107 protein-coding genes and 6 tRNA genes (2 of these 113 only partly in view) are annotated in these 115343 nt (G+C 42.4%); 43 read left to right on the plus strand and 70 right to left on the minus strand.

The window, feature by feature from the left end; translation table 11 throughout:
* Positions 1-294: the beginning of a nucleotidyltransferase domain-containing protein gene (locus tag GOL65_RS06855; RefSeq protein WP_218652007.1), read on the minus strand. 534 nt of this gene lie to the left of the window's left edge; the window shows 294 of its 828 coding nt (coding positions 1-294); its start codon is at positions 292-294; its stop codon lies off the left edge, out of view.
* 203 nt (positions 295-497) lie between these two features.
* Here GOL65_RS06855 and rtcR point away from each other — a divergent pair, with 203 nt between their 5' ends.
* Positions 498-2090 carry an RNA repair transcriptional activator RtcR gene (gene rtcR / locus GOL65_RS06860; protein ID WP_140919874.1) on the plus strand — a complete coding sequence of 531 codons (1593 nt, stop codon included), beginning with the start codon at positions 498-500 and terminating at the stop codon, positions 2088-2090.
* 87 nt (positions 2091-2177) lie between these two features.
* On the opposite strand, the gene clpB is transcribed toward rtcR, so the two are convergent.
* The 3 genes from clpB to rluD form a co-directional block, all read right to left on the minus strand.
* Positions 2178-4751, minus strand: a complete 2574-nt coding sequence (gene clpB, locus GOL65_RS06865) for an ATP-dependent chaperone ClpB (protein WP_140919875.1) — start codon at positions 4749-4751, stop codon at positions 2178-2180.
* Between the two features lie 138 nt (positions 4752-4889).
* Positions 4890-5621 carry a purine nucleoside phosphorylase YfiH gene (gene yfiH, locus GOL65_RS06870; protein ID WP_140919876.1) on the minus strand — a complete coding sequence of 244 codons (732 nt, stop codon included), beginning with the start codon at positions 5619-5621 and terminating at the stop codon, positions 4890-4892.
* Positions 5621-6598 carry a 23S rRNA pseudouridine(1911/1915/1917) synthase RluD gene (rluD, locus tag GOL65_RS06875; RefSeq protein ID WP_140919877.1) on the minus strand — a complete coding sequence of 326 codons (978 nt, stop codon included), beginning with the start codon at positions 6596-6598 and terminating at the stop codon, positions 5621-5623. Before rluD ends, yfiH begins: the two co-directional genes overlap by 1 nt.
* A gap of 133 nt (positions 6599-6731) precedes the next feature.
* Here rluD and bamD point away from each other — a divergent pair, with 133 nt between their 5' ends.
* Positions 6732-7463, plus strand: coding sequence for an outer membrane protein assembly factor BamD (bamD, locus tag GOL65_RS06880; RefSeq protein ID WP_140919878.1), 732 nt, complete (start codon positions 6732-6734; stop codon positions 7461-7463).
* Between the two features lie 209 nt (positions 7464-7672).
* Positions 7673-8851 carry a pyridoxal phosphate-dependent aminotransferase gene (locus tag GOL65_RS06885; RefSeq protein ID WP_140919879.1) on the plus strand — a complete coding sequence of 393 codons (1179 nt, stop codon included), beginning with the start codon at positions 7673-7675 and terminating at the stop codon, positions 8849-8851.
* A gap of 74 nt (positions 8852-8925) precedes the next feature.
* On the opposite strand, the gene rplS is transcribed toward GOL65_RS06885, so the two are convergent.
* The 4 genes from rplS to rpsP are packed head-to-tail and all read right to left on the minus strand — an operon-like array spanning position 8926 to position 10938.
* Positions 8926-9282: a 50S ribosomal protein L19 gene (gene rplS, locus GOL65_RS06890; protein ID WP_130592852.1), complete on the minus strand. Its 357-nt coding sequence runs from the start codon at positions 9280-9282 to the stop codon at positions 8926-8928.
* A 56-nt stretch (positions 9283-9338) separates the two neighbouring features.
* Positions 9339-10085, minus strand: coding sequence for a tRNA (guanosine(37)-N1)-methyltransferase TrmD (trmD, locus tag GOL65_RS06895; RefSeq protein ID WP_140919880.1), 747 nt, complete (start codon positions 10083-10085; stop codon positions 9339-9341).
* A gap of 54 nt (positions 10086-10139) precedes the next feature.
* Positions 10140-10670: a ribosome maturation factor RimM gene (gene rimM / locus GOL65_RS06900; protein WP_140919881.1), complete on the minus strand. Its 531-nt coding sequence runs from the start codon at positions 10668-10670 to the stop codon at positions 10140-10142.
* A 19-nt stretch (positions 10671-10689) separates the two neighbouring features.
* Complete coding sequence (gene rpsP, locus GOL65_RS06905; protein WP_130592857.1) at positions 10690-10938, minus strand: 30S ribosomal protein S16; 249 nt, start codon at positions 10936-10938, stop codon at positions 10690-10692.
* Between the two features lie 423 nt (positions 10939-11361).
* On the opposite strand from rpsP, the gene GOL65_RS06910 reads away from it, so the two are divergent.
* Positions 11362-12483, plus strand: coding sequence for a M20 family metallopeptidase (locus tag GOL65_RS06910; RefSeq protein WP_140919882.1), 1122 nt, complete (start codon positions 11362-11364; stop codon positions 12481-12483).
* A gap of 299 nt (positions 12484-12782) precedes the next feature.
* On the opposite strand, the gene murP is transcribed toward GOL65_RS06910, so the two are convergent.
* The 4 genes from murP to ffh all read right to left on the minus strand — a co-directional run bounded on the left by murP (position 12783) and on the right by ffh (position 17604).
* Positions 12783-14237 carry a PTS N-acetylmuramic acid transporter subunit IIBC gene (gene murP / locus GOL65_RS06915; protein ID WP_140919883.1) on the minus strand — a complete coding sequence of 485 codons (1455 nt, stop codon included), beginning with the start codon at positions 14235-14237 and terminating at the stop codon, positions 12783-12785.
* A gap of 24 nt (positions 14238-14261) precedes the next feature.
* Positions 14262-15164, minus strand: coding sequence for an N-acetylmuramic acid 6-phosphate etherase (gene murQ, locus GOL65_RS06920; protein WP_140919884.1), 903 nt, complete (start codon positions 15162-15164; stop codon positions 14262-14264).
* A 182-nt stretch (positions 15165-15346) separates the two neighbouring features.
* Positions 15347-16207 carry an SIS domain-containing protein gene (locus GOL65_RS06925; RefSeq protein WP_140919885.1) on the minus strand — a complete coding sequence of 287 codons (861 nt, stop codon included), beginning with the start codon at positions 16205-16207 and terminating at the stop codon, positions 15347-15349.
* Between the two features lie 38 nt (positions 16208-16245).
* Positions 16246-17604 (minus strand): signal recognition particle protein, encoded by a 1359-nt coding sequence (gene ffh, locus GOL65_RS06930; protein ID WP_140919886.1) that lies wholly within the window; start codon positions 17602-17604, stop codon positions 16246-16248.
* Between the two features lie 173 nt (positions 17605-17777).
* Here ffh and GOL65_RS06935 point away from each other — a divergent pair, with 173 nt between their 5' ends.
* Positions 17778-18569 carry a cytochrome C assembly family protein gene (locus GOL65_RS06935; RefSeq protein WP_140920062.1) on the plus strand — a complete coding sequence of 264 codons (792 nt, stop codon included), beginning with the start codon at positions 17778-17780 and terminating at the stop codon, positions 18567-18569.
* Between the two features lie 58 nt (positions 18570-18627).
* Entirely contained in the window at positions 18628-19917 is a 1290-nt protein-coding gene (locus GOL65_RS06940) for a CNNM domain-containing protein (RefSeq protein ID WP_267313823.1), read from the plus strand.
* 90 nt (positions 19918-20007) lie between these two features.
* Here GOL65_RS06940 and luxS read toward each other — a convergent pair whose 3' ends face one another.
* The 4 genes from luxS to yqaB form a co-directional block, all read right to left on the minus strand.
* On the minus strand, positions 20008-20523 hold the full coding sequence (gene luxS, locus GOL65_RS06945) for an S-ribosylhomocysteine lyase (protein WP_140919887.1): 516 nt from the start codon (positions 20521-20523) through the stop codon (positions 20008-20010).
* 154 nt (positions 20524-20677) lie between these two features.
* A complete protein-coding gene (gshA, locus tag GOL65_RS06950) occupies positions 20678-22240 on the minus strand; it encodes a glutamate--cysteine ligase (protein ID WP_140919888.1) in 1563 nt (520 codons plus the stop codon).
* A 72-nt stretch (positions 22241-22312) separates the two neighbouring features.
* Positions 22313-22741, minus strand: coding sequence for a YqaA family protein (locus tag GOL65_RS06955; protein ID WP_140919889.1), 429 nt, complete (start codon positions 22739-22741; stop codon positions 22313-22315).
* Positions 22738-23304 carry a fructose-1-phosphate/6-phosphogluconate phosphatase gene (yqaB, locus tag GOL65_RS06960; RefSeq protein WP_130592874.1) on the minus strand — a complete coding sequence of 189 codons (567 nt, stop codon included), beginning with the start codon at positions 23302-23304 and terminating at the stop codon, positions 22738-22740. Before yqaB ends, GOL65_RS06955 begins: the two co-directional genes overlap by 4 nt.
* Before the next feature lie 382 nt (positions 23305-23686).
* Between yqaB and pagP the strand changes: the two genes are divergently transcribed.
* The 4 genes from pagP to mgrA all read left to right on the plus strand — a co-directional run bounded on the left by pagP (position 23687) and on the right by mgrA (position 27840).
* A complete protein-coding gene (pagP, locus tag GOL65_RS06965) occupies positions 23687-24241 on the plus strand; it encodes a lipid IV(A) palmitoyltransferase PagP (protein WP_407657496.1) in 555 nt (184 codons plus the stop codon).
* A gap of 171 nt (positions 24242-24412) precedes the next feature.
* Positions 24413-25522, plus strand: coding sequence for a sodium-potassium/proton antiporter ChaA (chaA, locus tag GOL65_RS06970; protein WP_140919891.1), 1110 nt, complete (start codon positions 24413-24415; stop codon positions 25520-25522).
* Between the two features lie 205 nt (positions 25523-25727).
* Positions 25728-26765, plus strand: coding sequence for an NADP-dependent oxidoreductase (locus GOL65_RS06975; protein ID WP_140919892.1), 1038 nt, complete (start codon positions 25728-25730; stop codon positions 26763-26765).
* 82 nt (positions 26766-26847) lie between these two features.
* Positions 26848-27840, plus strand: a complete 993-nt coding sequence (gene mgrA / locus GOL65_RS06980) for an L-glyceraldehyde 3-phosphate reductase (protein ID WP_140919893.1) — start codon at positions 26848-26850, stop codon at positions 27838-27840.
* 53 nt (positions 27841-27893) lie between these two features.
* Here mgrA and GOL65_RS06985 read toward each other — a convergent pair whose 3' ends face one another.
* Complete coding sequence (locus GOL65_RS06985) at positions 27894-29123, minus strand: Nramp family divalent metal transporter (protein ID WP_140919894.1); 1230 nt, start codon at positions 29121-29123, stop codon at positions 27894-27896.
* Positions 29124-29798: 675 nt separating this feature from the next.
* Here GOL65_RS06985 and GOL65_RS06990 point away from each other — a divergent pair.
* The gene (locus GOL65_RS06990; protein WP_140919895.1) at positions 29799-30776 is read left to right on the plus strand and encodes an isoaspartyl peptidase/L-asparaginase family protein; all 978 of its coding nucleotides are present in this window, start codon (positions 29799-29801) and stop codon (positions 30774-30776) included.
* Between the two features lie 82 nt (positions 30777-30858).
* On the opposite strand, the gene GOL65_RS06995 is transcribed toward GOL65_RS06990, so the two are convergent.
* Together GOL65_RS06995 and gltX are read right to left on the minus strand one after the other, a co-directional pair.
* Positions 30859-30934 (minus strand) — tRNA-Ala (locus GOL65_RS06995).
* Positions 30935-31146: 212 nt separating this feature from the next.
* Positions 31147-32562 carry a glutamate--tRNA ligase gene (gene gltX / locus GOL65_RS07000; protein WP_140920063.1) on the minus strand — a complete coding sequence of 472 codons (1416 nt, stop codon included), beginning with the start codon at positions 32560-32562 and terminating at the stop codon, positions 31147-31149.
* A gap of 247 nt (positions 32563-32809) precedes the next feature.
* On the opposite strand from gltX, the gene GOL65_RS07005 reads away from it, so the two are divergent.
* From GOL65_RS07005 to GOL65_RS07025, 5 genes are all read left to right on the plus strand, one after another.
* A tRNA-Val gene (locus tag GOL65_RS07005) sits at positions 32810-32885 on the plus strand.
* Positions 32886-32935: 50 nt separating this feature from the next.
* Positions 32936-33011, plus strand: a tRNA-Val gene (locus tag GOL65_RS07010).
* Between the two features lie 49 nt (positions 33012-33060).
* Positions 33061-33136 (plus strand) — tRNA-Val (locus GOL65_RS07015).
* 6 nt (positions 33137-33142) lie between these two features.
* A tRNA-Lys gene (locus tag GOL65_RS07020) sits at positions 33143-33218 on the plus strand.
* A 69-nt stretch (positions 33219-33287) separates the two neighbouring features.
* A tRNA-Leu gene (locus GOL65_RS07025) sits at positions 33288-33374 on the plus strand.
* A gap of 99 nt (positions 33375-33473) precedes the next feature.
* Here GOL65_RS07025 and GOL65_RS07030 read toward each other — a convergent pair.
* The 3 genes from GOL65_RS07030 to zipA form a co-directional block, all read right to left on the minus strand.
* Positions 33474-33689 (minus strand): DUF3820 family protein, encoded by a 216-nt coding sequence (locus GOL65_RS07030; RefSeq protein WP_140919896.1) that lies wholly within the window; start codon positions 33687-33689, stop codon positions 33474-33476.
* A gap of 24 nt (positions 33690-33713) precedes the next feature.
* Entirely contained in the window at positions 33714-35735 is a 2022-nt protein-coding gene (ligA, locus tag GOL65_RS07035) for an NAD-dependent DNA ligase LigA (RefSeq protein ID WP_140919897.1), read from the minus strand.
* 90 nt (positions 35736-35825) lie between these two features.
* Positions 35826-36728: a cell division protein ZipA gene (gene zipA / locus GOL65_RS07040; RefSeq protein WP_140919898.1), complete on the minus strand. Its 903-nt coding sequence runs from the start codon at positions 36726-36728 to the stop codon at positions 35826-35828.
* A gap of 217 nt (positions 36729-36945) precedes the next feature.
* Between zipA and cysZ the strand changes: the two genes are divergently transcribed.
* On the plus strand, positions 36946-37704 hold the full coding sequence (cysZ, locus tag GOL65_RS07045) for a sulfate transporter CysZ (protein WP_140919899.1): 759 nt from the start codon (positions 36946-36948) through the stop codon (positions 37702-37704).
* Positions 37705-37969: 265 nt separating this feature from the next.
* Here the strand turns inward: cysZ and GOL65_RS07050 are convergent, their stop codons facing one another.
* The 18 genes from GOL65_RS07050 to tviB form a co-directional block, all read right to left on the minus strand.
* Complete coding sequence (locus GOL65_RS07050) at positions 37970-38530, minus strand: acyltransferase (protein ID WP_228723065.1); 561 nt, start codon at positions 38528-38530, stop codon at positions 37970-37972.
* 34 nt (positions 38531-38564) lie between these two features.
* Positions 38565-39323: a glycosyltransferase gene (locus GOL65_RS07055; protein ID WP_140919900.1), complete on the minus strand. Its 759-nt coding sequence runs from the start codon at positions 39321-39323 to the stop codon at positions 38565-38567.
* A complete protein-coding gene (locus GOL65_RS07060; protein ID WP_140919901.1) occupies positions 39320-40333 on the minus strand; it encodes a glycosyltransferase in 1014 nt (337 codons plus the stop codon). The genes GOL65_RS07055 and GOL65_RS07060 overlap by 4 nt, the downstream gene beginning before the upstream one ends.
* 4 nt (positions 40334-40337) lie before the next feature.
* Complete coding sequence (locus GOL65_RS07065) at positions 40338-41174, minus strand: glycosyltransferase (protein ID WP_140919902.1); 837 nt, start codon at positions 41172-41174, stop codon at positions 40338-40340.
* The gene (locus GOL65_RS07070) at positions 41164-42447 is read right to left on the minus strand and encodes a hypothetical protein (protein ID WP_228723066.1); all 1284 of its coding nucleotides are present in this window, start codon (positions 42445-42447) and stop codon (positions 41164-41166) included. Before GOL65_RS07070 ends, GOL65_RS07065 begins: the two co-directional genes overlap by 11 nt.
* A 116-nt stretch (positions 42448-42563) precedes the next feature.
* Positions 42564-43817: a glycosyltransferase gene (locus tag GOL65_RS07075; protein WP_140919903.1), complete on the minus strand. Its 1254-nt coding sequence runs from the start codon at positions 43815-43817 to the stop codon at positions 42564-42566.
* Positions 43818-43864: 47 nt separating this feature from the next.
* Complete coding sequence (locus GOL65_RS07080) at positions 43865-45382, minus strand: lipopolysaccharide biosynthesis protein (RefSeq protein ID WP_140919904.1); 1518 nt, start codon at positions 45380-45382, stop codon at positions 43865-43867.
* A gap of 145 nt (positions 45383-45527) precedes the next feature.
* Positions 45528-46082, minus strand: a complete 555-nt coding sequence (gene rfbC / locus GOL65_RS07085) for a dTDP-4-dehydrorhamnose 3,5-epimerase (protein WP_140919905.1) — start codon at positions 46080-46082, stop codon at positions 45528-45530.
* Between the two features lie 220 nt (positions 46083-46302).
* Entirely contained in the window at positions 46303-47211 is a 909-nt protein-coding gene (gene rfbD, locus GOL65_RS07090) for a dTDP-4-dehydrorhamnose reductase (RefSeq protein ID WP_140919906.1), read from the minus strand.
* Between the two features lie 69 nt (positions 47212-47280).
* The gene (locus GOL65_RS07095) at positions 47281-48357 is read right to left on the minus strand and encodes an LPS O-antigen chain length determinant protein WzzB (RefSeq protein WP_140919907.1); all 1077 of its coding nucleotides are present in this window, start codon (positions 48355-48357) and stop codon (positions 47281-47283) included.
* Positions 48358-50108: 1751 nt separating this feature from the next.
* On the minus strand, positions 50109-51221 hold the full coding sequence (locus GOL65_RS07100) for a glycosyltransferase family 4 protein (protein WP_140919908.1): 1113 nt from the start codon (positions 51219-51221) through the stop codon (positions 50109-50111).
* Positions 51221-53152 carry an asparagine synthase (glutamine-hydrolyzing) gene (gene asnB / locus GOL65_RS07105; RefSeq protein WP_140919909.1) on the minus strand — a complete coding sequence of 644 codons (1932 nt, stop codon included), beginning with the start codon at positions 53150-53152 and terminating at the stop codon, positions 51221-51223. The genes GOL65_RS07100 and asnB overlap by 1 nt, the downstream gene beginning before the upstream one ends.
* Positions 53152-54270, minus strand: a complete 1119-nt coding sequence (locus tag GOL65_RS07110; protein WP_140919910.1) for a glycosyltransferase family 4 protein — start codon at positions 54268-54270, stop codon at positions 53152-53154. The genes asnB and GOL65_RS07110 overlap by 1 nt, the downstream gene beginning before the upstream one ends.
* A 16-nt stretch (positions 54271-54286) precedes the next feature.
* On the minus strand, positions 54287-55276 hold the full coding sequence (locus tag GOL65_RS07115; RefSeq protein WP_140919911.1) for an EpsG family protein: 990 nt from the start codon (positions 55274-55276) through the stop codon (positions 54287-54289).
* Positions 55277-55341: 65 nt separating this feature from the next.
* Positions 55342-56640, minus strand: coding sequence for a glycosyltransferase family protein (locus GOL65_RS07120; protein ID WP_140919912.1), 1299 nt, complete (start codon positions 56638-56640; stop codon positions 55342-55344).
* Positions 56637-58055, minus strand: coding sequence for a lipopolysaccharide biosynthesis protein (locus GOL65_RS07125; protein WP_140919913.1), 1419 nt, complete (start codon positions 58053-58055; stop codon positions 56637-56639). The genes GOL65_RS07120 and GOL65_RS07125 overlap by 4 nt, the downstream gene beginning before the upstream one ends.
* Positions 58056-58101: 46 nt before the next feature.
* Positions 58102-59130: an NAD-dependent epimerase/dehydratase family protein gene (locus GOL65_RS07130; RefSeq protein ID WP_140919914.1), complete on the minus strand. Its 1029-nt coding sequence runs from the start codon at positions 59128-59130 to the stop codon at positions 58102-58104.
* Between the two features lie 28 nt (positions 59131-59158).
* A complete protein-coding gene (gene tviB, locus GOL65_RS07135) occupies positions 59159-60442 on the minus strand; it encodes a Vi polysaccharide biosynthesis UDP-N-acetylglucosamine C-6 dehydrogenase TviB (RefSeq protein ID WP_140919915.1) in 1284 nt (427 codons plus the stop codon).
* Positions 60443-61852: 1410 nt separating this feature from the next.
* Here tviB and cysK point away from each other — a divergent pair.
* From cysK to crr, 4 genes are all read left to right on the plus strand, one after another.
* Positions 61853-62821, plus strand: a complete 969-nt coding sequence (gene cysK, locus GOL65_RS07140) for a cysteine synthase A (RefSeq protein ID WP_140919916.1) — start codon at positions 61853-61855, stop codon at positions 62819-62821.
* Between the two features lie 544 nt (positions 62822-63365).
* Positions 63366-63623 (plus strand): phosphocarrier protein Hpr, encoded by a 258-nt coding sequence (ptsH, locus tag GOL65_RS07145; protein WP_047781613.1) that lies wholly within the window; start codon positions 63366-63368, stop codon positions 63621-63623.
* A 45-nt stretch (positions 63624-63668) separates the two neighbouring features.
* The gene (gene ptsI, locus GOL65_RS07150) at positions 63669-65396 is read left to right on the plus strand and encodes a phosphoenolpyruvate-protein phosphotransferase PtsI (RefSeq protein WP_140919917.1); all 1728 of its coding nucleotides are present in this window, start codon (positions 63669-63671) and stop codon (positions 65394-65396) included.
* Between the two features lie 201 nt (positions 65397-65597).
* Positions 65598-66107: a PTS glucose transporter subunit IIA gene (crr, locus tag GOL65_RS07155; protein ID WP_108901690.1), complete on the plus strand. Its 510-nt coding sequence runs from the start codon at positions 65598-65600 to the stop codon at positions 66105-66107.
* 66 nt (positions 66108-66173) lie between these two features.
* Here the strand turns inward: crr and GOL65_RS07160 are convergent, their stop codons facing one another.
* The gene (locus GOL65_RS07160; protein WP_140919918.1) at positions 66174-67511 is read right to left on the minus strand and encodes an ATP-binding protein; all 1338 of its coding nucleotides are present in this window, start codon (positions 67509-67511) and stop codon (positions 66174-66176) included.
* 6 nt (positions 67512-67517) lie between these two features.
* Positions 67518-68195 carry a response regulator transcription factor gene (locus tag GOL65_RS07165; protein ID WP_140919919.1) on the minus strand — a complete coding sequence of 226 codons (678 nt, stop codon included), beginning with the start codon at positions 68193-68195 and terminating at the stop codon, positions 67518-67520.
* Positions 68196-68461: 266 nt separating this feature from the next.
* Here GOL65_RS07165 and GOL65_RS07170 point away from each other — a divergent pair, with 266 nt between their 5' ends.
* Together GOL65_RS07170 and GOL65_RS07175 are read left to right on the plus strand one after the other, a co-directional pair.
* Positions 68462-69652 carry an efflux RND transporter periplasmic adaptor subunit gene (locus tag GOL65_RS07170; RefSeq protein WP_140919920.1) on the plus strand — a complete coding sequence of 397 codons (1191 nt, stop codon included), beginning with the start codon at positions 68462-68464 and terminating at the stop codon, positions 69650-69652.
* A 4-nt stretch (positions 69653-69656) separates the two neighbouring features.
* Positions 69657-71618 (plus strand): MacB family efflux pump subunit, encoded by a 1962-nt coding sequence (locus GOL65_RS07175; protein WP_140919921.1) that lies wholly within the window; start codon positions 69657-69659, stop codon positions 71616-71618.
* A gap of 315 nt (positions 71619-71933) precedes the next feature.
* Here the strand turns inward: GOL65_RS07175 and cysM are convergent, their stop codons facing one another.
* The 8 genes from cysM to GOL65_RS07215 all read right to left on the minus strand — a co-directional run bounded on the left by cysM (position 71934) and on the right by GOL65_RS07215 (position 78956).
* Positions 71934-72818: a cysteine synthase CysM gene (gene cysM / locus GOL65_RS07180; RefSeq protein ID WP_140919922.1), complete on the minus strand. Its 885-nt coding sequence runs from the start codon at positions 72816-72818 to the stop codon at positions 71934-71936.
* Positions 72819-72857: 39 nt separating this feature from the next.
* Positions 72858-73952: a sulfate/thiosulfate ABC transporter ATP-binding protein CysA gene (gene cysA, locus GOL65_RS07185; RefSeq protein ID WP_140919923.1), complete on the minus strand. Its 1095-nt coding sequence runs from the start codon at positions 73950-73952 to the stop codon at positions 72858-72860.
* On the minus strand, positions 73942-74817 hold the full coding sequence (cysW, locus tag GOL65_RS07190) for a sulfate/thiosulfate ABC transporter permease CysW (RefSeq protein WP_140919924.1): 876 nt from the start codon (positions 74815-74817) through the stop codon (positions 73942-73944). Before cysW ends, cysA begins: the two co-directional genes overlap by 11 nt.
* On the minus strand, positions 74817-75650 hold the full coding sequence (gene cysT / locus GOL65_RS07195) for a sulfate/thiosulfate ABC transporter permease CysT (RefSeq protein WP_140920066.1): 834 nt from the start codon (positions 75648-75650) through the stop codon (positions 74817-74819). The genes cysW and cysT overlap by 1 nt, the downstream gene beginning before the upstream one ends.
* A gap of 2 nt (positions 75651-75652) precedes the next feature.
* On the minus strand, positions 75653-76660 hold the full coding sequence (gene cysP, locus GOL65_RS07200) for a thiosulfate ABC transporter substrate-binding protein CysP (RefSeq protein WP_179038206.1): 1008 nt from the start codon (positions 76658-76660) through the stop codon (positions 75653-75655).
* 219 nt (positions 76661-76879) lie between these two features.
* Entirely contained in the window at positions 76880-77776 is an 897-nt protein-coding gene (locus tag GOL65_RS07205) for a Dyp-type peroxidase (RefSeq protein WP_140919926.1), read from the minus strand.
* A gap of 130 nt (positions 77777-77906) precedes the next feature.
* Positions 77907-78485: an RpoE-regulated lipoprotein gene (locus GOL65_RS07210; RefSeq protein WP_140919927.1), complete on the minus strand. Its 579-nt coding sequence runs from the start codon at positions 78483-78485 to the stop codon at positions 77907-77909.
* 45 nt (positions 78486-78530) lie between these two features.
* The gene (locus GOL65_RS07215; RefSeq protein ID WP_140920067.1) at positions 78531-78956 is read right to left on the minus strand and encodes a GNAT family acetyltransferase; all 426 of its coding nucleotides are present in this window, start codon (positions 78954-78956) and stop codon (positions 78531-78533) included.
* 159 nt (positions 78957-79115) lie between these two features.
* Between GOL65_RS07215 and GOL65_RS07220 the strand changes: the two genes are divergently transcribed.
* Positions 79116-79571, plus strand: a complete 456-nt coding sequence (locus tag GOL65_RS07220; RefSeq protein ID WP_140919928.1) for a YaiI/YqxD family protein — start codon at positions 79116-79118, stop codon at positions 79569-79571.
* Between the two features lie 518 nt (positions 79572-80089).
* Here the strand turns inward: GOL65_RS07220 and napC are convergent.
* From napC to napF, 7 genes are read right to left on the minus strand one after another with little or no spacing between them, the layout of a single operon-like run.
* The gene (gene napC / locus GOL65_RS07225; RefSeq protein WP_140919929.1) at positions 80090-80689 is read right to left on the minus strand and encodes a cytochrome c-type protein NapC; all 600 of its coding nucleotides are present in this window, start codon (positions 80687-80689) and stop codon (positions 80090-80092) included.
* Positions 80690-80700: 11 nt separating this feature from the next.
* Positions 80701-81150: a nitrate reductase cytochrome c-type subunit gene (gene napB, locus GOL65_RS07230; protein WP_140919930.1), complete on the minus strand. Its 450-nt coding sequence runs from the start codon at positions 81148-81150 to the stop codon at positions 80701-80703.
* Complete coding sequence (locus tag GOL65_RS07235) at positions 81147-82097, minus strand: quinol dehydrogenase ferredoxin subunit NapH (protein ID WP_140919931.1); 951 nt, start codon at positions 82095-82097, stop codon at positions 81147-81149. Before GOL65_RS07235 ends, napB begins: the two co-directional genes overlap by 4 nt.
* The gene (napG, locus tag GOL65_RS07240; protein ID WP_140919932.1) at positions 82097-82849 is read right to left on the minus strand and encodes a ferredoxin-type protein NapG; all 753 of its coding nucleotides are present in this window, start codon (positions 82847-82849) and stop codon (positions 82097-82099) included. The genes GOL65_RS07235 and napG overlap by 1 nt, the downstream gene beginning before the upstream one ends.
* A gap of 20 nt (positions 82850-82869) precedes the next feature.
* Positions 82870-85353: a nitrate reductase catalytic subunit NapA gene (napA, locus tag GOL65_RS07245; RefSeq protein ID WP_140919933.1), complete on the minus strand. Its 2484-nt coding sequence runs from the start codon at positions 85351-85353 to the stop codon at positions 82870-82872.
* On the minus strand, positions 85350-85619 hold the full coding sequence (gene napD / locus GOL65_RS07250; RefSeq protein WP_140919934.1) for a chaperone NapD: 270 nt from the start codon (positions 85617-85619) through the stop codon (positions 85350-85352). Before napD ends, napA begins: the two co-directional genes overlap by 4 nt.
* The gene (gene napF / locus GOL65_RS07255; protein ID WP_179038207.1) at positions 85603-86109 is read right to left on the minus strand and encodes a ferredoxin-type protein NapF; all 507 of its coding nucleotides are present in this window, start codon (positions 86107-86109) and stop codon (positions 85603-85605) included. The genes napD and napF overlap by 17 nt, the downstream gene beginning before the upstream one ends.
* Positions 86110-86474: 365 nt before the next feature.
* On the opposite strand from napF, the gene narQ reads away from it, so the two are divergent.
* From narQ to GOL65_RS07285, 6 genes are all read left to right on the plus strand, one after another.
* A complete protein-coding gene (gene narQ / locus GOL65_RS07260; RefSeq protein ID WP_140919936.1) occupies positions 86475-88166 on the plus strand; it encodes a nitrate/nitrite two-component system sensor histidine kinase NarQ in 1692 nt (563 codons plus the stop codon).
* A 61-nt stretch (positions 88167-88227) separates the two neighbouring features.
* Positions 88228-88863: a two-component system response regulator NarL gene (narL, locus tag GOL65_RS07265; protein WP_140919937.1), complete on the plus strand. Its 636-nt coding sequence runs from the start codon at positions 88228-88230 to the stop codon at positions 88861-88863.
* Between the two features lie 286 nt (positions 88864-89149).
* Positions 89150-89515 (plus strand): ArsC family reductase, encoded by a 366-nt coding sequence (locus GOL65_RS07270; protein ID WP_228399002.1) that lies wholly within the window; start codon positions 89150-89152, stop codon positions 89513-89515.
* On the plus strand, positions 89515-90651 hold the full coding sequence (gene dapE, locus GOL65_RS07275; RefSeq protein ID WP_140919939.1) for a succinyl-diaminopimelate desuccinylase: 1137 nt from the start codon (positions 89515-89517) through the stop codon (positions 90649-90651). The genes GOL65_RS07270 and dapE overlap by 1 nt, the downstream gene beginning before the upstream one ends.
* The gene (locus GOL65_RS07280; RefSeq protein ID WP_140919940.1) at positions 90648-91340 is read left to right on the plus strand and encodes a M15 family metallopeptidase; all 693 of its coding nucleotides are present in this window, start codon (positions 90648-90650) and stop codon (positions 91338-91340) included. The genes dapE and GOL65_RS07280 overlap by 4 nt, the downstream gene beginning before the upstream one ends.
* Positions 91328-91525, plus strand: a complete 198-nt coding sequence (locus tag GOL65_RS07285) for a YpfN family protein (RefSeq protein ID WP_140919941.1) — start codon at positions 91328-91330, stop codon at positions 91523-91525. Before GOL65_RS07280 ends, GOL65_RS07285 begins: the two co-directional genes overlap by 13 nt.
* A 12-nt stretch (positions 91526-91537) precedes the next feature.
* On the opposite strand, the gene GOL65_RS07290 is transcribed toward GOL65_RS07285, so the two are convergent.
* Together GOL65_RS07290 and GOL65_RS07295 are read right to left on the minus strand one after the other, a co-directional pair.
* Positions 91538-93592, minus strand: coding sequence for a tRNA(Met) cytidine acetyltransferase TmcA (locus GOL65_RS07290; RefSeq protein WP_228723067.1), 2055 nt, complete (start codon positions 93590-93592; stop codon positions 91538-91540).
* 73 nt (positions 93593-93665) lie between these two features.
* Complete coding sequence (locus tag GOL65_RS07295; RefSeq protein WP_140919942.1) at positions 93666-94562, minus strand: LysR substrate-binding domain-containing protein; 897 nt, start codon at positions 94560-94562, stop codon at positions 93666-93668.
* A gap of 484 nt (positions 94563-95046) precedes the next feature.
* Here GOL65_RS07295 and GOL65_RS07300 point away from each other — a divergent pair, with 484 nt between their 5' ends.
* Positions 95047-95682, plus strand: a complete 636-nt coding sequence (locus GOL65_RS07300) for an FMN-dependent NADH-azoreductase (protein ID WP_140919943.1) — start codon at positions 95047-95049, stop codon at positions 95680-95682.
* 37 nt (positions 95683-95719) lie between these two features.
* A complete protein-coding gene (locus GOL65_RS07305; protein ID WP_140919944.1) occupies positions 95720-96079 on the plus strand; it encodes a helix-turn-helix domain-containing protein in 360 nt (119 codons plus the stop codon).
* On the opposite strand, the gene GOL65_RS07310 is transcribed toward GOL65_RS07305, so the two are convergent.
* From GOL65_RS07310 to dapA, 5 genes are all read right to left on the minus strand, one after another.
* Positions 96056-96508 carry a DUF441 domain-containing protein gene (locus tag GOL65_RS07310; RefSeq protein ID WP_140919945.1) on the minus strand — a complete coding sequence of 151 codons (453 nt, stop codon included), beginning with the start codon at positions 96506-96508 and terminating at the stop codon, positions 96056-96058. The genes GOL65_RS07305 and GOL65_RS07310 overlap by 24 nt on opposite strands.
* A gap of 96 nt (positions 96509-96604) precedes the next feature.
* Positions 96605-97480, minus strand: a complete 876-nt coding sequence (ypfJ, locus tag GOL65_RS07315; RefSeq protein ID WP_140920069.1) for a KPN_02809 family neutral zinc metallopeptidase — start codon at positions 97478-97480, stop codon at positions 96605-96607.
* 215 nt (positions 97481-97695) lie between these two features.
* Positions 97696-98409 carry a phosphoribosylaminoimidazolesuccinocarboxamide synthase gene (gene purC, locus GOL65_RS07320; RefSeq protein ID WP_140919946.1) on the minus strand — a complete coding sequence of 238 codons (714 nt, stop codon included), beginning with the start codon at positions 98407-98409 and terminating at the stop codon, positions 97696-97698.
* An 86-nt stretch (positions 98410-98495) separates the two neighbouring features.
* Positions 98496-99533 (minus strand): outer membrane protein assembly factor BamC, encoded by a 1038-nt coding sequence (bamC, locus tag GOL65_RS07325; protein WP_140919947.1) that lies wholly within the window; start codon positions 99531-99533, stop codon positions 98496-98498.
* Between the two features lie 16 nt (positions 99534-99549).
* Positions 99550-100428 (minus strand): 4-hydroxy-tetrahydrodipicolinate synthase, encoded by an 879-nt coding sequence (gene dapA, locus GOL65_RS07330; RefSeq protein WP_140919948.1) that lies wholly within the window; start codon positions 100426-100428, stop codon positions 99550-99552.
* Between the two features lie 144 nt (positions 100429-100572).
* Here dapA and GOL65_RS07335 point away from each other — a divergent pair, with 144 nt between their 5' ends.
* Positions 100573-101124: a glycine cleavage system transcriptional repressor gene (locus tag GOL65_RS07335; RefSeq protein ID WP_179038208.1), complete on the plus strand. Its 552-nt coding sequence runs from the start codon at positions 100573-100575 to the stop codon at positions 101122-101124.
* 19 nt (positions 101125-101143) lie between these two features.
* Positions 101144-101614, plus strand: a complete 471-nt coding sequence (bcp, locus tag GOL65_RS07340) for a thioredoxin-dependent thiol peroxidase (protein WP_130593760.1) — start codon at positions 101144-101146, stop codon at positions 101612-101614.
* A gap of 61 nt (positions 101615-101675) precedes the next feature.
* Here the strand turns inward: bcp and GOL65_RS07345 are convergent, their stop codons facing one another.
* Positions 101676-102743, minus strand: coding sequence for an AI-2E family transporter (locus GOL65_RS07345; RefSeq protein WP_140919950.1), 1068 nt, complete (start codon positions 102741-102743; stop codon positions 101676-101678).
* A 414-nt stretch (positions 102744-103157) separates the two neighbouring features.
* Between GOL65_RS07345 and bepA the strand changes: the two genes are divergently transcribed.
* The 3 genes from bepA to GOL65_RS07360 are packed head-to-tail and all read left to right on the plus strand — an operon-like array spanning position 103158 to position 105480.
* Positions 103158-104624, plus strand: coding sequence for a beta-barrel assembly-enhancing protease (gene bepA / locus GOL65_RS07350; RefSeq protein ID WP_140919951.1), 1467 nt, complete (start codon positions 103158-103160; stop codon positions 104622-104624).
* A gap of 25 nt (positions 104625-104649) precedes the next feature.
* The gene (arsC, locus tag GOL65_RS07355; RefSeq protein WP_140919952.1) at positions 104650-105000 is read left to right on the plus strand and encodes an arsenate reductase (glutaredoxin); all 351 of its coding nucleotides are present in this window, start codon (positions 104650-104652) and stop codon (positions 104998-105000) included.
* Positions 105001-105030: 30 nt separating this feature from the next.
* Entirely contained in the window at positions 105031-105480 is a 450-nt protein-coding gene (locus tag GOL65_RS07360; RefSeq protein ID WP_140919953.1) for a hypothetical protein, read from the plus strand.
* Positions 105481-105495: 15 nt separating this feature from the next.
* On the opposite strand, the gene hda is transcribed toward GOL65_RS07360, so the two are convergent.
* The 4 genes from hda to upp form a co-directional block, all read right to left on the minus strand.
* Entirely contained in the window at positions 105496-106203 is a 708-nt protein-coding gene (gene hda, locus GOL65_RS07365) for a DnaA inactivator Hda (RefSeq protein WP_130592938.1), read from the minus strand.
* Between the two features lie 87 nt (positions 106204-106290).
* Entirely contained in the window at positions 106291-107565 is a 1275-nt protein-coding gene (locus tag GOL65_RS07370) for a uracil-xanthine permease family protein (protein WP_140919954.1), read from the minus strand.
* Positions 107566-108055: 490 nt separating this feature from the next.
* Positions 108056-108955, minus strand: coding sequence for an endonuclease/exonuclease/phosphatase family protein (locus GOL65_RS07375; protein WP_140919955.1), 900 nt, complete (start codon positions 108953-108955; stop codon positions 108056-108058).
* A gap of 136 nt (positions 108956-109091) precedes the next feature.
* Entirely contained in the window at positions 109092-109718 is a 627-nt protein-coding gene (upp, locus tag GOL65_RS07380) for a uracil phosphoribosyltransferase (protein ID WP_130592941.1), read from the minus strand.
* Between the two features lie 220 nt (positions 109719-109938).
* Here upp and GOL65_RS07385 point away from each other — a divergent pair, with 220 nt between their 5' ends.
* From GOL65_RS07385 to GOL65_RS07410, 6 genes are all read left to right on the plus strand, one after another.
* Positions 109939-110925 (plus strand): M28 family peptidase, encoded by a 987-nt coding sequence (locus tag GOL65_RS07385; protein ID WP_140919956.1) that lies wholly within the window; start codon positions 109939-109941, stop codon positions 110923-110925.
* Between the two features lie 131 nt (positions 110926-111056).
* Positions 111057-112094, plus strand: a complete 1038-nt coding sequence (purM, locus tag GOL65_RS07390; RefSeq protein ID WP_140919957.1) for a phosphoribosylformylglycinamidine cyclo-ligase — start codon at positions 111057-111059, stop codon at positions 112092-112094.
* Entirely contained in the window at positions 112094-112735 is a 642-nt protein-coding gene (purN, locus tag GOL65_RS07395) for a phosphoribosylglycinamide formyltransferase (protein ID WP_140919958.1), read from the plus strand. The genes purM and purN overlap by 1 nt, the downstream gene beginning before the upstream one ends.
* Positions 112736-112897: 162 nt before the next feature.
* The gene (speG, locus tag GOL65_RS07400) at positions 112898-113431 is read left to right on the plus strand and encodes a spermidine N1-acetyltransferase (protein ID WP_140919959.1); all 534 of its coding nucleotides are present in this window, start codon (positions 112898-112900) and stop codon (positions 113429-113431) included.
* A 252-nt stretch (positions 113432-113683) separates the two neighbouring features.
* Positions 113684-114286 (plus strand): TetR/AcrR family transcriptional regulator, encoded by a 603-nt coding sequence (locus GOL65_RS07405; protein ID WP_140919960.1) that lies wholly within the window; start codon positions 113684-113686, stop codon positions 114284-114286.
* 21 nt (positions 114287-114307) lie between these two features.
* Entirely contained in the window at positions 114308-115210 is a 903-nt protein-coding gene (locus GOL65_RS07410) for a hypothetical protein (RefSeq protein WP_140919961.1), read from the plus strand.
* 18 nt (positions 115211-115228) lie between these two features.
* Here the strand turns inward: GOL65_RS07410 and GOL65_RS07415 are convergent, their stop codons facing one another.
* A protein-coding gene (locus GOL65_RS07415; protein WP_140919962.1) for a hypothetical protein crosses the window boundary here: on the minus strand, positions 115229-115343 show its final stretch. The gene runs 122 nt beyond the window's last position; only the last 115 of its 237 coding nucleotides appear in the window; the start codon falls outside the window, past its right edge — the gene reads right to left on this strand; the stop codon is at positions 115229-115231.

A 115343-nucleotide genomic window follows, 5' to 3' on the forward strand; every position in this document is an offset into this window, starting at 1 on the left:
CCAACCGCTGATATCCAGTTCATCATCCAGTGGTCGTTCTATCACATCTCTGCCCGGTTCAACGGTTAAATACCATTCAGGTTTATGCACATAAATAAAGCGAACATCATAATCGCTGTCCGTTGAAGCAAATCCCCATCCCCGGCTTCCAGATTCACAGGCATACAGTACTTTCACATCAAACTTTCTTTCTATCTCTTTCAGCTCATTCAGGATGCGATTTTTCATCTCTGCTGATACTGGATGGTCATCAACAGGTAAATCTTTACGATTAGTTAGTAATCCTTTTTGCATCGCATTTCTCCTTTTTATTCGTTATTACTTACGGTATTACTATCAGATATTGCAATCAGCTTGCCAACTTTCTTCTTATCATTAAAAGTAGATTTAATTTATTGTTTTAAATGAACATTAAAGTAATTAGTTTAATGCTGGAGAATTCTGAAAATATAAGATAATTTATTTATTCAGATAATGTTTATATTTAGAGATAAAATATGAAACGGATTGCAATTGGTGTGTTAGGTACCGTTCTGGATAAACGTGGTAAACGGGAAAACCGTTGGAATAAATGGCGTCCAACCGTAGGAATGTGCCAGCAACCTGATTTACATATTGACCGACTTGAGCTGATTCATGCTGCCAGAGATCGGGGAATGGCTGAGCAGCTGGTTCAGGATATCCATCTGGTATCGCCACAAACTGAAGTTAAACTCAATGCCATTACGTTAGATGATCCCTGGGATATTGAAGAGGTCTATACCAAGCTATTAGATTTTTCTGAACACTACCCTTTTGATACTGAGAATGAAGAGTACTTAGTTCACATCACCACAGGTACTCACATTGTACAAATCTGTTGGTTTTTACTTACCGAGGCCCGTTATCTGCCAGGTAAGTTAATTCAAACCATGCCGGACAGGAACAATAAGAGCGATGAACACCCCGGTAATCCTGAAGGTAATTACGCCATTATTGATTTGGATTTAAGTCGCTACGATCAGATATCTACTCGTTTCCAACAAATCAGTGAAAACTCGGTCTCTTATTTGAAAGCCGGTATTGCAACGCGCAATGCCACCTTTAACCGTCTGATAGAAGAAATAGAACGTGTCGCTATTCGTTCTACCGCACCAATATTGATGGTGGGACCCACCGGAGCAGGAAAATCATTCCTTGCCCGACGAATCTACGAACTTAAGCTGGAACGACATCAAATAAGTGGCCGATTCGTTGAGGTTAACTGCGCCACTCTTCGGGGTGATAGTGCAATGTCAACGCTGTTTGGTCATGTTAAAGGTTCATTTACCGGTGCTCAAACTGACCGACCAGGCCTGTTGCGAGCAGCAGATAATGGCATGTTATTTTTAGATGAAATCGGAGAGCTCGGGCTGGATGAACAGGCGATGTTGCTAAAAGCCATTGAAGAGAAAAAATTTCTTCCTTTTGGTAGCGACAAAGAAGCACAAAGCCACTTTCAACTTATTGCCGGTACCCATCGGGACTTACGCAAGCAAGTCAGTGAAGGTCTGTTTCGTGAAGATCTGTATGCACGCATTAACTTATGGACCTATAAACTTCCCGGTCTGGCTCAACGCAATGAAGATATCGAACCCAACCTGGATTATGAGTTAGCTCGTTTTGCTCGTGAACAAGGTGAACAAACTCGTTTTAATGCTGAATCACGCCGTAAGTATCTCTCATTTGCCACCTCATCTGAGGCGCTTTGGTCAGGTAATTTTCGTGAACTCAGCGCTTCTATTACCCGTATGGCAACACTGGCTGAATCAGGAAGAATTAGTGATGATATTGTCAATGATGAAATAAAACGTTTACAGGAAAGCTGGGGATATATCACTAAACCACTTTTATTACCCGAGTTGGATCAACCCATAGATCTGTTTGATCAGTATCAACTACAGGCTGTTATTGAAATCTGCCACACCAGTAGCAGCTTGTCGGAGGCAGGAAGGAAACTATTTGCCGTTTCCCGTCAGCAAAAACAGAACCCAAATGATGCCGATAGATTGAGAAAGTACCTCTCTCGTTTTGGCCTTAGCTGGGAAACACTGAAAAAAGATAAAACATAAAGTTAATCATTTTTCTCTTCGCTACATAATTCTGAACAAACAAAAAAATGGGTGACTATTGTCACCCATTTTTCAGTTACTTATTGATTATTGCTTAGCAACAATCTTGCCACCTTCAACATCCAGTACCACTGGTACTCCAGGTAATAACTGGCCAGAAAGAATTTGCTGTGCCAGCGGATTCTCAATTTCCTGTTGAATAGCCCGTTTCAATGGACGCGCACCATAAACCGGATCGTATCCCTCTTTAGCTAACAGATCCAAAGCGGCTTCAGACATGCTGACGATATAACCACGATCGTCCAGACGCTGATACAAACGTTCCAACTGAATTCGTGCGATGGATTTAATCATGCTCTCACCCAGCGGATGGAACACTACGGTTTCGTCAATACGGTTGATAAATTCCGGACGGAAGTGATGACCAACAACACTCATCACTAACTCTTTCATCTCGCCGTAATCCAGTTGACCAAAACGTTCCTGGATCATGTCAGATCCCAGGTTAGACGTCATGATTACCACGGTATTACGGAAATCAACGGTACGCCCCTGTCCATCAGTTAAACGACCATCATCCAGTACCTGCAACAGGATATTAAATACATCCGGATGCGCTTTTTCGACTTCATCCAGCAAAATAACTGAGTATGGACGACGACGAACTGCTTCTGTCAGATAACCGCCCTCTTCGTAACCAACATATCCCGGAGGTGCGCCCACCAGACGGGAAACACTGTGTTTCTCCATAAACTCGGACATATCGATACGCACCATGGCATCATCGCTGTCGAACATAAAGTTGGCCAGTGCTTTTGCCAGCTCGGTTTTACCTACCCCGGTTGGTCCCAGGAACAGGAATGAACCAATGGGTTTATTCGGATCGGATAAGCCTGCACGACTACGACGAATCGCATTCGATACCGCTTCAACCGCCTCATTTTGGCCTATCACTCGCTGATGCAGTTGTTTTTCCATGCGCAGTAATTTGTCACGCTCACCTTCCAGCATACGATCGACCGGAATACCCGTTGCTTTAGCCAGTACTTCAGCAATTTCAGCATCAGTTACTTTATTGCGCAGCAGCTTCATGGTCTTACCTTCAGAACTTTCCGCCAGCGCTAATTGCTTTTCCAGTTCCGGAATGGTGCCATACTGCAATTCAGACATTCTGGCCAAATCGCCTACGCGGCGCGCTTGTTCCAGAGTGGTTCTTGCCTGTTCCAGATCGGACTTAATGGTCTGGGTGCCGGATACCGCAGCTTTTTCCGCTTTCCACTCTTCTTCCAGCTCAGAATATTCACGCTCTTTTTGCTCTAACTCTTCGTTCAGCATTTCAAGGCGTTTCTTACTGGCTTCATCAGACTCTTTCATCAGCGCCTGCTGTTCCAGTTTTAACTGAATAATACGACGATCCAGACGGTCTAATGATTCTGGTTTAGAATCCATCTGCATACGAATGCTGGAGGCCGCTTCATCAATCAGGTCAATCGCTTTATCCGGTAACTGACGATCGGAAACATAACGATGCGACAATGTCGCTGCTGCAACGATAGCCGGGTCAGTAATTTGCACATGGTGGTGCAATTCATAACGTTCTTTTAAGCCACGCAAGATAGCAATAGTATCTTCCACGCTTGGTTCTGCGACATATACCTTTTGGAAACGACGCTCTAACGCCGCATCTTTTTCAATATACTGACGGTATTCATCCAGCGTTGTGGCACCTACACAGTGCAATTCACCACGGGCCAGCGCTGGTTTGAGCATGTTACCGGCATCCATTGCGCCATCACCTTTACCGGCACCAACCATGGTGTGTAGCTCATCGATAAACAGAATAACGCTGCCTTCCTGTTTCGCCAGATCGCTCAATACACCTTTTAAACGCTCTTCAAATTCACCACGATATTTCGCACCAGCGATCAATGCGCCCATATCTAAAGAGAGCACACGTTTGTTTTTCAGACCTTCAGGCACTTCACCGTTCACAATACGCTGAGCTAAACCTTCTACGATCGCGGTTTTACCAACGCCGGGTTCACCAATCAGTACCGGGTTATTTTTAGTACGACGTTGTAATACCTGAATGGTACGGCGAATCTCTTCATCACGGCCGATCACCGGATCCAATTTGCCTTGTTCTGCCCGTTCAGTCAGATCGATAGTATATTTTTTCAATGCCTGACGTTGATCTTCTGCACTTGCATCATCCACGCTTTCACCTCCTCTTAATTGATCAACCGCCTGAGTTAACCTTTCACTGGTTGCACCGGCTTTTTTCAGCAGATCGCTTAACTGACCGCGCTCTTGCAATGCAGCAAGAACAAACAGTTCGGAAGAGATAAATTTATCGTTACGCTTTTGAGCCAGTTTGTCGCACAGGTTCAGAATACGAACCAGTTCATTCGATGGCTGAACATCACCACCTGCGCCCTCAACCTGTGGGGCACGACTTAATGCATCATCCAGGTCGCGACGTAACCGGTTAATATCAACCCCGGCAGACGTCAGTAATGGACGAATGCTCCCACCATCCTGACTGAGCAAAGCGCTCATCAGATGAATAGGTTCTATAAATTGATTATCACGCCCTAACGCTAATGATTGAGCATCGGCCAGAGCGAGTTGAAATTTGCTGGTAAGACGATCCAGACGCATAACACCTCCAAGAACAAATCAACAATATATGTTGCTATGCCATATAGATAAGGGTGCGAGAGCGTTTTTCAAGACCAAAGTCAATATAAATTATTGAGGTGAGTTCACAGAATAAAGAAACGTTTTGATATCAATAGATTAATCAAACCAAATCAGACTGACCATTCTGCCGGTATCTCTTTCACGACGATATGAAAAAAAGAGTTCAGGTTGACTAACCGTACAGTAACTACCGCCATAAATTTTTTGTATACCCAGAGATTGAAGGCGCTGACGAGCCAGCAGGTAAATATCAGCCAGGTATTTATCGGCTCTGGGAGTAAATGCACTATCTGCAAGTGGATTTACCGCCATAAAAGCATCACGAACTTCTGGTCCAACTTCAAACTGCGTTGGGCCAATTGCCGGCCCCAACCAGGCAATAATGTTATCCGGCGTAGTCATAAAGTTTTCAACCGTCCGTTCAAGAATTCCCGCTTGAAGCCCTCGCCACCCGGCGTGGGCCGCCGCCACTTCATCACCATTTACCGAGCAGAATAGTACCGGAAGACAATCGGCGGTCATGATGGCGCAAACTTTACCCGGAGTACGGGTATAGCTGGCATCAGCACGTAAAGATATTGGTGTATTTTGCGTCAGAGTTAATACTTCAACACCATGAACTTGTTCAAGCCAGGTAATATCGCCGGAAATGTTTAACTGTTGCTCCAAACGCTGACGATTCTGTAACACAGCTGTTGGTTCATCACCAACATGGTTCCCCAGATTCAACGTATCATAAGGCGTTTGGCTGACGCCGCCATTACGCGTAGTGCTAACCGCTTTCACTCCTGCAGGTGCTATCCATTCCGGCGTTATTAGTGGGATCATTACCAGTTCAGCTCATCTTTAAAAATTTCAGTATCAGCACGTAGTGCGGCTATCAGTTGTACCATATCTTCCGGCAATGGCGCATGCCATTCCATCAGTTCACCGGTAATTGGATGATGCAAGCGTAACATGATGGCGTGCAGAGCCTGACGGTCGAAAGAGCGTAATTGCTGTATAAAAGCTTCAGATGCGCCTTTAGGTGGCCGAGGACGACCACCATATAATGGATCCCCTACCAGTGGATGAGTAATATGCGCCATATGCACGCGGATCTGGTGTGTCCGGCCCGTTTCCAGACGTAAGCGTAAACGGGTGTGGGCACGGAAGTGCTCCATAATGCGATAGTGAGTAACCGCGGGTTTACCCATTGGATAAACCGACATATGAGTACGTTTAGTTGGATGGCGCGCAATCGCTGCATCTACTGTCCCGCCACCGGCCATAGTACCAATTGCTACTGCTTCATATTCACGGGTAATTTCTCTGGCCTGCAACGCTTCTACCAGACGAGTCTGAGCCGGTACCGTTTTTGCTACCACCATTAAGCCTGTCGTGTCTTTATCCAGACGGTGAACAATACCGGCGCGCGGTACATCGGCAATTTGTGGGTAATGATGTAACAAAGCATTTAATACCGTGCCATCAGGGTTACCGGCTCCCGGATGCACAACAAAATCCCTTGGTTTATTGATAACGATAATATCGTCATCTTCATAAACAATGTTTAATGCAATATCTTGCGATTCCCAACGTACTTCTTCTTCGATCAGCGCATCAATTGCGATACACTCACCACCCAAAACTTTTTCTTTAGGTTTGGCGATTATTTGACCGTTTACTGATACACGCTCTTCCAAAATCCATTCTTTTATGCGAGAACGTGAATAATCAGGGAACAATTCGGCCAAAGCCTGATCTAATCGTTGTCCGAGTTGTGACTCGGCAACTGTTGCTGTGAGTTGTACTTGCTGTGACATAAAATAACTTCTTAAGTTTTAAGTTGGGTTTTCGCGGCAATGCCGTTTAAAATAATGTGCTATTGTAACTGGTACTCACCGGAAGCTGAATGGATAGCTTCCAGAACAACACTCTGAGGATAAGCAAAACGTCATGATGCGTATGAAATATTTAGTGGCCTCTGCCATATTGAGCCTGACGTTGGCAGGTTGCTCATCGGACACTGTCCCCGATAATCCGCCATCGGAAATGTATGCAACCGCGCAAGAAAAACTACAAAGCGGTAACTTCCGGGGCGCCATCACAGAACTGGAAGCGCTTGATAACCGCTATCCATTTGGCCCTTATTCACAGCAAGTGCAACTGGACCTGATCTACGCTTATTATAAAGCAGATGAGTTACCAATGGCACAAGCCACTATCGATCGCTTTGCCCGTTTAAACCCTACGCACCCTAACATTGATTATGTTATGTATATGCGCGGTTTAACCGATATGGCGTTCGACGGTAATACGGTACAAGATTTCTTTGGTATTGACCGTTCGGATCGCGATCCGCAACATGCTCGCGCCGCATTTCGCGACTTTACTCAGTTGGTGCAAAGCTTCCCACAAAGCGCCTATGCTGCTGATGCTCAAAAACGCTTAGTCGCGTTGCACAACCGTCTGGCTAACTACGAGCTTTCCGTTGCGCAATATTACACTAAGCGCGGCGCTTTTGTTGCAGTAGTTAACCGCGTTGAACAAATGATGCGTGATTATCCTGATTCTGAAGCAACGCGCAATGCATTACCGTTAATGGAAAATGCATACCGGCAGTTAAATCTGGCGTCTCAGGCGGATAAAGTCAAAAAGATTATCGAAGCTAACGATATCAAAGGCTGATTGTTTTAATAGTATCTTCAGTTAATCGCTATGCGAATAATGCATAGCGATTAACTTATTACTTCTCTTCTTTATCTGTCACTTTATCCCTCTCTTTATTTTCTCACAGTAAATTTATTTCCTGATATTTACAATATTCATAAAACTCGCTAGGTTATTGCGGATAACCCATATTTATTGAATAAATATTCATTATAAGAGAGAAAATTATGGACAGACGTACGCTATTAAAATCGTCAGGATTACTGCTGGGTGGATTAACCTTTGGCAATTTGGCCACCGGCGTCGCCAGAGCCAGTCAGGATCATCAAACCGCCAGTGCTGCAAAAGTTTTACCGACACCAACCAAAGAACAACCACTGTTACTTAACTTTAATGAAAACTCTCTGGGAATGTCGCCTAAAGCGCAGCAAGCCGTGGTTAATGCCCTACCTCAAGCCTTCCGCTATCCGGATGCTGCCAGAGAGCAATTAATTGAAAAAATAGCAGAAAGCCACAAACTACAATCAAAAAATATCTCATTAGGTAACGGCTCATCAGAATCCATTCAGGCTGTGGTTCAAATGGCTATTTATCAGGCCCAAAAAGCGGGTCAGAAAGTTCAGGTTATTGTTCCCGATCCAACCTTCAACTATGCCGAGCTATACGCTAAAGCGCTTGGTGTTGCAGTGATTAAAGTGCCACTAAACGATAAGCTGGCGTTTGATATTGCGGCAATGAAGAAGATTGCCGATGAGTTCCCAGGTTTATCCATTGTGTATCTGTGTAACCCGAATAATCCAACAGCAACCATTACACCAGCTGACCAGATTGATCCATGGATTAAAACAGCATCAGAACGCACCCTGTTCCTGTTGGATGAAGCCTATGCTGAGTTCGTCACCGATCCCCGCTTTAGCAGTGGCATTGAGTTGATTTTAAAACAACATAAAAACGTGGTGGTAACCCGTACTTTCTCTAAAATTTATGCCTTAGCAGGCCTGCGTATTGGCTATGCTGTTGCCCATGAAGAAATTATCGCTCAGGTTGAAGACTTTATTTCACTGGATAATACCAATGCAGCCGGAGCGGTTGCAGCACTTGCCTCGCTGGATGACAAGACCTTCCTGACTATCAGTAAGACATCTGTAGAAACTGCTCGTAAGATTGTTACCAATGCACTGGATGAGCTGGGTCTGGAATATTTGCCCTCACAGGCTAACTTTATCTTCCACAAAGTACCGGGAGAGGTAAAAACCTATCAGGACAGAATGAAAGAATACCATGTGTTTGTTGGCCGTGAGTTCCCACCAGCTAAAGGTTGGAATCGCCTGACATTGGGCACACCAGAAGAAATGACAACCTTTGTTAGCGTGCTAAAAGAGTTTCGTAGTAAAGGCTGGGTCTGATTTACAGAAGTTTTCATAAAAAAGGGCTTAGCACTGCTAAGCCCTGTATATAACTAATAGCTTTTGGATGTTGCTTAAGCTTTACTACCAAGACGCTCTTTGATACGAGCAGACTTACCAGCACGCTCACGCAGATAGTACAGTTTAGCCTGACGAACGGCACCACGACGTTTAACAGTAATGCTGTCAATAACAGGTGAGTGAGTCTGGAATACACGCTCTACACCTTCGCCGTTGGAAATCTTACGAACAGTGAACGCAGAATGCAGACCGCGGTTACGAATAGCGATAACCACGCCCTCGAATGCCTGCAGACGTTTCTTACTACCTTCAACGACCCATACCTTAACTTCCACGGAATCACCCGGACGGAATGCAGGTACGTCCTTTTTCATCTGTTCTTGTTCAATTTGCTTAATAATGTTGCTCATAATATCTCTCTTACCCTAGGTAAACTGAAACTGCGGGAACGAATATCCTTCCCTTATTAGTCTTGCTGTTGGTGTTCCTGTTGGAACTGTTTCAACAGCATTGCTTGCTCATCAGTCAGAGCTAGGCTTTTTAGAAGCTCAGGTCTTCTAAGCCAGGTTCGACCCAGCGACTGTTTCATGCGCCAAAGACGAATATGTTCATGGTTGCCCGATAGTAATACTGCCGGTACTTCCATATCATCTAACACCTCAGGTCGGGTATAGTGCGGACAGTCCAACAAACCGTCAGCAAACGAGTCCTCTTCTGCTGACATTTGATGCCCCAGTACTCCCGGAATAAATCGGGAAACCGAATCAATCAATGTCATCGCGGGAAGCTCGCCGCCACTGAGAACATAATCACCGATAGACCATTCTTCATCGACTTCGGTTTGTATTACGCGCTCATCCACGCCTTCATACCGGCCACAAATCAAAATCAACTTCTGATTAGTTGCCAGCTCGCAAACACCCTGTTGGTCCAGTTTGCGACCCTGTGGAGAAAGATAAATAACTTTCGCCCCTTCGCCTGCCGCTGCTTTTGCCGTGTGTATTGCATCCCGTAAGGGCTGAACCATCATCAACATCCCCGGTCCGCCGCCATAAGGTCGGTCGTCCACAGTACGATGCCGATCGTGCGTGAAGTCGCGTGGACTCCAGCAGGTTACACTCAGCAGGCCATTTTTTACTGCTCGGCCGGTTACCCCATAATCGGTAATCGCGCGGAACATTTCGGGGAACAGGCTAATTACACCAATCCACATACTTAACGTTCCATTTGCTACTACCGCCAGACGCTTAACGCATCAAATACGGAGTTAGAAACCAGGATCCCAATTAACTTCAATTAATTGAGCAGTGAGATCGATTTTTTTGATAACTTGTCCATCCAGGAACGGAATTAAACGCTCCTTGGCGCCAAAAGCATCTTTCAGATTTGCTCTAACCACCAAAACGTCATTAGAACCGGTTTCCATCATATCTGTGACTTTACCCAGTTCGTAACCTGAAGTTGTTACTACCTGACAGCCCATAAGGTCTTTCCAGTAGTAATCACCCTCTTCCAGTGGTGGCAGTTGCTCAGCTTCAACGGCAATTTCGCAATTGGTTAAACTGTTAGCAACTTCACGATCGTCAACGCCTTTCAGCTTGATGATCAAATCTTGATTGTGGCGTTTCCAGCCTTCCAGCTCGATAACCCGCCATTCACCAGCCCGCTGGATATACCACGGCTGATAATCAAAAATGCTTTCAGACTGCTCGGTGGATGAGAACACTCTGAGCCAACCCCGGATGCCATACGTAGAACCCAGTTTCCCGAGAACTACCGGATTTAGTAGCTTGCTCATTTGTTGACACCCAGACAAATTATGCTGCTTTGTTTGCGTCTTTGATCAGCGAAGCTACGCGATCAGAAACGGTTGCACCCAGACCAGTCCAATGATTGATACGGTCCAGATCTAAACGCAGACGTTCTGCCTGACCGGTTGCAACCGGGTTGAAGAAGCCTACGCGTTCGATGAAGCGACCGTCACGTGCATTACGACTGTCGGTCACAACAACTTGATAAAACGGACGCTTTTTAGCGCCGCCACGAGCTAAACGAATTGTTACCATAACATCCTCTTTAGTTAATAAAACACACAGACCCCATCGAGGAACGGGGTCTGGTGCAATATAAAAAGCCCGAAAATTTTACTCATTTTGGCGCAAAAAGCAACCTAAAGCGCCTGATATTAGTGATTCAATTCCAAAAGTGGCTGGAACTGAGACTACATCACTCAATAAACAGGTGTAACTTACCACATAAATCAATTGACCATGTCGGAATAAAGCATTTCGACTCGGTTTAATTTAGTTGTAAATATTAGATAGAAAGAATTCAGCTCAAACAAACCTCAGAAAAAGTAACAATGCAAAGAAAGCAGGACGCATGCAAAACAAGTATTAGATCCAAATCAAAAGCGTGTTTGATCGGTTTTCTTTTCTCTTATCAGAAACGCTATACTCGGGTTCCTTGCTAAAAATAAGGTTATAACTATGTCAGCAATTTCCTCTTATTTGACTCAACATCAGAGTCGCATTTTGGCCGATCTTGAATTATTAGCTAAAGCCGAATCCCCTTCCCATGACAAAGCGGCGGTTGATGCCTGCGGTCAGGTTCTACAAAAACTATTTATGGAGCATTTAGGGGCAAAAGCCGAGGTTTTCCCTCAAACTGAATACGGCGACCATCTGGCGTTTGATATTGGTACTGGTTCGCAGCACACCCTGATTCTGGGCCATTTTGATACCGTTTGGGACATTGGTCGCCTGAGCTTACGTCAGGAAGATGGCAAGCTATTTGGCCCCGGAGTACTGGATATGAAAGGAGGCCTGGTTCAGGCTATTTGGGCAGTTAAAGCACTAAAAGAACTCAATCTGCTAGGGGATCGCCATATCCGTTTTCTGTGCAATGCCGATGAGGAATTAGGCAGCCCAAGTTCTCGTCCGATTATTGAACAACAGGCGAAAAACTATCAACAGGTACTGGTAGCTGAACCAACCACCGCAAGTGGCGCACTAAAAACCGGTCGTAAAGGTACCGGACGTTTTTATGTTCATATCAAAGGACGTGCGGCTCATGCGGGTAACAACCCGGAAGATGGTATCAGCGCCATTCAGGAAATGTCTTATCAGATTCAGCATCTGCACTCACTTAACGCACCGCAAAATGGCACCACGGTTAACGTTGGGATCGTCAGCGGCGGCAGCAAGATTAACGTAGTCGCAGAAGAAGCCAATCTGAGCATAGACGTACGGGTAACCCGACTGGACGAAGCCGAACGCATTCATCAGGCAATATACGGTTCAATTGCCAAACTTGATGGCATCAAGTTAACGATAACGGGTGGTATGGTTCGCCCGCCAATGGAACGAAACTCTGCCTCTGCCGGACTAATGGCAAAAGCACAAGATGCAGCGAAAGCGCTGGGTTTTGAAGTAACTGATGCCGCCGTTGGTGGTGGTAGTGATGGTAACTTTACTGCTGCGATGGGTATTCCAACTCTGGACGGATTAGGCTCAACGGGCGCAGGTCCGCATGCTGAATATGAGCATATTAATATTGCTGATATGGCTCCACGTTCAGCCCTGCTGGCTGAATTGATTACCCGGTTATAATCAAAATAGTTCGTATTAATGACAGAATATGATAATTCAGTTTTGCACCTTAAATAGCCAATCGGAGGGAGACCTTTCCGTTTGGGTCGACTTGGCGTAAGCCAACGAAGCGCCCATAGGAAAGGTAGGCCCGACGCGTTCCACCGCTAAATACAGACGAGTTACCGACCGTTACTGATGCCAATATAAGCACAGTGTTTTTACGGTCGGAATATACGTAGGTGTTGATTTATTAAGTTTGTCAGTAGTCTGAAGGGCACCCAATAGTGCCCTTTTTTATAGCTAAAAGTAAAATTGACTCACGATAAATCAATATCTTTAATACCAAAGAAATAAGTCACCACAAAACCGCCGATATAAGAAACTAACAAACCGGCGGTATACACACCTATACCAGCAAAAATACCGTGATTAGACGTCATTAACGGAATCGCCACCAACCCTGACGGTCCAAAAACCGTATTTAAACCAACCGGTAATCCCATATAGGCAACCAAACCAATAAAGAAACCACCAATAGCCCCACCGATACAGGCAGTGACAAAAGGCTTAACTCTTGGCAATGTAACGCCATAAATCAGTGGTTCGCCTACTCCCAGCAGACCTGGAATAATCGCGCCACGAATTTGGGTACGTAATAATGAAGTCTTATCTGATTTAACATACAACGCCAGAGCCGCGCCTACCTGCCCTGCTCCAGCCATGGCTAAAATAGGGAATAAGGAGTTAAAACCCTGCGCGTCCATCAGAGCGAAATAGACCGGAATAAATCCCTGATGAATCCCAAACATGACCGATATCAGGAACAGACCGGCCAGAATGGCACAACCAATCGGATTACCATTTAAATGCAGGAACAACCAGGACATACCACTAAACAGAACGCCACCAAACGGCATAATCGCCACAAAAGTTACTGCGCCCATAATCAGTAAAGTGATCGTAGAAGTGAGGATCATATCTAAATTATCAGGAATAAAACGTCTGACACCGCGTTCTACATAAGCGCCCACAATAGTCGCAATCAGTACCCCGATAATGTTGCCCTTCGGCACAATATGCAGACCAAAGAAGTTATCCATACCGGAATAGATTCCAGCGGTTGCATTAGGGTCATAGCCCAGAATAAACAGTGAAGCAATAATCGCCCCATTCACACCAGACCCACCAAAAGCCTGCTGGGCGTTATAACCAATCATGATACTCAGAAAAGCGAACAGACCTTTGCTGAACAATTTCATGTACGCTATAACATGTAGCAAGTAACCGCTCACCTCCTGACCGCTCTGAACGTAAGATTGTTCTATCAGCGTGGCAAAACCTAATAACAGACCTGCTGCAATAAATCCCGGGATAAGTGGAGTAAAGATAGTGGCAAACTTAGTTAAAAAATGATGAACAGCACTATTCTGCTTAGATTTCATCTCTTTCTTTTTCGAAGAGGCAATATCTTTTAACTGAGTTTCACCAGCAGGTTTGGTTGCACTTTCCATTGGTTGCTCTGACAGAACAGCACTCACTAATTCAGCCGCCGCCTGTGCTTTTCCTGGCCCTACAATAATTTGTAGTTGGTTATCGCTCTCTACCACCCCCATTACGCCAGGAATAACCTTAAGGCGACTCTTATCAACCATCTGATTATCTTTCAGCGTTAATCGCAATCTCGTCATGCAATTACCGCTTTTCAGAATATTTTCCTGTCCACCGATTGCAGCAACGATCTCTTCAATCATCTCTCTGGTGATTTTAGCCATATCTTTTTCTCATTCCCGCGCTGATTATTTAGAGGCGATTGCCGCACGAATAAATCCATGACTGGCTGATAAAGCCTGTTTAGCCTGCTCTGCATTCATACCGGTTAATACCATCACAATGGCAGTTTTACAGTGGCGCTGACATTGTGATAACGCTTGCTCAGCCTCTTCCCGACTGCAGTCCGTTGCCTGCATCACGATATTTTTTTGCCTTTCTACCAGCTTGGCGTTAGTTGCTTCCACATCCACCATCAGGTTGCCATATACTTTGCCAATTTTTATCATTGAGCCCGTGGTTAACATATTCAGGACCAACTTTTGAGCCGTTCCTGCTTTCATACGTGATGAACCGGTAACCACTTCACCACCAACAACCGGGGTAATAGCAATATCTGCCTGTTGAGCAATTGGACTATCCGGATTACAGCTAATACTGATAACGTTAGCCCCCAGTGATTTAGCGTACTCCATTGAAGCAATTACATAAGGCGTTCTGCCGCTGGCGGCAATGCCAACCAATACATCTTTATTGCTGAAGCTGATAGCTTTTAAATCCTCAATGCCTAACTCCAGGCTATCTTCTGCATTTTCTACCGCTTTAAAGATCGCCTGATGACCACCAGCAATCAGACCAATAACCTGTTCAGGTTTAGTACCGTATGTTGGTGGGCATTCACTGGCATCGAGAATACCCAGTCGACCGGAGGTTCCGGCACCGCAGTACACCAAACGACCACCGTCAGTAAAAGCGCTGCTGATAATATCTACTGCATCCGCAATATGCTGTAACTCCTTTTCAACGGCCAACGCGACTTTTTTGTCCTCGTTATTTATCACTCGTAGCATCTCCAGCGTTGATAGCTGGTCGATATCTTCACTCGCCGTATTGCGGCTTTCAGTGACCATGGAGTTTAAATCAATATTCATATGGACCTCAGTAAACTTGTTATTGCTATCACTAATCATATTTGGAATTTTTTATTCCAAAAATAAACTAAAATAAATAATAAATTATTCCTTAAAAGAGATAAAAACAGAACCATCAATATGTGATTGGCATCACGTATTAAACAACAGATAAATCAGAGAGGAATTAGCCGGAGAAATGATTACAGACTGATTTTATTCACTAATTCGCGGCTTTGTTGAATTAGTAAATTAGCATGTTCCTGATTATGCTGAACCAATCCCATAAACAATAGATCGGTAATTGCATTTTGAGCGGTACGGGAAGAGATAGAAGAACTGCGCCACTGACTTTCATCCGCTACGGAATGAAGAGCATAATCAGCCAGATTTTTTAACGGATTACTTTTTAAACTGGTAATTGTTACCAGCTTAGCTCCCTGTTTTTTAGCGACTTCTGCCGCCAGAACCACTTCACGACGCATCCCGGAATAGGAAACAGCGATTTGAACATCGTCTGGTCCCAACGTTTGGGCGATAGTTAGCTGAACATGGCTGTCCATCTCAGAAAAAGCAGGAATGCCAATTTTTAATAATTTATAAGTGAGATCTTTCGCAATTAGAGCTGAGCCACCAACGCCGGTAATATGCACTTTTTTAGCATTGAAAATCTGCTCAACCACCAGCTCAAATATTTGAGGCTGCAAAGCATTCATGGTTTCACGCAATGCGCTTTGCTTTTCTAACAGTAACTTACCAGCAATCTCAAGCAGGGTATCATCACCGGTAATTTCATTATGCAGATGCAACGCTGACTTACTGGCTACCAGCTCACTACGCCCCAACTCTTCACTGATGGCCAGTTTAAATGCGGTATAGCCTTTAAAACCCAGTTTTTGCGTGAATTTAACTACCCCTGACTGACTAATATTTAAAATTGTCGCCAGTTCCTGAGATGAAAGCTCCCTGATTTTTTTGGGATTTTCCAGTATATATTCAGCAATCTTTTTTTCCATTGGGGGAAACTGAGCCAGATTGGTGGCTATCACAGCTAAACACGCCATTTATCTCATCTCCCCCATGGAACTATCAATATATCTGATTAACGCATCATACCCGGTGGCATCATGCCTTTCATACCGCGCATCATTTTCGCTAATCCACCTTTCTTCATCTTTTTCATCATACGCTGCATATCGTCGAACTGTTTCAGCAAGCGGTTAACGTCCTGTACCTGCATACCTGAACCAGCCGCAATACGACGCTTACGTGAACCTTTGATGATTTCCGGACTGGCACGCTCTTTCAGCGTCATGGAATTAATAATCGCCTCCATACGCACCAGTAATTTGTCATCCATTTGTGCTTTTACGTTATCCGGAATCTGGCCTGCTCCCGGCAATTTGCTCATCATGCTGGCCATTCCGCCCATGTTGCGCATTTGCTTAAGCTGGTCCAGAAAGTCGGTCAGGTCAAAACCGTCGCCTTTCTTCAGTTTATTTGCCAGCTTTTCCGCTTGTTCACGGTCAACTTTACTCTCAAGATCTTCAATCAAAGAGAGCATGTCGCCCATGCCAAGAATACGCGATGCTACGCGATCCGGATGGAAAGGCTCCAGCGCTTCGGTCTTCTCACCAATACCAAGGAACTTAATCGGTTTACCGGTAATATGACGAATAGAAAGCGCCGCACCACCACGTGCATCACCATCTACTTTGGTCAGTACTACACCGGTTAATGGCAGTGCTTCATTAAACGCTTTCGCCGTATTAGCCGCATCCTGGCCGGTCATGGCATCAACCACAAACAGTGTTTCTACCGGGTTAATAGCGGCATGAACCTGTTTGATTTCGTCCATCATCGCTTCATCAGCGTGTAGACGACCGGCGGTATCGACAATCAGAACGTCATAGAATTTAAGCCTGGCCTGTTTTAAAGCATTATTGACGATATCAACTGGTTTTTCCTGAGCATCGGACGGAAAGAAATCAACACTAATAGCCTCCGCCAGAGTTTCTAACTGACGGATCGCTGCCGGGCGATAAACGTCGGCAGAAACCACCAGTACTTTCTTCTTTTGTTTTTCTTTCAGGAATTTAGCCAGTTTGGCAACGCTGGTGGTTTTACCCGCCCCTTGCAAACCCGCCATTAATATTACTGCTGGTGGTTGAGCAGCCAGATTGAGGCTGTTGTTTTCCTCACCCATTGCCGCAACCAGTTCGTTACGAACAATTTTGACAAACTCTTGTCCAGGGGTCAGGCTCTTATTAACTTCCTGCCCAACGGCACTTTCTTTAACTTTATTAATGAAATCGCGAACCACCGGTAAAGCTACGTCAGCTTCTAACAACGCCATACGAACTTCACGCAGTGTATCTTTAATATTTTCTTCGGTCAGTCGCCCACGGCCACTGATGTTGCGCAGCGTGCGCGACAATCTATCGGTTAAGTTTTCAAACATCGTCTTATGCCCAACATGATGGTAATCCGCGACAGCGGTAAAATTTTAGCAAGTATAACACGAACAATACTCAGGTCAGTTACCGATACTTATTGAGAATTGATTGGAGGGAATCGCCACTAACGTTATACTGGTTACACTTTTTTCCATGGTTTATGCAAACATTAATTATTATGCCTGTTTTCGCCATATTATCACTGATCGCATATCTGACTAGTCTTGGGTTGATTATTCCCAGTCTGTTAAGAAAAAAAGGCATTCATCGTCGCTGGACGCTGATATCGGCCATTATTGCGCTCGTTTTTCACGGAATCGCTCTTCAACAGCGTATTTTTGATGTCGACTATGGCCAAAATCTAAGTTTGCTTAATATTGCTTCAGGAACCAGCCTGTTGATCAGTGCCATCATGACATTTGTGGCTTCTAAAGATCGCGGCTGGATACTACTTCCTATTGTTTACAGCTTTTCCATTATCAATCTGGCGCTGGCCAGCTTTACTCCCTGGGAGTTTATTACCCATTTGGAAGATAGCCCAACGCTGCTGGTTCATATCGTCTTAGCCCTGTTCTCTTATGCTACGCTGATTATTGCAGCGCTGTACGCGATTCAAATTGCCTGGATTGATTATCGCCTGAAGAATAAAAAACTCTCCTTCAGCCCGGATATGCCACCGCTGTTGTCTATTGAACGTAAGTGTTTTCATATCACCCAGGTTGGTGTCATTCTGCTCACCTTAACGTTACTGAGCGGCGTTCTTTATCTGGATAATCTGCTTGGTCAGGAAAATGTGCATAAAACCACGCTCTCAACCATGGCATGGCTAGTCTATTTGGTCTTACTTTGGGGCCACTACAGTAAAGGCTGGCGCGGTCGTAAAGTGGTATGGTTTAGCCTGAGCGGAGCATTTTTACTGACTATGGGCTATTTTGGCAGCCGACTGATTCAGGAACTTTTAGCGCATTAACAGCTTTTCATTCAAGCTGTTTATATACTATATCGTATAGCTCATCATAACTGAGGACATTTATCGGTGGACGACGTATCAACCCGTCTTAATTGTCATGGTGCTGATTTCAGCCTATTTCTCAGCCTCGGAAACGGGGATGATGACGCTGAACCGTTACCGACTCCGCCACCTTGCCAGTAAGGGCAACCGTCAGGCACGACGAGTTGAAAAACTGCTTCAGCGTCCGGACCGTTTAATCAGCCTGGTTTTAATTGGCAATAATCTGGTTAATATTCTGGCCTCCTCACTGGCTACTGTTATTGGTATCCGCCTCTATGGCAACCTCGGTGTCGCCATTGCTACTGGTATTCTGACCTTTGTTATTTTGGTGTTTGCAGAAGTTCTGCCAAAAACTGTTGCGGCGCTCTATCCTGAGCGAGTAGCATTTCCCAGCAGTTTTTTACTGAAACCGCTGCAGAAAATCATGGCACCGTTGGTCTGGTTACTAAACGGCATAACCCGCCTGATTATGCATCTGTTTGGTTTACGTTCGGACGTTAAAGGCAGTGATGCCGTCAGTAAAGATGAACTGCGCACTATCGTAAACGCCTCAAATCCGCTAATTTCTCATCGTTACCAAAGCATGCTGTTATCGGTACTGGATTTAGAAGTTGTCAATGTTGATGACATTATGGTTCCACGCCATGAGATTGTCGGAATTAACGTAAATGACGAATGGAAAGATATTCTTAAGCAGCTAACTCATTCCCCTCATGGCCGTATTGTGCTATATCGCGATACTCTGGATGATGCCATCGGTATGTTACGGGTTCGCGAAGCTTATCGTCTGATGATGGAAAAAAGTGAGTTTAATAAAGAGACTATGTTGCGCGCAGCGGACAAAATCTACTTTATTCCGGAAGGAACACCACTCAACGTACAGTTAGTTAAATTTCAACGCAATCGTGAAAAAGTCGGCATCATTGTTGATGAGTATGGCGATATTCAGGGGCTGGTTAGCGTAGAAGATATTCTTGAGGAAATCGTGGGTGACTTCACTACCTCTATGTCTCCTTCGCTGGCTGAAGAAGTAGTACCTCAGGCAGACGGCTCAGTTTATATTGATGGCAGTGCCAGTATCCGGGAGCTGAATAAAGCTTTTGGCTGGCACTTACCGACATCTACTGCTAAGACCATTAACGGATTGCTGCTGGAGTATTTTGAAGATATCCCGGTAGCAGGCACCCACGTAGACTTCAAAAACTATTCTGTCGATATTATCGAAGTGAATAACAATATGATTAAGCAGGTGCTGATTCGCCCACTCAACGGTGAACCACCGGCGAAAAATCTGAAAAAGAAATAGTAGAATACGGATAGATTACTGATAAAACAAAACCCGCTTTCGCGGGTTTTGTTTTTTAACAGCTTAACGACATAACTGCAGATAACTAAATTACAAATGTAACTCAGATAATTTTTCTGCCGGTAATGCCAGTTCATCGTTGTGGTTCACCCGAATGCCGCTATCAATAATGTGGCGGGCAATATCATGGGCTTCTTTCAATGAGTGCATTTCATAGGTACCACACTGAAATTCATTCAGTTCAGGGATCTTATTTTGATCCTGCACTTTAAGAATATCAGCCATTGCATCTTCCCATGCTTTAGCTACCCGTCCTTCTTCTGGTTGACCAATCAGACTCATATAGAATCCGGTACGGCACCCCATTGGAGAAATATCGATAATCTCAACGCCGTTACCGTTCAGATGGTCGCGCATAAATCCGGCAAACAGATGCTCCAGCGTATGGATACCTTTCTCTGGCAGAATTTCCATATTCGGGCGACAGAAACGTAAATCAAACACTGTGATGGTATCCCCATGAGGTGTTTGCATTGTTTTTGCAACCCGGACAGCGGGCGCAGCCATGCGGGTATGGTCAACGGTAAAACTATCTAACAATGGCATTTTCGTCACCTTATAAAAAAATAATTTTTTTTACTTAAACAGGAAACCTTTCTCGAAAACGTGAGTCCTAATAAGTACAAGAACACTCGTTATCATCATCCCTCTTTAGAGATGTTTATAAGGCCACTAGATATGTGGCCTTTCTTTTATCCAATTAACGCTGGTTTTGTTCAGCCAGATATTCATCAAAGCTCATCGTATCCCGCTGTTCCATCTCTTGCTGACGACGGAGAGAAGCGACGCGTTCAGACTCCATCGCGTCTTCGGTTAATACACTTAACGGTTCTGATTGCAACATCTGACGATATTGTTCTGCCAACGCCAGACCAAAACTGCCAATACCAACATCTTTGATGGCCTGTAGCATTCTGCCAGAGAAGGTCAGTTCAGGATCTTCAAACGCTGATATTAATTTATTGCATACATCCTGATATTGCGAATTTTTGTTTGAGCCATCCAGCACTTCAGCAACCCGTAATAAATCAGCAAACAACGATTTACCAACCACTTCCAGCGGCTGACGAGCCGTATCACAACCAATACCAATAGTCTGCCCTGGTTTACGCCCTTCCAGAATAACCCGATTCCAGTTATGGCGAGTACACTGAAGTTCTTCACTACTCATTTCTGGCGCATCCGCCAGCGTACACCAAATCAGGAACAGATCGAGGAAACGAGCCTGATCGGCATCAATACCTATTGGTGAGAACGGGTTGATATCCAGCGCTCTGACTTCAATATATTCCACACCACCACGCAATAATGCATCAGATGGTGATTCGCCTTTGCGCGTAACGCGTTTTGGCCGGATTGGTGCATAGAATTCATTTTCTATTTGCAAAACATTACTGTTGATCTGTTGGTAATGACCATTACTCTTCTCATCCAAATGTTTAAACTGTTCAGCTGGAATAGAAATGGCTTTTTTCAATCCTTCCACATAAGTGGTCAGATTGTTAAAGGTGATACCAAGATTGCTTTGTGCCGTATTGGTATAACCCAGATCGCTCATACGTAATGAAGTTGCATAAGGCAAATAACAGGCCCCGCTTTTCAGCTTTTCAAAAGGCATTTTGTTTTCACGGCCTTTAATAAAAGAGGAGCAAAGTGCAGGAGAAGCACCAAACAGATAAGGGATCACCCAGCCATAGCGATAATAGTTACGAATCAGACGGAAGTATCCTTCCGAAATTTTCTCTTTACCACTTTCAGCATCCGTTATTCCTTCTCGTGCTTGCCAGAATTCTAATGGCAGAGAGAAGTTGTAATGAACACCTGAAATGGTCTGCATTAACGCACCGTAGCGATTCTTTAACCCCTCACGATACAGGGTCTTAAAACGGCCGACGTTTGAAGTACCGTACTGAGCTAACTCAATTTTGTCTTCTGAACTGATAAAGCACGGCATACTTAATGGCCACATCAGTTCAGAACCCAAATCACGACTCACGTGGCGGTGAATATCACGCAGGAAAGCCAGCAGATGATCGACATTTCCATCCACCGGCGTAATGAACTCGAGCAATGCCTCAGCAAAGTCTGTTGTTATCCAGCGATGAGTCAACGCCGAACCCAATGATTTAGGGTGCGGAGTCGTCGCCAGATGGCCATCTGAAGTTATGCGGAGGGTCTCACGTTCAATACCACGTTGAATACCATTTAAAGCCTGAGGGTGCGCTTCCAGCCAGGATAGCGCTTTCGATACGTCCGGGATCAATTCGACCTCCCGTAATCAATGTTCATACAACCTGCCGAAACCGAAGATTCATATCAGTACTTTTCTCTTTTGTTAGCTAAAAAAAGAGATGCCTTTTAGAGTAATAGCCATCACAAGCAAGTAGCGCAGCGATTTCCCTAACAGCATAAAAAAAGTCACCGACCACCAGGGTAAACGTAACCACCCGGCCAGCAGACACAATAAATCACCCATTACGGGCAACCAACTTAATAACAACGCTGGCGAACCATAACGTTGTAGCCATTTCATAGCCAATTCTAATCGAGGGTGATGTTTAGGTACTGGCGCTATTCGGCCAATGATGACATTCGTCAGCCCTCCTAGCGTATTCCCTATAATCGCCACTACCAGCAATAACCACGGAGCTGTATTTACTGTGGTTAGCAAAGTGGCAAATACCACTTCTGAATTGCCCGGCAGTATAGTCGCACTCAAAAAACTGCTGCTAAAGAGCGCTGATAGCGATAATGCATCACTCACAAATAACGAACATCCACGGCGTCCATACCAGCAGCTTTAGCTGCCTGAAGGCCAAATGGTGCATCTTCAAACACGATGCAAGAATCAGGAGTTACTTTCATTAACTGCGCACAGAGTAAGAAAGTATCCGGTGCCGGTTTATGATGTTGTACATCATCGGCACCAACAATCGCCGTAAAATAATCTTTTAGCCCAACGTGTTGCAACAGCCTTTCTGCAAAGCCATGCATACTACCTGTACCCACTGCCATTGGGCGTTTTCCACGATAAGATTTAACCACTTCAACAATTGGCAATGGTTTAACCATATCCAATACCATCTCTTCGACAATATCGAATTTTTCCTGCGCTAATTTATAAGGGTCCATATCAACCTGATAGCTGTTGATAACAAACTCGGCAATCTTCCAGGAAGGTGAACCATTCAGAGCGATAACTTTTTCTAAATCCAGTTCCATACCATATTTTGCCAGCACTTCATTCCAGGCTTTTCGATGCCCTTCTTCGGTATCCAGCAAGGTGCCATCCATGTCAAAGATCAACCCCTGATAGCGGTCATACATAACAGACCCCTCAATATTTAGGTAACAGATAACAAACTATTCGGCTACTTTAACTTAAAAGCTAATTAATGTCGCTGATTGAGTTAACTGGTTAGCAGATTATGTAACACAATATAAACCCATATATTTATTAAGGTTAATTATCAATATCAAGCAAGAAAATGACTATTTTCACGAAAACATTATCTATCCAGAACAACACGTTGTAACAACTAAGCCACATAAATAGCGCGTTTATAGTGAATTCTATACTTGATTTTACTATAATAACCGACGGTTCATAGCCAAGGCTCCATGCCAAAACAAATTCTATGCGCAACGTTTTTTTATTTGGGAACGCGCAGAATAGGGACATATACATATACTGGAAAGTAACTCTTAAATTATGAAAGCCGTTATCATTACATCAGCTCTGTTATTCAGTTTGTCTTTCAATGCCGTCGCAGAAGAATCGGCAGATGACGGTATTTGGGAAACCATTAAGAGCAATGTTAAACAAACCTGGAATTCCCCTACCCGTGACCTCTATGTGCCTCTGAATACCTGGCATAACCGAGCCATGTATGACAAAGATAAAACCGACTCTTATAACGAGAGACCTTGGGGGGTTGGCTATGGCGTATCGCGATTCGACAATGAAGGAAACTGGCATTCTATTTACGCAATGGAATTTCAGGATTCACATAATCAATTTCAACCAATTGCTGGTTATGGCTATCAGAAAAACTGGTATTTTGGTAAAGACCGAGACTGGCGCTTAGGATTGGGTTTCACTGCAGCAATTACTGCACGCCACGACTATTCCTATATTCCAATCCCATTACCACTGCCGCTATTCTCAATAGAATATAAACAGTTTGCTATTCAAAACACCTATATTCCTGGTACCTATAACAACGGTAACGTCTTATTTACCTGGGCTCGCTGGCAGTTCTAGCTGAGAGCTTTCTCAGAGTCGGTAACGTTAACCCTTTTTCTCAGGCAGGTTAACGTCCGGCCTGATTATTTAAGCCCTGTGACTAAAGTTCTATTAACATCTATTCTGGATGTAATAACAGTAGAACTTCACTTTATCGCCTGATTATACCCTTAGCCACAGAGAGAATTTATGGATCAAGCACAACATCATCCTTCGGGCAAAACTCGTCATAAAGAGTATTCACTCATTCTGACTATGATTACCATTCCTGTACTGCTCTTTATGCAGCACAATACTAACCTTCTGATTACTGTCTTAATTAACCTTCTTGCACTGGTTACGATTCTGGGTGCAGCTTTTAGTGTGGTTCGTCATGCTGACGTACTGGCTCACAGATTAGGAGAACCCTATGGTTCACTGATCCTGAGTCTGGCTGTGGTAATACTGGAAGTCAGCCTGATTTCTGCGCTGATGGTTACCGGTGATACTGGGCCAACGCTAATGAGGGATACGCTATATTCTGTCATTATGATAGTCATGAGTGGGCTGGTAGGGATATCTTTGTTATTGGGTGGCCGTAAGTTTGCAACTCAACACGTTAATTTGGCCGGTATCAAACAATATTTGACCGCGTTATTGCCATTAGCAATTATCGTTCTGGTCTTACCCGCGACCTTTGGCAGTGGAACCTTTAGCTCTGGCCAACTTTTAATTATCGCCCTGCTGTCTGCCGCAATGTATATCGTGTTTCTGACTATACAAACTAAAACTCACCAAAATCTGTTTATATATGAACACGAAGATGAAGGTGATGGCCCGGACGATCATCATGGAAAGCCCTCTGCTCATGGTAATGCCTGGCATGCATGCTGGTTAGTCGTTCATCTGGTTGCTGTTATCGCCGTTACAAAAATCAATGCCGGATCGCTGGAGTATTTATTAACCGAGTTACATGCACCACCACAATTTACCGGCTTTCTGATCGCATTATTAATTCTTTCACCGGAAGGTCTGGGGGCTTTGAAAGCGGTAATGAATAATCAGGTACAGCGAGCTATGAATCTGTTCTTTGGCTCTGTATTGGCAACGATTTCCCTTACGGTACCAGCCGTCGTAATTATTGCGATGATCACTGGTCAACATTTGGTCTTTGGCCTGTCGACCTCCAATGCTGTATTACTTATTACCGTATTGCTGCTTTGTCAGAGTTCATTTGCAACCGGCAGAACCAATGTGCTAAACGGAGCGGCTCATCTGGCCATATTTGTTGCTTATCTGTTAGTCCTGATGATGGGATAACTCTCACCTCTCACTAAAAAACGCCACTAAATTTCAGTGGCGTTTTTATTTCTGTTGCTCTGTCTTCCCTTCTCCTGTCTGGCTTTTCATTTTTTCACTCAATTAGATAAACACAAACGCTGTTTATTGACCATGATTAGAGGTACTTTGTGTTACGCGAATAAAGCTCAGTTTCCCCTTATCAGTATTAATGAAGGAAGCCATTATGAGTCAAAGTCCAAATATCAACCGTCGTATTGTTCTTGCCTCTCGCCCTTATGGTGCCCCTACTCCGAATGATTTTCGTCTGGAACAGCAACCTATTGCTGTTCCAGGTGTGGGTGAAGTACTACTGCGCAATGTTTATCTTTCCCTCGACCCTTATGTGCGCAGGCGTATGAGTGATGCTCCATCCTATTCTCCTCCAATGGAGATAAATGATGTTATTGTTGGTGGTACCGTTAGTAAAGTAGTGCAATCCAACCATCCTGAATTTCAGGTTGGTGACTGGGTAGTAGGCCAGGCCGGTTGGCAAGATTATACGGTGAGTGATGGTCAAGGCATTATCAAACTGGATAGTGTTATTCCTCACCCTTCTTATGCATTAGGTATTCTTGGAATGCCAGGATTTACCGCCTACATGGGGCTTCTGGACATTGGTCAACCCAAAGCTGGAGAAACGTTGGTAGTAGCCGCCGCAACAGGCCCGGTGGGTGGTACCGTAGGTCAGATAGCTAAACTGAAAGGATGTCGGGTAGTCGGTATTGCTGGCGGCGCTGAAAAATGCCGTTATGCAGTAGAAACATTGGGATTTGATGTATGTCTCGACCATTATCAGCCGGATTTAGCCCAACAGTTAGCCAACACTTGCCCTCAGGGAATTGATATCTACTATGAAAATGTAGGAGGCAAAGTGTTTGATGCAGTTCTTCCATTACTAAACCCGCGCGCCCGTATTCCTGTTTGCGGCATCATTTCACAATACAACGCCACTGCCCTGCCAGATGGCCCTGACCGACTCAGCCTGCTGGAAAGTATTATTTTGAAAAAAAGAATTCGTATGCAGGGATTCATTATTTTTAATGACTATGCCCACCATTTTGGCGAATTTATCCAGCAAATGGGGCAATGGGTATCTGAAGGCAAAATCAAATATCGGGAACATCTGGTTCAGGGGTTGGAAAACGCACCTGAAGCCTTTATCGGCCTGTTAAAAGGCGAGAATTTCGGAAAATTAGTTATTCAGCTAGGCAATGAGAACTAATTGTCACAGTTCAACACTGATCTATTCAATTTTATTATTTGGTACACCTGCTACTTGGGTGCACCTTTCTAAGGAGATATGAATGTCCCACTTTGTCAATCCACAACGGTATGACTCGATGCAATATGCTCGTTGTGGCCGCAGCGGAATACAGCTGCCTAAAATATCGCTTGGCCTTTGGCATAATTTTGGTGATGTTACCCTGTATGAAAACAGTCGTGAAATGATCCGCACGGCTTTTGATGCGGGTATTACCCATTTCGATTTAGCAAATAACTATGGCCCTCCTCCCGGTTCCGCAGAGATCAATTTCGGGCGTATTCTGAAGCAAGATTTCCAGCACTACCGCGATGAAATGATTATCTCCTCTAAAGCCGGATATACCATGTGGCCTGGTCCTTATGGTGATTTTGGCTCTAAAAAGTATCTGGTCTCCAGCCTTGATCAAAGCCTGAAGCGTATGGGGCTCGACTATGTTGATATTTTTTATCACCACCGTCCTGACCCTGATACGCCGCTGGAAGAAACCATGTCAGCACTCGACTTAATTGTTCGTCAGGGTAAGGCGCTGTACGTTGGACTTTCCAACTATCCGGCGGATAAAGCCAAAGAGGCTATTCGTATTCTGAATACACTGGGAACACCTTGTCTTATCCATCAACCCAAGTACTCAATGTTTGAACGCTGGATTGAAAATGGATTACAGGATGTTTTACAAGAAGAAGGTGTTGGTTCAATTGCCTTCTCACCACTGGCAGGAGGCCTGTTAACCGATCGCTATCTGTCGGGTATTCCGGAAGGTTCTCGTATCGCCAGTGACAGTCCTTTCCTCACCAGCGATCAGTTAACAGAAGCTCGGGTAACTCAAATTCGTCAGTTGAATGAAATCGCTCAGCGTCGTGGACAAAAACTGGTTCAAATGGCTCTGGCATGGGTGTTACGGGAAGGAAGAGTAACTTCTGCGTTAATTGGTGCCAGTAAAGTCAGCCAAATCGAAGATGCAGTGGCTGCATTGAATAACCTGACGTTTAGCCAACAGGAACTCAATGAGATAGAAACTATTCTGGCCAAATAAGATTGTTAGCTCAGATAACCGCTATTGGGTGCTTTTACCGTGGCGGTTATCGGCTATAAGAAGAAACTGATTAACAAATAGATATTCAAGCTGACGACCAGTCCGACAATTGCCCGACCAATATTTTGCATCAATGTACTATTAACCAAATCACCCATAAGTTCTCGATTCCCGGTAAAACTCAATAATGGAATCAGCGCCAGAGCAATACCAAAGCTGAGAAATACCTGGCTAACAATTAGTATACGGGTCGCATCCATACCGCTCATAATCACAACAAACGATGGCAGCATCGTCACTGCGCGGCGCAGCCAAAGCGGTATCCTGAAGTGAATAAAACCCTGCATAACAACCTGTCCGGCCATAGTTCCGACAACGGTAGAAGACAGCCCAGCGGCCACCAGACTAAGGCCAAAAGTCACTGCAGCAAACTTACCCAGCAGAGGTTCTAATGTGACATAAGCCTGATCAAGTTCAGTAATTCCCGTTTGTCCATGAAAATGAAATACTGCTGCTGCCATTGCCATCATCGATAAGTTAACGAAACCAGCAATAGTCATCGCCACGGCAACATCCCATTTTGTGGCGGAATAGCGCTCTTCCCGAGTGCCTTTAGAATTTTGCGTCAATGCAGAATGCAGATAAATGACATGCGGCATGATAGTCGCACCTAATACGCCCGCAGCCAGAAATACAGCCTCATTATTTGGTAATCCGGGTATTAGCATACCGGTGGTGAGTTCGGTAACATCAGGTGCCGAAAACACCAGCTCAATGATATAGGCTCCGGCAACAAACAACAGAAAAGCGCCAATTATCCGTTCTAAAGGTTTGTCCCCTTTACTCTGTAACATTAAGATTAGAAAGGTACAAATACCAGTTATCACTGCACCATTAAGCAAACTTACGCCCAGCAATAACTTAAACCCAATTGCCGCACCAATGAATTCAGCCAAATCTGTTGCTATTGCAACCAACTCAGCCTGAACCCAATAAAACCAGACAATTGGACGTGGAAATCGATCGCGAATATGTTCTGCCAGATTTTTATTAGTCGCAATTCCCAGCTTGGCAGAAAAAAGCTGTACTACCATTGCCATGATATTGGCCCAGACAACAACCCAAAGCAGCTGGTAGCCAAAAGCTGAACCAGCCTGAATGTTGGTCGCAAAGTTACCGGGATCGATATAGCCAATGGCTGCAATAAAAGCAGGTCCCATCAGAGCAAGCCTGATCTTTCTCGATACTTTACCTGATTGAACTATGGCACCTGAATCTGACATGGATATATTCTCCGAATCACCACACAATCAAATGATAATGATTCTCATTCAAATATCAACTTAATTACGCTTATCGTTCAGATAGGCGCAATTAAACAGCCAGATAATATTTCGCATCAAAAGCCGAAGTTGTATTACCTAAATCAACGTAAATATTACGGTCATTATAATACAGTAAACTACAGCCCACCTCATAAATACAACATTTAAGAAACCATTAGTAACAATAATGACATTAAGTAATAACAATCATGCATTAGGCTCAGGATAAAAGTACTAACGGTCATTTATATCCTATAGCAGTAAGAAAACCATTACTCATTCCATAAAAGAATAATATTAAAAATAGAGAATTAACCATTTGAATTAAATGAATATAAATAAGATGAGATCTCACCAACTTTCTTTAATCAAATCATCAAAATAATTATTTTTGATTAAATAAAGTGAATTGCCAATCAATGTCATATCCACTGACAATTAATCAGGAATATTCGCCTCTTCCAGACAATTTTTCACTTTACGTACGGTAATCAAAAAACTTATAGTCGAGAAACACTGATATTTAGTTGCTCATATTCCGAATAATGAAAAATTAACCATCAAAATTTGTTCAACCACAAATATGATGACAAATTAGTCTTAACCCCTTTAAACAGCGGACTGAATACTACTATGACACTCACTCCCGTAATAGCCATCCATGGCGGCGCTGGCGCTATCACCAGAACAGCAATGACCGCAGAAAAAGAGCAGGAATTTCGTCAGGCACTCTCTGAGATAGTAACCGCCGGTCAAACCATTCTTGCCGCCGGAGGCAGCGCTCTTGATGCAGTAACGGAAGCTGTGCGATTACTGGAAGAAAATCCTCTGTTCAATGCAGGAAAAGGCGCTGTTTTCACCCATGCAGGAACGAATGAGCTGGATGCATCAATTATGGATGGCGCCACGCTAAATGCTGGTGGCGTTGCCGGTGTGTCTCATATACGTAACCCAATTCTGGCGGCTCGAGCCGTAATGGAACATAGCAGCCACGTATTGTTTATTGGTGATGGCGCTGAAGCATTTGCCAAAACTCAGGGAATTGAATTTGTAGAGCCTGAATACTACTTCACTGAAGCCCGTTATGAGCAACTCCAACGCGCCCTAAGAGAACAAAGTGGTGCCGTACTGGATCACGATGGCGCTACTCAGGCAGCACAAAAGCCACAAAGTGAACCTATCGATCCAGATAAAAAATTCGGCACTGTAGGAGCGGTTGCTATCGATATCCATGGCAACCTGGCGGCAGCAACCTCTACCGGTGGCATGACCAATAAACAGGTTGGCAGAGTCGGTGATTCACCTCTTATCGGTGCTGGTTGTTATGCCAATAACAGCACTGTCGCAGTATCCACTACCGGCACCGGCGAAATGTTTATGAGAACCGTTGCTGCCTATGACGTTTCTGCCATGATGGAATACGCAGGAATGTCATTAGAACAAGCAACTAACAGAGTGGTCATGGAAAAATTGCCCGCAATCAATGGACGCGGCGGCTTAATTGCCATCGACTCAAAAGGAAACGTGGTTACTCCGTTTAATAGTGAAGGAATGTATCGAGGTATCGGTCGCGTGGGGCACGCGGTGTATGTGAATATTTATCGGGATTAGTGGGTGGTGTGGGGATTCGAACTACTTCTATTTTTTTATTAAAACGTAAAAAAGCCGACTTTACAGTCGGCTTTTTCGAATTTGGTGGAGCTAGGCGGGATCGAACCGCCGACCTCTTGCATGCCATGCAAGCGCTCTCCCAGCTGAGCTATAACCCCATATATATCATATGATGTGTATCTGGTAACATCATCAGGACGGGCGCATAATATGAAACATCGGGGAGGTCTGTCAACGGCTAATTTACAGAATCAGTCTGAATGCTGAAAAAGAGAACAAAGCTGTGAATTTATAGACAGAAAAATACAAAAAGTCAGGCCTTTTACAACCCGACTTTCGTTATCAATCCAATAAATTTTTAATAGGTTGATTATTGTTGAGCTTCACGCTCAGCAATAAATGCCAGTGCGCGATCAATACGGGCCAGACTGCGAGATTTTCCAACCGCATGAACAGTTGCATCAACTGCCGGAGACTGACCGCATCCGGTTACCGCAACACGCAACGGCATACCAACTTTACCCATCCCTACTTCCAGTTCAGTAGCAGTGCTTTCAATTGCATGATGCACATTTTCGACGGTCCAGTCACTAATCGCACTTAACTTAATCCGAACCAAATCCAGAGGCTCTTTAGCTACCGGACGCAGATGTTTCTTCGCTGCATCAGCATCAAACTCATCAAACTCTTCATAAAAATAGCGACAAGACTCAGCCATTTCCTTCAGGGTCTTACAGCGCTCCCCCAACAGTTGCACTATTTCTACTAACTGCGGACCATTTTGAGTATTAAAACCTTGCTCATGAATATGCCATGATAAATGAACAGCAACATACTCTGGCGGCAAATGATTAATATAATGATGGTTTAACCACTGTAACTTTTCAGTATTAAATGCGCTGGCTGATTTGCTAACAGCATCCAGAGTAAACAGTTGTTTCATTTCGTCAACGCTAAAAATTTCCTGATCGCCATGAGACCAGCCCAGACGAACCAGATAGTTCAGCAGCGCCTCTGGTAAATAACCCGCATCACGATATTGCATCACACTGGCAGCGCCATTGCGTTTAGACAGCTTTTGTCCATCATCACCCAGAATCATCGAAACATGCGCATATTCAGGAATAGGCGCACCCAGAGCTTTCAGAATATTAATTTGGCGAGGTGTATTATTAATATGGTCTTCCCCACGAATGACATGAGTAATTTCCATATCCCAATCATCAACCACTACACAGAAGTTATAGGTTGGAGCGCCATCGGTACGACGGATAATTAAATCGTCCAGCTCCTGGTTGCTGATTTCAATCGGGCCACGGATTTTGTCATCAAAAATAACTGAGCCTTCCTGTGGGTTCAAAAAACGCACCACATGAGGTTCATTATCAGCATGATTACACTGGTCATGGCGACAATGGCCGTCATAACGCGCTTTTTCACCGCGAGCCATTTGCTCTTCACGTAATGCTTCCAGACGCTCTTTAGAGCAATAACACTTATAAGCAGTACCCGCAGTTAACATTTCATCAATAACCGCATTGTAGCGGTCAAAACGCTTGGTCTGAAAATAAGGACCTTCATCCCAATCAATACCTAACCAGTTCATACCATCCATAATCGCATCTATTGCTTTTTGGGTTGAGCGTTCCAGGTCAGTATCTTCAATTCGTAAGACAAACTCACCGCCAAAATGACGTGAAAACAGCCAGGAATAAAGCGCGGTACGGGCACCACCGACGTGTAAATCACCGGTTGGACTTGGAGCAAAACGTGTTTTTATTTTCATGGACATTGAGCGTTAGCCTTGTTGCAAGATTTAATCAGCAAAGAGTAATTTGATATCTGTCTTTCGCTATAGTGGGGCACATTCTATCACTCCATGCTGAATCCTCAATGTTCAAGCAGCACTGAAAACAGAGATAAATTTAAAAAGTATTTACTATACTGTCTAAAATTACGACGAACAGTCAGTTTCATTCAAAAAATCATTGACTCAGTTGGACGGTTCCCTATAATGCACCTCCACACGAGAAGGGTGATTAGCTCAGTTGGTAGAGCACCTCCTTTACACGGAGGGGGTCGGCGGTTCGAGCCCGTCATCACCCACCATTCTTGTGTAATGCAGTAAAAGCGTAGTAAAAATAACAGCATGTAGTTTTGGGTGATTAGCTCAGTTGGTAGAGCACCTCCTTTACACGGAGGGGGTCGGCGGTTCGAGCCCGTCATCACCCACCATAATTTATGTGGTGTAGTAGAAGCGCAGTAAAATAGCAGTATGTAGTTTGGGTGATTAGCTCAGTTGGTAGAGCACCTCCTTTACACGGAGGGGGTCGGCGGTTCGAGCCCGTCATCACCCACCATTAATTGGGTCGTTAGCTCAGTCGGTAGAGCAGTTGACTTTTAATCAATTGGTCGCAGGTTCGAATCCTGCACGACCCACCAATTATGGACAGTTTATAACAAGTTAGAAATGGCGCTAAGAGCGCTTTTTTTATATAAACTTCCAGTATGGCCCGGGTGGTGGAATCGGTAGACACAAGGGATTTAAAATCCCTCGGCGGCAACGCCGTGCGAGTTCAAGTCTCGCCCCGGGCACCATTTCAATTTCAGTTATTCCTGTTTATCTTCCGCTTCTTTTAGCAATTTCATATCAAAAGTATAAAAAAAGAGCCTGAATAAATCAGACTCTAAATAACCCTATACTCGTTTTAATGGCCGGATAACACTATCTAACCCTTCTATCTTTAATGCTAATGTCAGTTCCATCAGTTGTCCTAATGAGCCTGCAGGAAAACCTTTTTTCGCAAACCATAATAGATACTCGTCAGGTAAATCCACCAACATTCTGCCTTTATATTTACCAAACGGCATTGGCGTGTTGGCAATCTGAAGCAAATGTTCTTTTTCTATCATTTCACTAATATCCTGTTTATTAGCTTATTCGCCAAGTAAGCGAATCATCTCTGCCTCATCGATCACCGGAATATCTAACTCTTGAGCCTTAGCCAATTTTGAACCTGCGGCTTCACCGGCAATAACCATATCCGTTTTTTTCGATACGCTTCCGCTAACTTTCGCACCTAAAGCAATCAACCTGGCTTTAGCATCATCCCGGGACATTTGACTAAGTGAACCAGTAAGCACTACTGTTTTACCGGCAAAAGGGCTGTCAATCTCTTCAGCAACAATCACAACAGGTGCCGGCCAGTGGATTGCAATTTCAGGACCAGTTAGCTCATTAATAATTTTTTGATTATGCTCTTCACGCAGGAAATTGAACGTGTGCTTTGCCACAACCTCCCCTACGTCCTGTACAGTTTTAAGCGTATCCATATCCGCAGCTTGCAACGCCTCAAGAGAACCAAAATGGTTGGCAAGATTAGCTGCCGTAGTTTCCCCTACTTCGCGAATACCTAAAGCAAACAGAAAACGAGCAAAAGTAGTATTTTTTGATTTATCCAGCGCTTCAACCAGATTCAGTGCTGACTTTGGCCCCATACGCTCAAGGCGACTCAGAATACCAATCGACAAGCGGTATAGATCAGCTGGCGTATGGACATACTCTTTATCCACTAATTGCTCAATGATCTTGTCCCCCATCCCTTCCACATCCATTGCCCGACGAGAGACAAAATGCTTCAGAGCCTCTTTTCTTTGCGCAGCACAAACCAAACCACCACTACAACGAGCTACTGCTTCACCCTCTATTTTTTCAACACTTGAGCCACATACCGGACATTCGGTTGGAAAAACGATTTCTTTTGCGTCTGAGGGGCGCTCTGAGGCGATAACGCCCACAACCTGAGGAATAACATCACCTGCGCGACGAATCACCACTGTATCGCCAATACAGAGCCCTAAACGCGCAATTTCATCGGCGTTATGCAAAGTGGCATTGCTAACCGTAACGCCAGCAACGGTAACCGGTTCCAGACGAGCAACCGGAGTTATTGCACCGGTACGCCCAACCTGAAATTCGACATCACGTAATACCGTCATCTGTTCCTGAGCCGGAAATTTAAATGCCGTTGCCCAACGAGGTGCTTTAGCTACAAAACCCAATTCTTCCTGCAGAGCTAAATCATCCACCTTAATAACAACACCATCAATATCAAAACCAAGGTTAGGACGCTGTTCCTGAACCTGATGATAAAAATCTAATACCTGCTGGCTACCTTTACATAATCGAATACGATCGCTAACAGGTAATCCCCAACGCTTAAACTGCATCAAACGCTCCCAGTGACTATCTGGAAGCTCTCCACCATCAATCAGTCCTACACCATAACAAAAGAAAGTCAGTGGTCTTTTAGCAGTGATTCTTGGATCCAATTGCCGCAAAGAGCCTGCTGCCGCATTACGCGGGTTAGCAAATACCTTTTCATGGTTACGTCGGGCATGCTCATTTAGTTGTTCAAAACCAGACTGTGGCATAAAGACCTCCCCCCGAACTTCAAGGCGACGTGGAATATTCTCCCCGGTCAGGCGTAAAGGAATAGCTCCAATCGTCCGCACATTTGAGGTAATATTTTCTCCGGTAGTACCATCTCCCCGAGTAGCGCCCTGCACCAGTCGGCCATCCTCATACAATAAACTGACAGCCAGGCCATCCAGCTTCAGCTCACAGCAAAACGTTATCTCTTCATCACTCTTTAAACGATCGTGTAAGCGTTTATCAAAAGCTAAGTAACTTTGTTCATCAAATACGTTATCCAGCGATAACATGGGAACTTCATGGGTAACCTGCTCAAACGCAGACAAAGGTGCGGCACCAACTCTTTGAGTAGGTGAATCATCGGTTATCCACTCAGGATGGGCAGTCTCAATATCACGCAGTTCGCGCATCAGACGATCGTACTCAGCATCAGGAATTTCTGGAGCATCAAGAACATGGTACAGATATTCGTGATGACGCAGTTGTTCGCAGAGTTCAATTAAACGTTGCTTAAGGGATTCCATAATCATTCACCGATAGTGATAAAAAAACCCCGACAGGCGGGGGTTTTATTGAATAAACAGACAATTAAATAACAGCCTTATTCATTATTATTACTTGGATGTATTCTCAAGTACTTCTCTGATTTGGGCTTTATACGTTTCAAGCTTTTGCGGAGTTATCATATGACGGGCATCATCCAAAACTACGCCACCAACATCGTCAGCAATGCGTTGTGCTGACTGAAGCATCAGCTTAAAGTTTTGATGAGCATTACCATAAGATGGCACCATCATAAACATCGAAATACCCGGCGTTGAAAAATCAGCCATGTTTTCCGGATCAAATGAACCAGGTTTAACCATGTTAGCCAGACTAAACAATACAGGACCACTTCCTGCAGGATCCACATGGCGATGGAATATACCCATAGCGCCAAACTTAAATCCTGCATGCAAAATACTTTGTAGCAGTACATCTCCAACGATACTACCGCCATTTAATGCAGAAACATGCAATACAATAACCAGTTCCTGTGGTTTATCTGTTAACTGGGCTTTAGTCTCTTCCTGTACCTGCTCCGAAGCAGCTGTAACCTCAACGGCTTCTGACTCTGCCGCTTTAGATTCTTCAGGGAAAGCCAAAACATCATCAAAAGACATCTGAATTGGTGAAACCTCATCATCTTCAGGTTCCAGTCCTAATTCAGGCTCTGACTGTTTTAACTCATTAGATACCAATGAGAACTCTGGTAATGGGTCATTATCCACAACCGGTTCTTGGGCAGATAAAGGATCGGCTCGAGATACTGAAACTGGGCGCACACGAACTTCTCCAACCCCTTCTTCCAAAGAATCGAAAGGTTTAGAGTTTTCCTGTGTTATCCCACGCTTTAGTGGTTTGTCCCGAAAAATTGACGAGCGTTCCTTACGGCTGATCCATAAACCGTGAATTAACAACGCTAAAATTGCTATAGCTCCAACAACTATCAATACTAGACGCAAATTCTGCATCATCGCTATCTCTGCTCTTCTAATACATGCCACCGCGGCAAACATTTACCCTACTAATCTATTTGTCCGCGTATCCAAGTGCAAGCCCGTGCTTGATTTTATTATCGATAAATACGTTTTTTTACTTTCTTGCTTACTTTTTGGTCTTCACAAAGTTCGCAATGTATTTATCATAGAATATGATAACCTGATTTGCGTTTATAACTGGAACTTTTAATGCATGACAATACAATCTGATCAATATGGCCAAACCGTTAAAAGTGGCTTTTACTATATCACACAAGGCTTTAAGCTTGTTACTCTTCCCGGTATCAAACGCTTTGTCATTCTCCCGCTGTTAATCAATATATTGCTAATCGGTGGGGCATTCTGGTGGTTATACAATCAGTTAGGTGAGTGGATCCCCTCTATTATGAGTTATGTTCCAAGCTGGCTACAATGGTTAAGTTATTTGCTTTGGCCTGTGGCAGTGATCACAATTCTGCTAATTTTTGGTTATATCTTTAGTACCATAGCAAACTGGATTGCTGCGCCATTTAATGGACTGCTGGCAGAAAAACTTGAAGCAAAACTAACAGGAAAACCATTACCTGATACCAGCATTATTAAAGATATTCCGCGCATCATGAAGCGCGAATGGCTAAAACTGGTCTATTACCTGCCTCGGGCTCTGCTGCTGCTGATCCTTTATTTCATTCCAGGTGTTGGCCAAACGATATTTCCTGTTCTGTGGTTTCTGTTCAGCGCCTGGATGCTTTCGATCCAGTACAACGACTACCCTTTCGATAACCACAAAGTCAGTTTTAAAGATATGAAACTAACACTGAGCCAGGAAAAAGTTCGAAACATACAGTTCGGCGCAGTCGTCAGTCTGTTTACCATGATACCGTTTCTTAATCTGTTTATTATGCCGGTTGCCGTGTGTGGTGCGACGGCGATGTGGGTGGAGAGGTATCGGGGGAGACTGATTGGGGAATGAAAAAATAATAATTTTGATAATTAATCATACAACAATAAAGAATACTTTAAATGCATTCGTTCAATTTTACGATTCAAACCATTTTTATATAAACAACTATATATTTTAATAACAATTAACTTTATGTTAAACATCTCCTTTAAGAAAAGAAAGAAGCTAAATTCACAATATATTTAATTAGTTAAAAATAGATAGGGATAAAAATATCGTATCAATACTTATATATAAAGTACTCACCCTTAGATAATTATTTCAAAGATTCAGATTAGGGTATGTGTCGAATAATTTTTGCTGGAGCTCCAGCAAGTACAGTATTTGTAGGAAAGGATTTTGTTACAACTGAATTAGCTGCTACAATGACATTATCACCAAGATTAACTCCTGATAAAATTTTCGCATTATCACCTAACCAAATATTCTTCCCTAAAATAGTTTCTCCTTTAACAATTAAGGGTCTTTCTTTTGGCAGTACACTTAACTCATTGTGATCAAATGAATGGTCATGATCAGTGATTAAAACATCACTTCCAATAAGGCAGCCATCACCAATGATTACTTTACATACAGATGCCACATGTACATTTTGACTAAATGAAACATTATTGCCAATTCTGATCTCTCCACTATTAATAGCATCAATCCAAGTTTGATTACCCAAATTAACATTATATCCAATGAAAATATTTTGTGTTCCACGTAATATAGAATTATCACCAACACACAATTTTTTAGTATTAAACGCTTTTTGATAAAAAAGATTTCTAATTCTTCTATATGGATACCATAACATTCTAATAAAAAGAATAAGTGGTCGCTCGTTATGCACTAGTATTACCTCCTAATTCGATAGCAACCTATCATTAATGATGATACTTATTTTTTAAAATTAAAAACCTAACTATACTTTTAACATGCCAAATAAAACTTTTAGACAATAATTTTCTATTTGAATGCGCAGCCAAGTGGACTGCTTGATATTGAGGATAGTATATAAGCTCTTTTCCATATATTTTATAAGCTCTATAACAAATATCAATATCCTCACAATACATAAAATATTTTTCATCAAAGCCATTTAATAACTTAAATAATGTAGCTCTAAACATCATAAAAGAACCTGAAGCCCAATCAACTTTAATTGGTTCTGTAACTTTATTTTTATCAATAATTGTTTTATTGATACCAAAGATATATGAACTGATAAAATCAAATAAACTAGGGTAATGCCTTATAGAATTATCATGGTTAATATAATTAAAATCTTTAAAGAGATTAATTGCTGCAAAACAATGAGTGTTTTTGGTCATATTATTTATTAGTGAGGAAATAACTGATGGCTCAATACTTACATCTGGATTTAAAACAAGAAACCAGTCATCATCATTGAGATCCCTTTGAAAATAATGATTGAAAACGATATTATTATTCTGTCCAAAACCATACTTTTCTTTATTTGAAAGATAGTTTATTTTATTCTCGTCACACCACTCATTTAACCCTGACTCGGCTACATTATCTATAACATAAACAGTAAATAATTTAGCTAATTTTGGCAAGCATTGTAGTCTTTTTATCACAGCAAAATGGTTATGTGATACAACAGAGATTACTACATTCACGTTATTGCACCTTTAATTATATCTTTGGCATATTTTAGCCACAACTCATGCTCACTCTTTAAAGTTAGCTCTCTAATATTTAAATCCCCAGAGTTTTCAGACCCAAGTATACTTATATTGCTAAGTTGATTAAAAATAATAGTAGAAATCTCATTTTCATCACAATCATAGTCAACAATACTTATACAATCAGAATCTAATTTCTGTAAAAATAATGCCGATGGAATAGCAGTAGAAATAACATAATTACCAGCTACATAAGCTTCAAGATTTGGCAAGCCCAACCCTTCCCATTTAGATAAACATATAAATATTTTTGATTGCATCAACAAAGAAAAGAATTCACTTCTTGATTGGTTTCTGATGATGAAATTAAATTTCTCATCTTGTCTTGATGCATTAATTGCCAGAACATTAACTCCTTGAGCATATAACAAACGCATAACCTCAAGCGTCTTTTTGGGATTTTTATATTCCCCATCACGTATAATTGCCACAACATCATAGTGAAACTTGCTATTTGTATCCCTGTCATATTTAAAAGCTTCAGCTATATAAGGGAAACCTATAACAGGTGTACTTATTTGTAACAAATCCGCTAGAGTCTGATTCGTTACAATGACATTTTTCGCAGTCAGATAATTCTTCCAAAAAAAACGGCCTAGCCATTTTAAACGATTAGGATAAAAATCAACCTCAATATCTTGAATCAAAGCATACTTGGATTTTTTAATAAAATTAAATACTGATGTTAAATGATGTGTGGCAACATAATTTTTCAAAAATAATGCATGCAAAGAAAGTAAAAAAAATGCTGTTATATTCGCTAAAGAATTTAAAATACCTCTGGTTGGCTTAACCAATTTAACATCGTTGACATGAAGAATACTAAAGCCAGAGCAACAATAAACATCTATTGTATGAGATGAAAGGTGTCGCGCTAATTCTAAACTTACTAAGTTCCCTCCAGATAAAGCAAACCTAGGAATTGAAAAATATATTTTCGTCACCTCACTACCCCCATAAATATTTCCAATCCCTATATTTCAAAGCCATATAAAATCTGTGGATTACGAAATATGAAGTAACCATTAATTTCTTAAAAACTGTATCCCCAAAAACTATCGTTTTTGATTTGATCATCTCTTTATATCTTAGCCTTAATTTTTCGGAGTTTTCATTCAATGTTGATAATGTCAAATGGTGATTAAAACTGTATTTCATAACATACATCTTTCCTAAATAACGCCTGGCGTGACGCATAATATCGTCATCAGTACAATAATTTCTTATACTTGGATTATATGAAAAATCAGTTCTTACCACAAAATCAAGGCAAATAATCATTCCACTATTAATAGCCGAAATATCTAATCGAGTAAATCCATAAGGTGGCACATCGAAATATGAACCTTTGACAAAAAATATACGTGTAGGACTTACAACTTTAGAATGATAATAAATAATTGGTAGAATGATATCAGGCGAAAACTCCGTTATAACTTGCTCAAGCTCAGAAAAATAAGCAATATCAAACTCTGAATCTTGATCAAGCAAAATAACATAATCACTACCTCCCTTAATATTACTGAGAGTCTTGTTATACAATGCTGATAACGCAACGTTTTCTGGTGTATTAATATACTGGACATTAACATTTAATCGTTCAAAATCAGCAATAACCAAATCAACATTATCGCTATTAAAATTTTTTTCGCTATTATCCCAAAAAATTACATCATAATTTATTTTTGTTTTTTCCACAATCGAGAATGATGTAACTAATGATTTATATGTTTCAGTATAGAGAATATTTTCATTATAAATTACAACAAGAATACTAATTTTCATATATAATTAATTCTTTCGATATTATTGATGAGTTATATATAAGCCAAATGAAAAATGCCATCATTATCCTTTCAGAAAAAAACACTGGTCCTTTTAATACAAAACTAAAAATCAACCCTATAAATAAAAAGCAAAAAGCATACAGTTGAATTTTATTTTCTACTTTCAGATATCTAAAATAACTTGTAATAAAATGGGTTGCATATACAAAAACAAATAACAACCCACAAATTCCAAAAGCAATGAAATTAAGAAGTATTCCAGAATCAGTGCTATATAAAAAATTATATTGCTCACTTAATCCAGGTTGTGCCCAAAATCCAGTTCCTATAAATACTGGTACATTCCATGGTATAAAGAGATAGCTATCAAATAATTCATTTGTAGAAGCCGTTTCAAGAGTTCCATTTTCAATAAAGTTATAGATAGGCTCAAATACAAACCTTAAAAAGACATTAAATTTATCTACGCCTAAAACAGCAGTCAACAAAGCAACAGAAATAAACATGCAACTAATTAAGCAAAAAAGATAGAATAACTTTCTTTTTGAAATACTAAATAGCAATATGAAAACCGAAAAAACCAAAATAAAACCACTTCTTCCTGCAATTAGCGAAAGGGCAGCCAACAAAGAAGTCACAATTACAAATTTAACATTATCCCTATACTTAAGAGATAGACACCAATTTGAAAACATAAAATATATAAGTCCATAACAAATTGATGTGTCATATATAGATAACCCTGCCAATCCCGTAGCTCTAAAATGTCCCTGTTCAGCTAAAATCTTCCATTCATTAGTTAAGTCTATAATTGAATTAAATAAAGTACGAAATGAAGGTAATGATAACTGTGCAATTATAACTAGCAACTGTATAAATAAAGAAAATAATACTGCTTTAATTAACAAACCCTGATAAGTTTGAAAATTCTCCTTAGATATTTTCAATGCAATATTACGAATAAATAAACAACAACCCAAAGGTATAATTAAAGCCTTAAGTACATAGCGTAATATGATAAATAATGAATCAGTATTTTGGCCAACAAAAAAAGAAACCAAACACATTATTAATAATACTGTGATGAATATAATTTCATTACGAAGAGTATTAGGTATTTTATATTTGAATATGCATGTTGAAAATCCTAAAAATGCAATAATTAGTGGGGGGTAAACTTTAATTCCACTTATTATATAGCTGCCAGAAAATAAGCTAAAAAGGACAATTACATTTAGGAAAAACTTACTAAAACAACTAAATGCATTCATAAAATCATCATCTCATACATATATACATACCCTACAAGATATAATAGTATTAATCAAATATTAAAATTTAATTTGAAAAGTTCAATTTTAATTACTTTACACAATTAACTAAAAAATCATGTGCTGATTTTATATATAATACGCTCTAAGGTATCTACTTGCACTTTTGCTGAAGTTGTCTTCAAGGCAAACTCTCTAGCTTGAAATTTCATTTTATCAACTTCATCAACATTTTTAGAAATAAAAGATTTTATTGCCTCAGCTAATGCACTTGCATTAATATCATCAGCAAGGAACCCTGTTTCACCATCAATGATAAGATCTTCCGCAACACCCATTTTAAATGAAATTACAGGTACACCTGACATCATGGATTCATTTATCATCATTGGACCTGCATCTTCAATAGAAGAACAAATAAAAACATCTGCTAAGTTATAAAGATATGGATAAAGAGTCTTATCTTTTATAAATTTTAATTTTGTATGAGAAACATTATTTAAACTAAAATCACTATCGCCAACAGTTAATATTGATATGCCATCCAGCAAAAACCCATCATTTTCGAGAATACTTAAGGCATCGACTAAATACTTATATCCCTTTCTGGGAACATTTAATGATTGAGCCCCTACAAATAATACATATTTATCTTTTGGCAATTCTACTGATAATTTATTTTGTGCAACAAGCTTTGATCTTGGAAAAAACAATTCATCATCGATACCAATCAATAGTTTTTCTCGCCCAAACTTTGCATTAATAGCACTCAAATCATATTTTTCGTCTAACCATTTACTAGCCGATAAGAAAATACTATTTATTTCTCTAAACTGTTTTATTCTAGAAGTTAAAACTCTCTCAGCTATATTTATTAAATTCGGATATTTTATTGCAGGACATCCAGTGCAAGTTGTTTGATAACCAATACACTCCCAAGGATAATGGCATCCTCCGGTTAACATTCCCGCATCCATCAAATAAAAAGCTACTGGGACTTGATAATATTTCTGTAATTCATATATATCTTTATCAGATAAAAATCCGGACACATAATAAACAATAATCATATCAGGCTTAAATTTAGTTTTCTTTTCTATTTCAGAAACACTAAATGTTGTACCATATAATAAATATGCACGATCTTTATCTGTTTTTCGTCTAACAATTAGTCTACGTAAGACCTTATAAAAAAAGTTGAAGAAAGATGTTCTTTTTTTGGACATTTGATAAACATCATCATCCATAGATCCTTTTTCTGCTACATACATTAAAGAATTATGATTATATTTTATTAAATTTAAATGAGTCCTAAATGCACCAAAAAATGCCCCACGATCATCACCAGTAGATAGATGTAAAATATTCAATTTATTGCCTTCTAGGTATCCTATTTAACCTGATATAAACTACATTACTAATTTAATGTTATTTTTGAAAAAAACAAATGAATATATCTCTTTACAAGAAAATATATTAATAGCGTTATAAAGAAATTAATCAATGGTGGTATAAATAAATCAAGAATAGGTACTGATGTAATATATTTTGTATTTGAAAATATATAAAATATACTTGTAGAAAGTATAAAAACTCCGCCAAAAATCAATGCAAAAAAATTAATAAATTTATTCATTAATTTATGGACACAGTACCCCCCCCAAAAAATCATAAATAATAAAGAATGTATAAATACAAATTTAGCACTAATCACTGCGCCATAATACTTAGCAATAAGAACTGACAATGGAATTGTTAGTGATGAGTAAATAATATATGCATAAAAATGATTTTTTAATTTTCCTTGTGCATACAAGATAATAAATACAAAATTCATAATCCCTGCAATCAGTGCAGCAGCAATCAACCATTTTGCATAACCATTAATATTCGCACCTAATAAGTCACTTCTTATCCATAATGAAATTATATCATCACCAAAAAGAAAAAAATAAGGAATAATAGGAGAAAGTAGCGCAACAAAAACAAATAATGATATATTATATATTCTTAAAAATTCTTTTTCATTTTTATCTTTATATAACACACTTAGTCTTGGAAGCAAAAACTGTGTTAATGGAACAGTAAAAATTGATATGGTAGTAGCTAGCTGAGCAGCAATTTGGTAATTAGCATATTCTTCTAATATTAGGTACTTTGACAATACTACTTTATCAATTTGTGTCGCAATTATCCAGATAATTGATAATCCAGATAATTGTAATGAAAACTTCGCAATCTTTAGCAAAGAAAATTCATCTGCAATTTTATCAAATTGCGTAGTTTCATTTATTTTTTTCTTAGTTAACTTGATATTAAAAAATACTAATAATATCCAAATAAAACTAATAATAGAAAAATCTAGTATTGATACAAATAATATTATTTTAAAAAAAGTATAGAGATCATTACTCACGTTTTTTATTGCTAAATAAGAACCACAATAAAATAATGTTGTATATATAATGCCCCAAAGAGCAAGAATATCTTGTCTCTCCATGCCATTTATAAAACTTGAAACAAATGATTTCAAATACATTATTGATAAAATAATGCCAATTAACTTTATGCAATAAATAGCTTCAGGATAATTAATTGATGTTTTTAACCACCCAATAACAATATAATCAGAGCTGAAATAAAATGAAACAATAATTATGCATGCTATAATTAAAAAAATAAAAAATACTTTAAGAAATAAACTTATTACCTTTTGAAAAGAATATTGATTAAATCGATTTGTAGAAACAATTTTTATAAATGCACTTCCAATACCAGCATCTAATATCCCAATCAATCCTATTAGCATTGTAAAAAAAGAAACCAATCCATAATTTTCTGCACCTAGAATACCGATTGTATATGGAACAAATATTAAAGGAATTATTGCTCTATAAATTTGTGATGAATAAAGTATTGTTATTTTTTTTAACATTTATTTTCACTGCTTATTCTAATGAATAATAAATTATTTAATGAAAAATAAATTATTAAAGAACCAATTAACCTATAAATATAAAATTCAAAGAATAATAATGAATTTCTTATTACCTAATTAATATATTGTTTATTTATTAGAACTATAAATACTGATTAGTCTCTAAAGAAAAACTCTTTGCATTCATATCTTTATGCGATAAAATAATCTTATTTCTATTAATTGGCCAATTAATATTTAAACTAGGATCATTCCATGCGATAGTACCTTCAGCAGCAGGCATATAATAACTTGTTGTTTTATATAAAAACTCAGCTATTTCACTTAGAACGACAAAACCATGCGCAAAACCTTCAGGTATCCACATAAATCGTTTATTTTCAGCAGAAAGATTGCACCCAACCCACTGACCAAAAGTAGCTGAATCATGGCGGATATCTACCGCTACATCAAACACTTCACCCACAACACACCTAACCAACTTACCTTGAGCATGAGGTGATAACTGATAATGCAAACCGCGCAAAACTCCCATCATTGACTTTGAATGATTATCTTGTACAAAATCAATTTTACGACCAACAACCTCTTCAAAAACCTTCTGATTAAAACTTTCAAAGAAAAACCCTCGTTCATCTCCAAAGACTTTTGGTTCTAAGATTAACACATCAGGAATTGTTGTCTTAATAACGTTCATTATTTAATAACCTTTAACTATCTTTAGCTAATATTTATTGTAATCATTATTTAGTAATAATGAAGCCAATATTCTTGCAGGCCTCAAATCTATAAATCCCTTACCGCAGCATTCAATAATGATCTAATACCAGTTTATTTTATATGATTCCAATTTATGGCTATAAATTATAGGCTTCCATAAGTAAAAAGAATCTAAGATTCCGTTTTTTATATGTTAACTATACACGATTCGCCGTCATAGAAAATAGTTCAGCCAGCATTCGTTTAACACCCACTTCCCATTCAGGTAATATTAAATTAAACGTTTGCTGAAACTTTAGCGTATTCAGGCGTGAATTATGAGGACGATTTGCAGGAGTTGAATAGGAGCTTGTTGGGACAGGGTAAATATTTTCTACCGCCAGAACTAAGCCCGCTTTTTCTGCTTCATCAAAAACAAGCCGAGCATAATCAAACCATGTCGTCGTTCCCGCAGCAACAAGATGGTAAAGTCCACCGACTTCAGGTCTACTTAACGCGGTGCGAATAGCATGAGCGGTACAATCAGCTAGTAATTCAGCTCCTGTTGGCGCACCAAATTGGTCATTAATTATCGAGAGCGAATTACGTTCTTTTGCCAGCTTTAGCATTGTTTTCGCAAAATTATTTCCTTTCCCTGCGAATACCCAACTAGTACGAAAAATGAGATGTTTTGTACAATTCTGTTGAACAGCTAGCTCACCCGCACGTTTAGTTTCACCATATACATTTAATGGCGCAGTCATATCAGTTTCTAACCATGGTTTCTCACCATTACCTGGGAAAACATAATCAGTAGAATAATGAACCAACCAAGCGTTTAACTTCTCAGCTTCTTTAGCAATGATTTCTACACTAATAGCATTTAATAAGAGAGCAAAATCAGGTTCACTTTCTGCCTTATCAACAGCTGTGTGTGCTGCAGCGTTAACAATCACATCGGGCCTCACCCGACGGACTGTATCGGCCACACCTTCCGGATTGCTAAAATCGCCACAATACTCTGTAGAATGAATATCAACTGCAATAACATTCCCCAATGGTGCTAGTGAACGTTGCAATTCCCAACCTACCTGCCCTGTTTTGCCAAACAGAAGAATTTTTGTCATCAAAATATTTCTCTATAATTCTGTGTAATTCAATTTTTTGTCATAAACACAGTTTTAAACACTTCTAATCTATTTTCTTTTTTTGATAGCATCATTAAAAAAAACAAAAAGAACACTTATGCACACACCTAATAAACTACCAATGACCAATATTAGTAATTTTCTAGGCTTATCTTTATTTGTTGGAGAAATAGGGCTCTTTAAATAACTAAATCCTTTAGCATCGGTACTATCAACTTTAAAATTATCTAAATTTATCCACTGACGCTGCAGATCATAATAAAAATCACCTAGAACCAAAGGTTGTTTTTCTATACTTTCAGACATAGCACTTAGTGCATCTTTACCTAATAAAAACAATCTGTTGCTATCCAGCTGAGTTAAACCAGTTACCTCTGGTTTTTGGATATTAGTTCTTTCCGCAATAGTCAGTGCCATTTTAATATTCTTAATTTCTTCCTGGCGCTGCTCTTCTGCCACTTTCTTAATAGCAGCCATTTGATTTTTCAATGTTTGCTTTTTATTCTTTATTTGAGACATTAACTGGGCATACCAAACTTGGCTAACATTAGCGTTAACTCTATCGATATACTCTTCCAATAGATTTTTTGCTTCAGAGGCTGTGGTAGCTGAGAAACTAAAGGTATATATTAAATTGTCTTGATTTTTAGTTAATTTTACATTTTCGATGAGTTCATTCAATATATTAGCTCTATCTCGTTCATTCTTTCCTTCAACTAATTTTTTAAAATAATTAGTTTCACTAATAAATTTACTTAACTCATTATAAGAACCGGCCTGCGAAATGAATTGTTTAAACAATTTATTAGCTACTTCCTCTGATGAGGTGGGTCTATCAACATTGCCCTCCAACAATCTCGAACCCTGATAATAATTATCCATTGAATCGAAATTTGGCACATCAACAACGGCAGTAGCAGTCCACTGCTCTTTAGCTGTAAATGCATAAACTGCAGACAAAAGTGTGGTCACTAACATACAACCAACTATCCAATGCTTTTTCTTCCATAGTTGTACAAAGAGATCGAACAAATCGATCTCTTCAGTTTTAGTAGCGTGATACATTGGATAGTAACCAGAAAGGACCGGTTGGGGGTGTGATTGAATTTGCTCTTTATTGCTCATCTACTATTCCAATTCATTGAAATTTAATGCATTCAGTTTTACATGCATTAAAAATGCATGCTACCGCCCTTAGGTTAAGCTCCTAAAGGCACAATAGATAATGATAGTGCATGAACACTAGCACATCTAAGTTAGTTAATTAGGCCAAAACCAATATAATAATACTTTTATCTATATCTTATACTGGATTATAAGCGTGGTGTCATTGCGCTGTCGATTATACTCACTTACCCCTCAATCGCAAGTAAAGCGCTCTATGGCATCAATGATTAAGATTTAGAATATCTAGTGGGCAACAAACCTTACACATGAGGGCTTGTATGGTAATAAACTTTTTGATTGTTAAATATTCTGAATAGAGATACACAAGAACATCATGCAATCGCAGTCAATATGTAAATACTCCACCTATTAGTTCTATGTACTTTTTTAAATTTGGAATTGCGGAGCTGTCCCAAAATTTATTCCCTGCTAATTACGCTATCGCTTCATAATCAACCGGAGATAAATCATCCGATGTTGAATCCTTGCAATCGCGATTGTAGAACACTTAGATATAATCAAATATTGAACTCATTGCAGCGACTCAGATAATTAACGCTTTTCCCTACATTCCCCTGTTTTTAACGCTCACCATATTGTCATAACCGCAGCCCTTGCCACTCATTGAGCAGCTTAATCCATATTTCCCTAACTCTACTCAATAGTTATGACTGGTATACAGCCGAATCACTCGAAAAATCATTGTCTGGAACTTAAGCCTTTTTTTTTGAAAATGCCATTAATTATCAATACCCTGAACATGATAGTAAAACAACATCAGGCTGGTAAAAAAATGATAACTCATTCAGATAGAGATAGCCAATATAGGTCAAGTATTGTGGCCAGATATTACAAGCCTTCCGCCGTTTTGATGTATGTAATAGCGGATACCCAAGCAGAAGGGGCGGAAGTCACGGTCTAATAAATTTAGGTGCAATGGGTAATTATGTCCACTCTTGGTTGTCACTTTATAGTGGGACTCATTAACGGCTTTTAGGCTAACCTGTTTCATCAATCGACCCAGCTGAGTGTTACCATAAAAACACCGCCCATTCTTTAAATCACTTTGTAAACGATGTATACTATAAGTCCCACTGCTGTTTTGTTGCACCCTAATCTATGGCAATAATTAAATTATCTAATTGCTTACGGGTACAAAGTGCTTACCCATGCCATGCAAGCAACTGACAAAGATGATTAACAGAGAGAAAACTGATAATTTAGTTTCTATAGTCTATTTCAGCGATTTTCCCTGTGCAAAAAATACCGTCGTTTTTTAGGATAGTTTTATCCTCTTCCAGTTTGGCTGCTTTGGCTTTTAGACAACGTATTTCTAATTTTTGCTCAGAGGATTATGGGGAATTGGAAAGGCGGAATCAGGCTTATCCTTGATACAATTTTTCCAGTCATGGATAATATTTTCTCTTATATCAAATTATTGAGTCATGAGAGCAACTGATTTACCGCTTTCAAATAGTAATGTAACGGCTCTGCCTTAAACTCAAGAGTATAAAGTTGTCTTGCCATAATATAATAGCCTCGCTTTTATTAATTGATTTAAAAACATGGTGGTATTAAATCAAGGACAGCTCAAACAATGTAATGATAAATAAATATCATTACATACTTTATCTTTCAGATAATTAAAGTACTCTCTTACGAATTCATTAATTTCAGTGATTAAAAATGCAATGCTCAAACTTGTTATATTATGACTTATATATATCTATATGCGTATTAATAACATGATTTATATTAAAGGCATTCTCAGCTAATATTCTGCCTTGTTTAGCAAATGAATATCTTTTAGTAGAGTTATTAATCAAGTCAAGAATATTATCAACCAAAGCATTTACATTTTTCAGAGGAACCAGAGTGCCTGTAACATCAGGAATAATTGCATCCCGACACCCAGGGACGTCTGTAGTTATAACAGCTCTGGCACAAGCCGCTGCTTCAATTAAATTTTTAGGTAGCCCTTCTCGATATGAAGGCAACACTATAATATTTGATTGAGAAATAGTTTTTGCCGGATTATCAGTATACCCCCAGTATTCAATAACATTATAATTAACCCAAGATTCGAGCTCTAATTTAGTAATTGAATTAGGATAACTATCATCAACATCACCAACCAAAACCATACGTACATCGATAATGTTTCTAAGAATTTTTGCAGCTTCAACAAACTCTAAAACACCTTTATCAATTAATAATCTCGCCATAAGCATTACAACAGGTACACCATCCGGCTCAGGTAAAACAGGATATTTATCTAAATTAACACCAGAACCTCTGATTAAAATAGATTGACTTAGATTAACAATATTTAATTTTAAAAATAAATCCTTATCATCTGGGTTTTGAAAGATAACAATAGAATTTTTACATTTTATAGATAATCGGTAGAAAAGAGAAATTACATATCTAAATAATGTAGCCTTAAAACCAGAAGCTATAAACACATAACCCAAACCAGATATAGAAAATATACGCTTCTTAATGTTGAGTAATTTACTAGCAATTCCAGCATAAATAACAGGTTTTATTGTTACCATATGTATGATATCAGGCTTTATTTTTGATACAACTTTATAAATATGAAAAAAAAGCTTTAGCTCTGACAAAAGTGATGTTCCACTTCGACTAATCGCAAGAGGGTAAATTTTCAACCCCAGGTTTTCTAACATTTCCTGCTTATCTGTGATACCACATGCCAGATACACCTCAAATCCCTCATCTATTGCTTTTAAGGCAATTGGCAGGCGATGCGACACAAAAAACCAATCAACATTCACAACATATAATATCTTTTTTTTCATTATTTATTATTCTCATACCATAACTGAAACATTAATATATTCCACAATTTATGTTGCCAGTTTCTCTTACCTGAAAGGTGTTCTTCCCAAAGTTTTTTTACTACCTTGTGTTCCAAAAAGCCTTCTTCAATCAATCTTTTTTCATCAAGTAACGCTTCAGCCCATTCCTTTAAAGGGCCTCTTAGCCAAATTCCAATAGGAATACCAAACCCTTTCTTAGGTCTTTCAATTAAATTTCGAGGAACATATTTATATAAAACCTCACGCAGGCACCATTTAGAAGTATTGTTATAAATCTTATATTCAACAGGTAGCGATAGTGCAAATTCAACAATCTCACGCCCTAAAAAAGGAACTCTGGTTTCTAATGATACAGCCATAGCTGCCCTATCTACTTTTACTAGAATATCATCCGGTAGATATGTCAGCATATCCAGAACCATCATATTATCAATATCATGTGATAAAGATGGCAATCTATCTCTATTTTTCATTATATCAGTAGATTTTGTTGCACCTAAAACCAATTCCTCAGGGAAAAGCCAATGCACAATCAAGTTATTATAAACTTCCATGACACTATCTGAAGTTATAATATGAGTAGACTTATATAGCTTATCGCCAAAATTTGATATCCTATATTTTTTAGGCAATAAACTACCCAGGAAATTCCACACAGATATAGGCAAAAGAAATATAAGCTTAGACAGCAAAATTCTACTCAACTTAGGGAAACATACTAACCTTTTCCATAAATTATATGCCATTGTATAACGTGTATAACCAGCAAATAACTCATCACCAGCATCGCCAGAAAGTGAGACTGTAACATGTTCTTGAGTCATCTTTGAAACAAGATATGTTGGAATTTGTGATGAATCAGAAAAGGGCTCGTCATATATTTCATGAAGTAAAGGTATTGTATTTAAAACATCTTCAGGTGAGATATATAATTCCGTATGCTGCGTACCTAAATGTTCTGCAATACGTTTAGCATAAATGGCTTCATTGTATTCTTCCTCATGAAACCCTATTGAAAATGTTTTAACAGGGGTATCAGATCGAGCCTGCATTAATGCCACAATAATTGACGAGTCAACTCCTCCAGATAAAAAAGCCCCCAAAGGTACATCGGCAATCATTTGCTGCCCTACAGATTTTTTCAATAATTTTTCAAGGGTAAGCACAGCTTCGTTTTCTGTACCATCAAATAGTTTAATGTTTTTACATATAGATTTGACTGACCAATATTCGGTTGTCTGAATTGAATAATCATCCAAATTAAGCGTAATGAAATGGCCTGGAAATAGTTTGTAAATATCTTTGTAAATTGAATGAGGGGCGGGTATATAACTATATTTCAACATCGTAGCGATAGATTCACGGTCTATTTCACCAATAAAGTCCGGATGACATTTAAATGATTTAATTGTAGAACCAAAGAAAAATATTTCTTTTTGCCAGCCATAATATAATGGTTTTTCCCCCATTCTATCTCGGCCTAATATCAATGTGTTCATTTCCCTGTCAAATAAAGCAAAAGCAAACATGCCATCAGACATTTCTAATGTTTTCTGAACACCCCAATGTTCAAAACCAGTGAGTAAAGTCTCTGTATCCGAATGACCATGCCATTGTATATCAAAGAACTCATTGCATAATTTATTTCTTAACTCCAAGTGATTATAAATTTCACCATTATATGCAATTACATATTTACCCGAATGAGAAACAGCTGGCTGGTAACCTGACGAAGAGAGATCAACAATTGCCAATCGTCGATGAGAAAAACCCAACTTAGCAGTACGTTCTACCCAAACACCACTACTATCAGGCCCTCGATTAAATAAAGCATCTCCCATATTTTTCAAAATCAGTTCAGCATCGATTGGAAAATTACCACGATTAACAAAACCTGAAAAACCACACATTAATCATTCTTCCTTAATTTTTCATAAAGTAGTTCATACTGTTCAGATATTTTCTCCATCGAATAGCAATCTACTATTCTCTTAGAAGCCGTAGCACCCAAGGATAACTGAATTTCTGGTCTATTCAGTACATATTCAATACTTGATGTTAAGGACTCTATTGTGGGCTCTGAAAAAACAACGGAATCTCCACCAAGTACACGAGAATCACCAACATCAGTCGCAACACAAGGCAATCCAATAGCCATAGCTTCTGCTAACCCATTAGGAAATCCCTCTGAGCGGGAAGGCATACAAAATAGATCAAATGCAGATAAACAATCTCTGACATTATTATGCTCGCCTAATAAAATAAAAAAATCTTGTAATCCCAGGTCATTAATAAGTTGAACTAATTCATCATTAGACTTATCACATCCCCTACCTACTAAGATAAATTTAAGATTTGAAAATTTTTGAACTAAAGGGTTTACTGCTTTAACAAAAATGTCTTGCCCCTTATCATTATGATAGCGTCCAACACATCCAATGACTTTAGTCTCAGTATTTATAGCCCAAGAGTTTCTTAACAAACCCCTCGCATTCTGATTATGCTTCCATTGATTAATATCATAACCATTTGAGATAACCATCATTTTTCTTTTTGCATAACCATAAGATATATGTGACTTTCTGGCCGCATCTGCGACACAAATAATATATTTGGGTATCACATATGACAATAGAGCTCCAAGTTTCATTATAACATAAGTAGCTTTATTGCCTGTTGGTACAAAAGTACAACGAATTCCCCATATAATATTTTTGCAACCAACCAAAAATGCAGATACTCCACCAATAAAATTAGCGTGATACATCCATGTTTGCACTATTGAAGGATTAATTTCATGCAGTAACTTCGATAATTTAAAAATAACAATGGGAACAGATAACAAGCCAGTTAGACCCAAACTATATACTTTGAAACCTTTAAGTTTTAACTCATTACCAATATGGCCGACATCAGTTAATGAAATAATCACAACATCATCTTTATTATTTGTCCTTGACGTAACCAAACGGCCTAAAGACATTTCAGCACCACCAACATCTAATCCAATTATAATATGAGCAATCATTTAACAACCTAAAGTATCATTTTAGTAAAAGAAACCACTGACTAATGAATAGAATCATACACAATACAATAAAAAGAAGCCGATAATCTTTCCTAGTCGAAAACATAGATAAAAAAACAAATAAAAACGCTGACTCAAACACTCTTGCTGTCACTGCTAAAGTAAAATAAGTAGACAAATAAAAACCAACTGAAAATAATGAATAGAATTCATTCCTTATCCAGTTACTACTTTGAAGGATAAAAAGAAAGAAAAATACACTCCAAATTAAAAAACCTAAACCACTACCATCAGGTAATACATTGACATATTGTTCAGCCTGTCGAGCACCGCTAAACTGTATTATGTAGGGAAAAAGAAAAGTTAATAAAAAGGTAAAAATGATATACAATAACATTACTTCTCTTGGCGATAAGATAAAACCGCTAAATTTATATTTCTTAATTAATTCTGAAAAAATATAAATAGGTAATAAAAAGAAAAAACTCGCATGAATAAAAGGCGTCATAAACAATAATAGGTATTTAAATCTATTATTTACAAGGAAAGCGAAAATAAAAATAGCAACCGCAACACCTTGTCTCAAATGTGTCGTGTGATTCTTTAATACCTGAGGCATCAATAAAACAAGAATAAGAATAAATAAACTTGTTTTACTATAACCTATTCTCAAGAATGAATAAGATACAAGGAATGAACTAAAAAAGATAATAAAACGAACAGTATTCTCACCACCAAATATAGAAGATATTAAAACATTCAAATACAACCAAACTGGCTCATTTGTTAAATATGGTAAAAAACCATCATTAAGATTTCTTTCTAAGATAATTCTGGAGCTATTAGCGTAGTTAAGATAATTATCCCTATCCTGAAACACATCCATTGGTAATAAAGTCAAAATAATAGCGTAAAAAAGAGATATTAAAACGCATATAAATATAACGTTTTTTGACGCATTATTTTTTAAAAATGATGGTTGTGATACTGGATATACAATAGCCATTAGTTATACCATTTTCATACGATAACTAAATAACATGAATTAATTTTCATGTATTCAGATAATTTCTATGGAGACTCTCTAACAACAGAGGATAGTGTTTTCCCACTCATTCTACAGCGAATGGAATATAAAAACAAACTACAAGCATAACGGATACGACCGATAAGAGATGATTCATTTTTCACACTGGAAATATCAATTTCCCTGAGCGAAATTCCGTTAAAGTTGTCCACACAACTTTCTATAGAAAATAGTTCTGCTTTATTTTTATTTTTTTCCGATAATGAAGCTATTTCGTTATCGTTTAATTTCATATAGTTATAAATCAACTCCTCAACCCCTACTTTATCTTGCGGCATGCCATCTTCGTTGTAAGAAAAACCTTTTATATCACAAAAAAAGCCATATGTCTGTGGGGTTTCGATATTCTCTATACCTATAATAGAAGGTATACCTAAGCCAGCCGCTTCAACAATTGCTGTACCTGAACCAATAAATAAATCGTATTGCATGATAGTTGAACAAAATTTAGAATAGTCCAAGTTCCCTCTTAAACTAATATTATCACTCAACCCTAATGTATTAATTTTGTTATTTATCTCATTATATAGTGTCCCATTACCATAGATATCATATATGACCTTGCACCCGTGTTGTTTCAAATTAGCAACAACATCCACCATCCAAAGATTATATTTTTTAAAATACTCTAATCGACCAACTGAACATATTCTAATGCTATGGTTATCGTTTGGCCTTTCCATACTTTGATTAACAATGGTATTTTTACTTATTACACCCAAAGGGAAAAGATTTACTTTTGAAAAATCTCTTTTATTATGAGAATTATAAAAATTTATCATGTTATCATTGAAAAATATGATATTTTTATCACTCAGTATATTGAAAAATATCTTTCTATTGACCATCTCAAAATAAGGTAAATTCTTATCAAGGCCTTTCCATACGAACTCTAATGAATGATACAAACCTATTGACAAAGGTATATTTTCCCCAAGCTTTTTAAAAAAAATAAATGAAAAAACAGCACACCAACCACAAGATACATGAACATGTTCCGCGTTATGAAATATATTGAAAACCTTATTCATATTTAATGGCAGAAAAAAATATGCATGAGGAGGTAATATCTTTGTCAAAAATCCCCCAAAAAATAACAAATCAGAAATAAAATATACTGAAGCATATTTTCTAGCCTCACTTAACAAATCAGGATTACTTGAACTTTCATCAGACAAGAGAACAATCGTTGTTTTTAATCCTCTTTTCAATCGCTCTTTAGCCATTCTAATGAAAAATGTTTCTACACCACCTAATGCTAATGACCCATGTACAAATATCATTTTATAAACCTAGAAATTATATATCTATAAGAATCTAAATACACATCATAGAAAAATATGATGGAAATAAAGATTGGAATTAACCAAACTGAATACATTAAATACTGATATTCTGGACCACATAAACTGAAGATAATTGATGTAATAACCAATATAAAGACAGAGAATGATATTTTGACAGTAGGCAATTTAATCCAAATCCAACTAGAAAATAATACTTTCAAAAGGAAAAAAAAATAAAATGCTATGACTGTTGATATTGCGGCACCTTTTGCGCCTAATAAAGGAACAAAATTATAGTTACAAATTACATTTACAACCAAAGCCATTATCGTTATAAAAGATAGATAAATAGTTTTCCTTTTAATACTTATACCAATACCTGTGATCTCTGATAAAACAATAAGAAAAGAAGGCATTACACAAACTACAATAATATAGTTAATACCTGAGTAATTCTTAGGTAAAATATCATCAATGATCCAAGAAAAACACCCAACTAAAGTCATTAAAACAATAGCAACAACCGTCATTCTATTTCCAATGATGATTAGTTTCTCATGGTCAAAACCATTAGCTATCCATTTATATATCATTGGTTGCCATATGGTTGAAAATACTTGTTGAACTAATACTGATATCGCAGCGATATTTACAGCCATTGTATAAATGCCCAACTCAGATAATGTTGAATATTTTGTTATAAATATACGGTCTGAGTAACTTAGCCCCCAAAAAGCAAGGCTACTTAAAATTAATGGAATACCAAAAGCAGATAACTTAATTATTTTTTCATATTCAATCTTTTGTTTTATACCATCTTTTATTATTTTTCTGAGAAAATAAAATAAAACGATGACAACAGCGCTCCAACTTATGATATGAACTAAAGACAATGTTATAAAATCATCAGTTCCTTTCTTCCATAAAACAAAAAAGAGCAAAATTAATAGCACTAACTTTGGTATTATACGCGTAATTGAGTAAGCAATTGGTTTTTCTTCCATTCGAAGAAAAACAGAGAAGAAACGCTCAAAAAACAAAACAAACACAAAAGAAGATAAAAGAAATAGTAGATAGTAATTATTATACTCAAATATTTTTTTGAGATATGTCTCAAAAAATAAAAATAATATTACAAAAAATAATAATAATAATGATAGGCCTGGTAATATGCAAGCATTAAAGAGTGAACATCTACCCCTTTTATCTACTTCATTATACTCTCTAACATAAGCTTGATCTAAACCAAGACTAAATATAACTACAATTAAAGATGATATTATTTGCAATAAACCAAAACGGCCTATATCTTCTTGGCTAAAGATATAGGCAGTCAATGGCAATGAGACTAATGTTAAAGCGGCTGATATTATTGGCCCAAAACTATATGAACCTATTGTTTTAATATTCATTTATATAATGTAGATAGTTTGTTAACGTACATAAATCACGCAACCTTTAACATTGGTTAAAATCTTTCTTAATATACCATGGCATTGAAATTTCTAAACCTTGTTTCACTGTATAGTTAGGTATATACCCAAGCTGACTACATATTTTAGATATGTCTGCCTGAGAATGTTTTACATCACCAATACGGAAATCCTGATAAATTGGTTTTTTACTATGAAAAACGTCATTCTCTTTTAAATAAAATTGAATATACTTAACCAATTGATTTAACGTCGTTCTATCTCCAACAGCCACATTAAACACTTCACTTTTAACTGGAGAACTTAACGCTGCAAGAATATTAGCTTGAACTATATTTCTAATAAAACAAAAATCTCTACTTGTTTCACCATCACCATTAATAATGACATCACTCCCATGTATCATTTGTGATATCCATTTGGGTATCACTGCTGCATATGCACCATTAGGGTTTTGACGAGGACCAAATACATTGAAATAACGTAGACCAATGCAATGGAATGAATAGCAACGACTATATACGTCCGCATATAATTCATTAACATATTTTGTTACTGCATAAGGTGATAGAGGATTACCAATACGATCCTCTACTTTTGGTAATGCAGGATGATCGCCATAAGTAGAACTACTTGCTGCATATACAAAACTTTTAACTCTTTCCTCTTTTGCAGCTGTTAATATATTTAAGTACCCTGAAATATTCGTAGAGTTTGTTGTAATTGGATCATTTATTGAACGAGGAACAGAGCCCAATGCAGCCTGATGTAATACATAGTCCACTCCCTTTACAACTTTCTCACACGTAGAGTAATCTCTAATATCTCCTTTAAAAAAAGTAAAATTTTTCCATTGAGTTTCAGAAACTAAACTTTTAACCTCATCAAGATTATATTGAAATCCTGTAGAAAAATTATCTAATCCTATAATTTTTTGGTCTAACTTTAGTAAATTTTCCAATAGATTAGATCCGATAAATCCAGCTACACCTGTGATTAACCAAGTCTTAGTCTCTCTCTTCAAATTTTCAAACGCTTTATCAATTGCAGTCATAACATTCATTACCCATAGGTCATTAACTTTACAAGCGTATATCTGATTCTTCTTTTGAGAACAGATACTTTAGATCATATAAAACGTGTTCTTTCTTACCTAAGTTACGGATTGCTTCAACGCCAATATCTTTGAATTCCTGGTGTGCGACAGCGACTACAATCGCATCATAACTATTATTAGAAACTTTATCTTTCAAATTAATATTATATACATGCTTAGCTTCTTCAATAGAAGCCCAAGGATCATAAACATCAACGTTTATACCATATTCTTTTAATTCATTATAAATATCAAAAATCTTCGTATTTCTAACATCAGGGCAATTCTCTTTAAATGCTAATCCCATTATTAATACGTTTGCACCATTAACATGTATACGCTTATGTAGCATGGATTTTACTAATTGAGATGAAACATAACGTCCCATTCCATCATTAATTCTGCGACCAGCTAATATAACTTCTGGACGGTATCCGATAGATTGCGCTTTATGAGTTAGATAATATGGATCCACACCAATACAATGACCACCAACAAGACCTGGACGGAAAGGTAAGAAATTCCATTTAGTACCAGCGGCTTCTAATATAGCTTCAGTATCGATTCCCATTTTATTAAAAATAATCGCTAATTCATTGATTAGTGCTATATTCAAGTCTCGTTGAGTATTTTCAATAACTTTTGCAGCCTCTGCAACTTTAATTGAAGATGCTTTATGTGTACCAGCAGTAATAATTTGCTGATAAAGAGTATCAACAAATGAAGCGATTGCTGGAGTCGAACCAGACGTAACTTTTTTAATATTTGTTACTCGATGAGTTTTATCACCCGGATTAATTCTCTCTGGGCTATAGCCAACAAAGAAATCCCTATTGAATTTCAGTCCTGATACCGTTTCAAGAATAGGAACACAATCGTCTTCAGTTGCTCCAGGATATACTGTTGATTCATAGATAACTACATCATTATATTTTATTACTTTTCCTAATAATTCAGAAGCCTTAATCAGTGGGCTAAGGTCGGGTTGATGATGTTCATCAATAGGTGTTGGTACTGTAACAATATAAATAGATGCTTTTTTTAAATTTTCAATATCACATGTATACTGGAGATATTTAGCGTCTCCTAGCTCAATAGAAGAAACTTCTAATGTGTGATCTTTTCCTGAAGTGAGTTCAGTAATACGCTTAGCATTAATATCGAAACCTATTGTATTAAATTTTTTACCAAATTCTACCGCCAAAGGTAATCCTACATAACCTAACCCAACAATAGCAATTACATCGCTCTTTAATAACTCTCTAGACATTTTTAAGAAACCTTAACTTAATTTATATAATATTAAATTATCAATTGAAACTTATTAATTCAAAGCATTGAGTCTTTTCGACTCATTATAAATAATCACAATCCCGAAACCAATTATTCTATCAAGAATAACACCTATAATTAGAATTAATCCTATTTTTGGCTGTTCTTTACTTATAGGTACAATTGGACTTTTTAAATAGCTAACTATCTGACTATAGCACTATTAGCTTAAAAATTATCTAAACTAATGAACTGCTTTTGATAATGTATCTAGTTCTATAGGTCATTTATTAATGCTTTCAGCCATAATCGCTAATACATCTTTACCTAAAAGAAATTAAGATGCCCCATCAAGTTTACTTTAATTCAATCCATTTAGGTTTAATTATATTAGATTCTTCGGTCATATATTTATATTGTAGATGGCATTACAATATATGATGCTAACGCTCGATAAATATATCAATGCTATTATCATGCATTTCTACGATTTTGAGTACCTTTGCCGACTTTGATTCTTTTGTTGCCAACAAATTATCACGTTTCATCCACTTCACTAATTAGCTGAATTGCCAGATTATCCAGTAGAAGAGAGATTACGTTTTGTGGCGAGAATTCTTTAATGTGCACAACGGCATTAGTGTCGATATGCAATCAGTTTCTCGAATACCGGTATTACTTATAACAAGAGCAATAATTTGTGTTTTTATTCACTATTTGCAGGCACAATATTCAAGTTGAAACTTCTACAGCATACCTGACAACAATAATGCTGATGTCCAGTACTCCCTTGCCCATACCTTTTCACTAGAGCTATTTTTGCTTACAAAGTGGGCATTTCAAAAATCCACCTCAGCTATCAGAACCTCTTAAATAAAAACAGGGTTTATCTGATGATCTCCGGACTTAATACATAACTTAAATTAGAATACAAGTAAATCCAAATATCCAATATTAATTGGATTCATTTGCAATTAATACAATGGTTATATTTTCATGATACTAATGTGACATTTTTGTATTATTCTAATTGACAATAGTTTAACTATTTTATATATGCTACCGCCTTGGCTTAATAGCTACCAGCACACTAAAATAAGGAATAATATTCGTTCCTCATAATGTTATACCTTGATTTATTATCATCATTTTTTAAAAATTTATTTTCTCATTAGCATTTAACAGCGTACTTATATACCAAAGTTTATAAAATCAATTACAATAACGTTCTTCTATTTGAGCCTTTGACTATACTATGCCCACTAAATTTCATCAAAGGTTATATTACTTCTTATAAAACTTATTCCTTAATCACATATCGATATGCCAAAACTTTCCTTTACGCTACAGGGTTTAGCGCTATGCTATATGGGTTCTCTAAAAAACTCATAATATTAAAGGATAAACCATGACTAAGATTTATGAAGATAACTCACAAACCATCGGTCATACCCCGCTGGTACGCTTGAATCACATAGGTAATGGGAAAATCCTGGCGAAAATAGAATCCCGTAATCCCAGCTTTAGTGTGAAGTGCCGAATCGGTGCAAATATGGTTTGGGATGCTGAAAAGAGTGGGGCATTAAAGAAAGGTGTTGAATTAGTCGAACCAACCAGTGGTAATACCGGTATTGCTTTAGCATTCGTTGCAGCTGCTCGTGGATATAAGTTAACGCTTACTATGCCAGAGTCGATGAGCCTTGAGCGTCGTAAATTGTTAAAAGCGTTGGGCGCAAATCTTGTTCTGACCGAAGCAGCAAAAGGTATGAAAGGTGCGATAGCTAAAGCAGAAGAGATAGTTGCATCCGATCCTGCACATTATTTAATGCTACAGCAGTTTAACAATCCCGCTAACCCTGCAATTCACGAGAAAACTACCGGTCCTGAAATTTGGGAAGATACCGATGGTAATGTAGACGTGTTTATCGCTGGTGTTGGTACTGGTGGTACATTAACTGGCGTAAGCCGTTATATAAAAAATACCAAAGGTAAGAAGATTATTTCAGTAGCTGTAGAGCCAACTGACTCTCCGGTTATTAGCCAGGCATTAGCTGGAGAAGAATTAAAACCTGGACCACATAAAATTCAGGGTATTGGTGCCGGATTTATTCCAGGTAACCTTGATCTTAGTTTGATTGACCGGGTTGAAAAAATAACTAATGAAGAGGCTATTTCTACGGCCCGTCGCTTGATGGACGAAGAAGGTATTCTGGCCGGTATTTCATCAGGTGCTGCAGTAGCTGCCGCTTTGCGTTTAATTGAAAAACCTGAGTTTGCCGACAAAAACATTGTGGTGATTCTACCTTCATCAGGAGAACGCTATTTAAGCACTCCTCTTTTTGCTGATTTGTTTACTGAGAAAGAGTTACAACAGTAAGATAGTACTCACTGACCATTTTACTAAAAGCCACCACAAATGTTTTTTGTGGTGGCTTTTTACTTAGATAAACAATCTGCTTTTTTCTGGCTACCAGATAATCATTTTTCTATTAAAAATTCGATCGTTACAAAACATTCACTCTGTTTAAATTCATGATCCAATCAAATAACATTTTCGTAACCAATGCTATTTTTCAGACCATTTTCTGTGCACCACATCTCGCTTTTAAATAAAAAAATTTGATTTTTTTCGCCTCAACGCGTATCAAGCTAAATACTTTTTTCGATGCGCGAATTAAATCACTTCTTAATCGTTTAGCTTCTTGCTAAAAGGAGCCATATATAATAGCGTAAGTGAGATATCGTAGTTCGGAACAACAAGAAACGGCTGCTAAGGCCCCTCACGTAGTTCCATCTATCCCGCGCATTCCAGCATTAATATGGCAATGTTGCTGTTACGCTAACGCCGTATTAGTAAAAATAATAGGCTAAACTTAAGTGTTAACGCCAAAAGCTTTAATCCAACTAAGTTGAGGATCACTATGTTCCAGCAAGATGTTACAGTAACTGCACCAAACGGCCTGCATACCCGCCCAGCAGCACAGTTTGTAAAAGAAGCGAAAGCTTTTACTTCTGATATCACCGTTACTTCAAATGGCAAGAGCTCCAGTGCTAAAAGCCTGTTTAAATTACAAACTCTTGGCCTGACTCAAGGTACTGTGGTGACTATTTCAGCTGAAGGCGAAGATGAGCAACAAGCTGTTGAGCATCTTGTAAAGTTAATGGCAGAACTTGAATAAGCCCTGTATTACATTTTAACACCCGTTTTAGATTAAGGTAGGCTTATGATTTCAGGCATCCTAGTATCTCCAGGCATAGCATTTGGTAAGGCTCTTATATTAAAGGACGATCCAATCGTCATTAATAACAAGAAGATTTCCAGCGATAACATCGAGCACGAAATAGCCCGTTTTAAAGCTGGTCGCGATAAAGCCAGCACCCAGCTTAATGCCATCATGGAAAAAGCGAGCGAAACGTTCGGTGAAGAAAAAGCGGCCATCTTTGAAGGTCATATCATGCTGTTGGAGGACGAAGACCTCGAGCAGGAAGTCGAAAGCCGAATCAAAACGAAATTGGAAAGTGCTGATGCCGCCGCTCATGGTGTGTTTGAAGCTCAGGCGATCGAACTTGAAAGTCTGGAAGATGAATACTTAAAAGAGCGCGCTGCTGATATTCGTGATATCGGCAAGCGCTTGTTACAAAACATTCTGGGGATGACTATTGTCGATCTGGGCGCTATCCAGGATGAAGCTATTCTGGTTGCAACCGATCTGACTCCGTCAGAAACTGCTCAGTTAAACTTAGATAAAGTTCTCGGCTTCATCACTGATTTAGGTGGTCGTACTTCCCACACTTCCATCATGGCCCGTTCGCTGGAAATTCCTGCGATTGTCGGCACTAATGATGTCACCAAACAGGTGAAAAATGGTGATTATCTGATTCTTGATTGCGTAAACAACAAAGTTTACGTAAACCCACCAGCAGAAACTATCGATCAGTTAAAAGCCGCTCAAGCTCAGTATCTGAGTGATAAAAATGAGTTAGCTAAACTGAAAGACCTGCCTGCAATCACACTAGACGGTCATCAGGTTGAAGTAGCTGCTAACATCGGTACCGTACGTGATGTACCTGGTGCTGAGCGTAATGGTGCTGAAGGTGTTGGCCTCTACCGTACCGAATTCCTGTTTATGGATCGCGATGCTTTTCCAACAGAGGAAGAGCAATTTCAGGCTTATAAAGCTGTGGTTGAAGCCATGGGTGATTTGCCTGTCATTCTGCGTACTATGGACATCGGCGGTGATAAAGACCTGCCGTATATGAATTTGCCTAAAGAGGAAAACCCATTCCTTGGCTGGCGTGCTATCCGTATTTGCTTAGACCGTAAAGAGATCCTTCATGCACAGTTGCGTGCAACTCTGCGTGCCTCTGCTTTCGGCAAGCTGCGTATTATGTTCCCAATGATCATCTCAGTAGAAGAAGTACGTTTACTGAAAGCTGAGTTGGAAATGCTAAAAGATCAGCTCAGAAAAGAGAATATTCCTTTTGATGAGACAATTGAAGTGGGTGTAATGGTAGAAACCCCTGCAGCTGCCACTATTGCGCATCACTTAGCAAAAGAAGTTGATTTCTTTAGTATTGGGACAAACGACTTAACCCAGTATACTCTGGCAGTAGATCGTGGCAACGAGCTGATTTCTCATCTCTACAACCCACTCTCTCCATCTGTGTTAACCTTAATCAAACAGGTTATCGATGCTTCTCACAAAGAAGGCAAATGGACTGGAATGTGCGGTGAGTTAGCAGGTGACGAACGAGCAACTCTGTTGCTACTCGGCATGGGCCTGGATGAGTTTAGTATGAGTGCTATCTCAATACCTCGCATCAAGAAAATCATTCGCAACGCGAACTATTCTGATGTAAAAACGCTGGCGGAAAATGCATTAGCACAACCAACAGCTGAGCAGGTATTAGCAATCGTAAATAAATTCATTGAAGAAAAAACGCTCTGCTAAGTTAGCTTTATAATAAAAGCCGATCCCTGTAGCAGCTATTGTTACAGCCACTTTGGGCCGAGTTAGTGAACAAATACCTTAAGCGACAAACGTATAATTAAGGTATTAGCCACTACTCAGGCCCAAAATAACATGTAAAATAGACTAATGGGTAAGCATTAAGGCAACGCCGATTAAAATATTTTTGCTGAGGAGAAAATCATGGGTCTGTTCGACAAGCTGAAACAACTCGTTTCTGATGATAAAAAAGACGCAGGCAGCATTGAAATTGTTGCTCCGCTGTCCGGTGAAATTGTCAACATTGAAGATGTACCTGATGTTGTGTTTGCTGAAAAAATCGTTGGTGATGGTATTGCAATTAAACCAACCGGCAACAAAATGGTTGCTCCTGTTGATGGCACCATTGGTAAAATCTTCGAAACTAACCATGCGTTCTCTATCGAATCTGATAGTGGTATTGAACTGTTTGTTCACTTCGGTATTGATACCGTTGAACTGAAAGGTGAAGGCTTCAAGCGTATTGCTGAAGAAGGCCAGCACGTCAAGAAAGGTGATTTAGTGATCGAATTTGATCTGGCCTTACTTGAAGAGAAAGCTAAGTCTACGCTGACACCTGTTGTAATCTCTAATATGGATGAAATCAAAGAGCTGACTAAGCTTAGCGGTAGCGTTGTAGTGGGAGAAACGCCCGTCATTCGTATTAAGAAGTAATGATTAAGTTTTAAATAAAAACGGAGCCTTTTGGCTCCGTTTTTATTTATTCAATTTTCGCTCGATTCAGTGATTTTCCCAGAGTGGAAGATGAATATCGATAACCAACCCGCTATCAGTACCATTCTTAGCGTCAATAGTACCGCCATGTGCATTAACAACCTTGCGGGCAATTGCCAACCCTAAACCATAGCCTTTGCCTGAAGCTGCTGATTTCACTCGAACAAACGGATCAAAAATGCTGGAAAGCTTATCCTCATCCACTCCTGGCCCCTGATCGCTGACCTTAATCACAAACTCACTTTCAACCTTATTTAATCCAACCCGAATTTGCTGTCCACCTTTGGAAAAACGCAGTCCATTACGCACAATATTTTCTACGGCACGTCTCATTAATTCGGAATTGCCTTTTATCGTAGCATCCTCTTTAACAGCATCATCAGCCTCAAGAAGAATCTCTACTCCAGGTACCTGAGCTTCATAACGTACATCACTGACCACCGCTTCCAGCAAACCATACAGGTCAAAATACTCTTCATCAGAGATACCGGCGGCATCAGTACGAGAAAGGGTCAACAGCTCACCAATCATTTTATCTAACCGTACTGATTCATGTTCAATACGCTGTAGAGAGTTTTCAACATTCTGCGGATTCTGCCGCGCCAGTCCTATTGCTAATTGCAAACGCGCCAGTGGTGTTCGTAATTCATGGGAAACATCGTGTAACAGAGCCTCCCTTGCCCCTACCAACAACTTTAAGCGCTCCACCATAGAATCGAAATCACGCGCCATATCGCTAAGTTCATCCCGACGTTTATTCATTACGGGATAAAGGCGTACATCCAGGTCACCCTGAGCAACACGATCAAAACCAGACCTTAGCAAGCGCATCGGTCTGGTTAAATGCCATGCCAGTGTAAAACTAAACAGGAAACCGCCAATTCCACCTAATATTAGTAACGGATTCGGAATATTGAAAAACAACACCCTACCCGAACGATTTGGGCGATATTCTTTCCTGAGCGCTTCCACATCGTATTTCAACAGATAGTATTTACCATCCCCGCCTTTAACGTGTTCAACTCGCACGTCATCCGTCAGCGGAATCAATGACGTTCGCTGAGGATTTTGAGTTAACGGAATTTTCAAAGGAACAACCGCAATGTGCCGTTGATCGATAGTCGGCCATCCATCAGTCATCCGGTTAAGACCATCAATACCTTCAGCTTCCAGCACGGTTACTGCGGAGGTGAACTGAAGCGAAACAATACGATTAGCGATTCGATTTTCAAACGGCTCTTTCTGACTGGCGTAATAGTAAAATACCAGCCAGACTGCTTGGGTTATCACAATGAAGGTTACCCAGAAACCAATTAATATTTTCCAGAACAGACTCCGGCGCATAATTTATTACCTGATGCGATAGCCAATGCTACGCACTGTTTCAATCGATAAAATATCGCCAGCAATCTGACTCAGTTTTTGCCGAATATTGCTGATATGAACGTCTACACTACGATCGTAAGCTTCCCGTGGACGTCCCAGCCCCTGCTCAGACAGCTCATCTTTGGACACTACACGGTCTTTTTCTTTCATCAGCAACATCAGTAAATTAAATTCAGATGCCGTTAATTCAAAGGCTTCCCCTTTCCATTCACTAGTTCGTTGAGATGCATCCAGACATAAATCTCCCAGACAAGTAATTGCATCATCCTGAGGCTCAATATGTTCCTCAAAACGACGCAATACGGCACGTAATCGCGCTACCAGCTCCCGAGGATAACAAGGCTTAGGCACATAATCATCAGCGCCCATCTCCAGCCCAATCACCCTATCGATATTGTCACCTTTTGCCGTTAACATAATGATGGGTAAACGACTTTTTTTCCGTACTTTATTCAGAACATCAATACCGCTCATATCAGGCAGCATAATATCCAGAATCATGGCGGCATAATCCCCTGACATGGCACCGTCAATTCCCGCCTGTCCGGTTAAGGCCACAGTCGCCGAAAAGCCCTCAGCCTGAAGGTATTCCCGTAACATACTGCCAAGTTCCACATCGTCATCGACCAAAAGAATTTTCATGCCCTTCTCCTGACTATTATGTTTATATCCACACTGTTTCGCATCACTAAAGACCGCAAACACTGAAGATGGTGGATATATTTTTTATCATTCTTACGTCTTCGGTTGTAATATGCAGCTACTTTTACTTAAACCTTACACTTTCCTTATGATGAGCTTACCCCAGACACCATTAACTCGTTGTACATTAGTGCATAATCTATAGCGGACAATGACGTCCTCAGGTTTTTATTCAATATTTAGTACTTTTAAGGCAACTGAAACTTATGCAATTACCTACATCCAAACTACGATATGTGCTGATTATTGCAGCCATTTTGATCGCCGGTTGGTTGATAAAACTGTTCTTTTTTCCTGCCGTGGTAAAACCTAACTATATTACTACGCCAGCAACGAAGACCAGTATAGAGCAAACCGTTCTGGCTGATGGTTCGATTAAGGCCTTAAAACAGGTTAACGTAGGTGCTCAGGTTTCAGGTCAGATTAAAGCGCTGCATGTAGAACTTGGCGACAAGGTTACTAAAGGACAAGCTCTGGCAGAAATCGATGATCTTCCGCAAAACAATGACCTACACAATGCTGAAGCGGGTTTAAAAAGCGTACAGGCTCAACGTCAGGCTAAATTAGCCACGTTGAAAAACAATCAACTCGCTTTTAATCGCCAGAGCCAAATTCTGGCAAAAGGTGTTGGGGCTCAGGCAGATTACGACACGGCGAAAGCCCAGCTAGACGCCACTAAAGCAGAAATCGAATCTCTGGATGCACAAATTATTCAGGCACAAATCGCCATGGATACCGCCAAATTAAACCTTGGCTATACCAAAATCAGCTCCCCTATTGATGGTGTCGTAGTGGCTATTCCGGTTGAAGAAGGGCAAACGGTTAACGCCGTGCAAAGCGCCCCAACCATCCTGAAAGTCGCTCAACTGGATACCATGACCATTGAAGCTCAAATTTCCGAAGCAGATGTACCTAAAGTTAAAACCGGTATGCCGGTTTACTTCACCATTCTGGGTGAACCTGGTAAACACTATAGTGCTAAGTTACGCGCCATAGAGCCAGCACCCGACTCGATCAATAGCAGCGATACCACAACCAGCACCTCATCCAGTTCTACTACTACTGCTATTTACTACAATGGCTTGTTCGATGTGGAAAACCCGGATGGTAAGTTGCGTATCTCCATGACGGCTCAAGTCTACATTGTTTTAGATCAGGCGAAAGACACTATCGTTATCCCAACTACTGCGCTTAACGATACAGATAATCAGGGCAATGCCAGCGTTCAGGTTGTTGACGCTTCCGGAAACATCGTCCAGAAGAAAGTCAAAACCGGTATCAATAATAACGTTGATGTGCAAATTGTCTCCGGTCTGGAAGAAGGTGAAAATGTGATCGTCAGTGAAGCTGGTGCCCCAGGATCAACTCAACCGGCGCGCATGCGGATGAGGATGTAGTCTGATGAGTCAACCGTTACTGCAACTGGATAACATTTCCCGCCAGTTTCCAGCGGGAGAGCAAACTGTTACCGTCCTGAAAGAAATCAACCTGACGATTCATTCTGGCGAAATGGTCGCGATTGTTGGTGCCTCAGGTTCAGGTAAGTCTACGCTGATGAATATCCTTGGCTGTCTGGATAAGCCCAGCGGAGGAACTTACCGGATTGCCGGACGAGCAACCAATGAACTGGCTCCTGATGATTTAGCAGAACTACGTCGTGAACACTTTGGTTTTATATTTCAGCGTTATCACCTGTTAGGAGATCTGACTGCCGCGGGTAACGTCGAAGTGCCTGCTATCTATGCGGGAACCGAGCGTCAAAAACGCAAGGAGCGGGCCGTAGCGCTGTTAACTCGTCTGGGGTTAGATGAACGTACCAGCTACCGCCCCAGTCAACTCTCTGGCGGTCAGCAGCAGCGTGTGAGTATTGCTCGCGCACTGATGAATGGTGGTCAGATTATGCTGGCGGACGAACCCACTGGTGCGTTAGACAAGCACAGTGGACAAGAAGTACTGAAAATCCTTAAAGACTTACACAGCCAGGGACATACCGTGGTGATTGTCACCCACGATATGCAAATTGCTGAACACGCTGAGCGCATTATTGAAATCAGTGATGGCAGTATCATTGCCGATCGGAAAGTACATAAAGAACCAGAAGATGTTGTTCAAAAGTCATCTTCATCATCCCATGCAACTAAAACCAATAATGGCTGGCTTGCTTTACGGGATCGGTTTGTTGATGCCTTTAAAATGGCACTACTGGCTATGTTTTCCCAGCGTTTGCGTACCTTCCTGACCATGTTAGGTATTATTATTGGTATCGCTTCAGTGGTTTCCGTGGTGGCATTAGGGGAAGGTTCCCGTCAGAAAATTCTGGCTGATATTAGTTCTATGGGCACCAGTACGCTGGAGGTATTTCCCGGTAAAGATTTCGGTGACCGTAAAGCCTCCACAATACATACGCTGCGCGGAAGCGATGCGGATGCCCTGAGCCAGCAAAGTTATGTTCATAGCGTCACCCCCAGCGTCACCACTTCCACAACGTTCCGGGTCAATAACCAGTCGGTAACCGGCACAGTAAACGGTGTCGGCCAGCAATTCTTTGATGTCCGCGGTTATAAAATGGAACTGGGCATGGCCTTTAGCCAAAGCAGCGTAGATTCTCTGGCTCAGGATGTGGTCATTGACTCTAACACCAAAGAAAAGCTGTTTGGTAAAAACAGTAATCCGGTTGGACAGGTAATCTTATTAGGCAGCCTGCCGGCCCGAATCATTGGTGTGGCAGAAGAACAGCAAAGTGGTTTTGGCAGCAGTGAAAGCCTTAATGTCTGGTTGCCTTACACTACTGTAATGAAGCGCATGCTGGGTCAGTCATATTTGAGAAGTATTACAGTGCGTATCAAAGACAATATTGATATGGACGTAGCTGAACAAGGGGTTACTAAGTTATTAACCCAACGCCATGGCACTCAGGATTTCTTTATTCTGAATACCGACAGCATTCGGCAAACTATTGAAAATACCACCGCAACCATGACGCTACTAGTCTCCATGATCGCAGTCATCTCTTTAGTAGTTGGTGGTATTGGCGTAATGAATATTATGTTGGTTTCAGTAACAGAACGAACCCGGGAAATTGGGGTGAGAATGGCAGTTGGAGCCCGTTCCAGCGATATCATGCAACAATTCCTGATTGAAGCGATCTTGGTCTGCCTGTTAGGTGGCGCATTGGGCGTAGGATTAGCACTGGGCATTGGCGTCATCTTCGATCAATTGGTTAGCAGCTTCTCCATGGTCTACTCCATAACCTCAATCGTTGCCGCATTTGTCTGCTCAACCATGATTGGTATGATTTTTGGCTTCTTCCCTGCCCGCCGGGCGGCAAGAATGGACCCAATCAACGCGCTGGAACGAGAATAACGCTTTCCGCAAAACAAGATGCCCATAACTACGGTGGGCATCAACTTAATGGCTACGTCTGACAGGCATAATTTTATGCTTCAAAATAGTCAATCGGAGGGAGACCTTTCCGTTTGGGTCGACTTGGCGTAAGCCAACGAAGCGCCCATAGGAAAGGTAGGCCCGACGCACTCCGAGGCTAAATACAGATGGTTTTCCGACCGTTCCAAGTGCACAAATATAAGCACATTATCTTTACGGTCGGAATATCCACAAGTACTGATTTATCAGGTTTCTCAGCACTCTGGAGTCCATAACTACAATGGGCATCCACCACTAATCATCAAACACACCCGTCGACAAATAACGATCCCCACGATCGCAAATAACCGTCACAATCACGGCACCTTTATGTTGAGCAGCAATACGTAATGCTCCTGCAACAGCACCGCCAGAACTTACTCCGCAAAAAATACCTTCACGAGTAGCCAGTTGCTTCATCGTTAATTCCGCCTCAATCTGACTGATATCCATAATGGTATCCACCAGCTCAGGACGAAAAATACCCGGCAGATATCCGGGAGACCAACGACGAATACCCGGAATACTGCTGCCCTCGGCAGGCTGTAAACCAATGATTTGAACCGCAGAATTTTGCGATTTTAAATAGCGGCTAACGCCGGTAATAGTTCCGGTGGTTCCCATGCTGGAAACAAAATGGCTAACCTGACCGGAAGTTTGCTGCCAGATTTCCGGACCGGTAGTAGTGAAGTGTGCATAAGGATTATCATCATTATTGAACTGATCGAGGATCTTCCCCTGCCCGTCAGCAGCCATCTGCTGCGCCAAATCTCTGGCACCTTCCATACCCTGCTCACGGCTGACCAGAATTAACTCAGCTCCATAGGCACGCATAGATGCCTGACGTTCACGACTCATATTGTCCAGCATAATTAAACGCAGAGAATAGCCTTTTAACGCAGCAATCATCGCCAGAGCAATACCGGTATTACCACTGGTGGCCTCAATCAACCGATCGCCTGGGTGAATCTCACCTCGTTGTTCAGCACGTTGGATCATCGATAGTGCAGCCCGGTCTTTTACCGATCCTGCCGGGTTATTGCCTTCCAGCTTAACCCAAACCTCACTTTCCAACCCTTCTGTCAGCCGCTGTAATCTTACCAGCGGCGTATTTCCAATATAGTCTTCTAAAGTTGACACGTGCTCTTCCGGATGTAGATAGGTATTTACACAGAGGCCTCAGGCACTTTTTGCGTAGGGATAGCTTTGCAACAGTAATTTATCCCCGGCGTACAAACGCGCCCGCTCTCCTCCAATATAGTAACGCTCACCTTTTTGTGGCGGCGCGCCATGTTCATGACTAAAGGTAACGCTAAGTGGCGTTTGTTGCCAGCCTGATGGTTGTAATGTGAGCTGCCAGTAATGACCTTTTGGTATGCTATCCATCACCTGCACCGGTAATACGCAACGAGATGTCGGTTGAGCGCTTAGTTCTACTTCCCACGGACGTAAATAAAGTTCCACCGCCCCCTGATGTATTGGCGATACTTCCAGCGGCCAGTGATACTGCCCCACCAACAAGCGATTACCTTTGATTTCGGCCTTAATCTGGTTAACTTCACCAAGAAACTCCAGCACAAAACGGCTTTCCGGTTCACGCATTACTTCTTCCGGTGTACCAACCTGCTCAACGTGTCCCTGACTCATGACTACCACGCGATCGGCAATTTCCATCGCTTCTTCCTGGTCGTGAGTCACAAATACACTGGTAAATTTTAACTCTTCATGCAATTGACGCAGCCAACTACGCAGCTCTTTACGAACCTGAGCATCCAACGCACCAAAGGGTTCATCCAGCAACAGGATTTGTGGGTCAACAGCTAACGCGCGTGCCAATGCTACCCGCTGACGCTGACCACCGGATAACTGAGAAGGAAAACGATTTGCCAGATGGCTCAGTTGAACCATTTCCAGCAGGCCATCTACTTTCTGCTTAATTGCCGCGGCGGTTGGACGTTCACGTCGAGGCAGTACTGTCAGGCCAAAAGCAACATTATCAAACACTGTCATATGACGGAATAACGCATAATGCTGGAATACAAAACCAACCTGACGATCCCGCGCATGAAGGCGGCTGACGTCTTTTCCGTTAAAACTCAACAGGCCAGAGCTTTGATACTCCAATCCGGCAATAATTCTCAATAACGTAGTTTTACCCGAACCGGATGGCCCCAGCAGTGCCAACATTTCACCAGAATGAATATCCAGAGAGATATCCTGCAAGACTCTGGTTTGGTCAAAGTATTTATTAATACCTTTAATCTCAATGCTCATGATTTATCTCCTGAGTATCTTGCTTTTTCTGACGGGCAATACGCCATTGCAGGGTACTTTTTAAGAACAAGGTAACAATCGCCATCAGGGTTAACAGGCCTGCGGCAGTAAAGGCAGCAGCGGTATTGTAGTCCTGATGAAGTAGCTCAACCTGTAACGGTAAGGTATAGGTTTCACCACGAATAGAGCCAGACACCACCGAAACTGCACCAAATTCACCAATCGCCCGGGCATTAGTCAGTACTACGCCATACAGCAACGCCCAGCGAATATTCGGTAACGTAACCCGACGGAACATTTGCCAGCCGGAAGCACCCAGCAGCACCGCCGCCTCATCTTCCTGACTGCCCTGACTCATCATCACGGGAACCAGTTCGCGCACCACAAACGGACAGGTAACAAAAATAGTGACCAGCACCATGCCCTGCCATGAAAACATCAGTTGAATATTGTGTGATTCCAGCCAACCACCAACCACACCGTTTGAGCCGTAAAACAGTAAATACAGCAACCCTGCTACTACCGGTGACACAGCGAAAGGAATATCAATCAACGTCAACAACAGCTGACGACCACGAAACTCAAAACGCGTAACCAGCCATGCCAGCAACGTACCAAAAACCAGATTCACCGGTACGGTAATCAACGCAATCAGTACCGTTAGCCAAACCGCATGCAGCATGTCCGGATCGCTCAGGTTATTCCACAGTGCGTCTATACCGGCAGAAAATGCAGTAACAAAAATGGCCACCATCGGTATCACCAGCAACAACATGGAAATCACTATGCCGGTAATAATAAGTGCCCACTTACCCCAGTTAATCTGGCGAGCGCTGAATGTCTGTTGGAAAGTAAAATCTGTCATTAATGACCCCCAACCCGTTTGCCATAGCGGCTCTGCAAAACGTTAGCAATGAATAGCAATACCAGAGAAGCCGCCAGAATAACTGAAGCAATGGCACTGGCTGCTGCATAGTTAAACTCTTGCAGACGAATAAAGATCATCAACGAGGTCACTTCAGTCTTCCAGGCGATATTACCGGCAATAAAAATCACTGCGCCAAACTCACCCAAACTGCGGGTAAATGAAAGTACTGTGCCGGTCATTAACGCCGGGGCAACTTCCGGTAATACTACCCGGCGAAAACTTTGCCAGCGGCTGGCTCCCAGAGTTTCAGCCGCTTCTTCATATTCAGGTCCCAGCTCTTCCAATACGGGTTGAACCGTTCTCACCACAAAAGGAATACTGGTAAATGCCATGGCGACGGCAATACCTAACCAGGTAAATGAAACTTTAATTCCCAGTTCTGCCAGCCAGGTACCGTACCAACCAGTAGTGGAAAACAGACTGGCCAACGTTAAGCCTGCAACTGCCGTTGGCAAAGCAAAAGGTAAATCCATCAGGCCATCCAACAACGTACGGCCCGGGAAACGGTAACGGGTCAAAATCCACGCCATCAACATGCCGAAAGCAGCATTGAAGACACTGGCCACTGCTGCAGCGGCCAGCGTCACTTTATAAGCCGCAACTACTTGAGGATGTGTTACTACCTGCCAGTATTCATGCCAGCTCATGTTGGCGAGCTGCATAACGAGTGCGCTCATGGGCAACAGCAGAATTAAGCAGGTAAATAACAGGCTACTCCCTAAACTCAGAGAGAAACCGGGTAATACACGCTTAGCAGGTATTGATAACAACATTAGCTTTTATGCCCCGCAGCCAGCAGTTGGTCTAAGATGCCATCGGTATTGAAATGTACTTTCATTACCTGCTCCCAGTTACCAAACTGATCTTCAACTTTAAACAGTTTTACCTGCGGGAATTGATCCTTCACCGCATCCATCGCTGCTTTGTCATATACGCGGTAGTTATAGCGAGTGAAAATTTGCTGAGCTTCCGGGGTATACAGAAAATCCAGATAGGCTTTAGCCTGTTTCTCTGTGCCATTGCGTTCAACGTTACGATCGACCCAGGCCACAGGAAACTCCGCCAGAATATCGACTTCAGGAACCACAACATCGTAGTTATCAGCGCCGTACTGCTTTTGAATGTTTTTCACTTCAGATTCAAAACTAATCAGCACATCGCCTAACCCACGCTCAACAAATGAGGTGGTAGCACCGCGTCCGCCCACGTCAAACACCGCTACGTTTTTCAGGAAGCGAGTCATCCATTCGCGAGTTTTTTGCTCATTGCCACCATCGGCCAGATTAGTCGCTCCCCAGGCAGCTAAATAGGTATAACGACCATTACCGGAAGTCTTAGGATTGGGGAAAACCAGCTTCACGTCATCACGAACCAGATCGTTCCAGCCATTAATCTTTTTCGGGTTTCCTTTGCGTACCAAAAACGCCATGGTGGAATAATAAGGTGAACTGTTATTTGCCAGACGGCTTTGCCAGTTGGCAGGAATCAGATTGCCTTTATCATGCAGAATCTGCACGTCTGTTACCTGATTGTAAGTAACCACATCGGCTTTTAAACCCTGTAGAATTGCCAGCGCCTGTTTTGATGAGCCGGCATGAGACTGTTTGATGGTTAAGTCTTCACCCGTCTTTTGCTTCCAGGCTTTTTCGAATACCGGATTAATTTCAGCAAACAGCTCACGAGAAATATCATAAGAGCTATTCAGTAACTCAGCCGCAGAGACAGAAGACGTCGCAATCATCGTTGCGATAACCCAGCTTTTCAGCCCTAATTTTTTCATTTTACACTCTCACTTATCGCTAAAAATGATGCTTTGATAAGTCATAGTGTATGGGCTGAATTCACTTTTTTATAACAATTTCATATACCGTTTCTCACTGATTAAGAGCAAAAAGGAATATGCAATATGGACGCTGAGGCGAGGGAAATAACCGAAGGGAAATTGTCAGAAAAAACAATCGGGACAGCGCAGATTATTTCCACGCTGTCCCGATTCAAATTATAAAGCGAGTAACTTGTCTAACGATGGAGCAAAGAAATAGCTGCCGGTTACCGGTTTGCTGAATCTTAACAGTTGATCTGTTTTACCATCCCGCTCACCAAACATACTCAGCAGTTGCTGCTCAATATTATGCAGATGGGCACAATAAGCGATAAAGAACAGACCATGTTCACCGCTGGCAGTACCATACGGCAGGCTCTGGCGAATAATTTTCAGCCCTTTGCCATCTTCTTTCAGGTCAACACGCCCCAGATGAGAGGTTGGCTGGCGTTTGTCGGATGGCAGCTCTTCGTTATCTACTTTTGTCCGGCCCATGGCGTTCTCTTGGGCTTTCACTGACATATTGTTCCAGACATCAAGATTATGCACATAACGCTGTACCATCACATAACTACCGCCAGCATCTTCCCCTTCAGGAATAATACCAACGCCAGGGCGAGCATCTCCTTCCGGGTTTTCTGTGCCGTCAACAAAACCGCTTAAATCCCGCTCTTCTGTCCAGCGAAAACCGTGAGTTTCTTCTTCTACAGTGATGGCTGAACCAAAAGCTTTTAACGCGGCCTGAGCCAGAGTGAAATTAACATCATGACGTTGAGACAGGATATGAACCAACATATCGCGCTGAGTGGCTGGCGCTAATCCGTTACCCAGAGGGGTAAATGGCTTAAGTTCACTGGCACCCTGACCATTAGACAGTGTCTTCCACAGGTCTGAACCAAAAGAGATAACTGCACCTAATGCAGCTTCAGGATATTTTTGTTGCAGTTCGGTCAACGTATTCACAAACGTTTTGCAGCCGGTACGGATCTGTTCTAAATCCTCACCAACCTTTGCTTCAATAAAAATACCAAAACGACAATGTTCCGGCAAAATACCGCTCTGAACCTGAGCCATGACTCAATCCTCATATCAATGAAAAGCGGTGCTGTTTGCTGGCACCGCTTTAACTAAACATGAGTCTATAATAACTAAATCAGACCACGCTATCATGCGCTAACTCAAGTCTGAATAAAGATTTAGCCTATTACTTTGATTGCCATATCATTTTACTGATAGTCCAGACTTTTAGCTTATCGTCAGAAGGCATGATCTCTGATGGCCCCATCCACTCGCCGCTAAACACATAGGTAATACGCGAACTTTCCGGTGAACGGCAAAGTACTTTGCCACTATCATCTTCAGTACCAACCCGACAAACATCAAATGCTTTCTGATAAAGATCGCTGAATGGCGTACCCACATGAGAACCTTTTGGCGTCTCAATAGACTTGTCCATTACTTCAATTCGCTCAACCCGGTTTGATGAATTGCCGTGAAAAACCAGCATCACTTTATCGTCGTTCATCGCTTCATAGTAACTGGTCACCTGACCATTACTCATTCCCATGCCTTTACGTAAACGATAATCACCATTTAACGTTTGATTCAGTGCTTTTTCTTCCATCGGAGTTACAGCGGAAATAGCACCTAATCCTGCATTATTTAACTCCAGAGAACTACCAAACCAGTTAGTTGGCGATAGCTTAGACCAGGAAAAATTACTGACTGTCGAACATCCTGTAATGAAAAATGGAACCAACAGTAAAACAATACGTATATTCATCTATTATCCTATTAAGTGAATAAAATCAGGGTATAACGCAACGCCTTAATACTCCTGATCCTCAATCAGGCGTTTACCAATGCACACCGTATTCTGGATTTCATAACCCAGTTTCTCATACATACCAATAACGGCATCGTTATCATCACGCACTAAAAGCTGTAATTTTGGGCAACCACGCGCTATCAGCTTCTTTTCCAGACGGCTGATAAGAGCATTCGCAATGCCCCGACCACGATAATCAGGGTGTACACCAAGATAATAGGCAGAGCCGCGATGGCCATCATATCCGCCCATAATAGTGCCAACTACCTCACCTCCGACCTCGGCAACCAAAAACAGTTCAGGATCGTTATTCTGTTTCCGTTCAATATCGGTTTCAGGATCGTTCCACGGGCGCAGTAAATCGCAGCGTTCCCACAGTGTCACAACATCTTCAAAGTCATCTTGTTTATAGATACGGATTTCCATCATCTTCACCGTTTAACCCTGTTATAGTGCACGATTATGGTAAGTTTAGCGTTAAGTGCAACAGATAAGTGAAGATTCCCCGGTTCATTGCTTAAATTAAATGCGGAATCATCACTCAATTTTCCTGATGATGAGTCATCAGAGCGATAAGGATCAACTATGCAAATCTGGGTCGATGCCGATGCCTGCCCCAATGTAATAAAAGAAGTGCTGTTTCGAGCCGCCGATCGTGCGCAAGTCATGGTAACTCTGGTCGCTAACCAATATATCAAAACACCACCCTCCCCTTATATCCGCAGTATGCAAGTTGCATCAGGCTTTGACGTAGCAGATAACGAAATCGTTAAGCGCACCGAACCCGGAGATTTGGTTATCACCGCCGATATTCCACTGGCGGCTGAAGTGTTGGAAAAAGGCGGAGCCGCCATTAATCCCAGAGGTGAACGCTACTCGCCCGCCACCATCCGAGAAAGGCTCACCATGCGTGACTTTATGGACACCATGCGTTCCAGCGGCATTCAAACCGGCGGCCCCAGCACCCTGAATCAACGCGATCGCCAACAGTTCGCTAATGAACTGGATAAGTGGTTGTTGATGTTTAAGCAGCAGAAATAGAAGAAACCAGTAAATCAACATTAATGAACATTCCGACCGTAAAAACATAGTGCCTATATCTACACCGAGAACGGTCGGTAAACCATCTGTACTTAACTACGGAGTGCGTCGGGCCTGGCCGGGTTAGGGGCCCTTCGTTGGCTTACGCCAAGTCGACCCCAACACCCGTCCCTCCCAACGATTAGCTATATTAAGGTACAAAACTGAATTATCTAACTTTGTCATCAATCGAAGTCTGACTCATATAGTTATAAATCTTGTCACTTAAACAGCAAAAATAGAAAAAGCCTGCAATACAAATTGCAGGCTTTAGATATTGCGATATCAAACGGAGGGAGAGATTTCCGTTGGGGTCGTAGCAGCTTTAGCTGCCGGAGCGCCCCTAGGGAATCTAGGCCCGACGCACGCTAATGCCGAGACTGATGGTCTTCCAGACGAGCACCATGCTCATATAAGCACAATGACTTTTACGGCCGGAATATCCTTAGCAGCCAATTAGAACCATCTAATCAGCAGCATCAGAACCCATTCGGAATCCCCGTCATATCCGGAAGCTTATGCGCAATCCCCTTATGACAATCAATACAGGTTTTACCCTCTTTAATTGCCATAGAGTGCATCTTGCCGGCGACGGTTTTCTGCTCGGTAAAGTCCATATAATCAAAGCTGTGGCAGTTACGGCATTCCTGAGAGTTGTTACCCTCCATTCGTGCCCACTCATTTTTCGCCATTTGCAAACGATGCTCGTCAAACTTCTGTGGAGTATCGATAATGCCCATCGCTTTACCATACAGCTCTTTAGATGCCTTGATCTTACGGATCATCTTAGGAACAAACTCTTTCGGCACATGGCAGTCAGAACAAACGGCGCGTACGCCAGTTCGGTTGCTGTAGTGCACCGTATCCATATATTCCTGATAGACGTTATCACGCATCTCATGGCAGCTGATACAGAACTTCTCGCTGTTCATGACTTCCATACCGGTATTGAAACCGCCCCAGAAGACCACGCCCGCTACAAAGCCCATTGTCAGCAAGGTACCAATCGCCAGACGGCTGGGGGTTCTGAACCAAGTCCATGCCCGGCGAATTACACCTGGTTTTTTATCTTTACTCATGAATCCCCCGATTACTTACCATATCCCGGTGCCGGTGTGAACGTATTACCAATGATTGGCGCAGCGTCAGCCTGAGGCACGTGACAGGACTGGCAGAAGTAGCGACGCGGTGCCACATTGCTGCTGACATGACCTGCACTATCAACAAAGTGAGTCGGGCTGATGCGTGGTGCACCGGTAGTACGATAACTCTGTACTCCGTGACACTTCAGACAAGTATTCACTTTCGTTGTCACCTGATAACCATCCACACTGTGTGGAATCATCGGTGGTTGGTTAACATAATCGAGCGCCATACGAGACTGTTCTTTAGGCATAATAACTGAGCCTTCAGGGGTACCGGATACCTCTGGTGACTGGCTCAAATCAACGCTATCTGCAGCAAACGCCACACTACCGGAAACTAATGCCACCAGCATAGTCCATAAGGTAAGCTGCTTTCTCAAGACGTTACTCTTCATTCCTCTACTCCCGAACGATGGAATCGTGTTTTTATTTGAAATACTTTCTCTGAACAGACATCAATACAGCGACCGCAGGAGATACATTCTTTACTCAGCACTAATGGGCTATCCTGTTTACCGAACAGTGGGCCACGTAGCACCTGCGGTTCCGGACAGATATGAATGCAATCCATACAACGGGTACAATCTTTGCGATTTTCCGCACTGATGCGCAGTACACCTTTACAGCCAATTGCGCTATAAAGAGCACCAACAGGGCATAAATGACCACACCAGCCATGCTCCACCACCAGCAGGTCAAACAGGAATACCACCACAATCAGCCAGATGCTGGCGCCAAAACCGAAAACTAAACCGGTAATAATGCCAGATGATGCCGAGTGACCGAATCCACTGATTAACCCACGGCCAAATGCGGATACCGGATTTACCCATTCCCACACCAGTGTACCGGTAATGGCACTGCCGATGATAATGGCAACCAGAATGCCATAGCGCAGCGTTGCCGGAATCGTCGCGCTGCTGCGCAGCCCCAGCTTACGCCGCAACCAGGCAGCAAAATCGGTTACCAAACCGAGTGGACAAACCCAACCGCAAAATAGCCGACTGGCAAACAATGCATAGGCCAGCGCAATAATCACGCCACCAATCAGGGCATACCATTCAGACCATGCCGCCCAGCCAGATTGCTCTGGCACCTGAGGAAGATGACCGCTGGCCAGCGTTTGCAGCATCATTAATGGATCGCTAAGCGGAATAGTATCCAGCAGCATACTGCCGCTATAGTTACCCCGTAGGATCCAGACGCCAATAAGTGGCCCGGTCAGATACATCGACAGAATAAGCAGTTGACTGATACGGCGAAAAACCAGGAAGCGATGGCTATACCACCAGCCGTATTTCACCTGGGCCTCATGGCCTGCGTTCTTAGGTGCATTTGCCATTATTGCCCTCCTTCCGGTTTACGGGTTGGCAGAGTCAGAGCCTCAGGGATTAATGAATGCCCTGCTTTATCTTTCTCTATCCATCCCAGCCGATAGTGTTTACCCAGTTTGCCCTGTGCCAGTGAGAGCGGAAGTACCTTAATTGCCGCTTCTTCCAGTACGCAAGCTTCTTCGCATTTACCGCAGCCGGTACAGTATTCACTGTGCACGGTAGGTAAAAACATCGCATGTTTATTCGTTCGCTCATTACGGTGTAATTCCAACGTAATGGCTTTATTAATTAACGGACATACGCGATGGCAAACGTCGCAGCGCAAGCCCTGCCAGTTCAGGCAGTTCTCGTGGTCAAGCAATACCGCCAGCCCCATACGGGAATTATCAATATCTGTCAGAGAAGAATCGAGGGCACCACTCGGACAGGCTTTAACGCAAGGAATATCTTCACACATCTCACAGGGGATCTGGCGAGCAACAAAGTACGGGGTGCCCGTTGATACAGGTGACAACAGCGTTGCCAGCTTTAACGTATCGTACGGACAATCCTGTACGCATTGCCCACAGCGAATACAGGCGCGGTTAAACGCCTCCTCAGACAGCGCGCCAGGTGGACGCAGAGCGACCCCCTCACGTGCCTGAGACTGTTTCTGTGGAATACCCAGCAACAGCGTCAGACCGGCCAGGCCGCCTGCGCTGCGTGCTACGTCGCGTAAAAAGCGGCGACGTGCGGGTCCTTTATCCCTTTCATTAGCCATAATCGTGCGCCCTGCTTTCCTTATATTTTAACGACTTTAACCGCACATTTTTTGTAGTCAGTTTCTTTTGACAGTGGATCGGTTGCATCCAATGTCAGTGCGTTAACTAACTGTGCTGCGTCAAAGAACGCCATATATACCAGCCCTTGCGGTACCCGGTTACGACCACGAGTTTCCACAATTGTGATAACTTCACCGCGACGTGACTGAATCTTCACTTTATCGCCGCGACGCATACCACGTTTCTGGGCATCCTGTGGGTGAATAAACAGTACTGACTCAGGGAAAGAGCGGTGCAGTTCCGGTACGCGACGCGTCATTGAGCCTGTGTGCCAGTGTTCCAGCACGCGGCCAGTTGACAGCCACAGGTCATATTCTGCATCCGGACTTTCTGCAGGTGGTTCATAAGGCAGGGCAAAAATAACTGCTTTACCATCTGGCTTACCGTAGAATTTAACGCCTTCACCGGCCTTAACATACGGGTCATAACCTTCACGGTAACGCCACAGGGTTTCTTTGCCGTCAACTACCGGCCAGCGCAGACCGCGAGCTTTGTGGTAGTCATCAAATGGAGCCAGATCGTGAGCATGACCACGGCCAAAGCTGGCATACTCTTCAAACAGCCCTTTTTGCAGATAGAAACCATAATCATGGGATTCATCGTTTAACTGGCCTTCCGCCAGCTCATCCAGTTTGAACTTATTAACCTGGCCGTTAGCAAACAGAATTTCGTACAGTGTTTTACCACGATATTCCGGGTTCTTATCTAACAGCTCGGCTGGCCAAACTTCATCGGTTTTAAAGTACTTGGAGAATTCAACAATTTGCCACAGGTCAGATTTTGCCTCACCCGGCGCTTTAACTTGTTGACGCCAGAATTGACCGCGACGCTCGGCGTTACCGTAAGCACCCTCTTTTTCCACCCACATTGCGGTAGGCAGAATCAGGTCCGCAGACAGCGCACTGATGGTTGGATAAGGATCGGATACCACTACGAAGTTACGCGGATCGCGCCAACCCGGCATACGGTCTTCATTGATGTTTGGACCAGCCTGCATATTGTTAGTACACAGTGTCCAGTAAGCGTTTAACTTACCGTCTTTCAGCGCACGGTCCTGAGCTACGGCGTGCAGGCCAATAGAACCCAGAATGGTGCCTTCCGGCAGTTTCCACTTCTGTTCTGAAATCTTACGGTGTTCTTCGTTGGTTACTACCATGTCTGCAGGCAGACGGTGTGCGAAAGTACCTACTTCGCGCGCAGTACCACAAGCAGAAGGCTGACCAGTCAGAGAGAATGGACCACAACCCGGTAGAGAAATTTTACCGGTTAACAGGTGAATGTTGTAACACAGGTTGTTCGCCCATACGCCACGAGTATGTTGGTTGAAACCCATGGTCCAGTAAGAAACCACTTTTACATTTGGATCGGCATACAGTTTAGCCAGCTCAACCAGTGAGTCTTTTGGTACACCGGTCATTTCAGCAGTTTTTTCCAATGTGTACTCTGCAACGAACGCTTTATATTCGTCAAAAGTCATTGGGCTGGATTTGTCGCTGTTTGGATTTTTAGCCGCTTTTTCCAATGGATGGTTTGGACGTAAACCATAACCGATATCAGTATCACCACGGCGAATGTTAACGTGCTTGTCCAGGAAATCCTGATTAACTGCGTTATTCTGAATGATGTAGTTAGCGATATAGTTCAGGATAACCAGGTCAGTTTGCGGTTTAAAGATAATCGGGTTATCGGCTAATTCAAAGCTACGGTGTTCATAGGTAGACATGACCGCAACTTTAACGTTTGGATTAGACAAACGACGGTCAGTAATGCGCGACCACAGGATCGGGTGCATTTCTGCCATGTTGGAGCCCCAAAGCACGAAGGCATCAGCATGCTCGATGTCATCATAGCAGCCCATTGGTTCATCCATACCGAAAGTACGCATGAATCCAACTACGGCACTCGCCATACAGTGACGGGCATTCGGATCAATGTTGTTAGAACGGAAACCCGCTTTAAATAATTTAGCGGCGGCGTAACCTTCCCAAATAGTGAACTGACCGGAAGCAAACATACCGCCGCCGTTTGGACCTTGTTCTTTAAAGGCTTTTTTGTATTTTTCACTCATCACGGTGAATGCTTTATCCCAGCTAACCGGAGTAAATTCACCATTCTTGTCGTATTCGCCGTTCTTCATCCGCAGCAGCGGCTGAGTTAAACGGTCTTTTCCGTACATAATCTTAGGTAAGAAGTAACCCTTGATACAGTTTAACCCACGGTTAACTGGTGCATCCGGGTCACCCTGAGAAGCGACAACACGACCGTTTTGCGTACCAACCAGTACGCTACAGCCGGTACCACAGAAGCGGCATGGCGCTTTATCCCACTTAATTGATTGATCCCCGTCAGCAGCAACAGCTACTGTCGGAATAGTCATTCCTGCGGCAACTGCGGCTGCAGCCACTGCATTTGCTTTCATGAAGTCTCGACGACTGAGTTTCATGGCGTATCCTCACCTTGCTCATCTTGCTGGTGATAAACCAGCGACACCGCCAACACACCGGCTATATCACGTGCTGACTCAATTTGGGCAAACAGAACATCTGAATTGTCCGCCTGCATAACAACAATTAACTTTCCTTCGTCTTCATTCACCCCGGGAATCTCTGTTCCTGGTAGTGCATACAGCGCTTCGCTTACTTTAGGTATATCTTCCCGACGTACCTGAACAATCAAACTACAAACGTGCCAGTCATTCTTTTCCGTCATTATCTTTATCACTCTCACGGGTTGTTATTGCCTGAACCGGACAGCTTCGGACACAGCCCCCACATCCTGTACAGCTCTCTCTTTCCAGCTCCGGTTGAGCAATGCCCCCCAACCGTAGTTTGAATTTAATGGCATAGGGCTCACAGGCGTCCTGACAGCTTCGACAGGCCACCCCCTGATAAGTGAGACACGTTTGATTAATCACTGCATAACGCTGCCAGGGCTGACTTTCCGTTGAATGAAATATCGGTTCCGGACAAACTTCTACACAACGTTTGCAAAACGTGCACTCTGCACGTTGAAAATCCAGCTCAGGAAAACCCTGGTTACCACTTACTGTGATGACGCCGGTTTCACAGGCCCCAACGCAAGCATGGCAACGGCTACAGCCATCGGTAAACAACACTTCCTCTACCGACCACGGCGGCCTGATAGCATCGTGGCCTCGCCATTGACCACGTAACAGATTTCGCCGGGATAAAATTGACATGCTTTAATTTCTCCACTCACTCAGGAGGACATCATTTATTACTTACATCATCTCTGTTACTTAAAACGACATATTTAGAGACTCTGGCCAGAGTAAGTTAATCCTTGCGAAGTAGAGATATAATTACTCTTAAGGGGTAAATAGGTAGGTAGCTTGCGCTAGATCAATCGTTCGCTGCATTTTTAACCCAATATTTGACCCACACGGCATTTTATTTGGTTATTTTTGGGTTAAAACCCAGCAGAATAATCAGTAGACTAAACGAAAAGCAGATTACCATTATCGCAAGTTAGCATCGGTAGCTGATAATTTGCTCTGCTACATGGACATGACAAGGTACAAATCAATTAACGCTCTGGGGATTTATGGCTTCTGTTAAACGCTCAGTAACCAATAGTATAGCCCGCATGCTGATCGCGATTGTGATCCTCTCAATTCTGTCTGCCGGACTTGCTTTGATATCGCTAGCCGCCAGCCGTACAGATGCCGAAGCCATCAATATTTCTGGTTCTTTGCGCATGCAGAGCTACCGTCTGGCCTATGATCTGACGACCAACTCCCCTTATCTGAACTCTCATATCCGGCAGTATGCGCTATCGATTAATGCGCCTGCCTTAAAAGAGATTAACGAATTTTACTTTCCGGCGGATATCCAACAAAAGTACCAAACTTTACTGGATCGCTGGCAGGAGCTGGAACAAGAGTTAACGCATAACAATGGTGATATCTACATCAGTCAGTTGGCTGATTATGTTAATGAAATTAATGAGTTCGTACTGGCCATCCAACTGTTTTCTGAACTGAAACTCAAAGCTGCTGTTTTTATCAGTATTATCAGTGTACTGAGTACCATTGGGTTGGTGTTCTATGTTATCCACTTCAGCCGTCGGGAAATTGTCGATCCCCTTAACCGAATGGTGACCGCCAGCCACTATATTCAGACCGGGCGTTTTGACCATCAGCCGTTAGATGTAGAAAAACATAATGAGTTAGGCGTACTGGCGACGGCCTTTACCTCTATGTCATCTGATTTGGAAAAGATGTACCAATCGCTGGCAGAAAAAGTAGAAGAGAAAACCGTTAAGCTGACTCAGGCTAACCGTTCATTGGGTGTTTTATACGATTGCCTTCAGGCCCTGAGCGTTAGTCAGGTTGATCGTCAGTGTTTTGAGCAGGTTCTGCGTATTGTTCGCACCAGTGAAAATATGGTGGCGATTCGCCTGGAAATTCAGGACAGTGGAGAAGGCCGTTGGGTACTTGAAGAAGGTATTGAGGACGAAAATCGTATTTGGCAACATTTGCCACTACAGCAAGATGAACAGATTCTGGGTAAGATGAGCTGGCAATGTTCAGACACCGCAGTCCACCCACAGTTAATTGAAAACGTAAGTAATATTCTTAGTCGGGGAATCTATTTTAACCGGGCGCAAAAACGTTATTTACAGGTACTACTCATGGAGGAGCGAGCCACTATCGCCCGGGAACTTCATGACTCGCTGGCACAATCGCTTTCTTTCCTGCGAATTCAACTCACCTTGCTTAAACGTGTTATTCCCAGTAATAATGAGAAAGCTATGAGTGTGATTACTGATTTCGATCAGGCACTTTCCAGTGCATATCGTCAGCTAAGGGAACTATTAGCCACATTTCGACTCACAATTCAGGAAGCTGACTTGCACGAAGCGCTAAATCAGTTAATCACTCCGTTACAGGCACAAACGGAAGTTCCTATTCAAATGCACTGTGCCCTTTCTTCACAGGCGTTAAATGCACAACAACAGGTTCACGCATTACAAATTGTTCGTGAGGCGGTTTTGAATGCCATAAAACACGCCAATGCGAGCCTGATTAGTATCAATTGCGAACCTACAAATGATGGTAATAATATGATTACTATTACCGATAACGGGGCCGGAATAAAAAGTTTAGATGAGCCAGAAGGACATTACGGGCTCAACATTATGAGTGAACGAGCTTCACGTTTAGGTGGAACATTAACCATTGGGCCGCATGAAGAAGGTGGGACACTAGTCCGTCTTATCTTCCCTCAACAATAACAATGACAAGGTTAGAAATAGCTTTGCGGCACCTTTCAATAATTTTAAAAAGAATGGAGTAATGACAGTGCAAGAACAGTGCAATATTTTGATCGTAGACGATCATCCCCTGATGCGGCGTGGAGTCCGGCAGTTGCTTGAACTGGAACCTTCGCTCAACATTGTGGCAGAAGCCAGCAACGGCAACGAAGCTATTACCTATGCCTGTCAGTTGCTACCCGACCTGATTTTGCTGGATCTGAACATGAAAGGTCTGTCAGGTTTAGATACCTTGAAAGCCCTGCGTAATGAGGGGATTGCTGCCCGTATTATCGTACTAACCGTTTCTGACTCCCGCAGTGATATTTATGCGCTAATTGATGCTGGTGCCGATGGCTATTTGCTAAAAGACAGCGAGCCAGAGCTGTTACTGAAGAAAATTCTACAGGCGGCCAACGGTGAGAATGTGTTTAGCGACATTATTCTTGAGTATCTTGAGACCCGGGATGACCAAAGCGATCCATTTGAGTCGCTAACGGAACGTGAGTTAGATGTGCTGCAAGAGGTGGCCCGTGGTATGTCTAACAAACAAATCGCCTCTCATTTGCACATTTCCGAAGAAACGGTAAAAGTACATATTCGTAATATGCTGCGTAAGCTAAACGTTCGTTCACGCGTAGCGGCAACCGTGATGTATCTGGAAAGAAAAAGCCAGTAACGGTTAAAAGTTAATTTGGTGAAAGGACCGGGCTTTCGATGGGGAGCTCGGTTTTTTTATTGTCAGCGATTAACAACCAGGCTGTACTTTAATTGGTCAATGATTCATTTCATTAATTTTATCTCTTTTCAGTTTTTTCTTTCTCCGTTAATACCTTTGAAATACTTTCCCCCTCCCCCCTGATTTAATGGTAAATTTATTGGCTATCCTCCCTGCTTTATCAGCCTTTTGCTGAACGGATAAGTTTACGGCAGGTGTACTAATTTTGACTGATGAGGGAATCTCTTTGAAAACGACATACAGCCTCTACGGCATTAAGAATTGCGATACCATCAAAAAAGCCCGCCGCTGGCTGGAAGAACACCAGATAGACTACCGTTTTCACGATTACCGCACTGATGGTTTAGACGATCAGTTACTGCAACAGCTTATTGATGGATTGGGCTGGGAGCCACTGCTCAACACTCGCGGAACCACCTGGCGCAAGCTAAGTGACGATCAAAAAGCCGCAGCCACTACTGAAGCTGGCGCTAAAACACTCATGCTGGAACAGCCGTCCATTATTAAACGCCCGGTATTGGTTATTAATGACAAAATGCTGTTAGGTTTTTCTGTCGACAACTATCAGCAATTTACCGGTGGAGATAAATAATGTTCTGTCCGGTCATTACTCTGGCTCAACAGTTAATTAAACGACCTTCTTTAAGCCCGCATGATGAAGGCTGCCAGCAAATTATGATTGAACGGTTAAAAGCCATTGGTTTTACCGTTGAAGAGATGAATTTTGGCGATACCCTTAACTTCTGGGCATGGCGAGGCGGTCATAATGGCACGCCTACCCTGGCGTTTGCCGGTCATACGGATGTAGTTCCAGCCGGTGATGAAAGCCACTGGCATCAGCCACCGTTTGAACCCACGATTCAGGACGGTTTCCTGTATGGTCGTGGCGCAGCAGATATGAAAGGTTCACTGGCTGCGATGGTGGTGGCCGCCGAACGTTTTGTTGCCGCTAACCCCAACCATAGCGGGAGACTTGCCTTTCTCATCACTTCAGATGAAGAAGCCAGCGCGGTTAACGGTACGGTTAAAGTGGTCGAAGCATTAGCCGCGCGCCGCGAGCGCGTTGATTATTGTCTGGTGGGTGAGCCCTCCAGTACTGAACGTGTAGGTGACGTGGTTAAAAATGGACGCAGAGGTTCAATTACCGCCAATTTGACCATTCATGGTACTCAGGGACACGTGGCTTACTCTCATCTGGCAGATAATCCCGTCCACCGCGCAACACCATTTATTAATGAATTAGTGAATACCGAATGGGACAGAGGCAATGAATTCTTCCCGGCAACCAGCATGCAAATCGCCAATATTCGCGCCGGTACCGGCAGCAATAATGTGATCCCTGGTGAAATGTTTGTACAGTTCAATTTCCGTTACAGTACTGAGCTGACCCATGAGCAGATTATGCATCAGGTACAAGCCATGCTGGAACGCCACCAGTTACGCTATACCATCGAATGGAACCTGTCCGGAAAACCATTCCTGACTCCGCGCGGTAAGCTAGTTGATGCGGTATCCCATGCGGTAGAGTATTACGCGGCAACTACGCCACAGTTGCTCACTAATGGCGGCACTTCCGATGGTCGTTTTATTGCTCAGATGGGAACGCAAGTCGTAGAGCTTGGACCGGTCAATGCTACTATTCATAAAGTGAACGAGTGTGTTAAAGCCTCTGATTTGCAGCTACTTAGCCGTATGTACCAAAAAATCATGGAGCAGTTATTAGTATGATGACGCCAGCCATGTTGACCGGCCAAAGTGAAGATCATCTGGTCACACTAACGGGAAATCATCGCCTGCAGCCGGAAGCGGTTAGTGCTTTTCTTGCCATGCAGGCCGCAGCAAAAGAGGCGGGATTTAACCTTCAGCCCGCCAGCACCTTTCGCGATTTTGCCCGCCAGCAAATGATTTGGAATGAAAAGTTTATTGGTTTGCGTCCGGTGATGGATGCCATGAGCCAACCAATGGATATCTCAACGCTGGACGATGAACAACGCTGCTGCGCAATTTTACGCTGGTCTGCTATGCCAGGAGCCAGTCGCCATCATTGGGGAACCGATCTGGATATTTACGATCCCGACCAACTACCAGAAGGGGAAAAGCTACAGCTGGAACCCTGGGAATATGAAGAAAATGGCTATTTTTATCCGCTAACCTGTTGGTTAAGCGCTAATATGAATAAATACGGCTTCTATCGACCTTTTGTCAGCGATCAAGGTGGTGTTGCCGCAGAACCATGGCATCTCAGCTATTATCCACTGGCTCAACAGGCTGAACATATGTTGACCCCAGAACTTTTGCTGTTAGCCTGGCAGGATAAAGAAATTGCGGGTTTTAGCTGGCTCTCTTGCCATCTTAACCAGGTATTTAAACGTTTTATCACCCTACCCAACGGAGTGTCATCATCATGCATTGGTTAGCAGACTACTGGTGGGTAATCCTGATCATTCTGGTCGGTATTATTATCAATGGCATAAAAGCACTGTATAAAGTGAATTATGACCGTTCAATGAAAGAGAACTCAAAGCTTCCTCCTCACCGTGATAACAATGCGGCGTGGGACAAAGAGGAAGATGAAGAGTGGAACCGTAACAATAAAAAGTAGGCTATCGTTCTGCTAAGCTGCCGGATTGATAACCGGCAGCTGTGCCGCTACCCAGTTTTGCCAGTAATGACATTTCGCTGAATTTAGCGCCAACAGCGCCTCGGCGACCTCTTGCCTCCACAGCTGTATTAACGCTTTACGTCCGTTAAGATTACTCTCTTCTACCAGCAGTTCTACGGTTGTCTGCCCTTCCAGCAGCTGTCTTAAGCAACCACAAATTGCCACCTGATGGCGTAACAGACGATACAGTGATACCTGACTAGCCTCCAGCGTACGATGAGCAAACGCAAAACCAGACAGTTCACGCCAGTCCTCCTCAGCCAACTCTGCCGGAGCTATATCATTAACATGATGCAGTTTGACACAAGGTAGCAATTGGTTAAGTAAAAATTGACGCTTAGCCCTTCTGGCGAGTAATACTGCATCCTGACTAAAAGGCACAATGGCCATTGCTGCATAACACCCACTGCTGGCTTCCTGATGGCTTCCCATATGAATAAGTTCAAAACCACAGGCCTGCCAAAATTGCCATAACTCTTCGGTATAGCCAAAGCTCACTGACAGATAATCTAAACCCCGTAACTTCGCCCGTTCAATTTGCTGAACAATAAGAGCTCGGGCAATGCCCTGGCGGCGCATGGAAGAGACCACGGCAATACGGCTAATTCTGGCAGAACACAACTGGGGTGCTAAATATTCAGCGCCGTGAGCCGCCAGCGATTGGGCTACCAAATTTCCCCGAGGCCGACGACGACCGGCCCAAACTTCGCGAGCCAAATCCGGAGATAGTCCGCCTTCATCCACCAGCCACAGTGCGGCAATAACGGACTGCTTATCATCCAAACCTACAGAAAAAGATAAACCCGGAGCATCGAACAGGCGACGTAAATCTAACGGAGTTGTACGGTAATGAGCACTGGTTAATAAACCATAAAATTGGTTAAGCAGTTTTTCATTATCAGCCAATTGATGCTGATTAATCTCGATAATCTGCTGTAGCTTACCCGGTTTTTCACTCAGACTATTTTCAGCTTCTACCAGCAATAATTGATGGATACAGCGTTCCAGCGGATCGTTTTCTGCCCAGCGAATTGGCTGTTGCAGATTTAGCAGATGCATATCCTTTAGACCAGCACAGAACTTTAATAAAAATCCCCTACCGCTGCCTTCATAACCTTGAACGGTCGTCGTCAGCAACACTCTGGGAAAACAGGCAATTAATCGGTAGAGCTGTGGAGCAGGTATTGCAGCGGCTTCATCAATAATTAGCCAGTCTGTATTTTTCGGTAGTTCTGCCTGACACCGTTCCAGCAGAGCATCCGGTGCCCAAAAGCTAATCTTACCGTTAGCCCATTGCTGTAAAGTATTTCCCGATGTCTGAGCCGGTGCCGTTAGCCAGCATTCACCTTTACCTGCCCACTGAGCAGCCAGCATGCCTGCCAGAGCCGATTTTCCGCGCCCGCGCCCGGCAATTAGCACATAGGTGCCGGTATCTGCCCTCAGCAAATTCTCCAACAAATGTTGTTGCTCTTCTGTCGGGGAACCATTGGGTACCATCCATACTTTTCGTTCTGCCAGTAATTGACCGGTAAATTCGCCATTTTGCGGCCAGAACAGTACATCTGAGTCAGCATTCAGTTGACGTTTAATATGTTGAATAAAGTGGGGAGTACAAATAGGTTCAGGTGCTTCACTCCAGCGTAGGCTATCGTTATCCGGTTGCTGTTCCAGACTGCTCCATTCAGGTAGCAATAGTACTAACAGGCTTCCTGATGACAAAGTACCGGAAACGGCAATTAATGCCTCCGCATTGAAACCTTCACAGGCATCAAATACGGCATAGTGAAACTCTGAACCTAACAAATTTTGCACAGCTTCTGGTTTACGCTGTAGTTGGGGGTAATCCGATAATGGTGTATCGGCTATCCACAGCCAGTCACCGGAATATTGACGGGTAAAACCCAGCGCCTGCTGGCGGCACCATTGTGCCTGACCGCTTAAAATCAACAGTCGGCGCACGCCATACTGCTGCATCTGACTAAGGTAAGGCGCTAAATCAATATTCATCGCTGGGCTATCACTTTATGATTGATTCGTTTATTTGGTAGCTGATTATATTCATATTATTGATGAATACATATTAGTTAAATCTGGGACGTAATTGTTCAGCCATATAATCCAGAAAAGTGCGACAGACCAGAGATAAACCTTTACTGGAAGCAAAGATGGCATGTACGTGAGTTGATGGCGAGCGCCACTGTGGCAATACCTGAATCAGACGTCCATCATCGATAGCTTTATAACAGTCATATTCAGGAATTAGTGTGACACCTAACCCCTTCGCCGCCGCCTGAACCAGAACATTTAGGTTGTTTGCTAACAGACGGGGCTGTATATCTATTTTCACCCGTTGCTGTTGCTCATTTTCTAATACCCAGTGACTCATCCGGCTACGACTCAGTGTAGGTAAACTACTCAAGCCTTCCAGAGTCAACCGTTTGCCATATTGAGCAACAAAATCCGGACTGGCAACCAGCCAGTCTCGCTGATTCCCCAGGCTTTTCATATGTAAATTCGAATCTGCCAGCGGTAATGGCCTGGCCTGAAACGCGATATCTATACCTTCATCAAGAATATCCACATCGCGATTAATCGCCAGCAGATCAATTTGTACTTCATGATATTGCGCCAAAAAATCCTGCACCAAAGGGCCGATCAGGACCTCCGTCATCATTACCGGAGCGCTAATCCTTAACCGCCCTTTTGGCTGTCCGGAGACGTCATCAATTACCTGCTGGGCTATTTCTGCCTGTTCCAGCATCTTTACGCACTGTTCCGCATACTTCTGCCCAATATCGGTTATTTGTAACTTGCGGGAAGAACGCTGTAGCAACCTGACCCCCAAACGCGTCTCCAGTTCTGCTACCCGTCGACTGATTAAGGATTTCGAAACGCCCAATGCTTTACCTGCCGCAGTAAAACCATGGAGCTGAACAACGGCAGCAAAATAAGCCATATCATTTAAATCCTGACTCATTGTTTATTGTCCTGAAAATGGAACGATATGTTTTAAATTTAGATATTTCACATTAATTATGCAACGAATATTCTTATCCTGGTTAATTAAATGCAAGCAACCGGAAACTGACTATTGATTAAGAGAGGTTTTGACCTTCCTGAAGAGCACTGGAATTCAGCCGACAACTGAATGAGGGTAGCACGCCAAACATGGATGTTTGGCGAGGTGCTGCTTCGCCTGGAGCGAATCAGCGCCGGTGCGTAAACCCGAATGAAGGCGGAGGGGAGTCGCCATCAGGCGACCTGGATTCGGGTGCGAAGGCGTGGAGGTGCAGGAGGCGTTCGCCTTAACGCCTCCTGCTCGGCCACTCGCACGATAGCTAATTTAAACACAGCACTATTAGTGGACGAAACGTACTCAAAACTCAATGTCTTTTTATTAACAAGCACTGTTTTTAACCATCTGTTAAGTAAAAACACACCAACAACAGGAACCAAATTACATGAATATCTTACATATCAACTCCAGCCCCTTCACCGAAAACTCTGCCTCCCGGGAGCTGTCAGCTGCTATCGTTACCGCCTGGCAACAAACAAAACCCGCAGCAAAGATTGTTTATCAGGACTACGGCACTAACCCACCACCACACCTGTCAGCAGAAGCGATGACCAGCCTGCGTTCACATCAATACAGGTATCTATCAGACAATGCATTAGCAGAAATCGCGGCCGTTAATCAGGCCATTGAACAGCTGGAGATATGCGATGTTTTAGTGATTGGTTCTCCAATGTACAACCATTCTATTTCCAGCCATTTGAAAACCTGGCTGGACTTAATTTGTCAGGCAGGGAAAACCTTTCGCTACTCATCAACAGGCCCGATTGGTTTACTGAAGAACAGGCCGGTATTTATCGCCTCATCTCGCGGCGGTATCTATAGCTATGGTGAAGGCTTAGCCCATGATTTTCAGGAGCCTTATCTGGTTTCCATGTTGGGAACATTAGGTTTGAAAGACATTCATATTATTCGGGCTGAAGGGATCAATATGTCTCACCCCGGTAGAGATGTGGTAATGGCTAACGCTATGCAGCAAATCAGAGAGATCTTTAATTTACCAGCGATGACACAGCCAGCCTGAACATAGCCGGACAATAACTCACAGGAGAGAAAAACTCATGTTTCACACCAATGTGATCAATCAACTCACCAACTGGATTGAAGATAACCTTCAGGAGCCGCTTAATATCAAAACCGTCGCCTTGAGGTCAGGTTATTCACCATGGCATCTTCAGCGAATGTTTAAGAGTATTACCGGCTATCCACTCGCTTCTTACATTCGTATACAGCGATTAAATAACGCTGCGAGTGAATTAAAAAAGAGTCGGGTAACCGTGGCCGATATTGCGGCAAAATATCAATTTGATTCACAGCAAAGCTTTTGCCGGGCGTTTAAAAAGTATTTTGCTACTTCGCCATCCCACTATCGTCGGTTTTCGTTAACCAGTCGATCGTCAGGTTCGGCCAACAATCAGTGATACCATTCCGGCAGCAATCAATGGACCAACCGGCACTCCGCGGAAAAATGCCACACCAATAATAGTACCAATCAACAGACCCGCCACAATGGTGGGCTGGCTGGTCATCAGCGTAACTCCCCTTCCCCCCAACCAGGCTACAGCAATACCAATAATAATTGCTACGATCGACTTCCAGTTAACAAATACCTGTAACAGCATGGATGGGCTCATCTTGCCGTTGGCCAGCGGTGTCATAACAGCGATAGTTAATATGGTAATGCCCACGGTTAATCCATATTTCTGCACCATTGGGAATGCAGCTTCGAGTGGGGTAAGACGGAGGATAAGCAGGACAAGAATGGCGATAGTGACCGTATTGTTATGGCTAAGAATACCTAGCCCGGCCAATACCAGCAGGATAATAAGTGTGGGGTCAATACTGGGCATTTGCGGTAGTTCTCATGAATGAAGATACAAATGATGACTTGATGAATATCGGCTAATAAATTCCGATATTCATCATACCGCAAATAATCAAAAGCGTTACAGTTTATCGGTTGAGAAAGTATCACACTGGCGGAAATCACCAGAATCAAAACCGCGTTTAAACCAGGTATAACGCTGCTGTGAAGTACCATGAGTAAAACTATCCGGAATAACGCGGCCGCTGCTTTGCTTTTGCAGACGATCATCACCAATTGCCTGAGCTGCGTTGAGCGCTTCCTCCATATCACCCATCTCCAGTACCTGTTGCTTTTGCATACTGTGTCCCCAGACCCCGGCAAAGCAGTCTGCCTGTAGCTCTTGCTTGACAGAAAGACGGTTCACTTCAGCCTGACTACGGGATTGTTGCTGCATAGCACGAACTTTATTGGCAATACCCATCAGGTTTTGTACATGATGGCCAACTTCATGAGCAACAACGTAGGCCTGAGCAAAATCACCACCGGCTTTCAGACGGGTTTCCATGTCCTGATAAAACGACAGGTCGATATATACGGTCTTATCCGCCGGGCAATAGAACGGCCCCATCACTGATTCACCGGTACCGCAACCGGTACGGGTTGCACCGCGATACAGCACCAGTTTAGGGTCCTGATAGCTGCTACCCTCTTTTTTAAAGATAGTATCCCAGGTGTCTTCCGTAGAAGCCAATACCACAGAAGTAAATTTAGCTTTTTCATTATCCTGCGGAGAGAGGGCCTGGCTTTGCTGGGTAGATTGTACGTCACCACCGTTTAGCAGTGGAGTCAGATCTACGCCGTAGTATCCGGCCACCAGTACCACTACCAGCAGAACCAATCCACCTTTACCTCTGGGCACTCGCATACCGCCGCCACCCATACCACGAGAAAAACCACCTGACTCACTGCGGCGATCTTCAACGTTATCGCTTTCCCGACGACCTTGCCAACGCATAATCTTGTCTCTCATTATCAACGGCCACAATTCAGGCCAATACTTACATTATATAACCTGAGTATATGCAGCAAAACATAAAAAGCCCTACTGATGCAGGATAAAACCCGTAATAAAGAGTTATTTTGTTGTGAGAACACAATCTCCAGATAAGTAAAAAGCCGGATAAACCGGCTTTTTACAGTGATACTGACCTTACGGAATCGATTGCGCAATTAGTCCAAATTAATACCGAGACGTTGTGCTACCTCTTCGTACGCTTCAATCAAGCCACCCAGGCTTTGGCGGAAACGGTCTTTATCCATTTTGTTAAGCGTTGTTTTATCCCACAGGCGGCTACCATCCGGGGAAAATTCATCACCCAGTACAATTTCACCTTTAAACAGACCAAACTCTAACTTAAAATCCACCAGAATCAGACCGGCATCGTCAAACAGTTTTTTCAACACGTCGTTGGCTTTATAGGTCAGCTCTTTCATACGTGCTAAATTTGACTCATTCACCCAGCCAAAAGTAGTGCAATAAGATTCGTTGATCATTGGGTCGTGCATAGCATCGTTTTTCAAAAACAGATCGAACAACGGTGGGCTAAGTTCCATTCCCTCTTTTACGCCTAAACGACGCACCAGAGATCCCGCAGCACGGTTGCGAATTACACATTCAACCGGCACCATCTCCAGCTTCTTAACCAGTACTTCAGTATCAGAAAGCAGACGCACCATCTGAGTCGGAATTCCCGCCTCTTCCAGCTTGCTCATAATGAAATAGTTAAATTTATTATTGACCATTCCTTTACGATCGAACTGCTCAATACGTTCACCGTCCAGGGCTGAAGTGTCATTACGAAATTCCAGAACTAGCAGGTCCGGATCCTCTGTTGTATAAACGGTTTTTGCCTTACCACGATAAAGTTCGGCTACCTTTTGCATCTTCAGTTTTCTCCGTTGATTTCAAATGTGATGGTTATTTATGACTAAACATGGAATAAAAAAGGGGCGTTAAGCCCCTTTTTTCATTATTCAGCTATTAAGCTATGGTTAAACGCGGATTGTAGAACCGTAACCAGTGCATTGTTTTCTGACTCCTTCAACACCTGGCCTTTATCGGTACTAAATTGCAGGCTACTGCGGTTGTCTAAATCGCCCACCTGAATTTTGTAATCACCGTTTTTCAAATCTGGATTTGGCACACTCAATGCTGCCCAGTTGCTGTTTGATGACTTGAAGGTCACGGTAATTAAGCCCAGTTGCTTATTACGATCGTTAATCTTCATGCCTACATTTTCCAGCACCGTTGGCAGACGCTCCCAAACGTTAGTATAAGGCGCGCGTACAATCACTACCGGCAGACCGGTATCATCATGCGCAGCCTGCAGAACAATACTATCACCTGCTTTCGCAGCCTGTTGAGAACTCAGGTTACTCTGAGTTTTATCCAGGCCTTCAGTAATGGCATTCAGCATACTGATACTGTAACGCTGCATAGACGCTGCATCAGACACCGCCTTATCACCCGCCTTCAGCTCCAGTACTTTTACTGACAGCTGGTTTTGATAACCCTGAGGCTGAACCGCTATTTGATAACGGGCACTGTGAGCGACGTTTTCATCACTACGCTGCCAGTTAACCCAGTCAGTTGTCAGCGTCTGGCTGGCATCCTGACGATCGGCAATGCGATAGCCTTTCTGCTCAAGAACCGCAACAACCTGAGACCAAAGCGCCTGATATTTGCTGCTGTTTTCTAATGAAAGCGTGGCGGTGTTAGCGCTGTACTGTACTCGTGAGCCAGTCATCAAAGCCAGAGGCTGAGATGGCGGACGAATATCCAGTGCTAAACCAACATTACCCGTTGAGACAGCACGGCTATCAACCGCATACTGACCGTTCTGAACAGGTAATATCATTCCTGCCGGCGCGCGTAATTCCTTTAACGCAGGGGCTTTTAAATAGTCTTCATCGCCACTTACCTGATGCTTATAAGTCTGATCGTTAGAACAAGCAGCCAGCAGCATAACCAGCGAGACACCAACTATTTTCTGTAATGAATGAACCATTAATTTTTCCTAAAATTTATAGCAGACCAGCAGACTTTAACGCCTGTTCAACGATCGGCCGGGCACTTTGCGCCAGCGGAGTCATGGGTAACCGCATTGTATCATCAGCAATTAAACCTAAACGATAACATGCCCACTTCACTGGAATTGGGTTAGATTCAACAAACAATTTCAGATGCAAAGACATTATCCGTTCATTAAGACAACGAGCTTCAGCAAAGTTTCCTTGTGCAGCTAATTCACATAATTTTGCGATTTCACGCGCAGCAACGTTTGCCGTAACGGAAATCACACCGTGACCACCCAACTGCATAAACTCTAAAGAAGTCGCATCGTCGCCGCTGAGCAATTTAAAATCATTTCCTACCAGCGCCTGAGTCTGACTAACCCGACTTAAGTTACCGGTCGCATCTTTCAATGCCACAATGTTTGGTACTTCCGCTAAACGAGCAACGGTTTCAGGTAACATATCACAACCGGTGCGACCAGGAACATTATAAAGGATCTGGGGCAAATCAGTATGCTCGGCAATAGCTTTAAAATGCTGGAATAACCCTTCCTGAGTTGGCTTATTATAATAAGGGGTTACGGACAAACAACCAATAACACCTGTATCATTAAAATCTTGAGTCAGAGAAATGGCTTCTGCCGTTGCGTTAGCGCCCGTTCCGGCGATCACCGGGACACGACCATCGGCTAGATCTAATGTCATTTTAACAACGTCAACATGTTCATGATGACTAAGCGTGGCTGATTCCCCGGTGGTGCCTACGGAAACGATCGCGACAGTGCCGCTAGCCACATGATAATCAATCAGTTTTTTTAAACTGGCGCGGTCAACTGAACCTGTTGAGTCCATTGGCGTAACCAGTGCAACCATACTTCCCGTAAACATAAGCGATTCCCCTTAATAGACATATCGAACATGGTACTTTTGACCAATAGCGAAAAGCAAGCAACAACATCACTCTAACTGCTTGTCTGGGTGATTTTTTTATGTTTACCATAGTATCACCATTTTCAGGCAGGAAGTTTTAACGTGCCACAGCAATCTGAATATTACCTTGTCATTACCGCCTTGGGTACCGACCGTCCGGGAATAGTCAATACTATTACCCGACATGTCAGTAGCTGCGGCTGTAATATAGAGGATAGTCGTCTGGCACTGTTGGGTGAAGAATTTACTTTTATTATGCTGCTTTCCGGTGGATGGAGCGCGATGATGCTGCTCGAATCTACTTTGCCACAAAAAGGGGTGGAATTAGAGCTATTGATTGTGATGAAGCGCACAACTCAGCACCCTCGCCCTCCCATGCCGGTCACGATGTGGGTAAAAGTAGAGGTAAAAGATTCACCCCACTTAATTGAACGCTTTACCAACTTATTTGATGCAGCAGAAACCAGCATTGCTGAACTTACTTCAAAAACCAGCATTTGCGAAATCACAAAAGAAGCTAAGCTGTATATTGAGATTACGTTACACAGTGCCCTGACCGGCACGCATAAAAAGGTTGAACAAGATTTCTATCGCCTCTGTACAGAACTAAATGCACAAGGCAGTATTAACATCGTAATCAATCCACAAGCATGAAAAAAGGACGGAACTAGTGATAAACCCATTAAAAGCCGGTGATACCGCCCCTGAATTTACACTCCCGGATCAAGATGGTGAAGATATCAGCCTGAGCGATTTTCAAGGGCAGAGAGTTCTTATCTATTTTTATCCAAAAGCCATGACGCCAGGTTGTACCGTACAAGCCTGCGGACTACGGGATAACATGGATGAACTAAAAAAACTTGGCGTAGATATTCTGGGTATCAGCACTGATAAACCAGAAAAGCTATCTCGTTTTGTTGAAAGAGACCTGCTGAACTTTACGCTGCTTTCTGACGAGGAACATCAAGTTTGCGAACTGTTTGGTGTTTGGGGTGAAAAAACTTTTATGGGTAAAACCTATGATGGTATTCATCGCATCAGCTTTTTAGTTGGCACTGACGGAAAAATTGAAAAAGTGTTTGATGATTTCAAAACCAACAACCACCATGAGATTGTACTGAACTATCTGAACGGTAAAGGTTGACGGATTTTTATAGCAACGGCTACCCCATCAGGGGAGGTAGCCGTTGTTTGTTTTGTCTTTTTTAACGCAAATTCTCTGCTATTAAATCGTCCGGCCAAACGTGAATAACCGCTTTAACCAGTGTAGCCAGAGGGATAGCAAAGAATACTCCCCAGAAACCCCACAGCCCACCAAAAATCACTACCGACAGAATAATCACCAACGGATGCAGGTTAACTGCTTCTGAGAATAAAAATGGCACCAGTAAGTTACTGTCCAGACCCTGTACAACTAAATAGGCAATAACCAGCGTCCAGAAATCAGGCCCAATTCCCCACTGAAATAGCGCCACAATAAACACAGGAATGGTGATTAGCACCGCGCCAATGTAGGGAATTAACACCGATATCCCTACCAACACTGCCAGCAACAGGGAATAGCGCATATCCATAAACCAGAACACCAGATAGGTCGCCACCCCAACAATCACAATCTCAACCACTTTACCGCGAATATAGTTAGTGATTTGTTGATTCATCTCCAACCATACTTTGCCTGCCAGCCCGCGGTTGCGAGGTAATATGCGATGTACCGCATAAATCATCTGACGTTTATCTTTCAGCAAGAAGAACACCATCAGCGGCACCAGAATCAAATAGATTGCCAGCGTTAATAGCCCCATCAATGATGCCATAGAGTATTTCACCACTGAATCCGCCAGACCTGCCAGCTTGGTGCGTAAATTTTCCGCAAACAAATCAATGATACCTGCGTCAACCAGCGCCGGATAACGTGCCGGAAGCGTTGCGGCAAAATCATGAAAACGGTTTAGCATCTTTGGCATATCCGCAACCAGATTCACCCCTTGCTGCCATGCTGCCGGTATCACCACCAGAATAGCGACACACATTATTCCACCAAACAGGATGATAACGCTGGTCGCGGCTAACCCACGGGAAAGTCCCATATCTTGTATTTTAGTGGTTGGCCATTCCAGTAAATAGGCCAGTACGATCGCCACTAATAGCGGAGCCAAAATACCATGGAAAAAATAGATAATACCGAAGCCTACGACTAAAATAATCAGTAACGCCACGGCCTGGGGGTCAGTGAAACGCCGGCGATACCAGCGAGACAACATCTCCAACATAACAACCTCCGGGGGAGAAAATCTTTCATTGAATCCGTTTCAGTGCTTCATATAGATTCAAATAAAAAAACCTATAGGAAGAACAGAAATAGACAGGACAAAACATGATATTAGTTGTCTACATAATCAGATGAATAAACTGTCACCCGGAAATGCCTCAGCTAAGCTTCAGTTATTCGGTGCAACCACCGCATAACAGTGATAATTTATCATGTATTGCATACTGAAGGATGGCTAACCGGAGCTATCGCTATAATAGCAACAAACCGCCTGTTAACACGATAAGATTTAAGGTAACCCGATGGTTTTCTCGGGAAAATGCAGACAAATGTAAGTTTAGGGAAAACGGCTCTTACTGCATCAGCATCAGAGCGTGTTCTGTAGGTTAATATAACTTCTGGAATTGATATCGATATGTCCACCCGTTTTGGTAAATCCTTACTCGTCACCTTATTAGGTAGTACGCTGCTATGCAGCCCGGCCATTCCGGTTATCGCTGATACGACCAGCGACCTGCCGGATATTGGTACCACTGCCGGTGGTACTCTCAGCATTAACCAGGAATTGCTGATGGGAGATTTTTACCTGCGGCAACTGCGTTCCGGTGCACCACTGATTTATGATCCATTACTAACTGATTACGTTAATAATTTGGGTCAAAAGCTGGTTGCCAAAGCCGATGCAGTAAGAACTCCTTTTCATTTTTATCTCATCCAGAATAATGAGATTAACGCCTTCGCCTTCTTTGGTGGCAATGTGGTACTGCACTCTTCACTGTTTCGCGAAACAGACGATGAGAGTCAGCTGGCTTCGGTAATGGCCCACGAAATTTCACACGTTACCCAACGTCATTTAGCTCGCGCCATGGAAGAGCAACAGCGCAACGCCCCACTGACCTGGGTAGGTGCTTTAGGCTCTATTTTACTGGCGATGGCCAACCCTCAAGCGGGTATGGCGGCATTAAGTACCACCATTGCCGGAACCCAACAGGGTATGATCAGTTTCACCCAGTCCAATGAGCAGGAAGCTGACCGTATTGGCATTCGCGTATTGCAGCGCGCAGGTTTTGACCCTATGGGCATGCCTGACTTTATGCAAAAACTGGCGGATAAATATCGTTATGCCAGCAAGCCACCAGAGATGTTACTGACTCACCCCCTACCGGATAGCCGGATGTCAGACACCCGTAGCCGAGCTCAACAACTGGGCCATAGAGTGGTTGCCTCTTCTCAGGATTATCTGTTCGCTAAACTGCGCGTGCTCGGAATGTACGGCGGAATGGATGGATTAAGTCAGTTTATGCTGGATGATTATAAGAAAGGTAATGCACGTGAACAAATGGCCGGAAAATATGGCCAGGCTATTCTCTACTATAAATCTAAACAGTACGATGCCGCCCGCAACATTATTCAGCCATTGTTAACACAACAGCCAAATAATGTTTGGTTCCTCGATCTGGCTACCGATATCGATCTGGAGCAAAATCGTGCTCCACAAGCCGTCAGTCGCTTAGAGCAAGCCATTAAGAGCCAGCCAAACAGCGCAGTGTTACAGCTCAATCTGGGCAATGCCTATATTGAAGCTCGTCAGACAGCTAAAGCAACTACGCTGCTTAATCGTTATACCTATAGCCACCCGGAAGATCCTAACGGTTGGGATTTGCTGGCTAAAGCCGCCGCCGATCAGGGATTACGTGATGAAGAGTTGGCAGCCCGGGCTGAGAGTATGGCGCTGGTCGGCCGCCTCGATCAGGCGATTGGCATGTTGACCACTGCCAGTTCTTCAGTTCAGGTTGGAAGCCTGAAACAGGCGCGTTATGATGCACGTATCGACCAGCTACGCCAGCTGCAGCAGCGTTTTAAACAGTTTGACCGATCTTAAGAATGATCTCAGGAGAACAATAATAATGACTAAAACCGTAACTATTTTTCATAACCCTCGTTGTAGCACCAGCAGAAAAACTCTGGAGCTACTGGAAGAAAGGGGAATTAAACCTGATGTTGTTTTGTATATGGATACACCACCTGACAGCAAACAGATCCATCACCTGTTAAAACAGCTAAATTTCAGCTCTGCTCGTCAGCTTATCCGCACTAAAGAAGATTTGTATAAAGAGTTAAATCTGGCAGATGCCTCAGAGCAGGCACTGATTGATGCCATGACAGCTAACCCTAAACTGATTGAGCGACCAATTGTGGTAACAGGTGAGCAGGCTCGCTTAGGCCGACCACCAGAAAACGTATTGGAAATTATCTGAATTTACGTCCACGTTGTTTAAGGATGAATAATGAAAAAGTCACATCTACAATCATTATTTATGGGTGGCTTGCTCTCTGCCGGTCTGGTTATGTCCGGCAGCGCTTTCGCCGCTGAGTACATTCCCTCGCTGGAAAAAACCAGGCTATTTACTGAGATAACTCATGACTGCCGGGATGTTGTGCTAAAAGACTGGAAGCCAGCAACCCGGGACGTTTTAGCTAAATATGGTATTGATGTCACCGCCGCTAAACTATGCAATGGTGGTGATTACCCGGTGTTTTATGTCAGCCTCAAATACGACCCTCAGGGACAAACCGCTGACTTTTATCAACCGTTCTATGAAGCAATGAAGAAAGCCAATAAAGATCGGCCCTACTCGATGATCTCGGATCTTGATGAGCTGATTATTAATGTGACCTATGGTCAGATGGGTGAAACCAAAACCGATTTTGAACGCTTTCAGCCCTGTACATTATAAAATAAAGTACCAAACCTATAACTCTAGTGCTTCTTTAACAAAAGGAATGGTCAATTTACGCTGGGCCGTGATGGATGCCGAATCTAAACGATCCAGCGTTTCAAACAGAGTTCGCATATCCCGCTCAAGTCTCTTAAGCAGAAAACGTCCCACATCCTCCGGTAGTTCAAACCCACGTAGTTTTGCCCGTAGAATCAACGCCTGAAGTTTGTCTTCATCTGACAGTGGATGTAATCGATAGATTTGCCCCCAATCCAGGCGTGAAGCCAAATCGGGCAATGACAGATTTAGCTGACGGGGAGGAACATCACCGCTAATCAGCAGTCGGGTAAATCCGGTTTCAAGAATACGGTTATACAGGTTGAAGATTGCCATCTCCCACTCACTGTCACCGGCAATACACTCAATATTATCAATACAGACCAACGCCAACTGTTCCATACCGTCCAGTACTTCGGGCACAAAATAGGTGCGCTTATCCAGCGGCACATAACCGACGGCCATTCCCTTCTGAGAGAGCGCTGAACAGGCAGCGTTGAGCAGATGGCTCTTTCCACTGGCATCGCCAGACCAGAAATAAATATAAGTACTGTGTTCCTGTTCCAGTGCGGAATGAATAGCAGAAAGCAGCGACGCATTTTCGCCGGGATAAAAGCTGGCAAACCGCTCATCATCAGAAAGATAGAGAGGAAAAGATAGCTGCGTCGATGTATTCAGAAACACCTCAAACTAAAAAAACCGAAAACCGGATTAGTTTAGCATACCGAAGAGAGAGGGAGAACCGGCAACACAAGGTTGCCGGCGGCCAAATTAATGGGCTGATTTCTCTGACTCAGGATGAACCGGTGCTTTAGGCAGGATCAGGTTTAACAGAATGGCAATCACACCACACAGACTGATACCCTGCAGTGAATATTGACCAAAGTTAAACACCATACCACCAATACCAAACACCAGAACGATAGAGACAATACACAGGTTGCGCGCAACCGACAGGTCAACGCGGTTTTTCACCAGAATATTGATACCTACTGCGGCGATTGAGCCAAATAGCAGAACCATAATACCGCCCATTACTACTGATGGAATGGTATTCAGGAAAGCACCAATCTTACCAATAAATGACATGAATACCGCCCAACAGGCAGCAAAAGTCATGACCAGTGGGTTAAAGTTACGGGTCAATGTTACCGCACCGATAACTTCTGCATAGGTAATACAAGGAGGGCCACCAAAACAGGCCGCTGCGGAAGTCGCCAGACCGTCACCCGCCAGAGTACGATGCAGGCCAGGATCTTTGGCGTAGTCTTTTCCGGAAACCGAACTGATCGCCATAATATCGCCGACGTGTTCAATAGTTGGCGCGATAACTACCGGCAACATAAACAGAATCGCCTGCCAGTGAAATTCTGGTGCAGTAAAGTTAGGGATAGCAAACCAAGGCGCATCCAGCACTGGCTGGAAGTTAACAATTCCCATCATCAATGCAGCAACATAACCAACCACAATGCCGGATAAAATTGGGATTAAACGAAAAATGCCTTTAGCCCAAACCGCTACCAGTAACGTGGTCAACAGAGACAGCATAGAAATGAACAGTGCGGTGCGGTAATCGTCCAGAATGACTGAACCACCATCCCCACTTTTGCCTAATGCCATGTTTACCGCCGCAGGTGCCAGCGTCAGACCGATGATCGCAATCATTGGGCCAGTAACAACCGGTGGCAGCAGTCGTTCAATAATATTCGAACCACGCAGTTTAATCAGGCCACCAAAAATCATGTACATCACACCAGCAGCAAACAATCCACCCATGGTGGCCGGGATCCCCCAGGTTTGAACGCCGTAACTGATAGGAACAATAAAGGCGAAAGATGAGGCTAAAAATACCGGCACCTTACCTTTAGTACAGAGTTGAAACAGCAAGGTACCGAAGCCTGCGGTGAACAGTGCTACGTTGGTATCTAACCCTGTGATCAGCGGTACCAGTACTAACGCACCAAATGCCACAAACAGCATTTGTGCTCCCACCAGAACGTTCTGCCAGGCAGGTGGCTGTGCGCCGGTCATTGACGGCTGTTGCATAAAATAAACCTCTAGTTTGAAATGATGTTGTTATCCGGCACGGCTATACGTCAGTATCCGCGGCGGTCGTCTTGCCTGTAACTAATTTCTTATGACTTATATTTACTACCGCAGGCTGATTTTTTAGCCTGATACTGCTGAAAAACCTGATAAATTGACAGTTGTGTATATTCCGACCGTAAAAACGATGTGCTGATATCGGCACTGGTAACGGTCGGTAAACCATTTGTACTTAGCTGCGGAGCGCGTCGGGCCTAGATTCCCTAGGGGCGCTTCGTTGGCTTACGCCAAGTCGACCCCAACGGAAATCTCTCCCTCCGATTGGCTATGTTAAAACACAAAGCTGAACCAATCAGACTTTGTCACCAATCTGGGGCTGATTTTTAGCCTTATAACACCCGGTAACACCCGGATGTTCCGTAAAACCACCATACTATTAGCCAACTTGCATCCATAAATATGGGCGATCGTGTCGCCCATATTTATCTGTTTATTGCTCAGTCATCCTGAGTTCCGCCACGATGGGGAGATGGTCACTGACCGATGGCCAGTTAATGCCAGCCCACTCACCAGTCGCATTTGGAATAGTAAGATTATCCAGATGCCAGCGTTGCGCATTACCGGTAAAGATATAGTCTACCTTGATTTCGGCATTTTCAGCAGGCCAACTGCGGCCATCTTTGTCACCCGGTTGAATATCATTCCAGTAACGGTTTAATTCTTGCCAGGTTACACTTTGTGGCACATCGTTCATATCGCCGAATAACAGCTTGATACCGCGGATTTCGATGGTGCGATCGTTTAACTCTCTTACCTGATCCAAACGCATGGCCGGATCTTCTTTAGTATCCAGGTGAGCATTCACGACGGTAACAGGTACTGCAAAATTAGGTACTTCTACCTTAGCAACAAACGCAATGCGTTGTTCCCGCTGACCAGATGGTAGTGGATAGATAACCTGATCTTTGATTGGATATTTAGACAGATAAGCCAGACCATATTCGCCGCCATCATAGTCAATAGCCCGACCAAACACTCCGTGCATACCAGTCAGCTTCATCAACTCAGCCAGTTGATCTACTTTACCGCTGCGCGCGGTAAGTTTGTCCACTTCCTGCAGGGCAACAATATCAACATTCATGGCTTTAATGGCTTTGGCAATCGCCGTCATATCACTGACTTTACCAGCAGCCATATTAAAAGAAGCCACCTTCAGTACCGGTGCTTCTTTTAAGGAAAATGTCTTGTTAGTGATGCCACCCAGCGCACTGGCTACTTCGCGGCTATTAGCATTGCTGTTGGCATGATTAACAGGGGCTTCACTACTCCAGACAGGAGAGGCGAAAGACAGGGAGAATATTGCAGCTAAAAAATAATTGTAACGTGGCATACGACACACCTTATTTTTATTAAAACCAAACGGGTACCGACTACTGATGCTCCACCATAATTATCAGAGGTAGAGTGGGTAGCGCAATCAACACCGGCCCCGGTAGCAACATCCTTGTTGTGTATCAGTTTACTGATTACTTCGTACCAAAGATCTTATCGCCCGCGTCACCCAGACCTGGAATGATATAACCTTTTTCGTTTAAGCCCTGATCGATAGAAGCGGTATACAGCTCAACGTCCGGGTGCGCTTTTTCTAATGCTTCAACGCCTTCAGGAGCAGCAACCAGCACCAGCACTTTAATTGACTGACAGCCAGCTTTTTTCAGTAAGTCGATGGTTGCAATCATCGAGCCGCCTGTTGCCAGCATTGGGTCAACCACCAGCGCCATACGCTCTTCAATATTGGAAACCAGCTTTTGGAAATAAGGTACCGGTTGCAGGGTCTCTTCATCACGATATACACCAACTACGCTGATACGCGCACTTGGAACGTGCTCCAATACCCCTTCCATCATGCCTAAACCTGCACGAAGAATCGGTACTACGGTGATTTTTTTACCTTTGATTTGTTCGATTTCTACCGGGCCATTCCAGCCATTGATGGTCACTTTTTCAGTTTCTAAATCGGCGGTTGCTTCGTAAGTCAGTAAACTACCAACCTCTGAGGCTAATTCACGAAAACGTTTAGTGCTGATATCTTCTTCACGCATCAGGCCTAACTTATGTTTAACCAGTGGGTGCTTAACTACAACGATCTTCATTTATTCCTCTCCCATATCGCGGATGGTGCACTGTCGCTCTCAAAAAAATCGGCAAATTATACCTGATAATGCGTGAGCCGTAACAAAGAAATGCATGATTCAGATCATGATAGGCTATAGATTGTGCTAATACTGTTAACAGAGCGCTGTTTTTTCCAATTAATCATTGGCGGTGATAAAAAACCTCACGTCAGGCATCAGGGAGTTCAAAATCAGGGATATGAAGGCATATTTTAATATCAACAAGAAATGGTTGCAGGTTGCAATAACTTGTTTAATGACGGTTAGCCTGACCTCTTGTTCGCTGTTTACTCAATCTTCTGTGGAAGCCAAATATACAACACCTCCAGATGTTTCTACTGAACGGCTAACCCAACACGTCAAACAATTATCCGAGGCCTATTACCCCAGAGATTACACCCATCCGGAAAATCTTAATGCCAGCGCTGATTATATTATGCAGCAGCTTGAGCCTTATACCGACAGGCTTTCAGAGCAGAAATTTACCGTAAGAGATAAGCCTTATCGCAATATTATTGCCCGTTTTGGACCAACAGAAGGAGAGCTGATTGTGGTCGGTGCTCACTATGACTCCTACTATAAAACTCGCGGTGCAGATGATAACGCCAGCGGGGTCGCCGGTTTACTGGAGCTAGCCCGGCTGCTAAAACAGCATCCTCCTTCATCCCCGGTTGAGCTGGTAGCTTACAGTCTGGAAGAACCGCCCTTTTTCAGTACCGATGAAATGGGAAGTTCTTTCCACGCACGGCAGTTAGTAGAAACTGAGCGGCAGGTAAAACTGATGATGTCACTGGAAATGATCGGCTATTTTAGCGATGAACCCGACTCACAAGATTTCCCTTTAAGTATGATGAAATCACTCTACAGCGATAAAGGGCATTTCATCACTGTGATTAGTAACATGGGCAATCGGGACATCACCGCACAAGTAAAAAGCCTGATGATGGGAGCCAGTGATTTGCCGGTTTATTCACTCAATGCTCCATCATTTATTCCCGGAATCGATTATTCTGACCATCTGCACTACTGGAAACAGGACTACCCTGCGGTAATGATTACCGATACGGCATTTTATCGTAATCATCACTATCACGAATCTAACGGAGATACGTGGGACCAACTGGATTATCAGCGTATGGCGAAAGTGGTACAGGGCGTTTATGCCACGGTTCAGAATCTGGATTAGTATCAGGTGAGTGGTTAATAAGCCTGTGAGTTTGTGCATCAGAAATAAAAACCATAGGCAAACGTTTGCTATAACTGATAGAATTACGCCGTTTCTGTTAAATATCACCTATCTCCATGGGGAACCCCGCAGTGACCGATAAAACTTCTCTAAGCTACAAAGACGCTGGTGTTGACATTGATGCTGGTAACGCTTTAGTCGATAGAATCAAAGGTGTAGTAAAACAAACCCGTCGTCCTGAAGTTATGGGTGGACTCGGAGGGTTTGGAGCACTTTGCGCACTGCCGCAAAAATACCGTGAACCGATTCTGGTATCAGGCACCGATGGTGTAGGCACCAAACTTCGCTTAGCCATGGACTTAAAACGCCACGATACCATTGGTATTGATTTGGTTGCCATGTGCGTTAACGATCTGATTGTTCAGGGTGCAGAGCCACTGTTTTTCCTCGACTATTACGCTACCGGAAAGCTGGATGTAGATACCGCTGCCCGTGTAGTTACCGGCATTGGTGAAGGCTGTAAGCAGTCCGGCTGTGCGCTGGTTGGTGGAGAAACGGCTGAAATGCCCGGCATGTACCACGGTGAAGATTATGACGTGGCCGGTTTCTGCGTTGGAGTAGTAGAGAAATCCGAAATCATTGACGGTAGCAAAGTCTCTGCAGGTGACACGCTGATCGCTCTGGCTTCCAGCGGCCCGCACTCTAATGGCTACTCGCTGGTACGTAAAATTCTTGAAGTCAGCAAAACCGATCCACAAGCCACTATGCTGGCCGGTAAATCACTGGCAGATCATCTGCTGGCACCAACCAAAATTTATGTGAAATCTATTCTGCAAATGCTGGAGCAGATTGACGTTCACGCTATCGCCCATATCACTGGCGGCGGCTTCTGGGAAAATATTCCCCGCGTATTGCCACAGGGTACTCAGGCAGCGATCGACGAATCAAGTTGGCAGTGGCCGGAAGTGTTTAACTGGTTACAGCAAGCAGGTAACGTTAGCCGTCATGAAATGTACCGAACCTTTAACTGTGGCGTCGGTATGGTAATTGCCCTGCCGGAAGCTCAGGCGAATGCAGCCATCGCACAATTACAATCCACCGGTGAAATTGCCTGGAAAATTGGCACCATCAAAGCTTCTACTTCTGACGAGCAGGTGGTTATCGGCTAATGAAAAGTATTGTTGTACTCATTTCTGGCAGCGGCTCCAATCTTCAGGCCATCATTGATGCCTGTGATAGTGAGCAAATCGACGGAACTATCAGTGCGGTATTCAGCAACGTTCCCGAAGCTTATGGATTGGTACGGGCACAACAGTCTGGCATTGCTACGGAAGTCGTTGAGCCCAAGTATTTTAGCAGCCGCACCGATTATGATCTGGCACTGGCAGATACCATCGACCGCTATAAGCCCGATCTGATTGTTTTAGCTGGCTATATGCGTATTCTGAGCCCGGTATTTGTTAACCGATATGCGGGTAAGCTGCTAAATATTCACCCTTCTCTGCTACCTAAATATCCGGGCCTGCACACTCACAGTCAGGCGCTGAGTAACGGCGATAAACAACACGGCGCAACCATTCATTTTGTTACTGAAGAGCTGGATGGTGGTCCGATTATTCTGCAAGCAGCAGTACCGGTATTGGCACAGGATAGCGAAGCTGAGTTGATTAAACGGGTGCAGGTTGAAGAACATCGTATCTATCCGCTGGTTGTTAGCTGGTTTATGGATGGTCGGCTGGCTATGCGTGATGGCAAAGCCTGGATGGATAATCAACCTTTACCACCTCAGGGTTACGCCGAAGTCGGATAAATGGCACTATGGCTACGATATCAGTTAGCGATGTCGTAGCCATATCCCCTAGCATTAGCCTGAAATAGTACTTGCCCGCAACACATTAACCTGACTAAGCTAGTAAGCCTGTAGTCATGCTACAGTCAAATATTTCTAAACAAATAGCTATCAGGAGTTCCCATGTTGGGTAAACCCAGCGTCAAGCTACGTCCGCTTGAACGTGAAGACCTCAGATTTGTCCACCAGCTCGATAATAATGCCAGCGTTATGCGCTATTGGTTTGAAGAACCTTACGAAGCCTTTGTTGAGCTGTCAGATCTGTACGATAAACATATCCATGACCAGAGCGAACGGCGCTTTATTATTGAGGCCGATAATAACCGCGTCGGGCTGGTTGAACTGGTGGAAATAAACCATATACACCGCCGGGCAGAATTTCAGATCATCATCGATCCAGCCTGGCAGGGGCACGGCTATGCCAGTGCCGCAGCACGATCTGCAATGGAGTATGGCTTCTCTGTGCTTAATCTATATAAGCTCTATTTAATTGTTGATAGAGAAAATGAGAAAGCCATCCATATATACACCAAGCTGGGGTTTGAAACCGAAGGCATTCTTAAACACGAATTCTTTATTAATGGGGAATATCGCGACACTATTCGCATGTGTATTTTTCAGCCGCAATATTTAGCCCGATTAAAGCAGCAAAATTGATCGACTGAAGGAGGGTAATCCATCCGATACTCTCCTTTATTTCTCTGCCTCAATGCCCTTTTCCGTTTGATTAAGATAATCCCCCTTTCCGGCTATTCTTATTTATAATGTGTGCAAAATAGAAATAGCATCGACGTTATTCACCAGAATATTTAGCTCGATGTAACAGATTTAATATTTAACCGATAAAATAAGATAAACTATTTGAAAAATAACGGTATTCTTATAGCAGGAGAGCAGAGAGGTTCGACTATGCGCCCATCAACAAAACTAAAACAACAAAAAATTATTGAGGTAGCAACCCAACTGTTTCTCAAACAGGGGTACCATCAAACCAATCTGGATCAGATTATTGAGCAATGTGGCGGTTCCAAGCAGACTATTTACAGCTATTTTGGTGATAAACGTGGCTTACTAACCGCAGTTATTGGCCGCTGTATTGAAGAAGTTGAAGCCATCTTCAATTTTAAAAACGACGACAATAAAACGTTAGAACAGCAATTAGTTCAGTTTGGCACCAACTATCTGGATACTATCTTATCCCCCACATTACTGAATACTTTTCGCATCTTACTCACAGAATCTCAGCACGATCAGGAACTGGCTGATTTTTATTTAAATCAGGGCCCCTATCGTATCACCAACTATTTAAGGCAGTTTCTACTCTCCCATATGGAACAGGGGCACATTAAACATGGCGATCCATCGGTAGCCTGCGGCCACCTGCTTAGTTTACTGAAGGGCTATATTCAGCATGAAGCGCTATTTGGTGTGAGAGTTCCACCTAAGACAGTGATCAAACAGCATGTCCAGTCGGCGGTAGACTGCTTCCTTAACGGTTATCGCCCAATTTAACTAATTATTATAAAACAGATAATGATGATTAAAGTTGCCCTTACCCCTATTGAACATCAATCCAGAGGCGAACTGGTTGCCTGCTCATGGAGCACTGCCGAGCGCCTGATAGTATTGGAAGCAGAATCCATTCCGGAACGCATTAACGGCCAGTTTGTCCCCAGCCAAACCGACAAACGAAGCTGGTTTATTTCAATCTACCAGCATGGCGAGTTGGTACTGTCTGTTCCTTCTATTGAATCAAAAACCAACTTCCACTATGTACAGATGCTGGACGATCAGCATATTTTATTAGTGGGTGCTCGCTGTCACTACAATCATGGCGATCCGGAAAAGAATGCCGAAGTTTACAATCTGGATGGGCAACGAGTGCGCCGCTTCACTTTAGGCGACGGCATTGAAGATATTAATGTCACCGCTGACAGCGCCATTTGGGTTAGCTATTTTGACGAAGGGGTATTTGGTAATTACGGCTGGGGCCAGCCTCTCGGGCAATATGGCCTGGTGAAGTTTGACCAGGAAGGCAATATTCTCTGGCAGGCCGAACAGTTTGATATTTGCGACTGCTATGCGGTAAATGCGGAAAGTGAGCACTCATTCTGGTTTTACTACTATTCCGATTTCCATCTGGTTCATTTAAACAAACTGCAAGCCACCTCTTATCGGGCTCCCGTTCAGGGCAGCCATGCTTTTGCTCTATGTCATCCTTATTTAGTAATGGGTGGAGGCTATGGGAAAAATGATAATTTCCACGTGTTTAAATTCAACGCATCCTCATTAAAGGAGACAGCAAAACTGTCATTTACCGATTCTGATGGCAAATCTCTGAAGCAGTGCGTTTATAACATGCGCGGTAATCGGGTTATTGCCTTTAATCAAAGCGGAATTTACTACACTATTCTGACACCAGACCTCTGCCAGTAAACTCGCTTTGAATGTCAGTTACCAACCAAATACCGTTCCCTGATCGGTAGATTTATCTGCTGCACCCTGATCTCTGATCCGTTCCATACGGCGATCCCGCTTCATGCTATCGGAAGCGGGGTCATAGTCATAA

The organism is Limnobaculum xujianqingii, assembly GCF_013394855.1.
GTDB lineage: Bacteria > Pseudomonadota > Gammaproteobacteria > Enterobacterales > Enterobacteriaceae > Limnobaculum > Limnobaculum xujianqingii.

Bases quoted from the DNA above. Each gene is read 5' to 3' on its own strand.
- ypfJ (WP_140920069.1), bottom strand. From the start codon at position 97,480: ATGCGTTGGCAAGGTCGTCGGGAAAGCGATAACGTTGAAGATCGCCGC.
- ffh (WP_140919886.1), bottom strand. From the start codon at position 17,604: ATGTTTGAAAACTTAACCGATAGATTGTCGCGCACGCTGCGCAACATC.
- GOL65_RS07215 (WP_140920067.1), bottom strand. From the start codon at position 78,956: ATGGAAATCCGTATCTATAAACAAGATGACTTTGAAGATGTTGTGACA.
- napF (WP_179038207.1), bottom strand. From the start codon at position 86,109: ATGTCAATTTTATCCCGGCGAAATCTGTTACGTGGTCAATGGCGAGGC.
- napD (WP_140919934.1), bottom strand. From the start codon at position 85,619: ATGACGGAAAAGAATGACTGGCACGTTTGTAGTTTGATTGTTCAGGTA.
- cysA (WP_140919923.1), bottom strand. From the start codon at position 73,952: ATGAGCATTGAGATTAAAGGTATTAATAAATACTTTGACCAAACCAGA.
- luxS (WP_140919887.1), bottom strand. From the start codon at position 20,523: ATGCCATTGTTAGATAGTTTTACCGTTGACCATACCCGCATGGCTGCG.
- GOL65_RS07345 (WP_140919950.1), bottom strand. From the start codon at position 102,743: ATGTTGGAGATGTTGTCTCGCTGGTATCGCCGGCGTTTCACTGACCCC.
- ptsH (WP_047781613.1), top strand. From the start codon at position 63,366: ATGTTCCAGCAAGATGTTACAGTAACTGCACCAAACGGCCTGCATACC.
- GOL65_RS06885 (WP_140919879.1), top strand. From the start codon at position 7,673: ATGGACAGACGTACGCTATTAAAATCGTCAGGATTACTGCTGGGTGGA.
- GOL65_RS07070 (WP_228723066.1), bottom strand. From the start codon at position 42,447: ATGAATGCATTTAGTTGTTTTAGTAAGTTTTTCCTAAATGTAATTGTC.
- GOL65_RS07095 (WP_140919907.1), bottom strand. From the start codon at position 48,357: ATGAGCAATAAAGAGCAAATTCAATCACACCCCCAACCGGTCCTTTCT.
- GOL65_RS07410 (WP_140919961.1), top strand. From the start codon at position 114,308: ATGATGATTAAAGTTGCCCTTACCCCTATTGAACATCAATCCAGAGGC.
- murP (WP_140919883.1), bottom strand. From the start codon at position 14,237: ATGGCTAAAATCACCAGAGAGATGATTGAAGAGATCGTTGCTGCAATC.
- GOL65_RS07205 (WP_140919926.1), bottom strand. From the start codon at position 77,776: ATGGCTCAGGTTCAGAGCGGTATTTTGCCGGAACATTGTCGTTTTGGT.
- GOL65_RS07285 (WP_140919941.1), top strand. From the start codon at position 91,328: ATGCATTGGTTAGCAGACTACTGGTGGGTAATCCTGATCATTCTGGTC.
- GOL65_RS06990 (WP_140919895.1), top strand. From the start codon at position 29,799: ATGACACTCACTCCCGTAATAGCCATCCATGGCGGCGCTGGCGCTATC.
- GOL65_RS06935 (WP_140920062.1), top strand. From the start codon at position 17,778: ATGCCTGTTTTCGCCATATTATCACTGATCGCATATCTGACTAGTCTT.
- GOL65_RS07120 (WP_140919912.1), bottom strand. From the start codon at position 56,640: ATGATATTTGTACATGGGTCATTAGCATTAGGTGGTGTAGAAACATTT.
- GOL65_RS07030 (WP_140919896.1), bottom strand. From the start codon at position 33,689: ATGATAGAAAAAGAACATTTGCTTCAGATTGCCAACACGCCAATGCCG.
- GOL65_RS07170 (WP_140919920.1), top strand. From the start codon at position 68,462: ATGCAATTACCTACATCCAAACTACGATATGTGCTGATTATTGCAGCC.
- dapA (WP_140919948.1), bottom strand. From the start codon at position 100,428: ATGTTTACGGGAAGTATGGTTGCACTGGTTACGCCAATGGACTCAACA.
- rimM (WP_140919881.1), bottom strand. From the start codon at position 10,670: ATGAGCAAGCTACTAAATCCGGTAGTTCTCGGGAAACTGGGTTCTACG.
- yqaB (WP_130592874.1), bottom strand. From the start codon at position 23,304: ATGTATGACCGCTATCAGGGGTTGATCTTTGACATGGATGGCACCTTG.
- rfbC (WP_140919905.1), bottom strand. From the start codon at position 46,082: ATGAACGTTATTAAGACAACAATTCCTGATGTGTTAATCTTAGAACCA.
- narL (WP_140919937.1), top strand. From the start codon at position 88,228: ATGACAGTGCAAGAACAGTGCAATATTTTGATCGTAGACGATCATCCC.
- GOL65_RS07370 (WP_140919954.1), bottom strand. From the start codon at position 107,565: ATGCAACAGCCGTCAATGACCGGCGCACAGCCACCTGCCTGGCAGAAC.
- GOL65_RS07080 (WP_140919904.1), bottom strand. From the start codon at position 45,382: ATGTTAAAAAAAATAACAATACTTTATTCATCACAAATTTATAGAGCA.
- GOL65_RS07160 (WP_140919918.1), bottom strand. From the start codon at position 67,511: ATGCGCCGGAGTCTGTTCTGGAAAATATTAATTGGTTTCTGGGTAACC.
- GOL65_RS07115 (WP_140919911.1), bottom strand. From the start codon at position 55,276: ATGGCTATTGTATATCCAGTATCACAACCATCATTTTTAAAAAATAAT.
- GOL65_RS07220 (WP_140919928.1), top strand. From the start codon at position 79,116: ATGCAAATCTGGGTCGATGCCGATGCCTGCCCCAATGTAATAAAAGAA.
- zipA (WP_140919898.1), bottom strand. From the start codon at position 36,728: ATGATGCAGAATTTGCGTCTAGTATTGATAGTTGTTGGAGCTATAGCA.
- purC (WP_140919946.1), bottom strand. From the start codon at position 98,409: ATGCAAAAGGTAGCCGAACTTTATCGTGGTAAGGCAAAAACCGTTTAT.
- GOL65_RS07110 (WP_140919910.1), bottom strand. From the start codon at position 54,270: ATGATTGCTCATATTATAATTGGATTAGATGTTGGTGGTGCTGAAATG.
- dapE (WP_140919939.1), top strand. From the start codon at position 89,515: ATGTTCTGTCCGGTCATTACTCTGGCTCAACAGTTAATTAAACGACCT.
- rluD (WP_140919877.1), bottom strand. From the start codon at position 6,598: ATGTCACAGCAAGTACAACTCACAGCAACAGTTGCCGAGTCACAACTC.
- asnB (WP_140919909.1), bottom strand. From the start codon at position 53,152: ATGTGTGGTTTTTCAGGTTTTGTTAATCGTGGTAATTTTCCAATCGAT.
- ptsI (WP_140919917.1), top strand. From the start codon at position 63,669: ATGATTTCAGGCATCCTAGTATCTCCAGGCATAGCATTTGGTAAGGCT.
- tviB (WP_140919915.1), bottom strand. From the start codon at position 60,442: ATGTCTAGAGAGTTATTAAAGAGCGATGTAATTGCTATTGTTGGGTTA.
- GOL65_RS06910 (WP_140919882.1), top strand. From the start codon at position 11,362: ATGTCAGCAATTTCCTCTTATTTGACTCAACATCAGAGTCGCATTTTG.
- rfbD (WP_140919906.1), bottom strand. From the start codon at position 47,211: ATGACAAAAATTCTTCTGTTTGGCAAAACAGGGCAGGTAGGTTGGGAA.
- GOL65_RS07125 (WP_140919913.1), bottom strand. From the start codon at position 58,055: ATGAATATTAAAACAATAGGTTCATATAGTTTTGGGCCAATAATATCA.
- yfiH (WP_140919876.1), bottom strand. From the start codon at position 5,621: ATGATCCCACTAATAACGCCGGAATGGATAGCACCTGCAGGAGTGAAA.
- GOL65_RS07295 (WP_140919942.1), bottom strand. From the start codon at position 94,562: ATGAGTCAGGATTTAAATGATATGGCTTATTTTGCTGCCGTTGTTCAG.
- bamD (WP_140919878.1), top strand. From the start codon at position 6,732: ATGATGCGTATGAAATATTTAGTGGCCTCTGCCATATTGAGCCTGACG.
- GOL65_RS07385 (WP_140919956.1), top strand. From the start codon at position 109,939: ATGAAGGCATATTTTAATATCAACAAGAAATGGTTGCAGGTTGCAATA.
- rtcR (WP_140919874.1), top strand. From the start codon at position 498: ATGAAACGGATTGCAATTGGTGTGTTAGGTACCGTTCTGGATAAACGT.
- arsC (WP_140919952.1), top strand. From the start codon at position 104,650: ATGACTAAAACCGTAACTATTTTTCATAACCCTCGTTGTAGCACCAGC.
- napB (WP_140919930.1), bottom strand. From the start codon at position 81,150: ATGAAGAGTAACGTCTTGAGAAAGCAGCTTACCTTATGGACTATGCTG.
- cysK (WP_140919916.1), top strand. From the start codon at position 61,853: ATGACTAAGATTTATGAAGATAACTCACAAACCATCGGTCATACCCCG.
- GOL65_RS07300 (WP_140919943.1), top strand. From the start codon at position 95,047: ATGAATATCTTACATATCAACTCCAGCCCCTTCACCGAAAACTCTGCC.
- GOL65_RS07280 (WP_140919940.1), top strand. From the start codon at position 90,648: ATGATGACGCCAGCCATGTTGACCGGCCAAAGTGAAGATCATCTGGTC.
- bamC (WP_140919947.1), bottom strand. From the start codon at position 99,533: ATGGTTCATTCATTACAGAAAATAGTTGGTGTCTCGCTGGTTATGCTG.
- speG (WP_140919959.1), top strand. From the start codon at position 112,898: ATGTTGGGTAAACCCAGCGTCAAGCTACGTCCGCTTGAACGTGAAGAC.
- napC (WP_140919929.1), bottom strand. From the start codon at position 80,689: ATGAGTAAAGATAAAAAACCAGGTGTAATTCGCCGGGCATGGACTTGG.
- rplS (WP_130592852.1), bottom strand. From the start codon at position 9,282: ATGAGCAACATTATTAAGCAAATTGAACAAGAACAGATGAAAAAGGAC.
- cysP (WP_179038206.1), bottom strand. From the start codon at position 76,660: ATGAAAAAATTAGGGCTGAAAAGCTGGGTTATCGCAACGATGATTGCG.
- trmD (WP_140919880.1), bottom strand. From the start codon at position 10,085: ATGTGGATTGGTGTAATTAGCCTGTTCCCCGAAATGTTCCGCGCGATT.
- napA (WP_140919933.1), bottom strand. From the start codon at position 85,353: ATGAAACTCAGTCGTCGAGACTTCATGAAAGCAAATGCAGTGGCTGCA.
- ligA (WP_140919897.1), bottom strand. From the start codon at position 35,735: ATGGAATCCCTTAAGCAACGTTTAATTGAACTCTGCGAACAACTGCGT.
- GOL65_RS07165 (WP_140919919.1), bottom strand. From the start codon at position 68,195: ATGAAAATTCTTTTGGTCGATGACGATGTGGAACTTGGCAGTATGTTA.
- GOL65_RS07290 (WP_228723067.1), bottom strand. From the start codon at position 93,592: ATGAATATTGATTTAGCGCCTTACCTTAGTCAGATGCAGCAGTATGGC.
- GOL65_RS07175 (WP_140919921.1), top strand. From the start codon at position 69,657: ATGAGTCAACCGTTACTGCAACTGGATAACATTTCCCGCCAGTTTCCA.
- narQ (WP_140919936.1), top strand. From the start codon at position 86,475: ATGGCTTCTGTTAAACGCTCAGTAACCAATAGTATAGCCCGCATGCTG.
- crr (WP_108901690.1), top strand. From the start codon at position 65,598: ATGGGTCTGTTCGACAAGCTGAAACAACTCGTTTCTGATGATAAAAAA.
- GOL65_RS07100 (WP_140919908.1), bottom strand. From the start codon at position 51,221: ATGAAAAAAAAGATATTATATGTTGTGAATGTTGATTGGTTTTTTGTG.
- GOL65_RS07210 (WP_140919927.1), bottom strand. From the start codon at position 78,485: ATGAATATACGTATTGTTTTACTGTTGGTTCCATTTTTCATTACAGGA.
- GOL65_RS07235 (WP_140919931.1), bottom strand. From the start codon at position 82,097: ATGGCAAATGCACCTAAGAACGCAGGCCATGAGGCCCAGGTGAAATAC.
- GOL65_RS06925 (WP_140919885.1), bottom strand. From the start codon at position 16,207: ATGGCGTGTTTAGCTGTGATAGCCACCAATCTGGCTCAGTTTCCCCCA.
- cysZ (WP_140919899.1), top strand. From the start codon at position 36,946: ATGACAATACAATCTGATCAATATGGCCAAACCGTTAAAAGTGGCTTT.
- upp (WP_130592941.1), bottom strand. From the start codon at position 109,718: ATGAAGATCGTTGTAGTTAAGCACCCACTGGTTAAACATAAGTTAGGC.
- chaA (WP_140919891.1), top strand. From the start codon at position 24,413: ATGGATCAAGCACAACATCATCCTTCGGGCAAAACTCGTCATAAAGAG.
- GOL65_RS07405 (WP_140919960.1), top strand. From the start codon at position 113,684: ATGCGCCCATCAACAAAACTAAAACAACAAAAAATTATTGAGGTAGCA.
- bepA (WP_140919951.1), top strand. From the start codon at position 103,158: ATGTCCACCCGTTTTGGTAAATCCTTACTCGTCACCTTATTAGGTAGT.
- rpsP (WP_130592857.1), bottom strand. From the start codon at position 10,938: ATGGTAACAATTCGTTTAGCTCGTGGCGGCGCTAAAAAGCGTCCGTTT.
- GOL65_RS07310 (WP_140919945.1), bottom strand. From the start codon at position 96,508: ATGCCCAGTATTGACCCCACACTTATTATCCTGCTGGTATTGGCCGGG.
- GOL65_RS07375 (WP_140919955.1), bottom strand. From the start codon at position 108,955: ATGCCACGTTACAATTATTTTTTAGCTGCAATATTCTCCCTGTCTTTC.
- clpB (WP_140919875.1), bottom strand. From the start codon at position 4,751: ATGCGTCTGGATCGTCTTACCAGCAAATTTCAACTCGCTCTGGCCGAT.
- napG (WP_140919932.1), bottom strand. From the start codon at position 82,849: ATGGCTAATGAAAGGGATAAAGGACCCGCACGTCGCCGCTTTTTACGC.
- GOL65_RS06985 (WP_140919894.1), bottom strand. From the start codon at position 29,123: ATGTCAGATTCAGGTGCCATAGTTCAATCAGGTAAAGTATCGAGAAAG.
- murQ (WP_140919884.1), bottom strand. From the start codon at position 15,164: ATGAATATTGATTTAAACTCCATGGTCACTGAAAGCCGCAATACGGCG.
- purN (WP_140919958.1), top strand. From the start codon at position 112,094: ATGAAAAGTATTGTTGTACTCATTTCTGGCAGCGGCTCCAATCTTCAG.
- GOL65_RS07130 (WP_140919914.1), bottom strand. From the start codon at position 59,130: ATGACTGCAATTGATAAAGCGTTTGAAAATTTGAAGAGAGAGACTAAG.
- cysW (WP_140919924.1), bottom strand. From the start codon at position 74,817: ATGACAGATTTTACTTTCCAACAGACATTCAGCGCTCGCCAGATTAAC.
- GOL65_RS07065 (WP_140919902.1), bottom strand. From the start codon at position 41,174: ATGAAAATTAGTATTCTTGTTGTAATTTATAATGAAAATATTCTCTAT.
- GOL65_RS07305 (WP_140919944.1), top strand. From the start codon at position 95,720: ATGTTTCACACCAATGTGATCAATCAACTCACCAACTGGATTGAAGAT.
- mgrA (WP_140919893.1), top strand. From the start codon at position 26,848: ATGTCCCACTTTGTCAATCCACAACGGTATGACTCGATGCAATATGCT.
- GOL65_RS06975 (WP_140919892.1), top strand. From the start codon at position 25,728: ATGAGTCAAAGTCCAAATATCAACCGTCGTATTGTTCTTGCCTCTCGC.
- GOL65_RS07360 (WP_140919953.1), top strand. From the start codon at position 105,031: ATGAAAAAGTCACATCTACAATCATTATTTATGGGTGGCTTGCTCTCT.
- gltX (WP_140920063.1), bottom strand. From the start codon at position 32,562: ATGAAAATAAAAACACGTTTTGCTCCAAGTCCAACCGGTGATTTACAC.